We start from the raw sequence: 115,343 nt of genomic DNA on the forward strand, positions 1-115,343 counted from the left end.
CGTGCACGTCCATCACCTGGACGGCGGTTCGCTCGACGAGTTGATCGTCGGGGCGGGCCGGGAGACGTCACCGGAGGCGCTGTCGCATGCCGTCCGGGCCGGGGGCGGCCGCAGTGTGGGCATCTGGCCGGCTTCGGCGCTCGCGCTCATCGACGGCCAGACGAAGGCGCTGACGTTGGCGTCGCGGGTGGCGGCCGATCCGTCCGAACTGCCCCTGTCGATCGCGGAGCTGCTCGGCGCCCAGTATGTCGATTCGCTCGTGAGCGACCATCCGGCCACGGCGGCGTCCGTCGCGATCCCGTCGGGCGAGGGTGAGCCGCTCGTCTTCGTGCGGCCGGTGGACGAGCCGTTCACGCCGGCCGAGATCGCCCGCGCTCGCCGCCTCAGCGAGCTGGCACAGCGAACACGCGAGACCGCGAACTCGGGGGGACTCGCCGACCCTGCCACGTGATCTTGCGGACATCCCCGACGACGGCCTGGGTGCGGGAGACACTACGACGGTGATGTTCGCGCGCACTTCGACTGTCCTGACGATCGGCATCGCCACGCTCGGCCTCCTGGCCACCACCGCCGGCGCGGCGCCGACGTACGCCGTCACCGCCACCGTTCCCGTCGGGCTGACGCCGATGCAGGTGGCGGTCGCACCGAACGGTGCCGTCACGTACGCCACGAACTCCGGGGCCAACAGCGTCTCCGTCATCGACACCGCAACGAACGCCGTCACCGCCACCGTCCCGGTGGGCGGCGGACCCACCGGGATCGCCGTCACCCCGAACGGTGCGCGGGTGTTCGTCGTGAACACCGCAGACCGGACGGTGTCCGTGATCGATACCGCCACCAACACGGTGGCGGCCACGATCCCGGTCGGCGAATTCGCCTTGGCGGTCGCGGTATCCGCCGACGGGGCCCACGCCTACGTCACGAACGGCGTCGAGAGCACCGTCTCCGTGATCGACACCGCCACGAACACGGTGACCGCCACGGTTCCGGTCGGCGCCTTCCCCATCCAGCTCGCGGCCAACGGCACGCACGTGTACGTCACCAACTCCTCCGACAACACGGTGACGGTGATCGACACGGCCACGACGACCGTCGTAGACACGATTCCCGTCGCCTCCCACCCCAGTGCCGTGACGGCGACGAACGACCGGGCCTACGTGCGGAGCGGCGCGGAGATGTCGGTGATCGACGCCGCCACCAACACGGTGACCGCCACGTTCGGCGTCGACGGGATAATGGGCGGCGCCGCGGTGACCGGGGACGGAAACACGCTGTACGTCATCGACTCCGAGGGTGGGTCCGTCACGGTCTTCGATCCGGGCACCAACGCCGAGGTGACGTCGCTCGCCGTCGGCGGCAGCGCTGGTGGCGTCGCGGTCTCCGCCGACGGCACGAAGGCCTACGCCACCAGCCAGAACGACAACACGATCGCCACCGTCACGCGCGCAGCGGGCGACGCGACGCCGCCGCGCTGACGCTAGACCGACACCACCGCCGGACCCTCCTCCACCGACTCATCTTTCGACCGACGGTCGAGGGCGGTGGCGAGGACGAGAACGGCGAGCGCCCCCACGGTCAGTGCGGCACCCATCCAGATCGGCGACGTGAAGCCGAGTCCCGCGGCGATGGTGATGCCGCCGAGCCAGGCCCCGAGTGCATTGCCCACGTTGAAGGCGGCGATGTTCGCGCCGGACGCCATCGTCGGCGCCTGTGCCGCGTAGTTCATGATCCGCATCTGCAGCCCGGGGACGGTAGCGAAACCGAAGGCGCCCATGAAGAACAGGGCCACGATCGTCATCGGCTTGCTCCCCGCGGTGAGCGCGAACACGACGAGCACAACGGTGAGCACAGCGAGGATCGTGATCAGCGTGCGGGTGAGTGCCTTGTCGGCGGCCCGGCCACCGAGGACGTTGCCGACGAACAGACCGCCGCCGAAGAGCACGAGGAGCCACGGGACGCTGGTCGACGCGAATTCGCCGACCTCGGTGAGGGTGAACGCGATGTACGTGAACGCACCGAACATGCCGCCGAATCCGAGGATGGTGACGGCGATCGAGAACCACACCTGCGGAGACCGGAAGGCCTGCAGTTCGGTGCGCAGACCGCCGGATTCCGGTGCGTCCGCCGGACGGGACACGGACGGCACCAGCGTTGCGATGCCGATCAGCGCCACGACGCCGATGACGGTGATGGCCCAGAACGTGGAGCGCCAGCCGAACTGCTGGCCGAGGAACGTGCCGAACGGGACGCCGAGAACGTTGGCGATGGTCAGTCCCGCGAACATCGTCGCGATCGCGCCTGCCCGCTTGCTCGCAGGCACGAGGTCGGCGGCGAGGACCGAGCCGATGCCGAAGAACGCGCCGTGGCACAGGGCTGCGAGGACGCGTCCGCCCATCATGACCTGATACGTCGGGGCCAGCGCCGACAGCAGGTTGCCGCCGATGAACAGCACCATCAGCGCCTGGAGTACGCGTTTGCGGTCGAAGCGGGTGACGGCCGCGGTGATGACGATCGCCCCGATGGCGACGGAGAGGGCGTAGCCGGAGATGAGGTAGCCGGCCACAGACTCGCTCACCTGGAAATCAGCCGACACCTCCGGCAGCAATCCCATGATGACGAATTCGGTGAGACCGATCCCGAAGCCGCCCATTGCGAGGGCGAGCAGACCCAGTGGCATCGCAGCCACTCCTTTCGTACAGACTGGGAGATAAGAGCGCTAGCTCGAATACCGCGTCTGCATTAGTTGCAGGCGCGCCATAAATAGTTGCACACGCCTGCTATGTGCGCAAGCTGGTATTCTGACCTTGCAGTCGTATCCACAGGAGGTGGCCCATGGCAGTCGCTGACGACGCCGTCGAGATCCGGTCGCAGGGATGGCGCACGCTCGCGGCCCTGCACGGGTTGCTCGAGGCGGAGCTCGAGCGCGCCCTACAGCGCGGGCACGATCTCTCGGTGGTCGAGTACACGGTGCTCGACGCCCTCAGCCGCCAGGACGGCTGGCACATGCGCATGGCGCAACTCGCCCGCGCGGCGGCGTTGAGCAGCAGCGCCACGACCAGGCTCGTGAACCGTCTGGAGAACCGCGGACTGCTCACCCGCATTCTGTGCGACGACGACCGCCGCGGCATCTACACCGAGCTCACACCGGCCGGCCGGGCCGCGCTGGACGAGGCTCGTCCCACTCACGACGCCACGCTGGAGGCGGCGCTCGACCGGGCCGCCGACATTCCCGAGCTCGCCCACCTCGCCCGAGCCCTGCACGAGTTCCCCGCATAGGTGAGTGCCAAGGCGTGCCGGAGCACTCCTTGCCACTCACGTCAGGACAGGGGGGTGAAGTCGCGTGACGCGATGTACTCCGGCCGCGGACGAGGCGCGGCGAACGGCTCGACGAGGGTGTTCTCGACACTGTTGAACACGAGGAACAGGTTCGACCGCGGGTAGGGCGTGATGTTGTTGCCCGACCCGTGCATGACGTTCGAGTCGAACCACAGCGCGGTGCCTGCGGCACCGGTGAACTGGTCGATCCCGAACTCCGCCGCCATCCGCGTCACGTCCTCGCGACGCGGAACCCCGACCTCCTGCGCGACGAGGGACGACGTGTAGTTGTCGTCGGGGGTGGCGCCGACGCACTGGACGAATTGCTTGTGCGAACCGGGCATCACCATCAACGACCCGTTGAACGGGTAGTTCTCGGTGAGCGTGATCGAGCAGCTGACGGCGCGCGGGACGGGAAGACCGTCCTCGGCGTGCCAGGTCTCGAAATCCGAGTGCCAGTAGAAGCCGGTGCCCTTGAAACCGGGCATCGAGTTGATCCGGCTCTGATGGATGTAGACGTCGGAGCCGAGGAGTTGCCGCGCGCGGTCGAGAATCCTGCTGTCGCGGATCAGCGCGGCGACCGCGTCGCTGCGCCGGTGCACATCGAAGACCGAACGAACCTCGTCGGTGCCGCGTTCGGTGATGACGCGCCCGCTGTCGCGCATCGCCGGGTCCCGGGACAGCCGGTCGAGTTCCTCCCGGCACGACATCACGTCGCCCGCGTTCAGAAAGTTGTCGATGATCGTGAAGCCGCGCGACTCGTGTCCGGCAAGTGCCGACGAATCGAACGGCCCGTCGGCGGGTCTGCCCCACACTGCGGGTTCGCTCCGTGGGAGCATGGACGGCTCGGCGGCGATCCGAGTCGGGTAGCGATCGTGGCGGTTGGTGTGTCCCTGAACCTCAGCTACCTGGGTCATTGTCCCTCCTCGGCACTTACCCTCTACTTGACTGTCGCTACGACGACAGGGTCTTCTGGTCGGCGCGGAGCCGCTGGACGGCGTCGTCCAGGTGTTCGGCGAGCAGCTTCTGCACCTCTCCAGCTGTACCCGATCGGATCGCCTCGCGCAGGGTCGCGTGTTCCTGCGCCTGCTCGCGGATGTCGTCGTAGGTGGTCTGCAACGCACCCAGGCACATCCGGGTCTCGATCAGCAGTGTCCGCGCCGCCCGAATGAGCCGGGGGCTCTCCGAACTCTCCACCAGGATCTGATGGAACTGCTGGTCGGCGTCCGAGACGGCGGCGGCGTCGCCGCGCTCGGCCGCGGCCTGCATCACGAGCACGGTGGGTTCGAGCGCCAGGTACGTGGCTTCCCGGCGGCCGTCGTCGAGAATCATTTCGAGCGCCCCGCGCTCGATGACCGAGCGGCTGCGGTACACGTCCACGACGTCGTCGAGGGTCAGCTCCGTCACGAAGATCCCGCGATGACGGATGCTGTGCAGTATGCCCTCGGACACGAGCCTCTGCATGGCTTCGCGCAGGGGTCCGCGCGAGACCTGGAAATGCGCGGCCAGTTCCGCCTCGCCCAGCTGTGCACCGGGTTCGAGCGCCCCCTTCATGATGGCGATCCGCAGGCGGTCCGCGATGAATTCGGCAGTCGATTGACGACTGACGGGTTCCAGGTCAGTCAGAGCCATGACTGTTGCCTTTCTCGAACAAGGTTCCTAACGACGGGTTCACCGCCGTGTGGCCCGCAAGACGCAGGCCTTCCCAGATGGTCACCTGGTTTGCCGTGAGGACCGGCTTGCCGAGGCGCTGCTCGAGAGTACTCAGCGCACCCAGCGTCCTCATGGCCGTGTCGGGGATGAGCAGGGCTTCGGCGTCCGGGTGGTCGTTCTCCACCGCGAGTTGCACCACGGATTCCGGGCTGAGCAGACCGACCTCGGCCGCGGTGTCGATTCCTGCACTCGACATCGACAGCACCTCGATGCCGGCGGCGGCGAGGAACTCGACGAACAGCTTCGCGACGTCCTCCGGGTAGCTGGCGGCCACCGCGACGCGGGTGATCCCCAGCGCGTGCAGGGCGTGGACGAACGCGAAACTGGTGCTGGACGTGGGTACACCGGTGGCCGCGGCGAGCGTCTCGGCCTGCTGCTTCGCCCCGTCGGGGCCGTAGACGAAGCTGCCCGAGGTGCACGCCCACACGACGGCGTCCGGCTTCTCCTCGGCGAGGAGCGCGGCCCCGCCTGCGAGCTTCTCCGGGCTCCCGAGGTCGAGCAGTTCGGGCACGGCGTGCAGGTCGGTGCCGTAGATGTGCACGACCGGCAGATCCACTCCGAGCATCTCCGCGGCGAAGGGGTAGTCGTCCTCGGCGGCGTGATCGGGGTAGATGAATCCCACTGTGGGGGTCGGCGTGCTCGTCATGCGTTCTCCTCTTTCCGAGTCGTGAGGGGTGATGTCAGAAGACGTTGCGGAGCCACTTGCCGGGGCCCGTCATGGGGAGTTTCATCCGGCCGAGACAGGCCCAGATCGTGAGCTGGTTGGCGGTGAGGACCGGTTTGCCGAGTTCCTGCTCGAGCGGGGCGATGACGTCGTAGGTCGGCAGATTCGTACAGCTGACGAAGATCGCCTCCGACCTGGGGTCGTCCGCGGCGATGATCCGCTCGGCGATCGTGCGGTAGTTGACCTTCCAGATGCCGCCGCCGAGCCCGAGGTGATCGGAGCGAACCACCTCGGTGCCCGCCTCGTGCAGGAACGCATGCAGCCGTTCGGTCAGGGGGGCGTCGTAGGGCGTGATCACCGACAGCCTGCTCAGCTCGAGGTGTTCGATCGCCTCGACCAGCGCGCCGGACGTGGTGATCGCGTGCTGGGCGCCTGCCTCGCAGATCGCGTCGCACAGGGTTCGCTCGTATTCGAGCCCCTTGATGAAGCTTCCCGACGTGCACAGATAGGCCACGACCTCGGGCTCGACGTGCAGGACGTCGCGCGTCGCCGCCATGAGGTGTCTTCGCTCGGACACGAGTTCGGCCATCTCCAGACTGACGGGCACGGGTTCGTACGGCGTGCGCGCCAAATGGAGGCTCACCTCGAGGGGAGCCCATCGCCACAGTTCTCGTTCGAGCGCCAGGTCGAACGGGGCGATGATGCCGATTCCCCGTTGCGCGATAGGCCCCTCGAATTCGGGAATGTTCAGTTCCAACACCAGGCCTCACCTTCGTTTCGGCCGCGCCCGAGCATTTTCAGATTGTTGACAATCATACGAGTTACTCATACGGTGTCAACGTGAGTCGGAACCCGATCGTCGCGGTGCTACATGCCCACGTCCTGCCGAGCGACGAACTCATGGCACCCGTCGCGGCCCGTGCCGACGTTCGCTATACCGGCAAGGCGGGGCTGAGCGATGCCCTCGACGGCGCCGACGTGCTGTTCCTCTACGACTTCCTCACCGACGCGGTGCCCGGAGCCTGGCACGCCGCCGGCTCCCTGCAGTGGCTGCACATCGCCGCGGCCGGCGTCGATCCCGTCATGTTCCCCGAGGCCCGCGACAGCGACGTCACGATCACCAACTCACGGGGCGTGTTCGACGGGGCGATCGCCGAGTACGTGCTCGCCCAGGTCCTCTCGTTCGCGAAGGACCTGCCGGGCTCGCTCCGCCTGCAGCAGTCCCACACGTGGCAGCACCGGGAATCCGAGCGGATTGCGGGCCGCACCGCCCTGATCGTCGGCACCGGTCCCATCGGCCGCGCGATCGCCCGGCTTCTCCGCGCGGCGGGGATGAAGGTCAGCGGATCCGGTCGCACCGCACGCAACGCCGATCCCGACTTCGGGTCGGTCACCGCAACGGAAGATCTCCCGAAGCAGCTCGCCGCCGCCGACTACGTGATCGCTGTGGCACCGCTCACCGAGCAGACCCGCCACCTGTTCCGCGACTCGACGTTCGCCGCGATGAAGCCGGACGCCCGGTTCGTCAACGTCGGACGCGGTGAGCTCGTCCGCACCGACGACCTCGTCACCGCGCTCCGCGCGGGGACGATCGCGGGCGCCGCGCTCGACGTGTTCGACACGGAACCGCTCCCCTCCGGCCATCCACTCTGGGACATGCCGAACGTCTCGATCACACCCCACAATTCGGGCGACTTCGCCGGCTGGCGAGATGACCTCGTTACCGTGTTCACCGACAATTTCGAACGCTGGGTTACGGGGTACCCGCTCGAGAACGTAGTTGACAAGCACCTCGGGTACGTACCGAGCCGATGAAGACAGGGCCCGAACGTCCAGGCTGAAGGAGTTCTCATGAATCCCACCGACATGACCGCCGTCGAACTGGTCACGGCCTACTCGTCCGGAGAACTTTCGCCGGTGGAAGCGACGCAGGCGATGCTCGACGCCATCACCGAACGCGACCGCACCATCAATTCCTACTGCCTCGTCGACGAGGAGCGGGCGCTCGCGCAGGCCCGGAAGTCCGAGGAGCGCTGGAACACCGGCTATTCCAAGGGACTGCTCGACGGCGTTCCGATCTCGATCAAGGACATCTTCCTCACCGACGGCTGGCCGACACTCCGGGGTTCACAGGCCGTCGACGAGGACCAGCCGTGGAACGTCGACAGTCCCGTGGCCGCCCGGCTCCGCGAGGACGGCATGGTGTTCCTCGGCAAGACCACGACCCCCGAGATCGCCTGGAAGGCCGTGACCGACAGCGCCCTGTGCGGGATCACCCGCAACCCTGCCGACCCGACCAAGACGGCCGGTGGATCTTCGGGCGGCAGCGCCGCGGCGGTCGCGGCGGGTCTCGGTCCCTGCTCCGTCGGCACGGACGGCGGCGGCAGTGTGCGCATCCCCGCCTCGTTCTGCGGCGTCGTCGGGTTCAAACCCACCCACGGTCGCATCCCGCTGTTCCCGGCGAGCCCGTTCGGACCGCTGGCGCATGCCGGCCCCCTCACCCGCACGGTCGAGGATGCGGCACTGCTGATGGACATCCTGTCGCTGCCCGACCCGCGCGACCCGACATCGCTCGCCCCGTTCCCGACCACCTTCCGCGGCGAGATCGGCCGCGACGTGGTCGGACTCGGCGTCGCGTACTCCCCCACGCTCGGCTATGTGACCGTCGATCCGGAGGTCCGGGCGATCGTCGACCGAGCCGTGCAGGCCCTCGACGCCGCGGGTCTGCCGGTCACCACCGCCGACCCCGGCTTCAGTGATCCGATCGAGGCCTTCGAGCTGCTGTGGGCGTCCGGGGCCGCGGCCATGTTGAAGAACTTCCCGGAGGGTGCGCGCGACAAGGTCGACCCGGGGCTCGGCAAGATCTGGGAGCGGGGCGAGAAGTTCAGCGCCGTCGACTATCTCGACGCTCGCGCGGTCGCCGCGGACATCGGCATCACGATGGGCAAATTCCACCTGACGCACAACGTCCTGCTCACACCCACCGTCCCGATTCCGGCTTTCGAGGCAGGTTTCGACGTCCCGCCGGGCAGCGACTTCACCAGCTGGCCGCAGTGGACCCCGTTCACCTACCCGTTCAACCTGACGCAGCAGCCGGCGATCAGCATCCCGGTAGGCCGCACCGCTGCGGGTCTGCCGGTGGGTCTGCAGATCATCGGCCCCCGTCACTCTGACGACCTCGTACTCGCGGTCGCGCGATATGCGGAGCACGTCCTCGGCTAGGTCGACCGAAAAGCACACGTTTCGCGCTGCATCCGAGGATGATCAGCACTAGGCCCGGTGCGGCGCGAACGTCTGCCCTGCTGCCCGGGCGAGAGTTGCCCGACAGGGATTTTCGGGGTCGGGGAGAGCCCGGGAGGGTAGATGACAGCGACGCCGGTGTCCGGGGTCCCGCCGCATTCGCCGCAGGACCCGGATCCGCTCGCCCCGGGCATGCTCGTCGCCACCCGATACCGCCTCCTCGGCCGGTTCGCCGGCCCCGACTGGGTGCAGTGGTGGCACGCACACGACACCGAACTGCGCCGGGACGTCTCGCTCAGCCTCGTCGACTCGGCACACGTCCGCGCCACCGATACGCTCCCGGATCCGGTGGTGCGGTTCTGCCGGAACACCACCGGAACCAGCTTCAGCCACGAGGGGCGGATCGCGCAGGTCTACGACATCGCGGCGGTCGGTAACCGGATCGCCGTGGTCGCGGAATGGACGCCCGGGTGGCGTGTCGCGGATGTCGCGCGCACGGTTCCGCGGCCGTTGGATGCCGCTCGCACCGTGCGGGACCTCGCCGCCGCGACCGCAGACGCTCACCATTTCGGTGCCCGCATCTCACTCGATCATCCCAACCGGGTGCGGATCTCCCGGGATGGACTCGCGGTCCTCGCCTTCCCCGCCACTCTCGCCGACGGTAGGGCGGCCGACGACGTCGCGGGACTCGGGGCGCTGCTGTACGCCCTGTTGCTCGGTACGTGGCCGCTGTCCTCGTCCGGCGAGACCCGGGCAGCCGGACTGCCCCCGGCAGGCAGGCGTGGTGACGGTTCCGTCGTCCCGCCGCATCGTGTGCGGCCCGCGATTCCACGACGTCTGTCCGACGTGGCCATGAACGCCCTCGCTCGACGACCCGGGATGGCCACCGCACAGGCAGTCGTCGACGCCCTGGACCGCATCTTGGCGGACGCGCGGGCTCGCTCGGCATCCGCATTCGCTGCGACCACGAAGAGAGCCCGCCCGGCACCCGCCAACCGGGCCGCCCGACCGAACGCGCCACTTCCCGCGTTGAGCGGCGCACTCGCCCTGGTCGTCGCGCTCGGCGCCGCCGGGTGGGCGGCGGGTGCCACATTCACCTCGTCGGACGCTCCCCCGGCCGCCGTCGCAGACAGCATGCTCAGTCAGATCGCGCCGGTTCCGGGCCCCCTTCAGACACCGCTCACCCCGTCGTCCGCGGCCGTCTACTCCCCTCTGCGCTTCCCCGACAACGGTGTCACTGCCTCCCTCGCCGTCGACGCGAACCCCGCGACATCCTGGGCGACCGACCGCTACCCGCAGCAACTGTCGGCGACGAAGCGGGGAGTCGGTCTGATCGTGTCGTTTCCCGGGCCCGTCGATCTGCGGACCGTCTTGATCGACTCCCCGACACCGGGCACCACGGTCGAGATCCGGACCGTGCCCGTCGCGTGGGCGACCATCGATCGCACCCAGGTGATCGGCGCCGCCACGCTCGGCGACGGGGTCACCCAGATCGTGGCCCGGACGCCCGCACCCACCGACCGGGTCCTCGTCTGGATCTCGGGACTGTCCGGCGGCGAGTCAGGGTTCCAGTCGCGCCTGTCGGAGATCGGCTTCCTGGGTAGCGGCACATGAGTCGCAACATCTTCGGCCCCACGCAGCCGAACGAGGGAAGCACCGCGCGCGACCATCTGGCGAACGAGCGAACCTACCTCGCCTGGCATCGCACCGGTATCAGCGTCGCCGCGCTCGGTGTGGCGGTGGCGAAATTCGCGCCGAATCGCGGCGGTCACGCCGTGGCTGCCGGATTCATCCTGATCGCCGCGGGGCTGCTGGTATCCGCCTACGGCACCGTCCGCTACCGGGTCATCAGCCGGCAGCTCGAATCCGGGGAGTTTGCGCCGGCAACGTTCGCCGCCGTCGTCACGTCCAGCGTCGTCACAGTGCTCGCGCTACTCGCTGTGGTGGTCCTGATCTGATCCGGGTAAGCCGTGACGCAGCGGAATCCGATGTGGCTCATCCCGGTGTCGACCATCTGCGGCCGCCGTGCAGCGGGCCGGTACCGCCGGCAGTAGCTGTCGGCGCACAGGAACGATCCGCCCTTGATCACCCGCCGGGGCACCCGGAACTGGGGTTGGCGGGGGTCGAAGCTCTCCGACATGTCGGGACCACGCGGATTGCGTGGCGCGCAGCACGACTCCGCTGTGTCGGCGTGGCGATCCGAGTACCAGTCGGCGGTCCATTCCCACACGTTTCCCGCCATGTCGAACAGACCGTATTCGTTGGGCGGATAGCTACCGACGGCGGTCGTGGTGCCGTACCCAGGGTCCGCGCGCCACGGGAACTCCCCGTGCCAGTAGTTCGCCAGCGGAGGGGATTCGCTCTCGGGGGCGTCACCCCAGGTGAATTCGGCGTGGTCGAGTCCGCCGCGCGCTGCGGCCTCCCATTGCGCCTCGGTGGGCAGGGACCGCCCCGCCCACTGCGCGTACGCTGCCGCATCCTCGTGGGCGACGTGGACGACGGGATGCTGTTCGCGGCCGGTGATCGTCGACGCGGGTCCCGTGGGGTGGCGCCAGGATGCGCCAACAGTCCAGGTCCACCACTGACTGAGGTGACGGAGATCGACCGGGCCCCGAGTGGGGGTGAACACCATCGATCCCGGTTGCAGGTTCTCGGCGGGAGCGCCGGGGAAGTCGGCGGGGTCCAGCGGCCGCTCCGCGACGGTCACATAACCGGTGTCTCGGACGAACGCGGCGTACTGCGCGGTGGTGACCTGGTGGGCCTCGATGGCGAAGGCGTCGATCGCGACTCGATGCGCCGGACTTTCTTCCGGATAGTGCCGATCCGAGCCCATCGTGAAGGTGTGAGCAGGGATGTGCCGGACTTCGGAGACGGTCTGGGTATCCAACACGCCTTCCCTTCTGCCTGATCAGGTGACGGCCGGCGAGAAGATGCTCGTCCAATCGTTCTTCATGCTTACCACGGTCCAGTTCATTCCTCGTGCGTGTTCGAGGGCCTGCTCCGCGCCGGCGACATAGTCGAATTCGCGGTCGGCGTCGTCGTGCAGGATCAGCACCCGAAGCGCCGGGCGGTCGGGTAGCCCGGAGAACGCGAGCATCGGCAGGTCGCCGTTGGAGTTGCCGACCGACAGGATCGGCCGTCGCCCGATCCGGCTCCAGATTCGGACCGGTTTCTCCGGCCCGTCGTCGAAGAAGTCCATCGCGGCCTTGTAGAGCAGGTCGCTCGTGTCCGCCCCTTCACGGTACGAGAGGCCGAGGGCACTGCCGATGACGCGTTCCGGCGGAATCCCGTAGAGCCCTTCGGCGACCGGGCGCATGAAGTCCCGGTCACCACCGGACGCGATGTAGACCGTGAATCCGTTCGCCTCGAGATAGCGCAGCAACTCGACCATCGGCGCGTATCCGCAGTCGGCGTACGGGCGGCCGAGCGTCGGGTGATCCGCGTCGTCGAAGAAGGCCCGCACCCTTGCGTCGTAATTCTCGACTGTGATCGAATCGAATGCTTCGGTGACTGCGCCCATCAACAGTTTCAGGTCGCCGTCGTCGCCCTGATAGTGCTTGACCATCGCCGCACCGAGCCACTGAAGGTCGTGCTCATGGGCCGCCTTCCACGGTTGCGTCTGCTGGAGGCCGGGATTCTTCGCGGCCATCTCGGCGAAGCGCCGGATGGTGAAGTCGAGCTGGATGGGCATCGGCTTCTCGCACCAGAGTGTGCCGTCGTTGTCGAACACGGCCACCCGGTCGGCGGGCTCGACGAAGTCCGGTCCGCCCGCCGACGTCACCCGTGCGACGAAGTCCTCGATCGCGGACCGCGTCGATCCGTCCGCCCAGAACCCACCCAGCCCGGCCCCCACGTCGGTCAGTCTTTCGCCAGGAAAGTGTGCAACTTCGCCACCGCGTGGTCGATCGTGAAGCTCGCCGGCTCCTGCCTCGGGGGGAACTCCTTGAACGTCTCGAGGAACTGGGTCGTGATGAAGGTTCCGTAGATGGCGATGTAGTCGTGGTCGAGGAACCAGTCCCAATAGGTGTTCGACGTGATGTCGGCCCGCTCGAACGGATCGGTGCGCAGGTTGAACAGTTTCGGCAACCGCAGTTGGGTGAACGGCTCCGCCCACAGGCCGAGGGTGCCCTGCGCCCGCTGCTCCATGAACACGATCTTCCAGTTGTCGAACCGGATGCCCAGCACGTCGCAGTCGTCGGAGAAGTAGACCATTCCCCGGCGCGGGGACGTCTCGACCTCACCGGTGAGGTACGGGAGCAGGTTGTAGCCGTCGATGTGCACCTTGAACGTCTTCTCGCCGATCGTGTGCCCGGTCTTCAGTTGCTCCACGACCTCGGGTGCACCCGCGGCGGCGAGGAAGGTGGGAAGCCAGTCATGGTGCTGAACGATCTCGTTGGACACCGCGCCGGCTGGGATCTTGCCCGGCCAGCGGATCACCTCGGGGACGCGGAACGCGCCCTCCCAGTTGGTGTCCTTCTCACTGCGGAACGGGGTGGTCGCGCCGTCCGGCCAGGTGTTCGCGTGGGGACCGTTGTCGGTGCTGTAGATGACGATGGTGTTCTCGGCGAGACCGAGCTCGTCGACCGCGTCGAGCAGTTGGCCGACATGCTTGTCGTGATCGACCATCGTGTCGTGGTACGGCGACTGCCAGTGCCCGGCCTGGCCGACGCTTTCCGGCTTCGTGTGCGTGCGCAGGTGCATGTGCGTGGTGTTCATCCACACGAAGAACGGTGTCTCCGCTTCCTTCTGCCGCGTGATGAAGTCGATTGCCGCCGCTACCGTCTCGTCGTCGATGGTCTCCATCCGCTTCTTGCTCAGCGGCCCGGTGTCCTCGATGCGTTGCTTCCCGAGCGGCCCGTACCGCGGATCGACCTCACCCGCGTCCTCCTCGGTGGCCCAGCAATGGAGCACACCGCGCGGCATCATCACCTCGTGCAATTTGGGATAGTCCTGCGCGCTGGGATAGTCCGGCAGTTCGGGTTCTTCCTCCGCGTTGAGGTGATAGAGGTTGCCGAAGAACTCGTCGAACCCGTGAGCGGTCGGCAGATACTTGTTCAGATCGCCGAGATGGTTCTTCCCGAACTGTCCGGTGGCGTATCCGAGGGGCTTGAGCAGTTCGGCGATGGTGGGGTCCTCGGGCGACAATCCGACGTCGACTCCCGGGATCCCCACCTTGCTCATGCCGGTGCGGTACACGCTCTGCCCCGTGATGAACGACGCGCGACCCGCCGTGCAACTCTGCTCACCGTAGGAGTCGGTGAACTTCATGCCCTCGTCGGCGAGACGGTCGATGTTCGGCGTCCGGTACCCCATCAGTCCGTCGCTGTAGCAGCTGAGATTGGTGATACCGATGTCGTCGCCCCAAATGACCAGGATGTTGGGTTTCGCGTCCGTCATCTGTCTCTCCTCGCATCATCGGGGGAATCGCAGTCCTGACGTTGCTCGCGGTGCGCCCGCGCCACATCACCCGCACCGGGTGAGAACCTCGTGTCCGAGTACCGGCCGTCAGTCCGGGGGAATCGATGGCGGTCGATCCACGGTGAGGATGTACACGCTGATCACCATCACCCACGCCGGGAAGACCAACGTCACCCAGAGACTGAAACTCACGACCACCAGCAGGGTGAGTGACAGCAGGTAGGTGCTGACAGCCAGCCATCGCGGCATCAGTCCGGTGCGCAGCCAGATGGTTCCCAGCGAAATCATGAACACCCCGGCCATGCGAACCCCGTAGACGTTGTTCACATGCAACATCACTTCGCGGCCGAAGAAGACGAGGTCGTTCTGCGGAACGCCGGAGAGCCGGGACACGGCGAGGAGCCCGCCTGCGATTGCCGTGGACACGAACGTCATGGCGAGAAACAGCAACCCACTGCCGAGGAAGACGGTCGAGAAGAATCGGTCTTCGAGGTCCCCGAGCCGGTCGCGGATGACACCGATGAACCACAGGAACGCGATGCCCGCGAAGGGTGCGAGTATCAGGGCTGCCGTGATCTGCCGTTGGTGGTGTAACCACGGGGTCGCGGCTGCGCCGGGCAGCGCGCTACGCAGCAGAACGATGCTGGAGGCGAACAGGACACCGAAGACGACACCGGCGACGGCCGCGGCCCGTGGAGTCCGTAGCTGGTGGAACTCGGCGTCGCTCTGAGTGCGGGCCATGAGATCAGTCTTCGCCGAGGTCGAGCTCCAGGGCAACAGGGAGCCCGAATCGTACCCGGATTCAGCCCGCGTCGTCCGCCCTGCCCGGCCGCACGACGACAGGAACTCCCTCATAGGGCGCGAGGGAGATCGGGAAGCTGTGGAGTTCGTCGACGGTGCCGATCTGTTCGTCGGTGAACAGGTTGACCGCAGGCGATCCGGCCGGCAGGAACTGGGACTGCACGGTCGCGGCGATCTCCTCGGACGTGAAATTGAGAACCGTGACTTCGAGACTCGAGTCCGCCAGTTCGTGGACCATGACGAGCAGCCCCTTGTGCGACACCGTGGGCACGTCGAGCTGAACCGCGGTGGCGATGCCGAACCGGTTACGGACGTCGATGATGCGGGCGAGACCGCGAGCGAAGGACGCCGGATCCTGCAGTTGCACCGGCAGACTCCCGTACAGGCTGGTGCCCCGGGGGATGCCCGACTCCGACCGGGCCGCTTCGGGATTGACCCCCATCAGGTCGTGCGCGCCGCGGTTGATCCAGCGGGTGTCCCCTTCGGCGAGAAGGTCGGCGACCTCCTCGGACGGCACGGGAAGCAGCCCGCACAGATCCCAGCCCGACAGGGCGAAGACACCGGGCTGGAGCGCGTTGAACATGGCCAGGAGCAGATGCGCCTGTTTCACCGTGTCGATGTCGGCGGCATCCATCCTGTCGAGGTCACGGATTCCGAGCGCAGCGGTGATGACGCTGGCGGTCGTGCAGGCGATCCCGTTGGTCGTGAACGTGCGGTTGTACGGGGCCCAGCGCCCGGTGAGCCGCTCGCACAGATCCTTACGGATGCGATCACCGAGATCGGACCCCGTGACCGACTCACCGCCGTACGCGAACTCGTCGTCCTTGTGCAGCGTCGCGAAGTGGACCAGCTCGAACGTCAGCTCGTCGTGATTCTGCAGCGCATGGACGAGCGACGCGGCGTCCACACCGTGATCGCGGGCGAGGTTCATGGTGAGCCGGAGAAATTCGGTGTTCCCCATGACGAGGGCGTGATGGTAGGCGGGGCGATTGATGAAGTCGTAGGACAGGTCGGCGCCGGTCGTGCCCATCGCCTTGATGTCGTCGATGGTGAGGTTCAGTTCCTGGAACGTGAATCCCCCCATCTTCCGCACGATGCTGGCGATCAGATGATTCGCCGCCTCCGACAGTGGATGCCCTTCCGACCAGCCGGGCAGTCCTTCGGTCCGGCGTTCGACCCCGAGGAATCCGTTGGCGTCCAGTCGAAGAGCGCCCGCACCGAGGTCCGCGATGGAGTGGCAGGCGTCCCCGATGACGAGGCGCATGCCCGCGAACGACGGATCCAGCCAATTGATGGAGGGCTGCCCGGCCTTGAAATAGTGCAGGTACACCCACCTGCGCTCGATGCCGTCCACCCCCTTCACGACGGGGGTGACACTCCAGTTGGTTTCCTTGACACCGAGTTCGTAGAAGATGACGCGCTGGAGTTGACCGATGATGTACCCGGCCCGGGCGAGTTGCGCCTCGGTGTCGGCGTCGATGTTGACCGAGTCCCGGCCTTCCGGCACGCGGGGAAGCAGGTGCCAATCCTGTTGTTCGATCTCCACCATGTGATAGATGCCGGGGTAGTCGGCGTACGCCATCTCGGCGAGCCGGAAGTCGGCGCCCTTGCCGGTGTGACCGGGGACGATGTCGTCGATGACGATGCCGTCGTATGCTGCGGCGACGACGCAGAGCTTGCGGAACTCCTCCTCGGTCCCGAAGGCCGAGTCGATCTGCATGCTGATGCGATCGAAATGGCCGTCCACCGACGGCGTGGCCCGCCACCCGTTGATCCCGCCTGCCTGCTTCACCGGCCCCGTGTGGACGGCCGTCACCCCGATCTCGGAGAACGCCTGCCACAGGGACTCGTCGCCGAGCGAACTCAGGAAACTCGCGCCCGGTGCCGTGATGATCGAAATCGGGTACGCCGTGAACCACACCGATCCCCGCTCCACCGCGGCGCGCGGATTCGGGTCGGCATACGGGTTCTGCCACATGCTGCCCTTGCCGGACAGCTGCTCCGCGATCAACTTCGCATCGTGCAGGATCGACTGATTGATCAGCCACTCCACATAATTCGGGTTGTCCGGCACGGGCTCACCCGTCTGCGCATCGACCCTGGTCGCACGGCGGACCGACGGTTTCAACGGCCGCGGGCGCGCCGGGTAGAACTGCTCGTCGTAGCTGATCTCGCTGGGCTCGTGATGGATCTCGGGGTTCATGGTCCTCCGTCGTCATCTCGTCTGCTCCGCCGCACCGGTCGGCTACCCGTCCACCGTCCCACGGAAACGACCGCCCGGCATGCGGAGTTGGATGACTGTCAGCGGACCGCGGAACTTTCGGGTGCGACGAACTCGGCGGAGGCCTCGGACCACAGGCTCACCCGCCTGTCCCGGCTCTCGAAGAACTCGATCTCGCGTCTGATGCCGGAACTCCGATCCCATCCGGGGAGGTCGAGGATGATCAATTCCTCCATCGCGTCCATGAACACCCGGTCGACGGGCCCCCACATCGTGCCGATCGCTGTGTTGTCCTTTCCGATGAAAGTCAGGTTGACGGGATGAGACATCGACACCTGACTGAACACCGCATGGCCGGATTCGACGATGTAACCCGCTACTTCGTTGCTGGCGAGAAACCGCTCGTGTGTCACCGCCGGATCGGCATGGCTGTAGGGGCAGGCCAGAAAGATCTTCCTCATGGGTTCCTCGTGATTCGTGGGGCGGAGGCCCCGGTACAGGGTGTGCTCATCGAGAACCCGCCGGGAGTGGATGCACGGTCCGGCACCATCCCGAGAGCGCCTCGATCATCAGCGACGCGACCGCCCGGTGGGCGACGTCGTTCGGAATGTCGTGGTAGCCGCCGGGGATGACGACGCTCTGTCCGTGCTGCAGTTCTCGCGCGAATTCGGCGGCGCGGTCGGGCGTTGCGAAGGCGTCGAATTCGCCGTTGACCAACAGGATCGGCATGGTCACCGCGGGCAGACACGCCCGCACTTTTCCTCCGGCCACGGTGAGCGCCTGCCAGAGGTTCGGTTCGGCGGGAGCCGTGTCGAAGCCGAGCGGATCGTTCTCGAGTGCGTCGAGGTACGACCGGTCCTTCGCCATGACGAGGTCCGTCCGGCCCTGCGCCTCACGCGGCAGACCCCACAGGGGCGCTCCCGTCATGATCAATCCGGTGCGCAGGGACGGTGTGCGAACCGAGAGGAGGGCGCCGGTCAGTGCGCCGAGCGAGTGGCCCAGGACGACCACCGGCAGGTCGGGCCCGTCGCCGGCCATGATGTCGACGAGAACTCCTGCATTGGAGGCGAGTTCGTCCACCGAGGGGAAGAGCCCTGCCGGTCCGCCGGTGTGACCGTGACCGAGGTGATCGGGCGCCCACACGTCCAGACCGGCCGAGTTCAGCTGCCCCGCGAGCCGGTGATAGTGACCGGAGTGTTCACCGAATCCGTGCAGGAGCAGGATCCGTGCCCAGGGCTGCGAAGCTTCCCAATGCCGGTAGTAGACCTTGTTCCTGACACCGTCGAAGAAGGGCATGTCAGATCTCCGGACTTCCCGGATCGGTCGACGGCGGTGCGGTCGGCAGGTCCTCGAACCAGGTCGGGGACGTGAGCCAGTTCAGCGGAATCGGCGGGCTCGGGTAGCCCGCGACGAGAACGACGTTGCCGTGCACCGAGTAGTCGCCGGTCTGGACGAAGACCTTCACCCGGTCGCGGAGGTTGTAGAACTCGGGTAGGTACCGCAGTTCGTGGACGTTCTCCTCCCCTACCAGTGCCGAGACGAACTTACGGGCTTCGGGGTTGGCGGTCACCATGTCCTCGGTGACGATGGCTGCTTCGAAATCCCCCACCTCGCACAGCACCGACAGCAGATCCCCGACCGACGGCAATCCCGGTGCGATGCCGAGATCGATCGTCTCGACCTGCGGCGACAGTGGAACGAGGCTCGCCGAAGACGTGCCGCTTCCCGCGTCCGCGACGTAGATCATCTCGCCGTGCCGGAGCTGGCTCACGACGGCGGCCAGGCGTTCGTGCAGCAATCGGGTTTTGGGTGCCATGGGATTCGTCCTTCGATCGAGTGCGTGAGGTGTGCGGCGCAGCGCACCGGGCACAGAATGTGCTCTGGTCGACAATCGACTAGAAATCTAAGACGCTCCCGCCCGGAGGTCAAGCGCTGGACGAATCCAGATCCAACGCTTGACCGATCGTCCGGAGAGGGAGCACACTTTCCTGGTCGATTGTCGACAAAGAGTCAATCGCTTCCGCGTCTACGCGCTTCCACATCCACATGACCCTCGAGGGAGAACACCATGGGCCAGCTGCTGCAGGGTAAGACAGTCATCGTTACGGGCGCAGGCGGAGGAATCGGCCTCGCCACGGCGTTGCATCTCCACGACGAGGGGGCACAGGTGGTCGCCACCGTGCACTCCGAGTCCAGCCTTCCCCAGCTGAAGGTCGACGACGATCGCCTGATCGGCCGCGTCGTCGATGTCACCGAAGAAGAGCAAGTCAAGGACCTTGTCGACTTCACGGTGGCGAGGTTCGGCAAGCTCGACGGCATCGTCAACAATGCCGGCATCCTGAAGCCCGGCACCATTCTGGATGCGTCGGTCGAGGACTTCCAGAAGACGTTCGACGTCAATGTGAAGGGCGTGTTTCTGGGGTCGAAGTACGCGATTCCCGAGCTGCTGAAGGTGGGCGGCGGGTCGATCGTCAACTTCGGTTCCATCAACTCGATCGGCGCCGAGAAACTGCTGACGACGTACACGGCAAGCAAGGGCGCCGTGCTCACGTTGACCAAGGCCATCGCCCTGGACTTCGGCGCGCAGGGCGTCCGCGCCAACACCCTCTGCCCGGGCTTCGTCGACACCCCGCTGAACGTGCCGCACTACACGGCACTCGGCGGCCGCGAGGAACTCGAGGCCGGGCTCCCCGACTTCCAGCCGATCGGCCGCGCCATCCTTCCCCTCGAGATCGCACACTCCGTCGCCTTCCTGCTGTCGGACCACTCCACCGCCATCACCGGAACGGCATTCGTCGTCGACGGCGGCGTTCTCGCCGGGGCCTGATCACCCACTCTTGCGGTGGGAGCCCTGCCGCCTCGGGCTCCCACCGCAATCCCATTTGACAGCCGACGTGACTCCCATCACCATTGACGCAATGTCGACAATTAGACGAAATGAGGTCGACCCCGATGACTTCCACTGACACCGATGTCACCCAGCACGACGTTGTCGACGTGTTGGTGATCGGCGCGGGTCCGTCCGGCGCGGTGGTCACGCACACTGCTGCCACGGCGGGACTGAGCACCCTCTGCCTCGAGCAGGGTGACTGGGTCAACCCCAGCGACTTCCCCGCCAACCACCCCGAATGGGAACTGCTCATCCAGCACGACTGGGCGCACGATCCGAATGTCCGTGCCCTGCCGTCCGACTACCCCGTCGACGTGACGGAATCCGACATGTGGCCCGTGATGTTCAACGCCGTCGGGGGAAGTTCCATCTTCTACGGCGCCGAATGGCCACGGCTGCTGCCCTCGGACTTCCGGGTCAAGACGCTCGACGGCGTCGCGGACGACTGGCCGATCAGTTACGACGACCTCAAGCCGTACCACGACGAGGTCGACGAATTCATCGGCGTCTCCGGACTCGACGGCGACACCGCCTACCCCGACGGGCTCGAATACCCGTTGCCGCCACACCCGTTGGGCAAGCCCGGCATGAAAGCGGCCGAAGCCGCGAACAAGCTCGGCTGGCACTGGTGGCCGGGCACCAACGCGATTCCCAGCCAGAAGAACAAGACACTCGAGCAGTGCGGTCGCTGGGGCGTCTGCGAATGGGGCTGTCCGCAGGGCGCGAAGGCCTCGTTCGACTTGATCTACATGCCGCAGGCGCAGCAGGCCGGCGCCCGCGTGGAGACCGGTGCGCGTGTCCGCCGGATCGTCACCGGCGACGACGGCCGCGCGGCAGGCGCCGAATGGGTGGACCGCACCGGCGCCGTCCATTTCCAGCCGGCCCGGGCAGTGATCGTCTGCGCGAACGGCATCGGAACACCGCGACTCCTGCTGCTGTCGGCCGACGAGAAGCATCCGGACGGCCTGGCGAATTCCTCGGGCCAGGTGGGCCGGAACCTCATGCTGCATCCCAACTGCACCGCCATCGGGTACTACGAGGACAACCTGGAGAGCTGGCGCGGGCCGGCCGGGCAGCTCATTCACTCCATGCAGTTCTACGACACGGACACCTCCCGCGGATTCGTCCGCGGCGCCAAGCTGCACGCCCTCCCGACTCCGGGCCCGCTGAACACGATCGAGACCCACCGGCAACTCGACTTCGACGACCTGTGGGGACCGGCCATCCACGATGTCGCGCGCGCGGCGTCCAACGGAATCCTGTGGGCGGCCAACGTGGAGGATCTGCCCGAGGAACACAACCGGGTCACCCTCTCCACCGAGGAGTTCGATGCCGACGGCCTGCCGGCACCGAAGGTCGAGTACCGCGTCAGCGAGAACACCCGCAAGATCCTGAAGTACACCGTCGACCGCATGGTCGAACTCCACGAGGCTGCGGGCGCGAAGCAGATCTTCACGCAGGAATTGTGGGTCGACCAGCCAGGACACCTCCTCGGGACGGCCCGGATGGGCGACGACCCGGCGACGTCCGTGGTCGATTCGCACGGCCGGGCCCACGATGTCGACAACCTCTACATCGCGGACGGCAGCATCTTCGTCACGTCCGGCTCCGCCAACCCCACCTGCACGATCAGCGCGCTCGCCCTGCGGGTGGGCAAGAAGGTCGTCGAAGACGTCAACGCGCGGAAGGCATCGGAATGAGCACCACATCCCTCGACCTGCATTCGGCGCCGAAACGGCGGCTGTCGGTACCGGGCAGGCACACGGCACCGCCGCGGCCGCTCACGGACTCCGAACTGACCACGCTGCTGCGGATCGCGGACTGTCTGATCCCCGCGTCCGGTGAGAATCCCGCCGCCAGCGACGCCGACGGGTACCTCCGCTACCTGAATCTGGCGCTCGCCGCCCGGGCCGACGTCTTCGACGCGGTCCTCTCCGCGGTCGACCAGGCAGCCGGTCTGCACGGTGACGACCTGCGCGCGGAGCTCGAGCGGATGTGGGCCGAAGACAAGTTCACGTTCGATCCGCTGTCCTCGATCCTCGCCGGCGCCTACTTCATGACCCCCCAGGTCAAAGCGCTGATCGGGTACCCCGGGCAGCACCGGGACGCCGCCGGATTCGAGGACGCGGCCAACGAACTGGAAACCGGGATACTCGATCCGGTGCTCGAACGGGGCCACTTCTACGTGTCCGCGAACGGCGAGTAGCCGGCTCGGACGCTCCCCCGCTCCGCACTGGTGATCTATTGTCGACAAGAGGCTCCCGGCGTGGTCAACGTCGAATCAACCACCATCAGAAAGGACAACCCGATGACTCTGTCACCGAATCGTCCACCGGGATCGACTGTGGGTCGGCGCGAGGACGGCGACATCTCCCTCGGGCGGATCCATCAGCGCACCACGCCGGGCACGGTCGCGGGCGTCCTGCGCACGGCGATCCTCGACGGCACCCTGGCCCCCGGCAGTCAGCTCCGCGAGGCACACATCGCCGCCGACCTGGGCGTGAGCCGGGCGCCGCTGCGGGAGGCGCTGAGCATCCTCGCCGACGAAGGCCTCGTGGTGAAGATTGCGTACAAGGGTGCGTTCGTCGCCGAGGTCAGCGCGAAAGGGATGGCCGAGATCGCCAGCCTGCGCAAACGGCTCGAGCCCTACGCGATCGAGTTGGCACTGCCACGCCTGTCGGGGGCAGGCCGGACCAAGATCGTCCGGACCCTCCAGGACATGGCCCGGGGCGCCGACGACGGTGACCTGACCCGGACTATCGACGCGCACATGAGCTTCCATCGGGTGATCTACGAACTGTCCGAGCACGGCCTCCTGCTGGACCTGTGGCGCAGCTGGGAATCCCAGCTCCAGTTGTTCCTCTCGGCGGATCACCAGTCGTTCCCCGATCTCCACGACGTCGTCGCCGAACACGAGCGCCTGCTCACCATCATCGATACCGGCGACCTCGAGGCGATCACCCGCGAGATCGACCGGCACGTCCACGGTTCGACCGACGCCGCCCCGGCCGCAACCGCTCCAGTCGACGGTTCTCAACCGTCGAATGCGTGAGTACGTCGATTTTCTCGGCCGTCAGCCGCCCTACGACGAGCTGGACTCCGCCGACCTCGAGGCCCTGGCTCGGACGGTGGAGGTCGAGTACTTCGCCGCCGGCGCACAAATCGTCGAGGCAGGCGCGGCCCCACTCGATCATTTCTTCGTAGTCCGCACCGGGGAGGTCGAGGTGATCGACCGCGGCCGGGTCGTCGATCTTCTCGGCCCCGGCGAAACGTTCGGGCAGATCTCGGTGCTGTCCGGCTTGCCTCCGCCTCTCGCGATCCGCGCCTCCGAAGACACACTCTGCTACCGCTTCCCCGACCCGCGGCCGGTGCTGCGGCACCCGCAGCGACTCCAGTTCGGGCACTACGGCACCCTCGTCACGCGGGAACGATTGGCCCGCTCCGGTTTGGTCGATCCGGCGGTGCGGGCGGCCCGGCATCAGATGCGTCCCGTCGTCTGGTGCCCCGCCGATGCGACCGTGAGCGAGGCCGCGTCCGTGATCACCGAGGCCGGCCAGTCGTACGCGCTGATGGACCGGGGCGGCGCGATCGGCATCGTCACCGACAACGACTTTCGGCGGGCGTTCGCCGACGGGCACGTCGACGCGCACAGCCCGGCCTCGGTCATCGCCTCGTTCCCCGCCCGGTCCGTCCCCGCCGAGACGCTCGTGGGCGATGCGTTCCTGACGATGGTCGAGTCGGGGGTGCACCACCTGGTCGTGACCGGCACCGGTGACAGACCGGTGGGGATTCTCCGCGTCGTCGACGTCGCGTCGACCGAAGTGCGCAATCCCCTCGTCGTTCGCCGGGCGATCGACGACGCGACCACAGTGGAGGACCTGGCGGCCGCGGCGGCCCTGCTCCCCGGAACCTGGGTCGAGTTGTACGACACCGGCACGTCCGTCATGCACGTCGCGGGACTGATGTCCGCGGTGATCGACGCGATCATCAGGCGGCTCGTCGAGCTGACCGACGTCGGCGCCGACCACGTTCCCCACCGGACGTCCTGGCTGCTTCTCGGGTCGGTGGCCCGGCGCGAACCCCTCCCCAAGTCGGACGTCGACACCGGCCTGGTCTGGGAAGACCTGCCCGGGACGGACTCCCCCGCCCGGAAGTTGCAGAACTGGGCCGGGCGCGTCCTGGACAACATGGAACGCTGCGGCCTGCCCCGCTGCGCCGACGGCGCCAACGCGACCAACCCGCTGTTCGCGCGCTCCCGCACCGACGCGGTCGCCGCCGCGACGTCGTGGATCACGAATCCCACCCAGAAGAACGCTCTGCTGCTGTCGTCGATGATCGCCGACAGCAGACCCGTCAGCGGGATGTCACTCGGACGTTCGGTGTCCGACGCCATGCTCGCGACCACCCGCAGCCGCGAGTATCTGTCGGCCCTGCTGCGTTTCACCACGTCCCGGCGGCCTCCGGTCGGGTTCGTGCGCAACTTCGTCGTCGAGCACTCCGGCGCCAACCGCGGCCACCTCGACCTCAAGGCGGGCGGACTCGTGCCGATCGCCTCCCTGGGCCGGTGGATCGCCGTCGTCACCGGGGACGATCGCGGCTCCACCCTCACCCGGTTGCGGCGCGGCGAGGCCGCCGCTCTGCTCACCGCGGACGAAACCGAGACGCTCGTGCGCGCGTTCGAGTACGTGTACGGATTGATTCTGGGCCGCGAGATCGAGGCCATCAAAGGCAGCACGGTCGCGACGACGTGGGTCGCGCCCAACCAACTGGACACGCTCACCCGCCGGTATCTGCGTGAATCGTTCCGCGCGGTGGCCGAGGTTCAGAACCGGCTGGAAAGTGAATGGGTGGCGCGCCTTCCATGAGGGCACACCGGAGGTTCCGCCGCCTCGACACTGTGTCGTGCCCGTGGCGCGATGCCGAGTTCGCGGTCGTCGATCTGGAGACGACCGGACTGGATCTCGTGCGGGACACCATCGTGTCCTACGGGGCCGTCGTGGTCCGGCACGGTCGCATCGTCATGGCGGAGAGCGTCTACGGACTGGTCCACCCCGAGTGCGACATTCGCCCGGAGGCCGTGGCCGTCCACACTCTCCGGGAGGCGGACGTCGCCGATGCCCCACCGTTGACCGAGGCCGTCGGCGTCCTGCGACATCTCCTCACCGACCGTGTCCTCGTCGCGCACGCGGCGTGGGTCGAGACGGCCTTCCTCTCCCGCGCCTTCCGTGACAGCGGGCTGAAGTTCCGGCCGACGGTCGTGGACACCGCTGCCCTCGCCCGTGCTGTCGGCGTGGCGCCGCGACAGCACCTGTGCGAGCCGAACCTGGAATGGCTGGCCGACACGCTCGGCCTGCCCGTCGTCGATCCCCACCACGCACTGGGCGACGCCGTCACCACGGCACAGGTGTTCCTCGCCCTGGCGTCCCGGCTCGAGCGCCTCGGGCACGACACCGCGCGCTCCCTCGTGGATCTGAGTGCCGGCGACCGTCGCCTCGGGCGCGGTTGATGCAAAGGTAATCCAGCCGAAACAACTGGTGATTGAGGTCACACCAATTTGTGGTAGATTGTCGACAGTAGAACAAGCGCGAGCAACCTTTCGCCTTATTCCACGACAAACCGAACCTCGTCTCGGCACATCCCCCGCCGAGATACCCGCGACAGAGACCAGCGAGGTCACGATGGCCATAACCCCGGAAGAGCCCCCGGTGTCCACTCAACCGCCCACCGAGCCCGATCGCCCACTCCTCGATTCCGGAGCGGACACCGATTCCGCCTATCTGGAGAAGCTCGGCTACAAGCAGGAGCTCAACCGAACGCTGGGGCTGTTCTCCGCCTTCGGAGTCCAGTTCACCTCGATCGCGATCGCCTCCGGAATCTTCACGACCCTGATCGTCGGCTTCGGCTTCTTCGGGCCCGCGTCATTCTGGTCGTTCCTCGTCGGCGGCGGCCTGCAGGTGTTCACCGTGGGACTCGCGGTCGCGCAGCTCGTCTCGGCCTACCCACTGGCCGGCGGCGTGTACCAGATCACCGGGCGGATCACCGGGAAGCCCTGGCTGGCCTGGCAAACCGGATGGTGGCTGCTGATCGCGCACACCGTCGCGGTCACCACCGTCGCCGTGAGCATCGCACCCTTCGTCGCCGGCTGGTTCGGCGTCACGTTCGAGGACAACACCGACGCCCTCCCGTGGGCGCTCGGCCTGATCGTGCTCGGCACCGTCATCAACATCGCCGGGGTCAAGGTCGCTGCCGTGCTCAACAACATCGGCGTGGTGGCGGAAGTACTCTGCGTCGTCGCACTGGTAGCCGTGCTGCTGATCGTGAAGCATCCGACCCAGCCGCTGTCGTTCCTGAGCGAGTCCGGCGGAACGACCACCGGCGGCAACTGGTTCGTCACCTTCCTTCTCGCGATGATCCTTCCCGCATATGCGATCTCGTCGTTCGACGCGACCGGAAACGCCTCCGAGGAGACCAAGGACGCCGCCCGGAAGGCGCCGATGGCATCGGTGATGGCCAACGTCTCCTCCTACGTCGTCGGCATCTTCATGGTCGCGTTGATCATGCTCGCCATCCAGGACCTCCCGGCGGTCATGGAGAGCACCACCCCGGTCAAGCTGATCCTCGACACCGCGGTCGGCACCGCGTTCGCGAACATCTTCGAAGCGGTCGCGATCGTCGCCCTGTTCGCCGCCCTGGTTATGTTGCAGCTCACCGGTATTCGCGTCCTGTGGTCGCAGGCACGCGACGGCCAGATCCCCGCGGCCTCCTGGCTGCGCAAGGTCAGTGCCCAGCGGATCCCGATCAACGCGACCCTCACGATCTTCGCGATCTCCGTGGTGTTCGCACTGTGGTCCTCGCTGCTGTCCGTGCTCGCAGCGATGACGGCACTCGCCTGGGGAATGGCCTACGGTGTCGTGGTCGTCGTCGGCTTCTACGGACTGATCAAGCGCAAGTTGCCATCCCACCCGTGGCACTACGGCATCGTCAGCCCGGTCATCTTCATCCTGGCGATCGCCTGGTCGGTCGTGCTCTGCGCACTCCTGATCTACTCCGACCCCACTCATGTCGGCCTCGGCATGCTGCTGGTCATCGCGTCGGGCGCCGTCATCTACATGCTGATCCCCAAGAGCAGGCGCGGTAAGTCCATCGACACCCAGGCCGGACACCTCTGACAGCCCACTTCCCTGACAACCGACCCACATTCGAAAGGAACTTCATGTCATCCACGCTTCGTTCCGTCACCAACATCATCGACGGCAAGGCCGTGGCCGGATCCTCCGAGCAGGTGCGACAGGTCCGCAACCCGTCCACCGGCGAGGTCGTCGCCGAACTCCAGGAATCGACCGTCGAGGACGGCTACCGCGCCGTCGATGCGGCCCGCGCAGCCTTCCCCGCCTGGGCCGCGAAGACACCCGGCGAGCGCTCGCAGATTCTGCACGACCTCGCCAACCTCCTCGAGGCGAACCTGGACGAACTCGCCGACCTCGAGACCCTCGACGCCGGCAAGCCGACGACGGCGGCGAAGGGTGACGAACTTCCGGGCATCGTCGCGGCGTTCCGGCACTTCGCCGGCGCGGGCCGGGCGTTGTCCGCGCAGGCCGCCGGCGAATTCACCGCCGGCAACACCAGCTTCGTCCGGCGCGAACCCCTGGGCGTCGTCCTTGGAATCACGCCGTGGAATTTCCCTCTCTGGCAGGCGGTCTGGAAGCTGGCCCCCGCACTGGTCGCCGGCAACACCGTGGTCGTCAAGCCGGCCGAGCTGACCCCGCTGGCCACCACCCGGTTCGCGGAGCTCGCGCAACAGCTGCTGCCCGCGGGTGTTCTCAATGTCGTGCACGGCAAGGGCAGTGTGGTCGGGGACGCTCTCGTTCGTCACCCCGACGTCAACCTCGTCTCCTTCACCGGTTCGACGTCCGCCGGACAGCGGATCGCCGAGGCTGCGGGTGCCACGCCCAAACGGCTGGTGCTCGAGCTGGGCGGGAACGCTCCCGTCGTCGTCTACGACGACGTCGACCTCGAGGCCGCACTCCCGATCATCACCAACGGCATCCTGTTCAACGCCGGCCAGGAGTGCATGTCGGCAACCCGGCTGCTGGTGAGTGAGACCATCCACGACACGTTCGTCGCGGCGCTCGCCGAAAGCCTGAGCGCGGCCCGGATCGGTGATGCTGCCGACAGTTCGACGGTTCTCGGACCTCTCATCTCGGAGGGCCAGCGCGCCCGCGTGGCAGAGCTCGTCGACGGCAGGCCTGACCACGCACGGGTCGTGACCGGCGGCAGGATCGTCGACGGTCCCGGCTACTTCTACGAGGCCACCCTCATCGACGGTCTGCAGCAGGACGATCAGCTGGTGCAGGAAGAGATCTTCGGACCGGTGGCGACGGTCCAGACATTCACGGACGAGGCGGACGCCCTGGAGAAGGCCAATGCGGTCGAGCAGGGACTCGCCGCGTCGGTCTGGACCCGCGACATCGGCCGAGCGCTGCGGAACGTCAACGCGATCGAGTCCGGGGTCGTGTGGGTCAACAACCACATGGCGGTCGGCCCGGAAGGACCGCTCGGCGGCTTCAAGGGCTCGGGCTACGGCAAAGAGGGCGGCGCGGCCGGACTCGAGGAATTCACCCGGCTCAAGCACGTCATCGTGAGCCTGGCGTGACGGCGCCGAGCCGCCACGACACCGCGTGGGCGACGTGGGAGCCGGCAGCGCCGGAAGACGCGGTCGGACGAGCCATCCGGCGGATCGACCTGCGCAGCGGTACGGCGTCGCCCTGGGCGCACGCCACCATGGTCGTGCCGTCGCGCGGGCGCGAGTGCTGGTTGGTGACGCTGTGGGACGGCAACGTCGACGTGTGGCGGGTCGACGACACGACCGCGAGATACGAGTTCGATTTTCGCACTCGGACCGACTAGATCTGGTCCACCCATCCGATTCGAAAGGAAGCGCGCGTGACAGTCCTTGCCATCGACCAGGGCACGTCCGGCACGAAGGCTGTCGTCGTCTCCGAGGACGGCGACGTCCTCGCGATCGCCGAAACACCGGTCCGTCCGGCATATCTCGCCGCGGGCGGCGTGGAGCAGGACCCGATGGAACTGCTGGGCTCGGTCCTCGAAGCGGGACGGAGCGCGGTCGCGAAAGCGGGTGTGCCCGTGTCCGCCGTGACCCTCGCCAACCAGGGTGAGACCGTCCTGGTGTGGGACCCGGACACCGGCCGCCCGCTCAGCCAGGCCGTGGTGTGGCAGGACCGCCGGTCGGACCAGCTGTGCCGCGACAAGTCCGAGTCCAAGTCGTGGGTCGAACAGCGGACGGGCCTCGTGCTCGATCCGTATTTCTCGGCGCCGAAGATGCAGTGGTTACGACAGAACGCCACCGCATCGGGTGTGGTCACCACGACGGACACGTGGATCGTGCACTACCTGACCGGGGAGTTCGTCACGGATTCCGCCACCGCCAGCCGCTCGCTGCTCACCGACCTCGACACGGTCGCGTGGGATCCGCAGCTTCTCGATCTGTTCGAGCTCTCCGCCGAGCGGATGCCTGCCATCGTCGCCAACGACGTCGTCGTGGGAACCACGGATGTCTTCGGATCCGGCGCTGCCGTGGGCGGTCTCGTCGTCGACCAGCAGGCGGCTCTCCTGGCGGAGCGGTGCTTCGACGCGGGCACCGCCAAGTGCACGTTCGGCACCGGGGCGTTCCTGCTGGCCAACACCGGCACGCTCCCGGTCCGCTCGGCCGCCGGGTTGGCGTCGTGCGTCGCGTGGAACGTGCGCGGGAAGACGTCGTACTGCGTCGACGGCCAGGCCTACACCGCCGCCTCCGCCATCCGGTGGATCCAGGACCTCGGCTTGATCGAGTCGGCGCGCGACCTCGACAGTGTGGCCGCACACGATTCCGGTGGAACGTATTTCGTGCCCGCGCTGGCCGGTCTCGCCGCGCCCTGGTGGCGGCCGGACGCGACGGCGTCGTTCTCCGGGATGACGTTGTCCACCGACCGGTCCCAGTTGGTGGCCGCCGTCCTCGAGGGGCTGGCGGCGCAGACGGCAGAGCTGGTGTCTGCCGTCGAAGGTGACGTGGGCGCTCCCCTCACCCGGCTGCGGGTGGACGGCGGGCTCACTCGGTCCCGCCGCCTCATGCAGGCCACGGCCGATCTGACCCAGATGCCCCTCGACGTCTATCCGTCGTCCCACGCCACCGCTCTCGGTGCGGCGGCCTGCGCCAGATTGTCACTGAACCCCGACCTGTCCCTGGAGGACGCGGTAGCCGACTGGGAACCGGCGACCACCTACGAGCCGCGGTGGTCGGTCGACCGCGCGGCAGAATTCCGACACCACTGGCGGACGGCCGCACGAGCGGCGCTGCCACAGGAGAAAAGCGATGACTGACACCCCTCCGCCCCCCGACTACGATTTCGTCGTGCTCGGTGCGGGCATCGTCGGCTCGGCGATCGCGCGGGACCTGGCCGGATACCACCACACCGTGGCACTCGTCGAGGCGCGGGACGACGTGGGCGACGGGACGAGCAAGGCGAACACGGCGATCCTGCACACCGGATTCGACGCGAAGCCGGGCACGCTCGAATCCCGCATGGTGAGCCGCGGCTACACGCTGCTCTCCGAATACGCACAGCAGACCGGGATTCCCGTCGAACGGTCGGGTGCCATCCTCGTCGCATGGAACGACGAGGAACTGGCGGCACTGCCGGGCCTGCGTGACAAGGCAGCCGACAACGGCTACACCCACTGCGACATCATCGACGCCGACGAGGTCTACCGACTCGTGCCCGCGCTCGGTGACGGCGCGCTCGGCGGGCTCACCGTCCCCGACGAGTCGATCATCTGCACCTGGACCACCAACCTCGCGCTGGCCACCGATGCCGTCGCCCGCGGGGTGACACTGCGGACGCGAACCCGTGCGGAGTCCGTGACCGTCCAGCCCGAGCGGACGATCCTGCACACGTCGAGCGGCGACATCAGCGCGCGGTGGGTGATCAACGCCGCCGGGTTGGGAGCCGACTACATCGACAAGGAATTCGGCTACGACCGATTCCACGTCACCCCACGGCGCGGCGAATTGCTCGTCTACGACAAGCTCGCGCGGCCGTTGATCGACAAAATTGTGCTCCCCGTCCCGACATCGCGCGGCAAGGGTGTTCTGGTCAGCCCGACGATCTACGGGAACGTGATGCTCGGGCCCACTGCGAAAGACCTCACCGACCGTTCCGCGACGGCGACGTCGGAGGCCGGCTTCGAGTTCCTGCTGGGTAAGGGCGGCACGCTGATGCCGCGCCTGCTCGAGGAGGAGGTCACCGCCACGTACGCCGGACTCCGTGCCGCCACCGACTGCGGTGACTACCTCGTCGAGGTCGACCACGATCAGCGCTACGTCCTGGTCGGCGGAATCCGCTCGACCGGACTGACGTCCGGTATGGCGGTGGCCGAGTACGTCGGCGAACTGCTCACCAAGGCAGGCGTTCTCGACGGCGCACGCACCGAATTGCCACCACCACCCCGGATGCCGAACATCGGCGAAGCATTCACGCGCCCGTACCAGGACGCCGAACTCATAGCGCGTGACAGTGAATACGGCAGGGTCGTCTGCTTCTGCGAGCGCGTCACGGCGGGTGAGATCCGCGACGCGTACCAGTCGCTGATCCCCCCGGCCGGACTCGAAGGGCTCCGTCGCCGCACCCGGGCGATGAACGGCCGGTGCCAGGGCTTCTTCTGCGGCGCCGAGGTCGGGTCGCTCGTCGATGCACACCAATGCCCCGCCGGTTCGCCCGAAGCGACCGAGACCCGGAAGGAAGCCGTCCGATGAGCGCTCCCGACACCTCACGCACCGTGGTGACCGCCGATGTCGCCATCGTCGGCGCGGGTCCCGCCGGGTTGGCCGCGGCCACGCAACTCGGAAAGGTCCACGGGCGCCAGGCTCTTGTCCTGGACCGCGAAAGCCGCGCGGGGGGGATCCCGCGGCATTGCGATCACCCCGGCTACGGCATCCGCGACATGCACACGTTCATCGGCGGCCCCGCCTACGCCGAACGCCTGGTGCGGGAGGCGAAGTCCGCGAGCGCCGACATCATGCCGAATGCGATGGTGACGGCGGTGCATCCCGACGGCGCGCTCGACGTCACCTCACCCGCGGGTCTCCTCCGCATCGAGTCCAGGGCGCTCGTCCTGGCCACCGGTGCCCGCGAGCGTGCCCGTCCGGCCCGCATGATTCCCGGCGACAGACCCTCCGGGGTCTACACCACCGGACAGCTGCAGAACATCGTGCACCTGCACCACGGACGTGTCGGAACACGTGCGGTGGTCGTCGGCGGCGAACTCGTGAGCTGGTCCGCGGTCATGACGCTGAAGCACGCCGGATGCAGGACCGTGCTCATGACGACGCAGTATCCGTCGCCGGAGTCCTACGCCGCCTTCAACATTGCCGGCAAGGCACTGTTCCGGCTCCCGATCGCCGCCCGCACCCGCGTCGTGCGGATCATCGGTCGCGGGAATCTGGAGGCGGTAGAGATCGAGAATCTCGACACCCGCGCACGCGAGATCGTCGAATGCGACACGGTCGTCTTCACCGGCGACTGGATCCCGGATCACGAACTCGCGCGCTCGGCGGGTATCGCCATCGACCCCGGAACGAAGGGACCGCTGGTCGACACCGCTCTGCGGACCAGCCGGCCGGGTGTCTTCGCCGCGGGCAACGTCCTGCACCCGGTCGACACCGCCGACATCGCTGCCCTCGACGGCACGTTCGTCGCAGACCGGGTGGCCGCGTTCCTCGACGCCGGCGAAGCGATCGATCCGGGTGCGGTCGCCGTGCGCATCCTCGCGGCCCCACCGTTCCGCTGGGTTTCCCCCGGAGTGCTCCGGGCGGGTGACCCGGCACCACCACGACAGCGCCTGCTGCTGTGGACCGATCAGCTGGTCTGGTTCCCGAAGGTGACTGTCTCGCAGCGGGGTCGCGTCGTCGCGACCACGCTATTGCCCTGGGCCGCCTCACCGGGACGGGTCTTCCGGGTGCCGTGGTCGATCATGGACGCCGTCGACCCGGCACTGGGGCCCGTGACCGTCGGACTGGCCAACGCACCTCGTCGGGGAACCACGCCCAATGCGGTCGGGGAATTCATTCCCTCCCGCTGCAACTGAGCACAACCCCGACACGCACTCTCGTTCAGCACTACCCCGCACACAGATTGTCGACAATAAACTTCGATCGATCGGAAGACACTTGACGGAAGTACAGGGCGGTTTGCACGGTCCCGAGATGCGGCGGGCCATCACGGCCGCCGCGATCGGAAACTTCATCACCTGGTTCGACTTCGCGGCATACGGATTTCTCGCCGTCCTGCTCGGCAGGGTCTTCTTTCCCTCCGAGAACCCGGCAACGAGCCTGCTGGCGACGTTCGCCGCATTCGGGGTCGCGTTCCTGATGAACCCGATCGGCGGCTTCGTCTTCGGACGGCTCGGAGACAAGGTCGGGCGCAAGAAGATCCTGGCGACGGTGATCATTCTGATGTCGCTGTCGACGTTCGCGGTCGGCCTGCTGCCGGGATACGCGACCATCGGCCTCGCAGCCCCGGCCCTACTCGTGACGCTGCGGATCATCCAGGGCTTCGCTGCCGGCGGCGAACCCGGCGGTGCGGCGACGTTCCTCGTCGAATCCGCGAAACGCGGCAGGCGGGCGCGCACCGTCAGCTTCTGGCACTGCTCCAGCTATCTCGCCAACGCGGCGGCCTCGGTCCTCATCCTCGGCCTCAACGCCGCACTGAGCGAGGCAGCGATGTTCGAGTGGGGCTGGCGCATCCCCTTCCTCATCGCGGGACCGCTCGGACTGGTCGGGCTCTACATTCGCCTGAAGCTCAGCGACACAGCGGAATTCGAACGACTTCAGGCCTCGGGTGAAGTCAGCGAGTCCCCGGTCAAGGACGCCCTCGCGACCAGTCGCCGGCAGATCCTGCAGGTGGTCGGTTGTATTGCGCTGCAGGCCGCGGCTTTCTACTTCATCTTCGTCTACATGGAGACGTATCTGCAGTCGGAGGTGGGATTCTCGTTCGGTCTGGCCTCCGCGTCGACGGTCACCTGCCTGTGCTCGGCGGCGGTCGCCATCTTCGTGTTCGCCCGCATCTCGGACCGCTACGGTCGCAAACCCGTGATCATCCTCGGCGCCGTCTCGAGCACGCTGATCGTCTATCCCGCGTTCTTGGTGTTCGCGACGGGGAAGGTCCCCGCAATCGTCGTCGCGCACGCCGCGATGGGGATCTGCCTCGCCATGTTCATGTCCGCGTCGGGCGCAGCGATGGTGGAGATCTTCCCGAGTCGTGTTCGGTACGCAGGATTCTCGATCGGATTCAACATCTCGGTCGCAGTCTTCGGCGGCACCGCACCGTATGTGGCGACCTATCTGATCGCCACAACCGGCAGTCCGTTGTCACCGTCGGTCATTCTGATCGTGACGGGCGTGATGGCCATTGTGGCGGCGGCGACGCTGCACGAAACCGCCGGCCGGAAAGTCGATGCGAGGGTGGAGGCGGAGCCGCTCCGCCGCGATCCCATCACCGTGGGCGAATAGCCGCCGAAGAACCCCGGCCGATCCCTTGACACCACCGCGGATCGACCTTAGATTTGAGATCGTTCTCTTGTCGACAATCGGCAATCTGACAATTGTCGAAGGCCAGAGCAGTTCCCGGAAGTTCACCAGTCGAGGACCCCACAACGGGCATCGACCACCACCACCGAACAAGGACACGACATGACCAAGAAGCTGGGTGGCATCTTCGCCGCCGTCTCCACTCCCTTCGCCCAGGACGGCTCCGTCGACGAGGGCGCACTGCGCAACCACGTCGACTTCCTGATCGAGAACGGACTGCACGGCCTGGTCCCCGGCGGCAGCACCGGAGAGTTCGCAGCTCTCACGCTCGACGAGCGCAAGTTCGTCAACACGGTCGTCATCGACCAGGCCGCCGGCCGCGTGCCCGTAGCACCGCAGACCGGCTCCACCCGCACCGCGGAGGCCATCGAGCTGTCCCGGCACGCGGCCGACGCGGGCGCCGACGCCGTCCTGCTGGTGCAGCCCTTCTACGAGGCCCCCACGCGCCACGAGGTCATCGAGTACTTCGCCATCGTCGGCGAAGCGGCGAACATCCCGGTGATCGCGTACAACCTGCCGGGTGTCACGGGGATGAACCTCGACCGACCGTTCTACCGGGAACTGCTCGAACGCACGGACGCCGTCAAGTACATCAAGGACACGTCCGGATCGATCGAGCAAGCCTTCGACCTCATCTTCAACCTCGGCGACGCCATCGACACCTTCGTCGGCTGGGACACGATCGTGCTGCCCGCCTTCTCCGCCGGTGCCGCCGGTTCCATCTGGGGTGCGCCCAACTTCGCGCCCAAGGAGTGCGTCGCGATCTACGAACTCGCCAAGGCCGGCAAGTACACCGAGGCCCTCGAAATCTTCAAGCGGCTGTGGAACGTCCTCGACTTCCTCGGCAAGGAGGGTTACGCCGTGGCCACCAAGGCCGCCGCGCAGGCCGTCGGCGTGGACCTCGGAGTGCCCCGCGCACCGTACGGTGAGCTGCCCGCGGACAAGAAGGAAGAGCTCACCAAGCTCATCGCCGAGACCGGACTCACCTACGCCCGCTAGTCACCGCCAAGAAGACCGCGCGCGTTCATCACGGAGTGACCCTTCCCCGACACGTGCGCAGAGGCCGGCAGCAATCACCCCCGCTGCCGGCCTCGCCTCTCGCCGGCAGGCGCAGAGAAGTCGAGCCCTGGCAGGGTGGAACCGGGCACCGCAACGCAGACGAACACACGGAGGAAGATCGTGCGCTGGAGTCGAGTAGTCAACGTAGTGAAGTGTCATGTGGGTGGCGAGATCAACAACGTCGTCACCGGCGGAATCGGCGATGTCCCCGGCGCCACGGTCTTCGACAAGATGAAGTACTTCCGTGAGCATCGCGACGATCTCCGGCAGCTTCTGCTCCACGAGCCGCGGGGCTCGGTGACCCAGTGCGTCAACTTCGTCGTCCCCGCGACGGACCCCGAAGCGCAGATGGGTTACGTCATCGCCGAGTCCACGGAATACCCCGCCATGTCGGGCAGCAACACCATGTGTGTCGCCACCGCACTGCTGGAGACCGGCATGATTCCCATGGTCGAACCGGTCACCGACATCGTGCTGGAAGCGCCCGCCGGGCTCATCCGCATTCGCTGCACCTGCGAGAACGGCAAGGTGACGAGCGTCGAGTTCGAAAATCAGCCCGCATTCGCCTACGAGGTCGGGGTGCCGCTCGAACTCGACGGCTACGGCACCCTCACCGTCGACGTCGCGTGGGGTGGCATGGCCTACGTGCTCGCCGACGCCGACCAGCTGGGATTGAAGTTGCAACCCGACGAGGCGCGCGAGATCTGCGACCTCGGGCAGAAGCTCAAGACCGCCGCCGCCGAGCAGATCCCCGCGGTGCACCCGACCAATCCCGAGTTCGCCGGAATCACCCAGACCGAGTTCGTCGGCCCGCTCTCACGCACCGACGGGGTGCTGACCGCCCGGAATGCCGTGGTGGTCTCCCCCGGCCGGCTCGACCGCTCGCCCTGCGGCACCGGCACGTCCGCCCGACTGGCGGTGCTGAAGGCGAAGGGCCTCATCGAGGTCGGGGAGAAGTTCGTGCACGAATCGGTGATCGGCAGTCGCTTCGAGAGCCGGATTGACAGACTGACGAAGGTCGGAACGTATGACGCCGTGGTTCCCCGCGTGAGCGGCCAGGCGTACATCACCGAACTCAGCCAGGTCGGACTCGACCCCGCCGACCCGTTCCCGACCGGCTACACCCTGTCCGACACCTGGCCGACCGGCAACTGACCCGCACGTGAGTGGGAAAGTGTGCCCGGGCACTCTTTCCCACTCACGTGGGGAGCAGGGGCTTGACGCCGCGGCCGAGGAACTCGACGAATCCCAGCAGGTCCGGTTCGTCCTCGGTCGGTGCGAAGGCCACCGACGTCGCGCCCAGGCGCGCAAGCCTTCGCACCTCCTCGGCGATGGTGTTCGCGTCACCCGCGACCCCTATTCCGGTGTCGGCCGGCTTCTCCCACCGCGCCAGTTCCTCGTCCACCCGTTGTCGCGCACCCTCGCCGGTGGCGGCGATCTTCGGGACGACCATGCGATGCGACGACGCCCGTTCGTCGCCGATCTCCTCGACGATCAGGTCGCGGGTCCTGCGGATGTCGTCGTCACCGACCGCAGAGGTGACGAGGTTCCCGTCACCCAGACGTGCCGCGAGGCGAATCGACTTGGGCCCCTCGCCGCCGAGCATCAACGGAACCCGTTCGGTGGGAGGCCAGTCGAGTTTCACACGATCGAGCCGGACATACCGGCCGTCCGTGCTCACCGACTCACCGTCCAGCAGTGCCCGCAGCGCCACCGCATACTCCTCGAGGAGCGTCATCGGTGACGCCACCCGCGCGCCCACCTGTTCCATCCACCTCTGCACCCCGTGTCCGACGCCCGCGATCACTCGTCCGGGAAACAACCGGGTGAGCGTGGCGATCTCCATCGCGGTGAGCGCGACGTTGCGCAACGGTACGGGCATCAACCCGACACCGACGTGGATTCGCTCCGTCCATGCCAGTGCGGCGGCGGCCGAAGCCACGCCGCTCTCCTTGAAACAGTCTTCCCACAACCAGATCTCGTCGAGGCCACTGTCCTCGGCGATCCGCGCGAAGTCTTTCAACCTCTCGGGTTCGATCGTCGGGATGAACGTCACGCCCAGTCGCGGCACCGCAGTCGTCATCGATCCATCATGAGGGATGACGCCCGCCCGTCGCGGGGCATCGCCATCATTCGCGCGGCGGCGCGGTACTGGATTCGCGCGGCGGCGCGGTGCTGGCGCGGACGACCAGTGACGTCTTCATCAACGATCGCGTGCGGGTGCCGCCACCCAGTCGATCGAGCAGGATCGTCGCGGCCGCGCGGCCCTTCTCGACTATCGGTTGATGAATTGTGCTGAGACCGAGTAGTTCTGCAACGGGTGCGTCGTCGAATCCGATGACGGACATGTCGTCGGGCACGGCGAGTCCGCGCTCACGTAACACCTGCCACGCCGCCACCGCGTGCACGTCGGACGTCGCCACGAGGGCGGTCGGCTGAGCGGCGTCGAGCAGGATCCGGGTGGCCTCGGCACCGGCGGCGCGATCGATGTTGCCCGCCACGACGATCGACAGTTCCTCCACCGGGAGGTGGTGGTCGCGGGCCGCGGCGAAGTAACCGGCGAGGCGCTCCCGCGCGTTGCGTTCGGTCGCCGCTTCGACGTCGTCCGCCGTGACCATCCGGCAGTCGGAATCCTGGCCGAGCTTGTCGACGATGATCCCGATGCGTCGATGGCCCAGGCTCAGGATGTGGTCCATCTGCAGGTAGGCGCCGTGCCGGTCGTCGATGGCCACGAACGGGAGTCCCGCGCTTCGCGGCGAATCGACCACGACGGCCGGGATACCGCGCGCGATGATCGCTTCGACCAGAGGATGACCGTCGGGGACGTTGTGGATGACCACACCGTCCACGAGGCCACGGAGAACCAGCGAGTTCGGTGGTGAATCCGGGGATCCACCGCGCGAGGCCGGAAACAGGGTGAGGGCGATGTCGGCCGAGTTCCCGATTTCCGCGATGCCCTTCATCAGCAGGGTCACGGACGGATCCTCGAGCGCCTGCACCGGGGAGTCGGGCACGATCACGCCGACCGCGCCGATCCGCCCCGACCGCAGACTGCTCCCGGCGATGTTCGGGCCGGCGTAGCCGAGTCCCGCGGCGACGGAATAGATGCGTTCCCGTTGTGTCGCAGAGACCTTCGACGATTTACTGAAGGCGTAGGAGACGGTGGCGACCGATACTCCGGCCGCCCGGGCGACGTCCTTCATCGTGACCAAGTGGTACTCCCTCGTCGGCGATCATCGGCCACACCCGGCCGTTGCGCACCGGAGCGCACAATGGGACCGATCCTAGTCCGCGTCTGGACGCTCTCCACGTTCCCCTCGACATCACCCATTGACAGCGCTCCAGCCGGTGATACGATTCACCACCATAAGTTAATCGTTTCACTATTCCGGTTTCACCATCCATGGGAGCACTCATGACCAAGGCCCTCTACCTCTACGGCGGCTGGCCCGGCCACCATCCGTACGACATCGCCGCATGGGCACGCGAACTGTTTTCCGAGTTGAACTACCAGGTCGAGGAGTCGCAGGACATCTTCACCCTCGATCGCGACCTGACCGGATACGACCTGATCGTGCTCGGCTGGAACAACGCGCTCACCACCGAAGACCTGAGCGACTCACAGGAGAAGAACCTGCTCGACGCCGTCGCGGCAGGAACCGGGGTCGCGGCGTGGCACGGCGCCGCCGCCGCGTTCCGGGCGAGTCTGAAGTACCACTTCCTCCTCGGCGGCGACTTCGTCGAACATCCTGCGGGAGAGTCTTTCCCACAGCCGTACAAGGTGAGCATCACCGACCGCGAGCACGAGGTGACCGCCGGTGTCGAGGACTTCGCCGTGGCGTCCGAGCAGTACTACATGCACGTCGACCCGAACAACCGGGTACTCGCGGAGACCGAGTTCAGCGGCGAGCACCTGCCCTGGCTGGAGGGACTGCGCAGCCCGGTGGCGTGGGTGCGCCAGTGGGGCGCCGGCCGGGTCTTCTACCACTCGATCGGCCACACGCCGGCCGACCTGTCGGAGCCGAACGTGCGCCGACTGACCAAGCAGGGACTGCGCTACGCCGCCCGCGTAGCGAACTGACACAGCAAGGAGACACGATCATGGCGAAATTGACCGGCGGGCAGGTGGTCGCCCAGGTCCTGAAGCAGTACGGCGTCGAGTACGTCACGGGCATTCCGGGCCACGGCATCTGGTCGCTCACCGATGCATTCCTGGAGAAGGGGTCCGAGATCCCGTTCATCCAGGTCTACCACGAGCAGAGCGCCACGCACCTCGCGGACGGGTACTACCGGGTGTCCGGTAAGCCGATGGCCGCGGTGGCGTCGATCGGGGCGGGCGCGGCGAACACCGTGCTCGGTCTCGCGACCGCGTACAGCGACTCGACGAGCCTGCTGTGCATCACCGGCGGGCCGCCCACCCACATGCGCGGGCGCGGCCTGCTCCAGGAACTCGAGCGGCACACAGACAACGGCTTTCCGCAGGTCACCGACGCAGTGTCGAAGCGCAGCTGGGTCGCCACCCGCGTGGAGGAACTGCCGTTCATCATGCACCGCGCGTTCAGCACCATGCTGACCGGTCGGCCGGGGCCTGCACACATCGAGGTGCCGATGGACGTGCAGGCCGAGGCCGCCGACGTCTCCCTTCACGACCTCGCACGACGGCTGCCGGTCGGTCTCCAGCAGCCCGACCCGCTGGCGATCGACAAGGCCGTCGACGTGCTCCGTGACTCACGCCGGCCGGTGATCGTCGTCGGCGGCGGCGCCATCACGTCCGACTCGGCCGGCGAAGTGCTCGCCCTCGCCGAGGCGTGGCAGATCCCCGTGGTCACCACGTGGAACGGCAAGGGCGCGTTCCCCGAGGATCACGCGCTGTTCGCCGGCAGCGTCGGCCAGACCGGAACGATCGTGGGCAACGCCGTCGCCTCTCGCGCCGACGTGGTGATCTCCATCGGATGCCGGTTCACCGACTGGTCCTCCTCCAGCTACGCGCAGGGAGTCACGTTCTCGATTCCGCCCGCCAAGCTCATCCACATCGACATCGATCCGCACGAGATCGGCAAGAACTACCCGGCCGAGGTCGGCATCGTCGCCGACGCCAAGCCGACCGTCGCCGCGATCGTCGCCTCCCTCCCCCGCAGCAGCGCCAACCGGTCCGAATACCTCGCCGAACTCGAGCAGCTGAAGACGGAGTGGGAGGCCAAGCTCGCCGGCCGTCGCGATTCCGACCGCTTCCCGTTCACCTCCCAGCGCCCCCTCGGCGGCCTGCGGTCGGTGATGGAACGGGATGGCATCATCGTCGCCGGCTCCGGCAACACCCAGGGCGCCGTGAAGCAGACGTTCCCGGTGTATCACCCGCGCACCCACCTGACGTCCGGCGGATTCTCGTCCATGGGCTGGGCCGTGCCCGCCGCGATCGGGGCCAAGCTCGCCGCCCCCGACCGGCAGGTGGCGTGTGTGCTCGGCGACGGCGACTTCCTCATGACGTCGCAGGAGATCGGTGTCTGCGTGCAGCACGACATTCCGGTGGTCTTCGTGGTCCAGGACAACGCGGGCTTCATGTCCATCCGCGGTGGGCAGCGCAAGCAGACCAGCCGGCACATCGGCACCGAGTTCAATCGCCCCGACGGCACTCCGTACAGCCCCGACTTCAAGGCGCTCGGCCAGTCGTTCGGCCTCGAATCGTTCCGGGTGGACGACCCGGCCGACCTCGAGAGCACCTACCGGAAGGCCTTCGACTCGAAAGCGCCTGCGCTGATCGAGATCCCGACCGATCGCGATGCCGCGGGACCGTGGGTTCCCGGTTGGTGGGACTTCCCCGTTCCCGCGTACATCGAGGACGAGCGTCAGGACGAGTACTGGGCGACCCGAGCCAAGGAACAGCACCTGTGAGAACGTCGGGACACGATCAGATCGACGCGTATTCACCGCTGCGCGAGGGCGCCGTGGTCGATGTGGGCGATTCCGACACGGTCACCGCCGATGTCGTAGTCGTCGGATCCGGGATGGGTGGCTCGACGCTGGCGTGGGCGCTCCGCGATCGGGACGTCGACGTCCTGGTCGTCGAGCGCGGGCGATTCCTCCCCCGCGAGGTGGAGAACTCGCAGGCCGCGGAAATGTTCCTCATGGGCCGGTACAAGACCGCGGAACCGTGGTTCGACGGCAGCAATGGTGAGCCGTTCCAGCCCGGCGTGTACTACTGGGTGGGAGGCAACACCAAGTTCTACGGCGGCAGCCTCCCCCGCTTCCGCGTCACGGATTTCGAGGAGACGCAGCACTACGACGGCATCTCACCGAAGTGGCCGTTCAGCTACGCCGATCTCGAACCGTTCTATGCCGAGGCGGAGCGCCTCTACCAGGTGCACGGCATCGACGGCGAGGATCCGACGGAACCACCACGGTCGTCTCCGTACCCGTTGCCACCGTTGCCGCACGAGCCGACGATCGAGCGATTCGCGTCCTCCCTCCGCCAGCAGGGACTGCATCCGTTCCACACACCGAACGGCATGAACCTGACCACGCAGGAGCATCGCAGGCAGTCGACGGCATCGGACGGCACCCCGTCGCAGACCGATCACAAGAGTGAGGCGGAGAACCGTGCGTTGCGGCCCGCGCTCGAGTCGGACCGGGTGCGCCTGCTCACCGAAGCGAAGGTGACGCGTCTGCTCACCGATGCGAAGGGCACGCGAATCGTCGCCGCGGAGGCCGAGTTCCGTGGTCGCACGATCCGGATCACAGCCAACCAGTTCGTGGTCTCGGCAGGGGCGGTCAACACCGCGGCACTGTTGCTCCGCTCGGCCGACGAGCGGAATCCGGATGGCCTCGGCAACTCGTCGGGGCTGCTGGGCCGGAACTACATGGTGCACAACAGCACGTTCTTCATGGGCGTCAACCCCTTCCACAAGAACACGACTGCGTGGCAGAAGACGCTGGGAATCAACGACTGGTACGTCGCGGGCCCGAACAACGAGTACCCGCTCGGCAATCTGCAGATGCTCGGCAAACTGCAGGCCGCGCACGTGAAGGGGGCGCGGCCCTGGGCTCCGCTGTGGGCGCTGAAGGCGGTGGTGAATCGCAGCCTCGACATCTACCTCACCACCGAGGATCTGCCGACGCGGAACAACCGGGTCCGGATCGACGGCGACAGGATCATCGTCGACTGGACACCCAACAACACTGCGCCGCACAGTGAACTGGTTCGCCGCGTCTCCGCGGCAGTCCGCAAGGCGGGGTATCCGATCATCCTCACCGAGCGAATGGGGATCGCGACGAACTCGCACATGTGCGGAACCGCGGTCGCGGGTACCGATCCGGCGGCGAGTGTCCTCGACCCGCACTGCCGCAGTCACGACGTCGACAACCTGTGGGTCGTGGACGGATCGTTCTTCCCTTCGTCGGCGGCGCTCAACCCCGCGCTGACCATCGCGGCCAACGCGCTGCGCGTGGCACCCCACATCGCTTCTGCCGCAGTGTGATGTGATCACATCACGGTTCGCCCGGCCTCGTTCTCAGAGGCCGGGCGAACGCGTGATCACCTCGAGCCGATCCGCTCCTCGGCGGGCGGAGAATCCTCCGTCTCGCGGGTTTCCCCGGCCGCACTCGCCACCAACCCGGCGAGGACGGCGCCGGCCAGGACGACGCAGAAGGCCTGCAGGAGCCCGAACTGCTCACCGAGCAGCCCGAGGAGCGGCGGCCCGACCAGAAACGCCATGTACCCGAGCGTCGACACCGCGCTGACGCGTCGCGCGGCGTCGGCACCCGAGTCGGCCGCCGCGGACAGTGCGAGCGGAAATCCAAGGGCGACACCGACACCCCACAACGCACAGCCGAGCGCGGCGAGAACCAGGTTCCCCGCCAGGATCACGATCAGGACCCCCGCCACCGCGAGCGCCGCGGACCAGCGGACGGTCGCAGAGCGGCCGTACCGGTCGACGACGCGCCCGCCGAGTAGGCGGCCCGACGTATCGCGGCCACGAACACGACGTAGAACGCGGCGCCGGTGGCCGACCTGACGCCGTACCCGTCGACGATTCCCAGCGGCAGCCAATCGTTGGCGCTGCCTTCCGCGAACGCCATGCCCAGCGCGATCAGGCCTAGGAGAACGATCCGGGTGTCCCGCCAGATGGTCGGACCGCCGGACGTGCCGGATCGACGGCGCGTGCGCCCGGCCTCTCGTCCGGTAGCCGGAGGTAGCAGCGCCACGACGCTCACGCTCGTCACGAGGACCACGACGGCCAGCACCCCGAGATGCACCGGCACCGGAACATCTAGCAGTTCGGCGACCGCCCCGAGGCCCGCGCCGGCGAGCGTTCCGAGACTGAACGCACCGCGCAGCGACGGAAGAAAGCTGCGTCCCATGCGCTTCTCGATCGCTGCACCCTCGACGTTGAGGGCCACCTCGCACATGCCGAATCCCGCACCGGTGCAGGCGAGTCCCAGACCGACCAGGGCCGCGATCGCGACACCCGAACCGAGTCACACCGTGAACAGGCCGAGGCTCGCGACCGTGGCCGCGGCCGCGGCCGCGATGACGTTACGGGCACCGATCCGGGCGACGACGGGACCGGCGAGCAGGAGCCCCGCCATCGATCCGATCGACAATCCGAGAATGATCAGACCCATGTCGCCTGTGTCGACTCCCAGAGACGAGCGAATGGCCGGGGTGCGGGTCACCCAGGACGCATAGGTGATCCCCGTTCCGACGAAGATGACGAAAGTTGCTGCTTTCCAGCCACGCTCACCGCGCTTCAACGGCGGACTCTCGGTAGGCACAGCTGTCTCCTGTTCGCGTCGGGGAATGGTTAATCGTATCACCGGGTAGCGGCACGAAAGGCGGTCCGGCACCTCGGAAGAGGTACCGGACCGCAGGAACCGGAAGTGCCGGACGACCTACCCGGTCGCGACCTCGTGCCTGCTCGTCTCCGATGCCGGCTTGTGGTAGCGCGGCACCAGGCGCATCAGCGCCGGACCGCCGATCGCGATCAGCGCGAGAAGGATGGCCGGCAGAAGCGGCATCCATTCGATACCGAGGTTGTCGACGACGACGGTGATCGCGGCCGGCCCGACGAGCATGCCCACGTAGCCGATCGCGTTGACCAGACCGATGTTCCGCCCCGCGTTCTCGGGATCGCGTCGCCCGGCCGCCGACAGCATGAGCGGCGCCATGCACGCCAGGCCGAGTCCCAGCAGCACGAAGCCGGTGAGGGCGAGCGGCGCCGACCCGCCCAGCATCGCGAGAAGCGCTCCGGCGGCGCCGATGACACCGCTCGCACCGACGATGAGTCGAGCGCCGAAGTATTCGGCCAGCTTGTCGCCGAACAACCGGCCGACGAACTGCGCTCCCGAGTAGAGCGTGACAGCCGTCGCTGCCAGGCCCGCCGTGGTGCCGACCGCGCGGCGAACGAATTCCTGACCCCAGTCCAGCACCGCGCCCTCGCTCAACATCGATCCGAGCAGGAGCACACCGAATCCGATCATCACGAGAAGCGTTGCCGTGGTGGCCGAACGCTTCCCCGGGTGCGCGGGGTCGGCGGCGCCCGGAATCTCGTCCTGGTCAGGAGGCAGCAACTCGTCGAGCGAGAGAAGCCATTTGCCGAAGACGACACCGAGTACCGACAGGACCACGCCGATCGAGATGTAGGCGACGGCCGGGCTGTCGGTGAAGTGCCGCGCCAGAGCACTGCCGACGAGTCCGAGAACGAAGCCACCCGCCGGGTAGGCGGCGTGGAACGCGGACATGATGGGTCGCCCGTAGTACCGCTCGACCTGCACACCGTGGGTGTTGAACGCCGTGTCGAAGGCACCGCGGAGCAGACCGATGAGCACGCCGATCACCATCGCTCCGACCAGTCCGTCGAGGAACGCGAGGGGGATGTAACAGAGGGGGTAGACGACCATCGTGGGCATGGCCGTGTTTCTCGGACCGTACCGGTCGATGAAGGGGCCGATGGCGAAGCAGCCGACAGCGGCGCCGATGCCGATCGACAGTGCGAGGAGGCCGAACTGGGAGTCGCCGCCGTCGCCTTCCCATCCGAGGTGACTACGCAACGAGGTGGTGCTCGTCGACCACATCAACATCACGGCGCCCAGCTGGAAGAAGCCGAAGAATGTTGCGATTCGCGCCTTACGCACGCGTGTATGGTCGAGCACGGGAGCGGTGCCTGCTCCATGTGTTGCCATGATTTCGTCCTTGCGGTAGGTCTCGGATCGCCGCGGGCGCCTACGGGGGTAGGCATCCGTTCAGCGAGTAGCGAGTGCGTGAACTTTCGATCAACGCCGACTGGATGGCCGGAATCTCGAGGAAAACATTACGAAGGTGACGCGCCGCACAACAGGTACAGACCGTGTACCTCCTACGCGCAGACTGCACAGAATGAGAAGCCGGCGCCGACCGTGTCATGGCCGCCCGCTCCGTAATCATGGTCGCCCGCTCCGAATCATGGTCGCCCACTCCGTCGAGCCACGATGGACGACCCCTCGAGCAGATCCAGCCCCTTCACCGCGAGCAGCAGGCTCTGGCGAGTGGCGGCGTCGTCCAGGGATTTGCCCAGGATCGCGGCAATGCGGTCGAGCCGGTTGTACAAGGTCCGGCGCTGGATGAAGAGTTTCTCGGCCGCTTCGGTCTTGCGGCCGTCGACGGAGAGGAAGGCGCGCAGTGTCGGCAACAGCGGGGTCGTGGACTGCGCATCCTTCGTGAGCAGTGGGCCGAGTTCGTCCTCGACGAAGCTGGCGAGTTCGGGACCCTGCGCCAACGTCACGAGCAGACGTTCGACGCCGAGGTCGTCGAAGTGCAGCATGGGTGAGGCAGGCAGGGAGCGCGACACCGCGGCGGCACTCTTCGCCTGCGTGACCGCGACCTGCAGCATCGATGCGGGCACCGCGCGGCTCATGCCGCCGCCGTGCTCCATTTTCCCGAGCAGGCCCGTGAGCTCGGCGCGGGTTCGGCCGGACTCCGCCGCCACGGCCACGACGTAGTCGCCCATGTCGGCGCTGATCGCACCCGTGTCGATCTGACGGCCGGCCCGCGGACCGGACGACTCGTCGCGGGCATCCTTGTTCGCGATGACGACGACGATCGGCCCCGAACCGAGCTGATATCCGAGTCTTCCTGCCTGGTCGACGAATTCGGACCCGGAGAGATCCCCGATCAGCAGTCGCGTGATCAATGCCGTGCTCCGCTGATCGTCCCTCGCTTCCCGGCTGCGGTCGGTCAGCAACGAGATCGCGACGGCCGCGGCGGCACGCTCGGTCGCGAAGGCCGCGGTGGCCCGTTCGGTCGCGGGCCGGTCGGTGAAGACGTGAATCCAGCCCCACGGCTGACCGCGCATCAGGACCGGCCTGCGGACGCATCCGCTGTCGTCGCTGTGGAGGCCCCGCGCGTGCCGGTCCCAGCCCTCGATGCCGGCTTCCTCGTCGAATTCGCCGACGTACGCCATCACGCGATGCGCGATGTTCTCGAGCACCACCGTGCCGTCGGTGAGTTCGGCCAGCATCTGCACGATCGAGAGGTAATCGGCGCCGTCCAGGAGGAGGTTCGAGAAAGTGGACTCGACTTCCCGTTCGTGGGTGAGCTCCTGCAGGCGCTTGCCGGTCAGGATCTCGTGTACCTGCGACGAGACGCCGGCGAACGACACCTCGCGGGCGAGGGCGATGATCGGCAGGCCGCAGGCCTGCCCTTCGGCGACTACTGCATCCGGTACGCGGTCGAACATCCGCCCCGACTCCTCGATGACGAGCGCCGCGGCCCCGGCATGAGCGGCTGCGCGCACGAACACCTGTTGAAGGGCGTCCGTGCTGCCCATTCCGAGCCCGGCGGTCAGGAGCAATTCTCCACCCCGGAGGAAGCGGGCGATATCCGAGATCTCCGAGGAATGCACCCAGCGGACCTCACGGTCGAGGCTGCCCGATCCGGTCAGGACACGGGCTCCCGCGTCTTTCAGGAGATCGATGTCGAGAGCGTCGGCGACGGTGAAAACCATGCTCAATGGTACACAGAACGTGCATGAACCGACGCAATTAGTTCCCACAATGCAACTGTCGGAAACGTGTGCGGCACCGCGATGCTGAGTGACAACAGATCCAGTCCCTCGCTCATCCGAAGGAAGCATCCCATGTCATTCGTTCTCAAGGCCGCCGTCGGTGAACCAGCGCAGCGGGCGAGCAACCCCGCCGTGGTCGACACCGTCGCCGCCGTCATCGCCGATGTCCGCGCGAACGGCGACGACGCCGTCCGGAAGTACTCCGAGAAGTTCGACGGCTGGTCCCCCGAATCGTTCCGGCTGAGCGAGGACCGGGTCGCGGAGATCGTGAAGTCCGTTCCCGAGACCGTCCTCGACGATCTGCGATTCGCGCAGCGCCAGATTCGGGACTTCGCCCAGGCGCAGCGGGACTCCATCCAGGACCTCGAGGTCGAGACCCTCCCGGGTGTGTTCCTCGGGCACCGCAACGTCCCGATCGACGCGGCTGCCGCCTACGTACCCGGCGGGCGCTACCCGCTGACCGCGTCCGCGCACATGACGGTCCTCACCGCGAAGGTTGCGGGCGTCGAACGCGTCGCCGCGACGACGCCTCCGAATGCCGGGGAGCCGCCGCAGATCAGTGTCGCGGCGATGCACCTCGCCGGCGCCGACGAGATCTTCGTCCTCGGCGGCGTGCAAGCCGTCGCCGCACTCGCGCTGGGCACCGAGACCATCGACCCGGTGTCCATCCTCACCGGCCCCGGCAACGCCTACGTGGCCGAGGCGAAGCGCCAGCTGTTCGGGGAGGTCGGGATCGACCTCTTCGCCGGACCGACCGAAACACTCATCGTCGCCGATCACCTGGCCGACCCGTTCACCATCGCCGTCGATCTGCTGAGCCAGGCCGAGCACGGCCCGGATTCGCCGTGCGTGCTGATCACCACGTCGGAGTCCGTGGGACGAGCGGTGATCGATCATATCGACGCCCTGCTCCCCGGCTTGGTCACCAACGCCATCGCCGGCCCCGCGTGGCGTGATCACGGCCAGATCCACGTGGTGGACACCCTCGACGAGGCGTACCGGCTCGCCGACGTCTTCGCGTCGGAGCACGTCCAGATCCTCACCGAGGACCCCCGTCAGGCCCTGACCTCCATGCGGAACTACGGCGCCCTGTTCCTCGGCGAAGGAACGTGTGTTCCCTACGGCGACAAGCTGATCGGCACCAACCACGTCCTCCCGACGCTCGGTGCGGCCCGCTACACGGGCGGTCTGTGGGTGGGCAAGTTCCTCAAGACGCTCACCTATCAGGAGGTGCGCGACCTCGGCAGCAGCGCGAAGCTCGGCGAGGTGTGCGGCCGCCTGTCGCGTCTGGAGAAGTTCGAGGGACACGCCCGCTCCGGCGACCTTCGCGCCGCCAAGTTCGGCAACGCCCCGCTCCCGTGGGGCGACCTCCCGACCCGGGTGACGTCCGAACGATGACCCGCATCGAACACGACCTCCTCGGCGACCGCGAGGTCCCCGACGACGCCTACTACGGCATCCACACGCTGCGGGCGACGGAGAACTTCCCGATCACCGGCATTCCGCTGGCCAGCCATCCCGACCTCGTGTCGGCGCTGGCGTCCGTCAAGCAGGCGGCGGCGCAGACCAATGCCGGCCTCGGCCTGCTGCCGCGGCGCGAAGCGGACGCCATCGTGGCGGCCTGCGAGGAGATCCGGGCCGGCGCGCTGCGCGACCAGTTCGTCGTGGACGTCATCCAGGGCGGCGCCGGCACGTCGACGAACATGAACGCGAACGAGGTGGTGGCCAACCGGGCCCTGGAATTGCTCGGCCACCGGCGCGGCCGCTACGAGTATCTGCATCCGCTCGAGCACGTGAACATGAGCCAGAGCACGAACGACGTCTACCCCACCGCGATCAAGGCCGGCCTGCAAACCGCCCTGACCAGGCTGCGGGCGGCCATGCAGGACTTGGCTGCGGCATTCGCGGTGAAGTCGACGGAGTTCTCCGACGTCCTCAAGGTCGGCCGCACCCAGTTGCAGGATGCGGTTCCGATGACCCTCGGCCAGGAGATCGCGACGTTCGCTCTCATGATCGACGAGGATTCTCAGCGGCTCGGGGAGGCGGCAACGCTCATCTCCGAGATCAATCTGGGTGGAACGGCGATCGGGACCGGCCTCAACGCGCACCACGAGTACGCGTGGCGCGTGCGCGAGCACCTTGCCGCGATCACCGGGATCGAGGTGACGACGGCGTCCGACCTGATCGAAGCCACGCAGGACGTCGGGGCGTTCGTCCAGCTGTCCGGGGTCCTCAAGCGCACCGCGGTGAAGCTGTCCAAGATCTGCAACGACCTCCGGCTCCTGTCGTCGGGGCCGCGCGCCGGCTTCGGTGAGATCACATTGCCGCCCGTGCAGGCGGGGTCGTCGATCATGCCGGGGAAGGTGAACCCGGTGATCCCGGAGGTCGTGAACCAGATCGCCTTCCGGGTCGTCGGCAACGACCTGACCGTGACGATGGCGGCCGAGGGCGGGCAGCTTCAGCTCAATGCCTTCGAGCCGGTCATCGCGCACAGCCTGTTCGAGACGATCGAATTGCTCACTCGCGGATGCACCGTCCTGCGGGAGCGCTGCGTGGTCGACATCGGCGCGAACATTGACCACCTGAAGAACATGGTGGACGCGTCCATCGGCGTCGTCACCGCCCTCAACCCGCACATCGGGTACACCGCGGCCACCGCGATCGCCGCCGACGCCCTCGCGACCGGGCGCACCGTCGCCGCGCTCGTGCTCGAACGGGGTCTGCTCAGCCGGGAGCAACTCGACGACGTGTTGCGGCCGGAGAACCTCACTCGACCGCTCGTGCCCTGACGGCGACGAGCAGCTCATCCCCCGCCGGGATGAGCTGCTCGGGTGGGGTTGACATCCACCACACTGCCGCTAGCCTTTAGTTATACGTATAACCACTTCACCGATTGCCGGTTCGCGTCGACCCGCCCGGCAGGACGTTGACACCACTCTCTACGACCGAGGAGCAGGACCCATGAGTGACGCATCCGTGGGGGAGCCCACAGGCCCGAGCAAACACAGCTACGACGTCGTCATCGTCGGCAGCGGAATGGGCGGCGGAACGCTCGCTTACGCGCTCGCGGACTCGGGAGTCGATGTGCTTCTGATCGAGCGCGGCGACTTCCTGCCGCAGGAAGAGCAGAACTGGGACCCCCGGGAAGTTTTCGAGGGACACCGGTACGCGAACGCCGAGCAGTGGTACGACACCGAGGGCAGGCCGTTCAGTCCGGGCACGTACTACTACGTCGGCGGGAACACCAAGCTGTACGGCTCGTCGCTCGTCCGGTTCCGTCGTGAAGACTTCCAGTCGACGCAACACGAGGACGGCAAATCTCCCGAGTGGCCCTTCTCGTACGACGACTTCGCGCCGTATTACGCACGGGCAGAACAGGTGTACCGGGTCCACGGCGATCACACCGACGACCCCACGCTCCCCCGTGACGAACCCTTCCCCTACCCGGCGATCGGACACGAGCCACCGGTGCAGGAGGCGGCCGACGCACTGCGGCGCCTCGGGTACACGCCGTCGAACATCCCACTGGGCATCGATCTGCGGGACGGCGGCGGATGTATCCGCTGTCAGACCTGCGACGGGTTCCCCTGCCGGGTGCTGGCGAAGTCGGACGCGGATGTGCGGTGCGTCCGCCCGGCCGTCGCGTCCGGCTCGGTGGAACTGCTGACCAACGCGTACGCCGAGCGCGTCCTCACCGACGAGACCGGCAAACAGGCCACCGGCGTACGACTCCGGCACCGCGGCACCGAAGTCGTCGTCGACGCACGCACCGTGGTGGTGTCCTGTGGCGCCGTCAACTCCGCGGCGCTGCTGCTGCGGTCGGCGAACGCCGCACACCCGGACGGTCTCGCCAACTCCTCCGGCATGGTCGGACGAAACTACATGGTGCACAACAACTCCATCATGGTCGGCATCAACCCGCTGAAGAAGAACACGTCCGAGTTCCAGAAGACGTTGTACATCAACGATTTCTACACTCACGGCACCGCGGACCACCCCTACCCGCTGGGACACGTGCAACTCATCGGCAAGTTGCAGGGCGAGATGATCAAGGGCCAACGACCGCTGATCCCCAAGTGGGCGCTGAGTCAGGCCACCGCGCGCAGCATGGACTGGTGGCTGTTCACCGAGGATCTGCCGGATCCGGACAACCGCGTCACCCTCACCGACGACGGCAACATCCAGATCGCGTGGACCCCCAACAACACTCGCGCCCACGAGGTACTCGTCCGCGAGGTGCGGAAGATCCTCCGGAAGATCGGCTATCCGTTCGTCTTCAGCCAGGGCACCGGCATCGAGGTCAACTCCCACCAGGCCGGCACCGTGCGGGCCGGAACCGACCCCGCGACCTCCGTGCTCGACGCCGACTGCCGCGCCCACGACGTCGACAACCTGTACGTCGTCGACTCGTCCTTCTTCCCGTCCCTGCCCGTGATGAACCCTGCCCTGTCCATCGCGGCCAATGCCTTCCGCGTCGCCGAGAGCATCGCCGACCGAATCGGCAAGACCCGTTCCCACGACACCCCGGCCCAGTCCGCGTCCCTGTGACGCGTCGCCCCCACCACACCCAGAAAGCCTCTTCGATGACAACACAGAAATTCACCGGCGGACAGATGGTCGTCGACTTCCTCATCCGCGAGGGAGTCGAGAAGGTCTTCGCGATCCCCGGACACGGCAACACCGCCCTCCTCGACGCGTTCGTCGACCGAGCCGACGAGATCGAACTGGTGCCGGCCATGCACGAACAGGGTGCCGCTCACATGGCCGACGGCTACTACCGGGCCTCCGGCAAGATCGCCGCGATCTGTACCTCCATCGGGCCGGGCGCCACCAACACCCTCACCGGACTCGCGACGGCCTTCGCCGACTCGATGCCGATGCTCCTGATCACCGGTGCCGTGCACACCTACATGGAGAACCGCGGGGTGCTCCAGGAGATCGACCGCCCGCACGGCAACAACTTTCCCCGCATGGTGGAACCGGTGGTCAAGCGCTGGTGGCAGCCCAGCCGCCTCGAACAGCTTCCGGTGGCGCTCGCTCAGGCGTTCAACACCATGCACGAGGGCAGGCGCGGACCCGTGCTCGTCGACATCCCGCAGGACCTGCAGGCCGAGTACGGCGACTACACCCCCGACACCGGTGCCCGCCGTCCCGCCACCCGCGCAACCGGTGACCCGGCCGTGATCGCCGAGGCCGCACGCCTGCTGGCCGGTGCGAAACGTCCCGTCATCGTGGCCGGCGGCGGCGTCATCCACGCCGAGGCCGCCGCCGAGTTGATGGCCGTCGCCGAGCACCTCGGCGCACCGGTGACGCATTCGTTCCAGGGCAAGGGCGCGTTCCCCGCCGACCACGACCTCTACGCGTGGCCGTGCGGCGACATGGGTTCGATTCCCGGCAACGGCGTGACCCGCGCAGCCGACGTGATCCTCGCCGTCGGCTGCCGGTTCAGCGACCGCATCACGTCGTCGTACCGTCCCGGCGTCACGTTCGACATCCCGAACACCAAGCTCGTGCAGATCGACATCGACGGCTTCGAGATCGGCCGCAACTACCCGGTCGAGGTCGGCGTCGTCGGTGACGCGAAAACGTCCCTCGCCGCGCTGCGCGACGTGCTCGCCGACCTCGGGCCTGCCCTCGACTACCGCAACACCGACTACTTCGCCGAACTGCAGGACCTCAAGGCGCAGTGGGAAGAGCACCTGCGGCCGATGCGGACCACCGACTACCTGCCGATGACCAACTCACGGGCGATGGTCGAGATCCGCAAGGCCCTTCCGCGCGAAGGCATTCTGGTCACCGATTCGTCCAACCCGGCGAACCAGGCGTTCAACGAGTTCCCGATCTACGGCCCGAAGACCAACATCGTGGCCGGCGGCTTCTCCGGCATCGGGTTCGGTGTGCCCGCCGCGATCGGTGCGCAGATCGGCGCCCCGGACACCCCGGTCCTGGCAATGGTCGGCGACGGCAGCTTCCTCCAGACCGGCACCGAGATCGCGACCGCCGCGATGCTCGGGGTGCCGCTCGTGATCGTCGTACTCAACAACGGCGGCTGGGAGGCGATCAAGGACCTCCAGATCAGCCTGTTCGGTGAAGAACGCGAAATCATCTCCGGGTGGAAGAACCTCGACGGGACACCGTATTTCGCCGACATCACCCGGTTCGCGCAGTCACTCGGCTGCAGCGCCGAGCGCGTCGAGGACCCGGAGAAGCTGGCCGACGCCATCGAGCGCGCGTTCGCGACGCCGGGCCCGGTGATCATCGAGGCGATGAGCGCCCACGAGCTGCCGTGGACGGAAATGCATCCGACCGGCTGGTGGGACATCACCGTTCCCGCGTACCACGGCGAGGTTCGCGACGACTACGTCGCGCAACGCGGATTCTGATCGGAGACCGGCATGGGACAGATCAAACTTGGCCTGAATCTGGAGTTCGCCCGCTTCGAGAACGGGTCGTTCGATTGGGCCATGGACCGGGCCGCGGCGATCGGCTACAAGTACGTCGAGCCGATGGTCTACTGGGGCCGCGAGTTGCTGAGCACGGCCGGGTACTTCCACACCCGGTCGATGCTCGACGACCCGCTGATCATGCGGGACGCCGCCGAATCACGCGGGCTGACCATCTCCTCGCTGTCCAGTCATGCACCGCTGGCCAAGCCGGACGTCAGCGTCGACTATCTGAAGCAGTCGATCCGCTACGCGGCCGAGGTCGGGTCCCCGATGATCATGGTCGACGACGGGCCGCTGCCGACGTGGACCACCGAGGCGGAGAACTACACACTGATGCGGTACACGCTGCAGGAGGCGGCGAAGGTGGCCGAACCGCGCGGCATCAAGATCGCGATCGAGACGCACGGCGAGTACACCGCGACCCCGGAGCGGCTCGAGAAGATCATGACGCTGATCGACAGCCCGGCACTGACGATCAACCTCGACACCGGCAACAGCTACCTCAGTGAGAACGACCCGCACGAGTGGCTCGAGCAGATCGTCGGTGGCGTCACGCACCTGCACGCCAAGGACATCGGCATCGAGGACGCGAAGCGGCTGCGCGGCAAGGTCCGCGGCATGCTCGGCTGCGCCTGCGGCGACGGCGTCATCGACTGGGAACGCATCGTGACGACCCTGCACGACGCCGACCACGACGTCGTCCTGTCGGTCGAGTGCGGTGGCCTCGACGCCGCGAAGAAGAGCTACACCTACCTCACAGATCTGATCACCCGCATCCAGGGCAGCTGACAACGGCGTCGCCGGTCCTGCAGGTGATCTCGCGACACGCTGGGTCCTGAACCGACATTCGAGTCTCCGGTGCGTCGTGTCCATCGTGCCGCCCGACACCCCGTGTGTCGGGCGGCACGCTTCACCCCTACCAGTACTGCGGATGGCGATACGCGCGATCCGGGAAGAGCGTGTCATGAATACTCCTGCCCGCACCGAGGCACGTCATCGCGTGGTGATCATCGGTTCCGGATTCGGCGGCCTGTTCGCGGCGAAGGCGTTGCGCCGCGCCGACGTCGACGTGCTCGTCGTCGACCGCACCAGCCACCACCTGTTCCAGCCGCTGCTGTTCCAGGTGGCGACCGGAATCCTGTCCGAGGGAGAGATCGCACCGTCGACCCGGATGGTGCTGAAGAAGCAGTCGAACGCCTCGGTGATGCTGGGGGACGTCACCGACATCGACCTGGCCGCGCGCAGGATCACCTCGACCCACCAGGGCAGAACGACCACCACCGAGTACGACAGTCTGATCGTCTCGGCCGGAGCCCGGCAGTCGTATTTCGGTAACGACCACTTCGCCGAACACGCCCCCGGCATGAAGACCATCGACGACGCGCTCGAACTCCGCGGCCGGATCCTGGGCGCGTTCGAACGCGCCGAACTGTCCACCGACCCGGAGGAGCGCGCCCGCCTCCTGACGTTCGTGGTGGTCGGCGCAGGACCCACCGGGGTGGAAATGGCAGGTCAGATAGCCGAACTGGCGCACCGAACCCTCCTCGGCGCGTACCGGAACATCGACACCTGCGACGCCCAGATCGTCCTGCTCGACGCCGCGTCCGCGGTGTTGCCGCCGTTCGGCGACCGGCTCGGGTCCGCCGCGGCCAAGCGTCTCGAGAAGATCGGTGTCGAGGTGCGGCTCGGGGCGGCCGTCACCGACGTCGACGCGGACGGCGTGACGATCAAGGACGGGCGAGGCGAGACCGTCCGCATCGAATCCGCGTGCAAGGTGTGGTCGGCGGGCGTGGAAGCCAGCCCGCTGGCCAGGCAGCTTGCCGAGCAGTCGGGGGCCGAACTCGACCGGGCCGGGCGGATCGCCGTCCGCGAGGACCTGACGGTGCCGGGACACCGCGAGGTGTTCGTGATCGGCGACATGATGGCGCGCGACCGCCTTCCCGGGGTTGCGCAGGTCGCGATCCAGGGTGGCCGCTACGCGGCGCGGCAAATCGCAGCCGATGCCGGCGGGCGCGCAACGTCACCCGACCGCGTTCCGTTCCGATACCGGGACAAGGGGTCGATGGCGACGATCTCGAGGTTCAACGCGGTCGTGAAGGTCGGGGGCATCGAACTCGCAGGATTTCTGGCGTGGATCCTGTGGCTGGCCGTCCACGTCGTCTACGTCGTCGGGTTCCGGAGCCGGCTGTCCACGCTCATGTCGTGGACGTGGACCTTCCTCGGGTCGTGGCGGGGACAGATGACGGTCACCGACCAACAGGTGGTGGCACGCAACGTCATGGGCAAACTCGTTCTCCTCGACCCGGGTGAGGACGACGATGACGCTGTTGTCGCCAGAGCGAGCTGACACCCGGGAGACACGCGCAGTCCGGCCGATAGGCTGGGCTCGGTAACCGTGCGACGGAGAGGATCGGCATTCGTGACCACGATGCACGACGTCGCCCGAGCGGCAGGCGTGTCGCAGGCCGCGGTCTCGTACGCGTACAACCAGCCCCACAAGCTGTCGGCAGCCCGGCGCGCCCACATATTCCAGGTGGCTGCGGAACTCGGGTACGCTGGCCCCAACCCCGCGGGCCGCAATCTCCGCACCGGACAGGTCGGTGCGCTGGGGCTGATGATCACCGACTCGCTGCGCTACGCATTCGACGATCCGGCCACCTCGCAGTTGCTGAAGGGCATATCGGAGGTCGGTGAACTCGCCGAGGTCGCGCTGACGTTACTGCCCTGCCCACTCGAGTCGACCCGGGTGGCCGAGGGATCCGGCGTGCTCGTGCGGGGCGCGGTGGACGGATTCCTCGCGTATGCGATGCCGGACGGCCACCCCGGAATGCAGACGGCGATGAGCCGCCGGCTGCCGATAGTCGTGATCGACGGCCCCAACCCTGGCGGACTGCCGCGCGTCGGGATCCGGGATCGGCAGGCCGCCAAGGAAATCGCGGAGCACGTTCTGTCGCTCGGGCACCGGCGTGTCGGGTTTCTCGTCGACCGGCTCGTCCCCGACGGCAAGGGTGGGCCCGTCGACGCCGCCCGCATCAGGGCCGCACGAGACCACGTGATGAAGGAACGCCTCGCCGGATACGCGTCCGCCTGCCGCACATTCACGGTGCCGTGGTCGTCCGCCGTGGTCGTCGAAGCAGGCGGGTTCGACTACGAACTGTCCCGCACCGCCGTCGAGACACTGCTCGATGCCGGTCCCGTGACCGCCGTCATCGCAGCCTCCGACCTGCTGGCCCTCGCGGCCATCGACGTCGCACAGGAACGTGGACTCCGGGTGCCGCAGGATCTGTCGGTGGTCGGTTTCGACGACATCCCCGCGGCCCGGGCCGCCGGACTCACGACGGTCCGGCAACCGCTCGTCGAGAAGGGCCGCGAGGCCGCGCAACTGCTGCTCGACATCATCGGCGGCGGAGCTGGACGGGAAATCACACTCCCCACCGAGCTCATCGTCCGCGAGAGCTCCGGACCCGTTCCCGCGGAGCAGTGAGTTACCCTACTTCGCCTCGCAGTTCGGGATTGCCGTCGACGATGGAGTAGAGCGCCTCGGTGATCGCCTTCACCCGCGCGAGTCGCGTCAATTCCCGCGGTACCACCAACCAGTAGGTGCGGTGCGCAATGAAGTCGTCGCGGAGAACCGGCACGAGATCCTCGTCCAGCGCCCCGATGTAGCTCGGCAGCGGCGCGATCCCCACTCCGTGCTTCACGGCCTGGTAGTGGCCCGCGATGTTGTTGGTCTGGATCTGTGCCTGGAAATCCGGAATCAGCGAGTCGAGGATACGCAGCGGTTCGACATCCAGGAATGCATCCACGTACCAGATGAGCGTGTGGTGCCGGAGATCCTCGAGCGACGAGATGGGGTCGTGTTGGTCCAGGTAGCCCCGTGACGCGTACAGACGGAGGTCGTACTCGGCCAGTTTGCGGACCACGACGGACCGCGGCGACGGACGCTCGAGGGTGACCGCGATGTCGAAGTCGCGCCCGGTCAGCAGGTCGTGGGTGGTCGACGTGACGAGTTCGGTGAACAGACCGGGGTGCTCGGACCGCAGAGCGGCCAACCCCGGCACCAGCACGAACGACCCGAAACCGTCGGGAGTGATGATGCGGACGGTGCCCGTCAGCCCACCCAGGGACGACGTTTCGTCGAGAGCGGCGAGCACCGCGGATTCCACCGCCTCTGCGTGGGGAACCAGTCGCCGGCCCGCTTCGGTGAGCTGCCACCCCGACACGCCACGATCGAAAAGTCTCGTGCCCGTGTCTTTCTCGAGCCGGGTGATTCTCCGCGAGACGGTCGTGTGATCGACACCGAGCCGCTTCGCCGCATCGGCGAGGCGGCCGGTTCTCGACAACTCCAGGAGGTAACGCATGTTGTCTGCGGTGAACATCGCCCTCATCCCTGTGCAAAAGTGCAGTCCGAAGTGCCATTTTACTCGTTGACGCAGGCATTGTTGCCCAGCAGACTCGTGGGCACCCCACCTTTCCCAGGAGTGAACCCCATGGCCGTTATCTCGCATTGGCTCAACAACAAGTCTTACCCCGGAACGCGTGTCGATACCGCCCCGGTCACGAATCCGGCGACCGGTGCCGTCACCGGTCAGGTCGCCCTCGCCAGCGTCGAGGACGCCCGCGCCGTGATCGACGCCGCCGCCGCCGCGTTCCCCGCCTGGCGCGACACCTCCCTCGCCAAACGCACCCAGGTGATCTTCAACTTCCGGGAACTGCTCAATGCCCGCAAGGGCGAGTTGGCGGAGATCATCACCGCCGAGCACGGCAAGGTCGTCTCCGACGCATTGGGTGAGGTCTCCCGCGGCCAGGAAGTCGTCGAATTCGCCTGCGGCATCGCGCACCTGCTCAAGGGCGGCATGACCGAAAACGCCTCCACCAACATCGACGTCACCTCCCTCCGCCAGCCCGTCGGCCCGGTCGCGATCATCTCCCCGTTCAACTTCCCCGCCATGGTCCCGATGTGGTTCTTCCCCATCGCCATCGCCGCCGGCAACACCGTCGTCCTCAAACCGTCCGAGAAGGACCCCACCGCCGCGATCTGGATGGCCGAACTCTGGGCCGAAGCCGGCCTGCCCGCCGGGGTGTTCAACGTCCTGCAGGGCGACAAGACCGCCGTCGACGAACTCCTCACCCACCCCGCCATCAAGGCCATCAGCTTCGTCGGCTCCACCCCCATCGCCCAATACGTCTACGCCACCGGCACCGCCCACGGCAAACGCGTCCAAGCCCTCGGTGGGGCGAAGAACCACGCCATCGTCCTGCCCGACGCCGACCTCGACCTCGCCGCCGACGCCATGGTCAACGCCGGCTTCGGCTCCGCCGGCGAACGCTGCATGGCCATCAGCGCCCTGGTCGCGGTCGGCGACATCGCCGACGAACTCGTCGCCAAGATCAAGGACCGCACCGACACATTGAAGATCGGCGACGGCACCCTCGATTCCGACATGGGACCGCTGGTAACGAAGGTGCACCGCGACAAGGTCGCCTCCTACATCGACGCCGGCGAAAACGACGGGGCCACGATCGTCGTCGACGGGCGCACCGTGCAGGCAAATGGCGGCACGGACGGGTTCTGGCTCGGCCCAACCCTGATCGACCACGTCACCACCGACATGAGCGTGTACACCGACGAAATCTTCGGACCCGTCCTCTCCGTGATCCGGGTCGAGTCCTACGACGACGCCCTGGAACTGGTGAACTCCAGCCCGTTCGGGAACGGCACCGCCATCTTCACCAACGACGGCGGCGCCGCCCGACGGTTCCAGAACGAGGTCGAGGTCGGCATGGTCGGCATCAACGTCCCCATCCCCGTCCCGATGGCGTACTACAGCTTCGGTGGCTGGAAGAACTCGCTGTTCGGCGACACCCACGCGCACGGCACCGAAGGCGTCCACTTCTTCACCCGCGGCAAGGTCGTCACCACCCGCTGGCTCGACCCCAGCCACGGCGGCCTCAACCTCGGCTTCCCCCAGAACAACTAAGGAACCTCTCCCATGACCGCACACCTCTCACTCCCCCGTTTCGCCAGGATCGGGGCCGGAGCAGTCGACGAGATCGGCTCGGTTGTCGACCAACTTGGCTTGCAGAGACCGGTTCTCGTCACCGACTCCTATCTGACCGGCACCGGCGCGGCCGACCGGATCATGAGCCTCCTCAGGTCCGCGGGCAAGGAGCCGGCACTGTTCTCCGGCACCGTGCCCGACCCCACCACCGATTCTCTGGAGGAGGGGCTGAGGATCGTCGCCGAGCACAACGCGGATTCGGTGATCGGGTTCGGCGGCGGTAGTCCGATGGACACCGCGAAGGCATTGGCAGTGCTGTCCGCGAACGGCGGCCAGATGCGGTCGTACAAGGCACCCCACGTGTACGCCGGGAAGGCGCTGCCGATCATCGCGATACCGACCACCGCCGGAAGCGGCTCGGAGGCGACGCAATTCACCGTCATCAGTGACAGCGCTTCCGACGAGAAGATGCTGTGTCCGGGACTCTCCTTCCTGCCGATCGCCGCGATCGTGGATTTCGAACTCACGATGTCGATGCCGCCGCGGTTGACCGCCGACACCGGAATCGATGCGCTCACCCACGCCATCGAGGCGTACGTCAGCAAGAAGGCCCAGCCGTTCACCGACGGACTCGCGCTGTCCGCGATCCGCACCATCGGCAAGCACATCGGCACCGCGTACGCCGACGGTGAAGACCGCACCGCGAGAGAAGCGATGATGGTCGCGTCCATGCAGGCCGGTATGGCGTTCTCCAACTCGAGCGTGGCGCTGGTGCACGGGATGAGCAGGCCGATCGGTGCGCATTTTCATGTCGCACACGGACTGTCGAATGCCATGCTGCTTCCCGCGATCACGGCGTTCTCCGTGAACGGAGCGGAGAGCCGCTACGCCGACTGCGCGCGAGCGTTCGGCGCTGCACCCGAATCGGCAGGCGATTCCGTCGCCGCGCAGTTCCTCGTCGAGACCCTGAGCACGCTGTGTCACGACCTGAAGGTTCCGACGCCGCTCGCCTACGGGATCGACCGCGACGCCTGGGACGGCCTCATTCCGTTGATGGCAGAGCAGGCGCTGGCGTCCGGATCGCCCGGCAACAATCCGGTCGTCCCCACCGCCGGCCAGATCGAGACGCTGTATTCGGAGGTCTTCAGCTAGCGCTAGAACTCGACGGTGCCCCGGAGGTACCGCCGATACGCCCCGGACAGGTGGACGCGGTCGCCGCGCACCTCGCAGTGAACGGTTCCTCCCCGCGCCGACAGTTGGCGTCCGACAAGGCTGTTTCGGCCCAGGACGTCAGCCCAGTACGGTGCGATCTGCGAGTGCGCGGACCCCGTTACCGGATCCTCCTGCACGCCGGCCGCGGCGCCGAACCATCGCGACACGAAGTCGAGTCCCTCGACGTCGGATGCCGCGGTGACGACGATTCCGCGCACCTTCAGCGGGCTGAAAACGGCGAAGTCGGGTGCCATCGACACGATGTCGTGTTCGGATTCGGCGACGAACACGAGGTCGGTGGCCTTCAGGCACTCCCGCACCGGAATGCCGAGTGCCGCGACGATCCGGGGATCGGCCGCGGTCGGCACCGGCGGCTCGGCCGGGAAATCCATCACCAGCGTCGCGTCCGGTCCACGGTCGACGTGCAGCCAACCGCTGCGCGTCCAGAACTGGATGCGGTCGGCGTCCGGGTGTACGTCCTCGAAGATCTGCGCGGCGGTCGCGAGGGTGGCATGACCGCACAGGTCCACCTCGACGGCAGGGGTGAACCACCGCAGGTGATACGCCGGATGTTCCGGGTCGTGGGGCCCCGCGTCCGCGGGAAGCCCGGCGGTGTAGAACGCCGTCTCGGACAGGTTGTTTTCTTCGGCGAGTTGCTGAAGCACCGAATCTTCCAGCCAGTCGGTCAGCGGCATGACCGCCGCCGGGTTGCCCTCGAAGGGTCCGGCGGCGAATGCGTCGATCTGATAGATGTCGAGCTTCATATCGTCCGATGGTGGTGGACGATCCGGCGCCCGTCGAGGGCCATCGCGCACACGCTGGACCGGTCCCGACGTCAGGCTCGCGCGAAGCTCATCGTCTCGCCTTCGACGCCGCGCATCCACAGGTCGTTGCACGCGGCCGCCAATTCCGGCAGTCCCTCCTCGATGGCGGCGAACACGTTGCCGGGCACCCAGCCGACGTCGCCGTTGAGCAGGAGATTGTTGCGGCCGTAGAAGATCGCGAGGTCGGTGGCGCCCTGCGCGGCGTGCGCCTCGGAGCCCGGCTCGTACCCGTAGGCGGAGTTGCCGATTTCCCAGGGCTCGAAGTCGAACAGGCACACGTCACCGGGAATCGGTGTGACGGTGGGATTTTCCCGCCGCGGTGCCGCGGTGATCCGCGGGATCAGCGTGTACACCTCGTTGCGCGCGTACTTGGCGTGGTACGCGTCGCCGCTCTGCGGGAGCACGTCCCACACCGCGTCGCAGGTGAGTGGTGCGTCCTCGTCGAGAAGCCGGGCACGGCAGGTCACGCCGCGCTTGTCCAGGCTGATGGTGATGTAGCGAGCCACAGGTCCTCCTTCGGAGCCGTGAGTACTTGTTAACCGCCCGCGGTTAACAAGTACTCACGGGTGCTTGTCACACTTCGTCGAGTACTTCGGACCAGATCTTCAGGGCGTCCTCGATCTGTTCCGTCGTCACGATGAGCGGTGGAATCATCCGTACCACGTTCATGTGGGCGCCGCAGGTCAAGAGCAGCAGCCCCTTCTTCGCGGCCAGTTGCTGCGCCGCAGCCGCTTTCGCACGGTCCGCGCTGCCGTCGGCGGCCGTGAACTCGCTGCCCACGAGCAGTCCGAGGCCACGGACGTCGCCGATCCCGTCGATGGCGCGCGTGCGCGCACCGTCGAGCAACTGGACACCCCGCGCGGCGGCGTTGGCCACGAGATCTTCCTTCTCGATCACCTCGAGCGTCGCGACCGCGGCCGCGCAGGACACGGCATTGCCGCCGTACGTTCCACCCTGCGACCCCGGCCAGCCCTTGGCCATGAGCTCCTCGGACGCCGCGATGCCCGACAGCGGGAAGCCGCTGGCCAGACCCTTGGCGATGGTGATGATGTCGGGCCGGACGTCGAAGTGCTGGTGCCCGAAGAACTTGCCGGTGCGGCCGAAACCGGTCTGGATCTCGTCGATGACGAGCAGGATGCCGTACCGGTCGGCGCGCTCGCGGAGCCCTTGGAAGAACGCGGTGTTGCCGGGCACGTACCCGCCCTCACCGAGAACGGGCTCGACGACGAACGCCGCCGTCTCGTTCGGCGCGGTGAGCGTCGCGAAGATGTAGTCGAGTTCCTTCAGCGCGAACGCGGTCGCCTCCTCCTCGGACCAGCCGTAGCGGTAGGCGTTGGGGAACGGTGCCACGTGCACGCCGCCCATCAACGGGCTGAAGCCGGCGGAGAATCGGGTGCCGGACGTGGTCATCGTCGCCGTCGCGACCGTGCGTCCGTGGAATCCGCCGTGGAAGACGATCACGTTGGGGCGGCCGGTCGCCTGCCGCGACAGTCGTAGCGACGCCTCCACCGCCTCACTTCCTGAGTTCGCGAAGAACAGCGAGTCGAGGCCCGCGGGCAGCACCGATCCCAGTCGATCGACCAGCTCGAGCATCGGCTGGTGCATGACCGTCGTGTACTGGCCGTGGATCAGGGACCCGACCTGCCTGCGTGCGGCCTCCACGACGTGCGGGTGGCAGTGCCCGGTACTGGTGACGCCGATGCCCGCGGTGAAGTCGAGATAGCGCCTGCCGTCGGTGCCGTAGAGGTAGCAACCTTCACCGTGATCGACCGTTACGGGTGTGGCCTGAGCGAGCAGTGGAGATAGCCGAGTCACGAGAACCCTCCCACGCGTAGATGCCGGCGGATGTCGGCAAGTGCATTGTCAGATTGTTGACAATCTGTATAACATGGGGACCGTCCCTTCGGCAATGGAGAACGGGGAAAAATCATGCTCGAGGAAGCAGCAATCGCATCGGTGCAGACCGGCCTGTTCATCGGCGGCAAGTGGCGCGACAGCGCACGCACCATGCCGGTCCACGACCCGTCCACCGGACAGATCCTGTGCACGGTCGCCGACGCCGACGCCGCGGAGGCCCGCGAGGCGCTCGACGCGGCGGTGGCGGCGCAACCGTCGTGGGCGGCCACGACCCCCCGCGAACGCAGCACCATCCTCATGAACGCGCACCGGCTGCTGCTCGAGAACGTCGACCGGCTCGCGCTGGTCATGACGCTCGAGATGGGCAAGCCACTCACCGAGGCGCGGGGCGAAATCGCCTACGCCGCAGAGTTCTTCCGCTGGTTCGCCGAGGAGGCCGTCCGCATCGACGGCGGCTACATGACGGCGCCCGGCGGCGGGTCGCGGTTCCTCGTGACCCGCCAGCCCGTGGGGCCGAGCCTGCTCATCACCCCGTGGAACTTCCCGATGGCGATGGGCACCCGCAAGATCGGGCCCGCGATCGCCGCCGGGTGCACGTCCGTCATCAAGCCGGCAGCCCAGACGCCGCTGTCGATCCTGGCGCTCGCCGACATCCTCACCGAGGCCGGGCTGCCGGACGGCGTCGTCAACGTCGTCACCACGTCCAGCCCCGACGAGGTGATCACCCCCCTCATCCTCGACGGCAGGGCCCGCAAGCTCTCGTTCACCGGTTCGACCAAGGTCGGGAAGCATCTGCTCGAACTGTGCGCCCACACGGTCATGCGCACGTCCATGGAACTCGGCGGCAACGCGCCCTTCCTCGTCTTCGACGACGCGAATCTCGACGACGCCGTCGACGGGGCCATGGCGGCGAAGATGCGCAACATCGGCCAGGCCTGCACGGCTGCCAACCGAATCCTCGTGCACAGTTCGGTCGCCGAGGAATTCACCCGCAAACTCACGCAACGAATGGAGGCCCTGCCCGTCGGGCGCGGCACCGAGGACGGCGTCGTCGTCGGACCGCTGATCGACGAGGCTGCCGTCGCGAAGGTGAGCAGTCTCGTCGCGGACGCGATCGACCGCGGCGCCTCGGTGCTCACCGGCGGCGAGGCACTCGACCGGCCGGGCAACTTCTACCCGGCGACGGTCCTGACGGGTGTGCCCGACGACGCCGAGATGTGCCACAACGAGATCTTCGGACCGGTGGCCGCGATCAGCACGTTCGAGACCGAGGCCGAGGCCGTCGCACGGGCCAACGACACCCCGTACGGGCTGGTGGCCTACGTGTACACCGAGAGCCTCAAGCGCGGCATCCGTGTGTGCGAGGCGCTGGAGTCGGGCATGGTCGGGCTCAACCAGGGTGTGGTGTCGAACCCGGCCGCGCCGTTCGGCGGCGTGAAGGAATCCGGACTCGGACGCGAAGGCGGGACCACCGGCATCGACGAATTCCTCGAGACGAAATACATCGGTGTCGCCGTCTAGGAACTAGAGCCAGGTGTCTTCCGACGACGTCGTAAGGAACGCCTCGAGGTCGTCGCGCCACGGCGCAGGCACGGTCTTGTCCGGTTCGATGCCCGTGTACTGCCCTCGGTAGAACAGCAACGGTCGCTCCTCCCTGATCTCGCTCAGGGAGGAGACCCGGCCGAACGCGACCCAGTGGTCGCCGCCGTCGTGCACGCTCTCGAGCGAGCAGTCGATGTGGGCGAGCGAGCCGGTGAGGATCGGCGAGCCCAGCGGCGACTCCGTCCAGTCGATCCCGGCGAACTTGTCCTGGTCCCGGGAACCGAAACGGGCGCACGTCGACTGTTGTTCCTCCGCGAGCACGTTGACACAGAAGATGCCGCTGCGCTCGATCGCCGCCCACGACCGCGACGTCTTGGTCGGGCAGAACAGCACGAGCGGGGGTTCGAGCGACAGCGCGGCGAACGACTGGCACGCGAACCCCACTGGTACGCCGTCGTCGATCGTCGTGATGATGGTGACGCCGGTGCAGAACTGGCCGAGCACCGTCCGGAACCGTCGCGGATCGATCGCCTCGGCCGCGACGGCCCCGTCCCCGGTCACCTCGCTCACGGTTGCATCCCGACGCTGAAGTCGTGACCCCACAGGCTGACGGCCGTGCTCTCCCTCGCGATCCAGCTCTCGTCCTCCACCTGACGTCCCTCGCAACCGAACTCGATGTCGAAGCCGCCGGGAGTCTTCATGTAGAACGACAGCATCAGGTCGTTGACGTGGCGGCCGAGGGTGGCCGACATCTTGACCTTCTTGCGGAGCGCGCGGTCGAGGCACAATCCGACGTCGTCGGAGTTCTCGACCTCGATCATCAGGTGCACGATGCCGCTGGGCGTGGGCATCGGCAGGAACGCGAGGCTGTGGTGCCGCGGGTTGCAGCCGAAGAACCGCAACCACGCCGGCTTGCCGTCCGCCGGCCGCCCGACCATCTGCGGGGGCAACCGCATCGAATCGCGCAGGCGGAAACCGAGGACGTCGCGGTAGAAGCGCAGCGACGCCTCGTCGTCCGTGGTCGAAAGGACGACGTGTCCGAGGCCCTGCTCACCGGTGACGAACTTGTGCCCGTACGGGCTGACCACCCGGCGATGCTCCAGGGCCGCGCCGTGGAACGCCTCGAGCGTGTTGCCCGACGGGTCCTCGAACGTGATCAGCTCGTCGACCCTGCGGTCCTGCAGCTGCTCGGCCGTCCCCTCTTTGAATGCGACGCCGGCCGCCGACAGGTTGTCGCGGACTTCCTGCAACTCCGCGGCATTGGCTGTCTCCCACCCCGACACCGACAGCCGGTCCTGCTCCCCGGGGAAGATCACGAGGCGAGCCGGGAAGTCGTCCATCCGCAGATACAGGGCGTCCGGGTCGGAGCCCTTGCCCTCGACCATGCCGAGCACCTTGAAACCGTATTCGCGCCACGCGGCCATGTCGGTGGCCTCGATGCGCATGTATGCCAGTGAACGAATACTCATCACTTACCCCCGTCCAGAAGGAAATCGGTTGCCAGACGGTTGAACTCGTCGAACTTCTCCAGCTGCGCCCAGTGGCCGCACCCGCCGAAGACGTGCAACTGCGCCCGCGGAATCATCTTCAGCGCCACCAGCGCCCCGTCGAGCGGGTTGACCCGGTCTTCGCGCCCCCAGATCAGCAGCACCCGCTGGCGCAGCTTGTACGCCTCGCGCCACAGCATTCCCAGCTCGAAGTCGGCCGAGGAGAACGACTTTCCCATCGCCTTGGCGGCGGCGAGCGACTCGGGTGCACTCGCCGCGGCGAAGCGTTCGTCGATCAGTTCGTCGGTGATCAACTTCTGGTCGAACACCATGATGCGCAGGAACGACTCGAGGTTCTCCCGGGTGGGTTGGTAGCCGAACTTGCCGAGGTTCTTGACGCCCTCGGTCGGGTCCGGGGCGAACAGGTTGACGCTGAGTCCGCCCGGGCCCATGAGCACCAACCGGCCCGCGCGGTCCGGGTAGTCCAACGCGAAACGCACTGCGGCACCGCCACCGAGGGAGTTGCCGAGCAGGTGGACACGCCCGCCGATGTCGAGGGTGTCGAGCAGATCCTTCAACGCGGACGCGCTGTGCACGAAGTACTGCGGGTGCTCGGTCGGCTTGTCCGACAACCCGTAGCCCGGCTGGTCGACGGCGAGCACGTGGAACTTCTCGGCGAGAACCGGGATGTTCCTGGCGAAGTTCGACCACGACGAAGCGCCCGGCCCGCCGCCGTGCAGCAGCACGATCGTGGTGTCGTTGCCGACCCCGGCCTCGTGGTAGTGCAACTTCAGGTCGGGCCGGACCTGGGCGAACTTCGAGGTGGACTCGAACGTGAGGGCCTCTTCGGTAGTCGTCACGTGTTCTCCTAGACCATCGTGTCGGTGATGGGCAGACCGAATTCGCCTGTGCCGTACATGACATAGGCGCGCTCGGGATCGTTGGCCGCGTGGACGCGTCCGGCGTGCGCGTCCCGCCAGAAACGCTGCAGCGGCGTGCCGTTGGCCAGCGCGGTGGCCCCCGAACTCTCGAACAGTTTGTCGATGGACGAAATGGCGCGGCCCGTGGCGCGCACCTGGTCGCGGCGTGCCCGCAGCCGCAGCTCGAACGGCACTTCTTCACCCGCGACGAGCAGCGCGTATTCGTCGGCGACGTTCCCCGACAGCTGGCGCCAGGCGGCGTCGATGTCACTCGAGGCCTCGGCGATGCGAACCTTGGCGAACGGGTCGTCTTTCGCCTTCTCACCGGCGAACGCTGCGCGGACGCGCTTGCCCTGATGTTCGACGTGCGCGTCGTAGGCGCCGTAGGCCATCCCGACGATCGGCGCGGAGATGGTGGTGGGATGGATTGTCCCCCAGGGCATCTTGTAGACGGGCGCGGTGTTGCGCTCGAGCCCGGGAGCGGTGAGGTTGCTCATCGCCTTGAAGCTGAGAACGCGGTGCGTCGGAACGAACACGTCCTCCACCACCACGGTGTTGCTGCCGGTTCCGCGAAGTCCCACCACATTCCACACGTCGTCGATCCGGTAGTCCTCGCGCGGAATCAGGAAGCTGACGAAGTCGACCGGGCGGCCGTCCTTGATGACGGGCCCACCGAGCACCGCCCAGCTGGCGTGATCACAGCCGGACGACCAGGCCCAGGCACCGTTGACCGTGTAGCCGCCGTCGACGACCTGGCCGGCGCCCATCGGCGCATACGAGGACGAGATGCGGACGTCGGTGTCGTTGCCCCACACGTCTTCCTGAGCCTGCTGCGAGAACAGCGCGAGATGCCAGTTGTGGACACCGATGATCGACGAGACCCAGCCGGTGGAACCGCAGGCGCTCGCGATCTTCCGCACCGCGGAGTAGAACAGCACCGGATCCGCCTGGTAGCCACCCCATTGTTCGGGCTGGAGCAACCGGAAGAATCCGGTCTCCTGGAGCGCCTTCATGGAATCGTCGGGGATACGACGTAGATCCTCGGTCTCCTGCGCACGCTCTCGCAGCGTCGGCAGTAGTGCGTCGAGCCGCTGCATCACCTCGTGACTGTCATGGTCACCCACAGGACGCTCCTGTCTCGTTCGATGGTTCACTTATCTTCTGAGACTAGAACACGTTCCCATTTATGTCGAGATACCGGTAAAGGTGCTGTTTGACGGCCCGGGTCTGGAAGAAAGCCCCCGAAAATCTGGCGGATCGTGTCGAAGTTCTATAACGTGTTCTACTAACAGCATGAAGGGATGTGAGGGCACAATGGCGCAGATTCGCGAGATCGATGTGGGCACGGTCCAGACCCGCTTCGCGCGTGGTTGGCACTGCCTCGGTTTGACCAAGACGTTCAAGGACGGCAAACCGCATTCGATCGAGGCATTCGGCACCAAACTCGTCGTCTTCGCCGACAGCAAGGGCGAACTGAAGGTTCTGGACGCGTATTGCCGGCACATGGGCGGCGACCTGTCGCAGGGCACCGTGAAGGGCGACTCCGTGGCCTGCCCGTTCCACGACTGGCGCTGGGGCGGCAACGGCAAGTGCACCAGCATTCCCTACGCACGCCGGGTTCCCCCGATCGCCCGCACCCGGGCGTGGCTCACCCTCGAGCAGAACGGCCAGCTGTTCGTCTGGAACGACCCGGAGGGCAATCCCCCGCCGGAGAACGTGACCATCCCCCGCATCGAGGGCGCCTACAGCGACGAATGGACCGACTGGACCTGGAGCTCGATGCTGATCGAAGGGTCCAACTGCCGCGAGATCATCGACAACGTGGTCGACATGGCGCACTTCTTCTACATTCACTACGCGTTCCCGACGTATTTCAAGAACGTCTTCGAAGGCCACATCGCAACGCAGTACCTCAACACGAAGGGTCGCCCGGACGTCGGGATGGCGACGCAGTACGGCATGGAATCGCTGCTGCGCTCCGAGGCCGCGTACTACGGGCCGTCCTACATGATCAATCCGCTGTGGAACAGCTACGGCGGGTACGAGGTCGAGAGCGTCCTGATCAACTGCCACTATCCGGTGACGAACAATTCGTTCATGCTCCAGTACGGCGTCACCGTCAAGAAGCCGACCGGCATCGACGACGACACCGCCGACAAGCTGGCCGCGAAGTTCACCGAGGGCATCGCCGAGGGATTCCTGCAGGACGTCGAGATCTGGAAGAACAAGACCAAGATCGACAACCCCCTGCTCTGCGACGAGGACGGTCCGGTCTACCAGCTGCGACGCTGGTACGACCAGTTCTACGTCGACGTCGCCGACGTCACCGACAAGATGACGCAGCGCTTCGAGTTCGAGGTCGACACCACCAAGGCCAACGAAGCCTGGCAGCACGAGGTCGAGGAGAACCTGGCCCGTCAGAAGGCCGAACGCGAGGCCGCGGAGCGGTCCGAAAGCACGACTGCGGAGCCGTCCGAAAGCAAGGAAGCGCAGGTCTGATCATGAGTGCCTCGACCGAATGGGCCAAAGCTCCCGACTTCGCCGGGCAGCCTGCTCGGCTCGAGGCCATTCATGCGCAAACGTTGGCCGACAAGGCCAATTACCTCGACGACGGCATGAACGAAGTCGAGTGCCGTACGTGCGGAACCTGTGTGCTGGTGCGCAAGAACAGCCTCAAGCACACGAGCGTCCAGTGGACGGACGACCCTGCGAAGACGTGCCCGACGTTCCGGGACGCCGTCGGCGAGGGACAGTCCACCGCGCTCCGCGAGGGGTGCCCGCGACTGTGGGACAGCATCAACCACGCGGTGATGGAGGGGTTCATCGACGTGCGGGATCGCGTCGAATAGTCGTCGGTACCGCTGCGGCGGATGCGTCGCCCGATGTGACATTCGTGCAGTCAGGCTGCACGAATGTCACATTGGGCGCTTAGGCTGGATGTGCCGTCGGATCCGGCGGTTCCAGCCGAGCCGGAGGCGCGCCATGACAGGCCGAATCGTGCACTTCGAGATCCCCTTCGACGACGGTGACCGCGCACGAGCGTTCTATCGGGACGCATTCGGGTGGGCCATCGCCGAGATCCCCGACATGGACTACAGCATGGTCACCACCGGACCCGTCGGTGAGAGCGGCATGCCCGACGAACCGGGTTACATCAACGGCGGCATGATGCAGCGCGGGGAGGTGACCTCTCCCGTGGTCACCGTCGACGTCGAGAGCATCGAATCCGCCCTCGAACGGATCGAATCCCTCGGTGGCAAGACCGTCACCGGCAGGACCCCGGTCGGGAACATGGGATTCGCCGCATACTTCACCGACTCCGAGGGCAACGTCGTCGGGCTGTGGGAGACCGCCCGCTGACCCGTGAGTACTTATTAACCGCGGGACGTTGATAAGTACTCACAGGCGCTCGCGCTGCAGTTCGAGGGCGATGTCGATGAGCTGATCTTCCTGGCCGCCGACGAGCTTGCGCTTGCCGGCGCGGACGAGGAGTTCGGCGGACGAAACGCCGTACCGTTCGGCCTGGCGTTCGGCGTGCTTGAGGAAGCTCGAGTAGACGCCGGCGTAGCCCATCATCAGCGCCTGACGGTCGAGGAGGCATTCGGCGGGCATCGCCGGACGCACCACGTCCTCGGCGGCGTCGGCGATCGCGAAGAAGTCGATCCCCGTCTTGATACCGATCTTGTCGCACACGCCGACAAACGCCTCGACCGGCGCGTTACCGGCACCGGCGCCGAATCGTCGTGTGCTGCCGTCGATCTGCTTGGCACCCGCCCGGACGGCGGCGATCGAGTTGGCCACACCGAGTCCGAGGTTCTCGTGACCGTGGAAACCCACCTGTGCGTCCGAGCCGAGTTCCTGCACCAGCGCCTCGACGCGGTCCGACACCTGCTCGAGCACGAGCGCGCCTGCGGAGTCGACGACGTACACGCACTGGCAGCCCGCGTCGGCCATGATGCGGGCCTGCTTGGCGAGCTTTTCCGGTGCGATCGAATGCGCCATCATCAGGAAGCCGACGGTCTCGAGACCGCGGTCGCGGGCCAGCCCGAAGTGCTGGATGGACACGTCCGCCTCGGTGCAGTGCGTGGCGATGCGGCAAATCGAGGCGCCGTTGTCCTGGGCGACGATGATGTCGTCCTTGATGCCGAGCCCCGGCAGCATGAGGAAGGCGATCTTCGCGTTCTTCGCCGTGTCGACGGCGATCGAGATGAGTTCCTGCTCCGGGACCTTGGAGAACCCGTAGTTGAACGAGGACCCACCGAGTCCGTCGCCGTGCGTCACCTCGATGACCGGGACCCCGGCGTTGTCGAGCGCACCGACGATGGCCCGGACCTCCTCACCGGTGAATTGGTGCCGCTTGTGGTGCGAACCGTCCCGCAGTGAGGTGTCGGTGACGCGGATGTCCCAACTGCTGCGCATATTTCCCGTCGCTCCGCTCGCCCCGTCGAATTGGACCATAGTGCTCATGCCTCCACACTCAGGAGCTTCTGGGCGATCTCCTCGCCCACCTTGGTTGCCGCTGCGGTCATGATGTCGAGGTTGCCCGCGTACGGGGGCAGGAAGTCGCCTGCACCCTCGACCTCGACGAACGTCGTGACCGTCGCCTGCCCGCCCGACACGACGCTCGGGTCGTCGAATTGCGGTTCGTTGAGCAGCCGGTAGCCGGGGACGTACTGCTGGATGTCCGCGATGACGCGGTGGATGGAATCGGTGATGGCGGCGCGGTCGGCGTCCTCGGGTATCGCGCAGAAGATCGTGTCCCGCATGATCATCGGCGGGTCGGCCGGGTTGAGGATGATGATGGCCTTGCCGCGCTGCGCTCCGCCGATGGTTTCGATGCCGCGGCTGGTGGTCTTGGTGAACTCGTCGATGTTGGCGCGGGTGCCCGGGCCCGCGGAGACGGATGCCACCGACGCGACGATCTCGGCGTACGGCACGTCGACGACGCGGGAGACGGCGTACACGATCGGGATCGTGGCCTGTCCTCCGCACGTGATCATGTTGACGTTGGGGGCGCCGAGGTGTTCGCGCAGGTTCGCCGGCGGGACCACGGCGGGTCCGACGGCGGCGGGTGTCAGGTCGACGGCCCGGATGCCGGCGGCCTCGTACCGCGGTGCTGCCTCCCGATGCACGTACGCGGACGTGGCCTCGAAGACGAGATCGGGTTTCTCCGGCTGGTTCAGCAACCAGTCGACACCCTCGGCCGACGTCTCCAGTCCCATCTTGCGGGCCCGTGCCAGGCCCTCGCTCTCGGGGTCGATCCCGATCATCCACCGGGGTTCGAGCCACTCGGATCGCTGCAGCTTGTAGAGCAGGTCGGTGCTGATGTTGCCCGAACCGACGATCGCCACACTTGCCTTGGTCATGAACACACTCCTACTTGAACTGCAGGGATACGGAGCCGAGCCCACTGAACTCGGCGCGGAAGTGATCGCCCGGATGCGCGTCGATGGCGCGGGTGCACGATCCGGGCAGCACGATGTCGCCGGCCTTCAGCCGGACGCCGAAGCTCTCGACCTTCTGCGCGAGCCAGGCGACGGCCGTCACCGGGTTGCCGAGGACGGCGTCGCTGCGTCCCTCGGCCTTGGTCTCGCCGTTGCTCGTCAGGACGGCGTCGATGGCCGTGATGTCGATGTCCGCGGGCCGCACCCGGTTCTTGCCGAGCACGAAACCGGCGGACGACGCGTTGTCCGCGATCGTGTCCGGCAGTGTGATCTTCCAATCGGTGATCCGGCTGTCGATCAGCTCGATGGACGGCGCGAACGCCACGGTGGCGTCCAGGACGTCCTGCTCGGTGCAGCCTGCGCCGGGGAGGTCGGCGCCCAGCACGAACGCGACCTCGACCTCGACGCGCGGGAAGCAGAACCGCGCCGTGTCGACGGGCTGGTCCTCGAAGACCTCCATGTCGGCGAGCAGGTGGCCGTAGTCGGGTTCGTCGACGCCCATCATCTGCTGCATGGCGAGGGACGACAGGCCGACCTTGTGCCCGACGACCTTTGCTCCGTCCTGCAGCCGGCGGCGGATGTTGATCAGCTGGATCTCGTAGGCGTCGACGACGTCGATGTCGGGATGGTCCGCGGTCAGGGGGCCGATGGGAGCGCGGCCCCGTTCCGCGGCGTCGAGCTGATTCGCCAACTCGGTGCGTAGTTGGGTCGAGAGCATGGTTGAGGACCTTCCCTGAAGTTCGTTTGCGTGCGCACGCCCACCGGTTTCCACTGCAACGTGTTTCGTTCTTGTTTGTTGTCGTCAGTAATACTTCCTGGCAGAAAGGATGGACTGACAACCCCATCATTCTATAACGTGTTCTACATGAGCAAGCACGAATACGACATCGTGGTCGTCGGTAGCGGTGCCGGTGGAATGACCGCGGCCCTCACCGCGGCCCACAAGGGACTCAGCGTCGTCATCCTCGAAAAGGCGCCGCACTTCGGCGGCTCCACCGCCCGCTCCGGCGGTGGCGTGTGGATCCCGAACAACGAGGCGCTGATCGCCGCGGGAGTCGAGGACACCACGGACGCCGCTCGGACCTACCTGCACAGCATCATCGGCGACGTCGTCCCGAAGGACCGGATCGACGCCTACATCGACCGCGGCCCCGAGATGCTGTCGTTCGTGCTGAAGAACAGCCCACTGAAACTGCAGTGGGTGCCCGAATACTCCGACTACTACCCCGAGGCCCCCGGCGGACGGCTCGGCGGACGGTCCGTCGAACCGACACCGTTCGACGGCAGGAAACTCGGCGCCGACCTCGCGAAGCTCGAACCCGATTACGTCAAGGCACCGTCGAATTTCGTGATCACCCAAGCCGATTACCGCTGGCTGAACCTGCTGATGCGCAACCCGCGCGGCCCGCTGCGCGCCGCCCGGGTCGGGCTCCGATTCCTCGGCGCCAAGCTCACCGGGAAGCGCCTGCTCGTCCGCGGTCAGGCGCTCGTCGCCGGACTGCAGGCCGGACTGAAGGCCGCCGGTGTCCCGATCCTGCTCGACACCCCGCTCACCGACCTGTACGTGGAGGACGGCGTGGTCAAGGGCGTCAACGCCACGGTCGACGGACAGCCGCAGGTGTTCCGGGCGCGCCGCGGCGTCGTGATCGCCTCGGGTGGCTTCGAGCACAACGACGAGGCCCGCAAGAAGTATCAGCGGGCACCGATCGGCACCGAATGGACCGTCGGCGCGAAGGCCAACACGGGCGACGGCATCTGGGCGGGCGAAAAGCTCGGCGCCGCGCTCGATCTGATGGAAGACGCCTGGTGGGGACCGTCCATCCCGCTGACCGGCGGCCCGTGGTTCGCGCTGTCCGAACGGAGCCTGCCCGGCTGCATCATGATCAACGAATCCGGCAAGCGCTTCGTCAACGAATCCGCGCCGTACGTCGAGGCGACGCACGCGATGTACGGCGGCACGCACGGGCAGGGTGACGGACCGGGCGAAAACGTGCCGTGCTGGCTCGTCCTCGACCAGCGTTACCGCGACCGGTACGCGTTCGCCGGAGTCACCCCGCGCTCCCCGTTCCCGGGTCGCTGGCTGAAGGCCGGTGTGATCGTCAAGGCGGGCACCGTCGCCGAGCTGGCCGGGAAGATCGGCGTGCCGGTCGACGCACTCACCGAAACGGTCTCGCGTTTCAACACTTTCGCCCGGAACGGCAAGGACGAGGACTTCGGCCGTGGTGAGAGCGGTTACGACCACTACTACGGGGATCCCCGCAACAAGCCCAATCCGAGCCTCGGGGCGCTCGAGAAGGCGCCGTTCTTCGCCGTCAAAATGGTCCCCGGCGACCTCGGCACCAAGGGCGGTCTCCGCACCGACCGCAACGCCCGCGTGCTGCGGGAGGACGGCAGCACGATCGAGAACCTCTATGCGGTGGGCAATGCCAGCGGCCCGGTGATGGGCCACACCTACGCAGGCCCCGGCGCGACCATCGGCCCGGCGATGACGTTCGGCTATCTCGCGGTTCTCGATATCCTCGACAAGTTCTCCCAGGCCGATTCCCCGACGTCACTCACCGGAGACACCACCAATGCCCATTGATCCGAACATCGCCATCGGAGCCGAACTGCCCGTTCAGAAGTTCTCCTGGACCAGTTCCGACGTGCAGCACTACCACCTCGCTCTCGGTGCCGGATCCCGTCCGCTCGACGAGAAGGAGTTGCGGTACCTCACCGACGGGAAGCCGCAGGTGCTCCCCACGTTCGCCACGGTGGCCGCGAATTTCCACGCGACCGAGGCCCCGCGTGTGTCGTTCCCGGGAGTCGAGATCGACCTCGCCAACGTGGTGCACGGCAGCCAGGAAGTGACCGTGCACCAGCCGATTCCCCCGGAGGGCAAGGCCCGCACCACCACCCGAATCGCCGAAGTGTGGGACAAGGGCAAGGCCGCCGTCATCGTGCAGGAATCGACGACCACCGACCTCGACGGCACTCCCCTGTGGACCGGGCGGTCGTCCATCTTCGCCCGCGGCGAAGGCGGTTTCGGGGGTGAGCGCGGACCGTCCCAGTCCGTCGAGTTGCCCGACCGGCCTGCCGACGTCGAGGTCGACACCCCCGTCCTTCCGCAGCAGGCGCTGATGTACCGGATGTGCGGCGACCGCAACCCCCTGCATTCCGACCCGAAGTTCGCTTCCGCCGCAGGGTTTCCCGCCCCGATTCTGCACGGCCTGTGCACGTACGGGATGGTGTGCAAAGCGGCCGTGGACGCGGTGCTCGACTCGGACGCGTCGCAGGTCGCGGGGTTCCGAGTCCGGTTCGCGGGGGTGGTTTTTCCCGGCGAGACGCTGCACACGCGGATCTGGCGGGACGAGGGCCGGCTCCTCATCTCGGCCACGGTTCCCGAGCGCGATCATGCTCCGGCCCTGGCAGACGTGGTGCTGACCCTGGCCCAGGGGTGACAGTCACCGAAACTTGACCGAATCCGCCCAGTTCGGACGGATATTCGCAATTATCAGGCATGATGCCGCAACACTTTGTACGCTTTCCGTGACCTCATCGAGACGTGTCAACCGATGGTCGGGGCGGTTCCACGGCTCTCCACGAGCAGTAGCGAACAAAGGGGGGACCTCGTGTCCCAGCGCAGACATCTCCGTCCCGTGCGACGCGCTGCCGTTGCCGGTGCTCTCGCGTTCTGTGCGACCGCCCTCGTTGCTCTTCCCGCGAACGCCGCACCGGTGGCGGGCAGTTCCGACAGCGGCAGCACCGGCGGCAGTTCGATGGGTTCGTCCGTTCTCCCGACACCCATTCCCACCCCGACCGGGCTGGCCGCGCTCGCGGCCGCGACGACCCAGACGGGCAAGCCCTATCTGTGGGGTGGGACGGGTCCGGACGCGTGGGACTGCTCGGGGCTGGTGCAGTGGGCATTCCGGCAGGCGGGGGTGAATCTGCCACGCACCACGTGGGAGCAGGCCGAGGTCGGCGCACCCATTCCGCTGTGGGCGCTGGCTCCCGGCGACATCGTGGTGCTCAACCCGGACGCGTCGCACATCGGTATCTACGCCGGCTTCGGTCAGGTCTTCAATGCGTACGGGCGCGGCGTGCCCGTGGGTCTGGCGCCGCTGTCGCAGTTCCACATCTACAGCATCCGCCGGTTCTGATCCTCGGTCGTGGGCGTGCGCCGGGCGACGTACGGCCACACCGCGACGAGGAACAGCACCACCGCCGCAACCGGCCCGAGCAGGGACACCCATGCCGGCCCGTCCGGCAGTGCCGCTGCCAGAGACGCCGCGACGCCGGTGACGACCGCGCCCACCAGCAGCGTCGAGATTCCCGGTGCGAGACCGGTGTACGCGACGAGCAGCAGTCCCGTCGCCCCGACACCCGCGGCGGCCGCCGCGAACGCGGACGCGTTGCCCAGGACGAGGGCGACCAGCGCCGCCTGTACCACGACCACCGCAATCCATCTCATCGGAGTGCCCCCGACGGCCGGCGGGCACGATCGGCGAGGGCCAGCGCCAGATCCAGTGCGGAATCGTCGTCCCACGCCACCACCGGGACCCCGAGAACGCCCATGTTCCGGTACATGTTCCGCCGCTCGAGCCGCCACATCCTGCCGGTCATCGGATCGAGTTCGTACTCGAACGGCGGGCCGTGGAGCACGTCGACGGCCACGACGACGTGACCGCGCCGCCTCAGCTCCAGCAGCGACAGCGCGAAGTTGGTGTCCAACATGGTGGAGAACGCGATGACCACGGCCCTCGGCGGCAACGCGACCCGCGGGACGAGTGTGCCTTCGGCGGCGCCGGCGTCGGAGTCGAGCACCGTGTCGAGGATTCGGTAGAACTGCCTGCGTCCGATGTCGGCGCCGAGCCATCGCAGCCGGAGCCCGTGGACGACGACCCCGGCCCGGTCGCCGCGCTGCAGGGCCGTCTGCACCACCTGTGTCGCGCCGCGCACGGTCCGGTGCAGGCTCTCCGACGCCGGTCCCGGCGCCTGCGGGGTGGTGTCGAGGACGGCCACGACGTCCGCGGCGCGGTCCATGATCCGTTCGGTGACGTGCAACCGGCCGCGCCGGGCGCTCACCGGCCAGTTGACGCTGCGCAACGGATCCCCCGGCGCGTGCGGCCGGATGTCCCCGAACTCGACGCCCGAGCCGAATCGGCGGGTGCGGTGCGCGCCGATGCGGTCCGGAAGTGTGGCGTGGGGCAACGGAGTCGGCATGGGCGGCGCCAACGGGAACACCCGCAGTTCGGTGACCGGAACCGGGAGGGAGGCGGTGAGCAGGCCGCCGCCGGCACGTGCCGTGACCGTCAGTGCGGGTTCGTACCGGCCCCACCGGTCCGCCGACACCACGTAGTCGCCGTCGCCGACCTGCTCGACCGTGTAGCCGTCGGACGGCGCCGGTGCCACCTCGAGTTCCGCCGCACCACCGCACGCCGTCACGTCCACCGAGAAGTGCACGGACTCGGATTCGAAACACCGCAGCGTGCGCGCCGACGCCTCGACGCGGACGCCGGTGGCCGGACGGGGCAACCACGTCACCGCGCCGAGCGCTCCCAGCATCGGGGCGGCGAACACGATCAGTTCCCACCACCGCCCCATGACACCCGCCGTCAGTGCCACAGCGGCGCAGGTCGTCAGTGCGAGGGCTGCCGGCGATGCCCGCCACGTCAACTGGTGCTCCGTCATCGGGCCCTCGGCGCGGGGAGACGGCGCAGCAGTTCCGCGAGGACGTCGTCGCTGCGGATGCGGCGCACCCACATCTCCGGTCGCAGGCTGATGCGGTGCGCGACAGCGGGAACGGCCAGGGCTTTGATGTCCTCGGGAATGACGAAGTCGCGGCCCGAGAGCAGGGCGCGCGCCCGTGCCAGCTGTACGAGGTCGAGTTCCGCGCGGGGGCTGGCCCCGACCTCGACCTGCGGGTGATGCCGGGTGGCGTTCGCGAGCGCGACGACATACCCGAGGACGTCGTGATGAACACTGACCTGCTCGAGCGATTCGCGCATCGCCAGGAGGTCGGCCGCATCGACCACCTGCTCGACGACGACGGCGGCGGATCCCCGGTCGAGCCGCCGGCGCAGCATCTCGTGCTCGTCGGTCTCGGTGAGGTACCCCAGTCGCAGGCGGAGCGCGAACCGGTCCAGCTGCGCCTCGGGCAGCGGGTAGGTGCCCTCGTACTCGATGGGATTGTCGGTGGCGAGCACGATGAAGGGACGCGGCAGGATCCGGGTGGTGCCGTCGACGCTGACCTGCCCCTCCGCCATCGCCTCGAGCAGCGCGGCCTGGGTCTTGGGCGGGGTGCGGTTGATCTCGTCGGCGAGAAGCAGGTTGGTGAAGATCGGGCCCGGACGAAATTCGAAGCGACCCGACGGCATGTCGTAGATGGTGGCGCCGAGCAGGTCGGCGGGCAGCAGGTCGGGGGTGAACTGGACCCGCGTGAAGTCGAGCCCGAGCGCGGCAGCGAACGATCGTGCCACCAAAGTCTTTCCGAGCCCGGGCAGATCCTCGATGAGCACGTGCCCGCCGGCGAGTACCGCGAGCAGGATCGACGTGAGTTCGTCGTGCTTGCCGACCACCGCCCGTTCGACCTCCGCCAGCACCGCGTGGGCGCGCGCGGTGGTGACCTCGGCAGGCATCGTCACAGCTGCTCCAGCCGTTGCAGGATCCGGTCGAGCACGTCCCGGCCCGGACCGGGTGCGGCCCTGTCGGAGCGCCGCACGCACTCGGGATCGACCCACTGCCACAAGTCGCCGAAGAACACCTCACCCGCGGCTGCGGTGTCGGCGGGGTCGGGTCCCTGCCGCTGTCCGGTGGACTGCTGGAACTCACGCGCCAGGAGCGGACGCAGATGGTGATCCCAGTCGCCGCGCGTACCGTCCGCCCAGCTGATCAATGATTCCGTCCGCGCCATCCAGCGGGCCGTCGCCTCGGCCCGTTCCGCCTCCATTCCCGGGGGCTGGTCGTCGACGTCGACGGGTGCCATGCGTCGTCGAATCTCGAAGAGCACCAGCGCGGTCACCGCTCCCGCGACCAGCACGGCCGCACTGTACCGGCCGGCGGCCACCAGCGGAACCTCCACGGCCAGCACGGCCCCGACACCGGCTACCGCGACGGCGAGCACGCGTCGCTCCCCAGGTCGTCGAGCACACGCCGGAGCAGATCGGCGGCCTCGTCGCGGTGCTGTTCGCCCATCGGATGCAGGCTGAACCGTGCCTCGGAGAACAGCCGCACCAGCGGCGCCGCCGCCTCGAAGCGCAGCGCTCCGAGTTGCACTGCGCGAGCCAGCACTTCGGACGGGGTGTCCGACTCCCGCGGTTCGGCGCCCGGCGCCTCGCGCAGGGCATCTTCCATGGCGGCGTAACTGGCGATGATGGCCTCGCGCGGCGGCAGACTCGGGGCCACGACCACGGCGAGACCTTCCTCCGCTGCCCGGGCCAGCGACTGCGAGGCAGCCGGACCGTCGGGGGAACTCGCCGCGGTCCAGGCGCCGACCCGGGCCCGGAGGGGGCGCCGGGCCACGGTGCCGAGGATCAGCACGGTCACCAGTATCGGACCGGCAATCGCTGCAGCGGTCCACAATTCCGTCAGATCCTCGCGGGTCTCGTCCACCAGGTCGGGCGGCGGACGAGTCTCGGTGGGCACGGCCTCGTCGGTACGGCCGGCCCCGTCGTCGGCGGCCGGGCTCGCCGGCGACGGTTGACGGTCGAGTGGTTCGTCTCCACCGACGGACCCGAGGAGGAACGCCGCGGCCACGAGGAGCGAGGCGAACGCCGCCCATCCGAGAATGTGCCGACGCGAGACCGAGGAGCCGGTGTTTCCGGTGAGCCCTGCCGGCGGCGGATCGGGGGCGACCCGCGGCCGGCCGCTGCGAAGGGCGGACGCCAGCGCCGCCGCCGCGACGACGATGGCGATCGCCGAGAGGATGACCAGGGCGCGCGTCGCACCTGCGCCCGGCTCCGACGGTGTCGCGGGGGTGTCGGGCGCGGGGACCACCCGGACCGCAAGGGTGACCGTCACGACGGCCGCCAGCAGGGCGACCGTGTGGACGACCCTGCTTCGCACGCGACGGTCCGGCATCCTCACTCCCGAGTTGCCCCTCCATCGTGACACGCGCGGACCGGGAAAATCACCCGTTCGGGGCGGCGGACAGCGCAGCATGTTCGGGACGTATCCATCCACGAAGGAGAGTTACTTGACCACGTCCCCGGTAACCGGAGCCGAACTGGCTCGATCGCTGGAACCTCTGGGGGTTTCGGTTCCCTCGGCCGTACCCACGCACTGGTACAACCTTGCCGCCGATCTTCCGGAACCCGTTCCGCCGCACCTGCATCCCGGCACACGTGAGCCACTGGGACCGGAGGACCTGGCACCGCTGTTCCCCGCGAGCCTGATCGAACAGGAGGTCGCGACGGAACGGTACATCGAGATCCCCGAAACGGTCCGCGAGATCTACGGCATGTGGCGCCCGTCGCCGCTGGTGCGCGCACACCGGCTCGAGCGAGTGCTCGGCACACCGGCACGGATCTACTACAAATACGAGGGTGTCAGCCCGGTCGGATCGCACAAGCCGAACACGGCTGTGGCACAGGCCTATTACAACGCGCTCGAGGGGACCACCAAGCTCACCACCGAGACCGGTGCGGGCCAGTGGGGCGCGTCGCTGTCGTTCGCCGGCGCCCTGCTCGGCCTCGAGGTGGAGGTCTGGCAGGTTCGCGCCTCGTTCGACGCCAAGCCGTACCGCCGACTCCAGATGGAGGCCTACGGCGGCATCTGTCATCCGTCTCCGTCCGACCTCACCGAAGCCGGGCGGGCGATCCTGGCCGAGCATCCCGACACCACCGGTTCGCTGGGCATGGCGATCAGCGAGGCCGTCGAGGTGGCCGCCAACAACCCCGACGCGCACTACTCGCTGGGCAGCGTCCTCAACCACGTCATGCTCCACCAGACCGTGATCGGCCAGGAAGCGATGGTCCAGCTGGAGGAGGCGGGTGAGCCTGTCGCGCACACGGTATTCGGTTGCGCCGGCGGTGGTTCCAATCTCGCGGGCCTGACCTTCCCGTTCCTGGGTCGCAATCTCCGCGAGGGCACCACCACCCGTCTCGTCGCCTGCGAGCCTGCGGCGTGCCCATCGCTGACGCAGGGCGAATACCGCTACGACTTCGGCGACGTCGCCGGCCTGACGCCGCTGTTGAAGATGTACACGCTGGGCAACGATTTCGTTCCGCCCGCCATCCACGCGGGTGGCCTGCGGTACCACGGCATGTCGCCGATGGTCTCGCACGCCGTCGCCCTCGGGCTGATGGAGGCGACCGCGATCGAACAGGACGACGCACTCGCCGCGGGCCTGCTCTTCGCCCGCGCCGAGGGCATCATCCCCGCTCCGGAATCGACGCACGGCGTGGCCGCGGCTATCGCGCACGCCCGAACCGTCACCGAACCGGAGGTCGTGGTCATCGGATTGTCCGGCAACGGCCAGCTGGACCTCCCCGCATACAGCCGGTACGTCTGATCGATTCACCGGGGCCGACCCACGCACGGGTCTGCCTCGGTGGTCACCGGCTCAGCGTCGACAGCCTGCTCACCAGCCGGTCGACGTCGAGGGTGCCGTCGAGTCCGGCGAACACCTCGTCCCACGATGCTTCGGCCACCAGGGTCAGCGAAGTCCCCCGGTCGTACAGCACGTCGACGACGTTCGCGAACCGCCGCACGGTCTCCGCGCCGGTCTCCCGCAGTCGGGGCACACCGGTGATCGCCCAGCATCCGAACCGCTCCGACAGTTCGAGATAGTCGGCGGGTGCGGTCGGGGTGCCGCACAGCACCGCGAACTCGAACCAGACCGCGCGGTCCCGCACCGCGGAGGCCGTCACCGTGCGGGTCCCGACGGTCAGGGCGACGCGCTCGGACAGTGCCGGAGGCTCCGTGTCGGAAGTTCGGACGAAACGTCCGGCAGCGAACCCGCCGTCCGCCGTGGCCACGGTGCGGTAGTCGACGGGTCCGGCCACCCGCACGACGGTCAGATTCTGTTCCAGCACGGCGATCGACGGCGCGAACAGGTGATGGAACAGCGGATTCGGAAGCAGCCCCTCCGGTGGATAGTTCGACGTCGCCACCAGCGTGATCCCGCGGGTAAACAGGACCTTCAGCAGTCGCGCGACCAGCATCGCGTCCCCGACGTCGTGCAGGTGGAACTCGTCGAAGCACAGCAGCCGGACGTCCCCGAGTGCCGCATCGATCGCGAGGTCGATGGAATCCAGCGTGTGCGCGTCGGCGTGGAGCCGGCGGAAGAACGAGTGGAAGTGCACGCGCCGCTTCGGGACCTCCGCCGACCCGTAGAAGCGGTCCATCAACCACGTTTTGCCACGTCCGACGGGTCCCCACAGGTACACGCCGCGAACTCCGAGCCGCCCCTGCTCCAGCCCCTCGGCGGTCTCGTGCAGGACGGCCGCGGCCGCGCGCTGCGCGTCGTCCAACAGAACCTCTACATCCACAGTGGAAACACTACGAATGTAGAGTCTCGGGCGACAAGCCGATGTGAGGAGGCAGACACCGTGCCCGAGCGGCGTGAGCGGATAGCCGACGCGGCGATCACGATCATCGCGCGGGAGGGCATGCGCGCGCTGACGCATCGGGCCGTCGACCGTGCACTGGATCTCCCGGGCGGGTCCACGTCCTACTACTTCCGCACCCGGCGAGCCCTGATCGAATCCGCCGTGCGCCGGCTCGCCGACCGCTCGCGGCAGGAATTCGCGACCACGACGGCCCCACCACTCGACCTCGCCTCCGTCGCCGAGGGCGTGGCCCGGTCGCTGGACCGGCTGCTGCGCACCCGCCACGACGACGTCGTCGCGCGGCACGCGCTGACCGTCGAACTGTCCGGTGACGACGACCTGCACGCACTCCTCGCGACGTGCCTGTTCTCCCGTGCCCGCGCCACCGAATTGTTCGACGCTCTCGGCGTCGCCGACCCCGAGAACGCGGGCGCGGACTTCGTCAGCGTCGTCGAAGGCCTGGTCTTCGACCGTTTCGTGGGAGCCCGGTCACTCGACGGCATCGAGCCAGGGACCGATCGCAGCGTGCGGCAGCTGGCCCGCGCCGTCGAGTCGTATCTGCGCGGTGCGACGGCCTGAACGAAGACCACCCGGCGGGGTGTGGACGACGAGAATCCTGCGTTTCTGCCAAGATCGTGGCGTGAACCCCCAGTACCTCAGCCGTGTCCCCGACAGCGGTTTCGACCGCGTCGACGCACTCCTCGACCCCGTCGACACCGACCTCGCGGACGCCTTTCCGGGTGATCGGCAGCAACCGCAGCCCGTCCACACCGTCTACGTGAGTGCGGCGGACGCCGGACCCGACACCCCGAGGGTGTGGGGTGAGCAGGCTGTCGAACTGCTGGACAGGCACACGGAGGCGCTGTCCGAAATCGGAACGACCGGTGCGCTTCCCGACGTCCGCGCGATGCTCGAGCACCGTCCGATCATGGATCTGCGGATCGATTTCGAGGACGGCTTCGGCTGGCGGAGCGACGACGTCGAGGACGCTGCCGCACTGGAGGCGGGACGCACGCTGCGACTGCTCTCCTCGGACCCGTCCGGCCCGCGGTCGCTGGGCATCCGCGCGAAGGGCCTGGCCCCGCACGAGCGCCGCCGCGGGATCCGGACGCTCGAACTCGTCCTCGAAGGCGCGGGTGGGGTTCCCGACGGCTTCGTGTTCACGGTGCCGAAACTGCGTGCGGCCCAGCAGGTCACCGCCGTCGTCGCGTTGTGCGAGGAACTCGAGCGCGCGTACGGGCTCCCCGACAGGTCGCTGCGCTTCGAGTTGCAGATCGAGAGCCCCCAGGCCGTGCTCGGACCGGACGGCACCGTGACCGTCGCGAAGGCCATCCACCTCGCGGACGGACGCTGCACCGGATTGCACTACGGCACTTACGACTACAGCGCGGCCTGCGGAATCGCGTCGCGGTTCCAGTCGCTCGAGCATCCGGTGGCCGACCACGCCAAGTCCGTGATGCTGGTGGCGGCGGCCCAGACCGGGGTGTGGGTGTGCGACGGATCCACCCAGGTCATCCCGCAGGGCAGCGACGAGGAGATCCACGCCGCGCTGGCCCGGCACTACCGGCTCGTCACCCGTTCGCTCGAACGCGGGTACTACCAGGGATGGGACATGCATCCCGGGCATCTGATCACCCGCTGGCTCGCGACGTTCGACTTCTACCGCGCCGCGCTACCCGCCGCCGCCACCCGGGTGCAGGCCTACCTCGACCGCCAGGGCGGCGGGGTGATGGACGAACCGGCCACCGCCCAGGCGCTCGCGACGGTGATCCTGCGGGGACTGGCGTGCGGCGCGTTCGACGAGGACGCGGTCCGCGCGCAAGCCCCCGGATGCACGGTGGACACACTGCGCGACCTCCTCACCCGGGCGGTGGTTCCGGGGAGCTGAGCACCTTCCCGCGCACGAGGACCGCCCGCAACACCCACTTCGACGCCCTACACTTGCCCCCACGCCCGATCAGGAGGTAGCCGCACCCGTGACCCCGAACACCTTGACCGCGCCCAGCTTCCACAGTCCGCCCCCGGGCGAGGCGAGCGTCCGCGAACGGGACGGCGGCACGGCGCGGTTGCGCCTGTGGGGTTCCCCGACCGAGGCGGGTCGGGCAGGCTTGGAATCATGACCCACGCTTTCGACTCCAGCTACCCCCGTGACCTGGTCGGATACGGGCAGCACCCACCCGATCCGCAGTGGCCGGGCGGCGCGAAGATCGCCGTCCAGTTCGTCCTCAACTACGAGGAGGGCGCCGAGAACAACGTGCTCCACGGCGACGAGGCATCGGAGACGTTCCTGTCCGAGATGGTCGGGGCCCAACCGTTCCCGAACCGGCACATGAGCATGGAATCGATCTACGAATACGGATCCCGCGCCGGACTGTGGCGCGTGCTCCGGGCATTCGAGCGACGAGGGCTACCGCTCACGATCTTCGCGGTCGCCAAGGCGATGCAGCGGAACCCGGAGGCCGTCAGCGCCTTTCGCGAACTCGGTCACGAGATCGCCTGCCACGGTCTGTGGTGGAAGTCGTACCAGCTCTCCGACGAGGACACCGAACGCAAGGACCTGGCCGAGGCGGTGGAGATCCTGCGCGACCTCACCGGCGAGGCCCCGCTCGGCTGGTACACCGGCCGCGACTCCCCGCTCACCCGGCAGCTGGTCGTCGAGCACGGCGGCTTCGAGTACGACTCCGATTCGTACGCCGACGACCTCCCCTACTGGGTGAAGGTCGACGCCCCCGGAAAGGGCCTCGTCGACCACCTGGTGGTGCCGTACACCCTCGACACCAACGACATGCGGTTCGCGTCGCCCGGCGGTTTCCCGAGCGGCGAGCAGTTCTTCGCGCACCTGCGGGACGCCTTCGACGTCCTGTACGCGGAGGGAACGGCCGGGGCGCCGAAGATGCTGTCCGTGGGTCTGCACTGCCGCATCGTCGGACGGCCCGCCCGCACCGCGGCGCTGGAGCGGTTCCTCGATCACGTGCAGTCCCACGACGACGTGTGGGTCGCCCGGCGCATCGAGATCGCCCGCCACTGGCGCGCCGTACACCCCGCCTGAGGACGACCCGATGCCCCCGCGACGACCATCGGTGCTGGTCACGAACCTGGCCAACCGGGATCCCGGCAGCTCGCAGACCGTGATCCTGGAGGAGTTGCGCCGGGTGATCCTCAGCGGCGGGGCCCCGCCGGGCACCCCGATCCCGGTGGACGAGGTGGCCGAGCACTTCGGCGTCAGCCGCATCCCGATCCGCGAGTCGCTGAAGACGCTGATCGGCGAAGGTCTCGTCGACCACCGGGCCAACGCCGGGTACACGGTCGCCCGGCTGACCGTCGACGAACTCGAGGAGCTCTACCTGGTGCGGGGTGTCCTCGAGTCGGCGGCGCACTCCGTGGCGATCACCCTCGCCGACGAGGCCGACGACGCACGCGCCAGGGCGACGTACGCGGCACTCGACCGCTCGGTTCTCGAGGACGACCTGACCGCGTACCACCGGGAGAGCCGTAACTTCCACCTCGCCCTGGCATCGCCGTGCCGGATGCAGCGACTGCTGCACATGTTCGAGTCGGCGTGGAACATCACCGAGCCCGTGCAGCCGATGTCGCAGGTGGGGACGCCGGCGCGGCTGCAACTTCACCTCGGGCACCGGGACATGCTGGCGGCGTTCCTCGCCCGCGACGCCGCGGCATTGAAGGCGGCCACCGACCGGCACAACGAACAACTCGACACGGTAATCGCCGCCCTCCCCACCGACACCGGAATCTTCCGGGACACGCCTGGGTAGGCCGTCCGGCAAGATATATTCTCGGCTCGGACCGTGCGCCGGCGAGAATATATCTTCGCCGTCACAACCAGGAAATATCCGAAAACTACTTTTGCTCCCAGCACTTCGGTGGTGTGCTTTTCACCGAGGCACCCTTACGTCGACGCAGTCGTGTCCGTACTGCACCAGGGAGCGAAACGATGACTCAGACAGCACCGTCCAACGAGGGGGAAACCGTCCCCGGTGCACACCTGGCCGGCGCCGGGTTGATCAAGCCCGGCTATCACCCGAGACTCACCAACGACGATCTCGCGCCGCTGAAGACGCAGTCGTGGTCGTCGTACAACATCTTCGCGTTCTGGATGTCCGACGTGCACAGCGTCGGCGGCTATGTCACCGCGGGCAGCCTGTTCGCGCTCGGACTGACCAGCTGGCAGGTCCTCGTCGCGCTGGTGGTCGGCATCGCGATCGTCAACGTGTTCGCGAACCTGGTGGCCAAACCCAGCCAGGTCACCGGCGTCCCCTACCCGGTCATGTGCCGCAGCGCCTTCGGTGTTCTCGGCGCCAACGTCCCGGCCATCATCCGCGGCCTCATCGCGGTGGCCTGGTACGGAATCCAGACGTACCTGGCGTCGCACGCGTTCGTGATCCTCGGCCTGAAGATCTGGCCGGGTCTGGCGCCCTGGGCGGACGTGCACGAGCACGGATTCCTCGGACTGTCGGCGCTCGGCTGGGCCGGGTTCATGACGATGTGGGTGCTGCAGGCGCTGGTCTTCTGGCGTGGCATGGAGAGCATCCGCAAGTTCATCGACTTCTGCGGTCCCGCGGTCTACGTGGTGATGCTGATGCTCGCGATCTACCTGATCAGCGAGGCCGGATGGTCGAACATCAGCCTGAACCTCGGCGAGGTGAACTACACCGGCTGGTCGGCTGTGCCCGTGGTGCTGGGCGCGATCGCCCTTGTCGTGTCGTACTTCTCGGGCCCGATGCTCAACTTCGGCGACTTCTCCCGGTACGGCAAGACGTTCGGCGCGGTCAAACGCGGCAACTTCCTCGGCCTCCCGGTGAACTTCCTGTTCTTCTCGATCCTCACCGTCGTCACCGCCTCAGCGACCCTGCCCGTGTACGGCCGCCTGATCACCGACCCCGTCGAGACGGTCGCGCAGATGGACAACCTGTTCGCCGTCGTCCTCGGCCTCCTCACCTTCATCGTCGCCACCATCGGTATCAACATCGTCGCCAACTTCGTCTCCCCGGCATTCGACTTCTCGCACGTCAGCCCGCAGCGCATCAGCTGGCGTACGGGCGGAATGATCGCCGCCGTCGGATCCGTCCTGATCACACCGTGGAACCTGTACAACAATCCCGAGGTGATCCACTACACGCTCGAGACGCTGGGGGCGTTCATCGGACCGCTGTTCGGAATCCTCATCGCGGACTACTACCTGGTGCGCAGGCAGCGAGTGATCCTGGACGACATGTTCACCATGTCCGAGGGCGGAACATACTGGTACAAGAAGGGTTACAACCCCGCTGCGATCATCTCCACCGTCATCGGAGCCCTGGTCGCGATGATTCCCGTAATCCTCAAGGCCCAGCCGTTCGGACTCGACGTGTGGGGCATGGCGGGGGCGGCCCAGTACTCGTGGTTCCTCGGCATGGGTGTCGGATTCGTCTGCTACCTCGGGTTGTCCACCGGTGCCCGTCGTGCGCATCGCACAGCGCCGATCGAAGCATAGGTCGACGAACGTGCACATCAAGATCATCAATCCCAACACCACCCAGTCGATGACCGACAAGATCGGCGACTGCGCCCGCTCCGTCGCGGGGCCGGGGACGCTCGTCGAGGCGGTGAGCCCGCAGATGGGTCCCGCTTCGATCGAAAGTCACTACGACGAAGCACTCAGTGTCCCCGGGCTTCTCGAGGAGATCGCGCGCGGCGAGGAGGCCGGGGTGGACGGCTACGTGATCGCCTGCTTCGGCGACCCGGGCCTCGACGCGGCTCGCGAACTGGCCTCCGGGCCCGTGCTCGGGATCGCGGAGGCGGCCATGCACGCTGCGAGCTTCCTCGGCCGTGGCTTCAGCGTCGTCACGACCCTGGGACGTACCCGGGGCCGGGCCTGGGAACTGGCCGAACGGTATGGAATGCAACGGTTCTGCCTCGGGGTGCACGCGTGCGAGATCGCCGTGCTCGACCTCGACCGCGACCCGGATGCGGTGAAGGTGATCACCGAGGCCTGCCGGGTCGCCCGCGACGAGGACGGTTCGGACGCTATCGTGCTGGGGTGCGCGGGCATGGCGGACCTGTGCGCCGTCATCTCGGCGGAACTCGGGGTGCCGGTCGTCGACGGCGTGGCGGCGGCCACCCTCATTGTGCAGTCCCTCGTGACGCTCGGATTGCGGACCGGCGCGCACGGAGAATTCGCGGCTCCCCTGCCCAAGAAGTACACCGGACTGCTCGAGGGTTTCGGTCGCTGACGGTCAGAAGGACGGCGGGGTGCTCGTGATGAGGAACCGCGCCGGTTCCGCGGCGTCGTTGAACCACCGGTGCGGCACGGTGGCCGGGTAGTACAGCGTGTCTCCCCGGTCGAGCACGTAACTCTCCTCGACGCCGACCTCCACCCGAATGCTGCCGTCGATGACGTAGATGAACTCCTCGCCTGCGTGTTCGGTGTGTTCGCCGGCCTGCGAAACCGGTTGCGCCGTCACTTCATTCGGTTCCATCGCGCGCACGCCCGTGGAGCAGAACCGCAGCACGGCGCCGTCCGACAACGCGAATCGCCTGCCTTCCCGGCTGCGCACGAGGCTGGTGGGCGTGCGCGCACCCTGTTCGAGCAGGGCGTGCGCCGTGGTTCCCAGCACCTGGGCCACCCGGTGCAGATTCATGACGCTCGGCACCGAGTGGCCGTTCTCCGCCTGACTCAGGAACGGCTGCGACAGTCCCGTTTTGGCCGCCACGTCGCGCAGGGTCAGTCCCGCGTCACGCCGGGCCGACCTGATCGCCGCGCCGATGGCGACGGCCAGCGTGCGTTGGTCCTCGTCCATGAGGCGAACGCTAGCACTGTGTTTCGCGGAAACCGCGACTGATAACACGGACGAAACGAAATTGACCCTGCTGAGAAAAGTTTGGCGTGCTCAATAGAACGTGAACTCGAACGCACCCTTCACTCGGACGGAGATCGACCCATGTCCTTCCACGCAGTCGACCAGCGCCTGCCCTTGGTGCGGCAAGCGGCCTTCGGTCTGCAGCACGTGCTCATCATGTACACCGGCTGCATCACCGTCCCGTTGGTCTTCGGTGCCGCAGTAGGACTCGACAAGTCCACCGTCGCGTTGCTGATCAGCGCCGACCTTCTGATCGCCGGCATCATCACGATGATCCAGAGCCTCGGGGTGGGTAAGCTGGCCGGCGCACGGTTACCGATCGTCTGTGGTGCCACGTTCGCCGGGCTGACTCCGATGATCCTCATCGCCAAGGAATACGGGCTTCAGGCGGTGTACGGCTCGATGCTCGCAGGCGGCCTCGTCGGACTCGCCCTCGCCGTACCCTTCGCGCGGCTGATCCGGTTCTTCCCACCGCTGGTCACCGGGGTCGTCCTCACCGTCGTCGGCATCTCCCTGATCGGCGTCGCCGCCGGCCTCATCGTCGGAAATGATCCGACGGCAGACACTTTCGCGGATCCCGGCAACATCATGCTCGCCGGTGTGGTCGTGCTCGTCGCGATCGCCTTCCTCTGCCTCGGCCGCGGGATCTGGACCCAGCTCGGCGTGCTCCTCGCCCTCGTGATCGGCACGCTCGTCGCGGTTCCGATGGGCCTGATCGACCTGGGCGGCGTCTCCGGCAGCCCCTGGTTCGGCATCACCGCTCCGTTCCACTTCGGGGCACCGGAGTTCCCGATCACGGCGGTGGTGGCGATGAGCATCGTGATGGCCGTGGTGTTCGCGGAGTCGACGGCGAGCATGCTGGCCCTCGGCGAGATCACCGGAAAGCCCCTCGCCAAGGGCGATGTGGCCCGCGGCCTCGTCGGCGATGCAATGTCCGGCGTACTCGGCGGCATCTTCAACGCGTTCGTCGACACGATCTTCACGCAGAACGTCGGAGCCGTCGCCACCACCCGCGTCCACAGCCGGTACGTGACGGCCACCAGCGGTGCGATCCTGATCGTCCTCGGACTGATCCCGAAGATGGGTACCGTCGTCGCCGCCTTGCCCGCGCCGGTCGTCGGCGGTGTCGGCATCATCCTGTTCTCGACGGTCGCGGTGGTGGGGATGAACACGCTCCGCAAGGTGGATCTCAGCGACCGGATCAACACCACCATCGTCGCGGTGTCGGTGGGCGTCGGCCTGCTCCCCGAGTTCGCCGAGGGCATGTTCGAGCACTTCAACTCGTCCGCCCAGATCCTGCTCGGCAGCGGCATCACACTCGCCGCCATCTCCGCGTTCTCCCTGAACCTGCTATTCAACCACACCCGGATCGGCGCCGCCGCCCGCGCCGCCTCCGCACCCGTCATCGCAGCCGGCCCCGTTCCCCCGACCTCCGAGGAGCCGCAGGTTGCCGCCCGCGCCTGAGCCTTTCGACGGCCCCCCATCTCCCCTTAGTGACGGGCGGGTCCGATCGAGGGACTCGCCTGCGCCGTCGACGACTTCTGGGGGCTTATCGCCGAATTGACCGCCACCGGTGCGCCATAGTGGTAGCCAGAGGTACCGAAAAGGCGCACGAGCGAGGAGCCCTCATGACCGAACCGCCCGGCCTGATCGCGTTCAACGCACTGAGCGACGCGCGGGCCGTCGATCTGCTCGTGCAGTGCTGCTCGTCGACGGTGTGGGCGCAGCGGATGGCCGCCGGCCGTCCGTTTCCGTCCGCCGACGCGCTGTACACCGCCGCCGAGAACGTGCTCGGCGACCTGACGGAGTCCGAGATCGACGCGGCCCTGGCCGGCCACCCGAGGATCGGCGACCGGGCGGACAACCCGTCGTCCGCTCGCGAACAGTCGGCGGTCGCCGCCGCCGACGACGACGTCCGCGCGCGCCTGCGGGCCGGGAACGAGGAGTACGAGCAGAAGTTCGGGCACGTCTACCTGGTGTGCGCGTCCGGTCGGTCGGCGCACGAACTGCTGGGCGTGCTGCGCGACCGCCTCGGCAACGACAGCGCCACGGAGCGCAAGATCCTGCGGACCGAACTGGCCGCCATCAACCGGATACGCCTCGAACGCCTTCTCGGCGAGATCGGAGACACGGCACACTGATGTCCAAGATCCTCAGCACCCACGTGCTCGACGCCACCGGCGGCACACCCGCGGCCGGGATGCACGTCCGTCTGCTGTCATCTGAGGGCGACGTCATTGCGAGCGCGGCGACGGATTCGGACGGCCGGATCGCCGAAATCGCGCCGGAGGGTCTGATCGCGGCCACCTATTCGCTGGTCTTCGAGACCGGCGAGTACTTCGCCGCCCGCGGCCAGGAGACGTTCTACCCGGAGGTGTGCGTCACGTTCGTCCTCGACGACCCGCAGCGCGGTTACCACGTCCCGTTGCTGTTGTCCCCCTTCGCCTATTCCACCTACCGCGGGAGCTGAACAATGACCGACCTCACCGGCGCCATCGTCCTGGGCGACAACCAGTACGGCAAAGCCGAGAACCGCATCGTGCGGATCTACCGCGACACCCCCCGGCACGAGATCCGGGACGTGAGCGTGTCGACCTGCCTACGCGGCGACTTCTCGGCCGCGCATCTCGCCGGCGACCAGAGTTCGGTGCTGCCCACCGACACTCAGAAGCAGACGGCGTACTCCTACGCGAAGGAGAAGGGCCTCGACTCCATCGAGGAGTACGGGCTGACGCTGGCACGACATTTCGTGGACGACGTGGCCCCGGTCGAGGGCGCCCGCATCGAGATCGAGGAATACGCCTGGCAGCGCGCGGTGGTCGACGGAGCGGAGCACGACCACACCTGGGTGCGCAAGGGTGAGGAGGTGCGCACCGCGGCGATCACCGTCGACGCCGACGGTACGTGGGTGGTCGGCGGGCTGAAGGATCTGGTGATCCTCAAGTCCACGGGCAGCGAGTTCTTCGGATTCCTGAAGGACGAGTACACGATTCTCGAGGAGACCCACGACCGGGTGATGGCGACTTCGCTTGTCGTGCAATGGCGGTTCGTCACCACCGACGTCGACTGGAACGGTGTCTACGCCGGCATCAAGAAGCAGATCGTCGCGACGTTCGCGACCGTCCACTCGCTCGCCCTGCAGCAGACGTTGTACGAGATCGGCAAGGCGATCCTCGAGCGCTACCCCGTGCTCGCGGAAGTGCGCCTGTCCGCGCCCAACAAGCACCACTTCGCCCACGATCTCGCCCGCTTCGGGGTGGAGAACGACAACGAGGTATTCCACGCCGCCGACCGCCCGTGCGGCCTGATCCAGGCGACGGTGCAGCGGTCCGACGCTCCGGACGCCGGACCCGCGTGGTCGGCGTACGCGGGCTGGCTCAGCTGATGTCCGCCGGCCCGGCCACCGTCGTCGTCTCCGGTGCGCACGTCGCCACTGTCGACGCGGCGGGCACCGAGTACCCGGACGGTTACGTCGTCGTGCGGGGCAACCGCATCGTCGACGTCGGTGCCGGTCCCGCGCCGGTGATCGACGGCGCTCGGGTGGTCGACGGACGGGGTTGCCTGCTCACCCCCGGGCTGGTGAACACCCACCATCACCTGTACCAGTGGATCACCCGCGGGCTCGCCGCCGACGACACCCTGTTCGGCTGGCTGACCACCCTGTACCCGATCTGGGCGGGCATCGACGCCGACGCCGTCCGGACCGCGGCCACCGGCGGTCTCGCCTGGCTGGCGAAGCACGGATGCACGACCACGACGGACCACCACTACGTCGTGCCGCGCGACGGCGGCGACGTCTTCGGCGCCGAGATCGAGGCAGCGCAGACCGTCGGGCTCCGGTTCCACCCCAGCCGAGGGTCGATGGACCTCGGCCACAGTCAGGGCGGACTGCCACCGGATTCGGTGGTGGAGCGTCTCGAGGACGTCCTGAAGGGCACCCAGGACGTCATCGACCGCTGGCACGACCCGGCTCCCGACTCGATGCTGAGGATCGCGGTGGCGCCCTGCTCCCCGTTCTCCGTCACCGGCGACCTCCTGACCGAGGCCGCGGCCCTCGCCCGTTCCACAGGCGTGCGGCTTCACACTCATCTCGCGGAAACCCTTGACGAGCACGACTTCTGCCACGAGCGGTTCGGCTGCACCCCGGTGCAATACATGGAGCAACTCGGCTGGGTGGGCCCCGACGTCTGGTACGCGCATGCCGTCCACCTGGACGACGTCGCGATCGCCGCGATGGCAGACACCGGAACCGGGGCAGCCCACTGCCCCACGTCCAATGCGCGCCTCGGCGCCGGGATCGCCCGCGCCAAGGATCTCCACGCGGCGGGGGTTCCGCTGGGGCTCGGCGTCGACGGCGCCGCCAGCAACGAGGCATGCAACATGCTCGAGGAGGCCCGGCACGCCGTGCTGTTCGCGCGGGCCCGCGGCGGCCCGGGCGAGATGACGGTGCGCACCGCCCTCGAACTCGCCACGCGCGGCGGGGCCCGGGTCCTGGGCAGGGAGGACGAACTGGGCTCCCTCGAGCCTGGCAAACTGGGCGATCTCGCACTGTGGCGGGTCGACACCCTCGCACATTCCGGCATCACCGATCCGGTGGCCGCGCTGGTGCTCGGAGTCACACCGCCGCTGGAGTTACTTCTGGTGAACGGGCGAGCGGTCGTCGAGCGTGGGAGAGTGATCACCGTGAACGAGGAGAACGTCGCCGCGGAGGTCGAGCAGGCCCACCGGGCCCTGGTGCGCAAGGCGGGATGAGTCGATGGATCTGTCGTTCGTGACGGAACTCTCGGCCCCACGCAGCCGTGACGACCTACCCGCCCCGGAACCCGGAACGGCGTTCCTGGCGGGCGGCACCTGGCTGTACTCGGAACCGCAGCCGACGGTCACCCGGCTGGTGGACCTGACCACCCTCGACTGGCCTGCGATCACCGTCCACGACGACGGACTCGAGCTTGCCGCGACGTGCACCATCGAGAATCTCTGCAATGCACCGCTTCCCGCCGAGTGGACGGCGACGAGCCTGTTCCGGCCGTGCGCCGAGTCTCTCGTCGCGTCGTGGAAGATCTGGCACACCGCGTCCGTCGGCGGCAACCTCGCGCTGGCGCTCCCGGCCGGGGCCATGATCACGCTGTGCTGCACCCTCGACGCCGAACTCCTGCTCTGGACCGCCGACGGGGGTGAACGCCGAGTCCCGGTCGACCGATTCGTCACCGATGCCGGTCGCACGGTACTCGGAGCCGGTGACCTGATCCGCAGCATCCACCTTCCCGCCACCGCATTGCGGGGCCGCACGTCGCTGCGCAAGATCGCGTACTCGCCGCTCGGACGGTCCGGCGCCCTGCTAACCGGGCGTGTCGACGCGGACGGTTTCGCGCTGACCGTCACCGCGTCGACCGTCCGCCCGTTCGTCCTCCGCTTCCCCACCGTTCCCGGCCCCGACGTGTTGAGCGCGTCTCTGTCGGAACGGATCTCCCCCGACGACTACCTGACCGACGCACACGGCGCCGCAGACTGGCGTCGTCACGTCACGGGAGTCCTCGCCGAGGAGATCAGGAGGGAGCTGGAATGAAATTGACGGTCGACGGACAGTCGGTGGATGCCGACCCACGGCCCGGTCAGTGCCTGCGCACCTTCCTGCGGGAGCAGCAGCTGTTCGCGGTCAAGAAGGGCTGCGACGCCGGCGATTGCGGCGCCTGTTCCGTACTGCTCGACGGCGCCCCGGTGCATTCGTGTGTGGTGCCGGCTCATCGCGCCGAGAACCGCGAGGTGACCACGGCGGCCGGTCTCGGCGGTCCCGATCGACTCCATCCCGTGCAGCAGCAGTTCGTCGATGCGGCCGGCTTCCAGTGCGGGTTCTGCACACCCGGAATTGTGGTGACCGCGTCCGCGCTCGACTCCGAACAACGCGCCGACCTGCCGCGCTCACTGAAGGGGAATCTGTGCCGCTGTACCGGCTATCGCGCCATTCGCGACGCCGTCGGCGGCGTGTGCACCACCGAATCAGACAGTGCCGGTGAGTCGTTCGGCCGCTCCATTCCCGCGCCTGCCGCCGCCCGGGTGGTGTGCGGCGCCGAGCCCTACACCCTCGACCTGGCCGTCGAGGGGCTGACCCACCTCCAGATCCTCGGCAGCCCGCACGCGCACGCCCGCATCACCCGACTCGACACGTCCGCCGCGGAGACGCTGCCCGGCGTCCACGCGGTGCTCACCCACCGGGACAGTCCCGACGTCGCCTTCTCCACGGCCCGCCACGAGTTCCGCACCGACGACCCCGACGACACCTACGTATTCGACACGATCCTCCGGTTCCGGGGGCAGCGTGTCGCGGCCGTCGTCGCGGACTCCGTCGACATCGCCCGGCGCGCAGTGGAACTGATCGACGTGGAGTACGAAGTGCTGGAACCGGTCTTCGATCCCGACCTGGCACGCCGTCCCGGTGCACCCCTGCTGCACGGTGACAAGGGCGCCGATTCCCGGATCGCGGACCCGTCCCGGAACCTGGTGGCCGAGGTCCACGGCGAAGTCGGCGACCTCGCCGGCGGACTCGCGGTGGCGCGGGACACGGGTGCCGTGGTGGAGGGCACGTGGCAGACGCAACGCGTGCAGCATGCGCATCTCGAAACCCACTCGGCCATCGGCTGGCTCGACTCCGACGGGCGGCTCACCCTCCGCAGCAGTACCCAGGTGCCCTTCCTCGTCCGCGACGAACTCGCCCACCTGTTCTCGCTCGACCGCTCACAGGTCCGGGTGTTCACCGCCCGCGTCGGGGGCGGCTTCGGCGCCAAGCAGGAAATGCTGGTGGAGGATCTCGTCGCCCTCGCCGTTCTGCGCACCGGCAGACCGGTGCAGTACGAGTTCACCCGCTCCGACCAGTTCACGATCGCCCCGTGCCGGCATCCCATGCGGGTGTCGGTGAAGGCCGGCGCCGACGGCGACGGAAAGCTGACGGCGCTCGCCGTCGACGTGCTCTCGGACGCCGGGGCATACGGAAACCATTCGGTGGGCGTGATGTTCCACGGCTGCAGCGAATCCGTTGCGCTGTACCGGTCGCCGAACAAGCGGGTGGACGCCCAGGCCCTCTACACCAATAACCTGCCGTCCGGGGCGTTCCGCGGCTATGGTCTGGGCCAGGTCATCTTCGCGGTGGAATCCGCGCTCGATCAGCTGGCGACGCAGCTGGGCATCGATCCGTTCGAACTGCGCCGCCGCAACGTGGTCGTTCCGGGTGACGACTTCGTCGACTTCGAGGTGGAGCACGGCGACCTCACGTACGGCAGCTACGGGCTCGACCAGTGCCTCGACCTGGCGGAGGCCGCACTGCGCCGCGGCAACGACGTGCGCCCGCCGGACGGCCCGCAGTGGCGGGTCGGTGAGGGCATGGCGGCGTCCATGATCGCGACCATTCCGCCGCGGGGGCACTTCGCGGACGTGTCCTGCACCCTCGTCGAGGGCGGCCGGTACGAACTTCGGGTGGGCACCGCGGAGTTCGGCAACGGCACCACCACCGTGCACGCCCAGCTCGCCGCGTCCGCGCTGGGCACCACCGCCGACCGGATCACCGTGCTGCAATCCGACACCGACGTCGCCGGGCACGACACCGGCGCATTCGGTTCGGCAGGCACGGTGGTCGCGGGGAAGGCGGTACATCTTGCGGGAACCCGAATGCGGGAACAGCTGTTCGAGGTCGCCCGCCGCGTCACGGGTGCCGCCGAGGACGCCGACTGCGCGCTGACACCCGACGCGGTAGAGGTCGCCGGACGGGTCGTCGAGCTCGACAAGCTGGTGCCCGAGGGACCGATCCGCGCCGAGGGCAGGCACGACGGCACCCCCCGCTCGGTGGTCTTCAACGTGCACGCGTTCCGGGTGGCGGTCGACACCGTCACCGGGGAGGTCCGGATCCTACAGTCCATCCAGGCGGCGGATGCCGGCACGGTCCTCAACCCGCAGCAGTGCCGCGGGCAGGTCGAGGGCGGCGTCGCGCAGGCGATCGGCAGCGCACTGTACGAGGAGATCCTCCTCGACGGCGCCGGGACGGTGCTCAACCCGCAGCTCCGGAATTACCACATCCCGCAGCTCGTAGACGTGCCGGACACCGAGGTCTACTTCGCGGACACCTACGACGAACTGGGCCCGCACGGCGCCAAGTCGATGAGCGAGTCCCCGTACAACCCGGTCGCCCCCGCTCTGGCCAACGCGATCGCGGACGCCACCGGTGCTCGTCTTCGTCGGATCCCGATGACCCCGGCCGCCGTCTGGCGTGCGCTCCCGCGCCCGTGAGTACTTATTAACGTCCCGCGGTTAATAAGTACTCACGGGCGGCGAAGGCGCAAGGCTCTTACTATCGGACGCTGCCCCTTGACCAGCTTCGTCTCGGCGACGCTCGCCGGGAACCAGCGGGCATCGTCGACCTCGGGGAACTGCTGAAACTTCCCCGACCGCGGCGGCCACTCCAGCTCGAACGTGTTGCTCTCGACGAACGTGACGTCCTCGCTCACCTCCGCCGCGTAGACGGTGATCAGCTTGCGTGAGGGCTGCCGGAATTCGCCGAGCAACTCGTACTCGACTGCCGGCGGCGGCGCACCGATCTCTTCCTCGAACTCGCGCAGTGCGGCCACGTAGGGATCCTCGCCCTCGGCGTATTCGCCCTTGGGGATCGACCACGCCGCCTCGTCCTTGCGCGCCCAGAACGGACCGCCCATGTGCACGATCCACAACTGGAGCACCCCCGCATCGTCGGTGCGATACAGGAGTACTCCAGCGCTCGTGACGGTCATGGACCCAGGCTAGGCTGCCGCGTCCTCCCGCTGCTCGCGCAGCTCGGCAGGTTCGATTTCCTGCGCGTAGTGGAAGTGCGGGCGCCGGTGGCCGAGGAACGAACCGCACCACGACATCACCGCGACGTACCGGTTGCGGAATCCGACCAGGTAGACGAGGTGCACGGCGAGCCACAGGAACCAGGCGAGCACACCGGTCAGCTCGACCTTGCCGACACGGGTGATCGCACGGAACCGGTTGATGATCGCCATGCTGCCCTTGTCGCGGTACGTGAACGGCGTTCCGAGGGCGCGTTTCCCGGTGATGATGGCCGCGACGTGCCGGCCACCCTGCATCGCGAACGGCGACTGGGCGGGCAGGTTGTTCAGCGACGCCATGTCGCCGATCGCGTAGACGTCGTCGTAGCGGCCCACCGTGAGGTCCTCGTCGACCAGCAGACGGCCGCCGCGGCCGGTCTCACAGCCGGTTCGTTCCGCGAGCACCGCCGCGAAGTCGTTGGCCTGGATGCCTGCCGACCAGATGATCGTGTCCGCCGTGAGGCGCTTCTCGAAGCCGGTGCTCGGCGACGACAGGGTGGCGCCGTGTTCGTCGATGTCGGTCACCATCGTGCCCAGCACCACCTCGACACCGGCGCGTTCGAGCGAATCCTGGGTGTACTTGCTGAGCTTGCCGCCGAACACGGGCAGCGTCTCCCCCGCACCCTCGACGAGCGTGACGGTGACGTCTTCGGACGTGATGTCGCGGAGCGACTTCTCGAAGTAGCGGCCCGCCAGTTCCTTGATCTGACCTGCCAGTTCGACACCGGTCGGACCGGCACCGATCACGATGAAGTGCAGCAGGTCGCGGCGACGCTCCGGGTCGGAGGTGGTGTGCGCCTCCTCGAAGCAGCGGACGATCTGCCGGCGCAGCCGGTCGGCGTCGGCGACGGTCTTGAGCGCGTACGTGACCTCGGCGAACTCGTCGTGGCCGAAGTAGGCCTGCCGGGCGCCCGTCGCGGCGATCAGGCTGTCGTAACCGATCGTGTGGCTCACCCCGCCGGCCTCGTAGACGACCTGCTTCTTGTCCGGGTCGACGTCGATGACGCGGCCGAGCCGGACGTCGCCGCTGGGGTACTTGGCGAGGATCGCGCGGATGGACGGGGCGATCTCGCCGGGCGAGATGACACCGGTGGCGACCTGGTACAGAAGGGGCTGGAACAGATGCTCGGTGGTCTCGGAAATCAGCACGAACGGCGTGCCTGCCTTGCCGAGCTTCTTCGCCGCCGCGAGGGCGCCGAATCCCGATCCCACGATGACGACCTGTGTGCGATCCACCGAAAACCTCCTACTGCTTCTGGCGTCTACTTAGCGCCGCGTATGAGCTCCACATTAGGGATCGACCATTGTTAATCGCCAGTAAGCTGGGGAAATCGAAATTGTGTTATCTCGATCGCTCATAAGTCTTCACGGAAGGACGTAACCTCAGGCCATGGAGTTCCGACAGCTTCGCTACTTCCTCGCGGTCGGCGAGGAGGGCAGTTTCTCGCGCGCGGCACAACGCTGCTTCATCTCCCAGTCGGCGATCAGTCACCAGATCGCCAAGCTCGAACACGAGTTGGGCACCACCCTCCTGGAGCGGTCGACGCGCGCCACGCGGCTGACCGCTGCCGGCGAACGATTGATGCCCATCGCGGCCGAGATGATGGGCCTCGAGGCCCGCGCGCTGTCGGTGGGACTCGATCCCCGCAACCGGCTCCGCATCAGCGCGAGCATGAGCTTCGCGACGCAGAGCCTTGAGGCGATATCGCTTGTCCGCGAAGACTTCCCACAGCTCGACATCGAATTCGTCATCAAGGACTTCACCGACCGGATGACCGCCGTCGCGTCGGGGGACGCCGATCTCGCGCTGATCCGCGGCGGGGTCGACCGGCCAGGGCTCGAAACCGTGGAATTCGGGCTCGAGGACCTGGTGATCGTGACGTCGAGCAAACACCCGCTGGCGGGGGTCTCGACCGTCGACCTGAGCGAACTGGCGCCGTACCCCCTGCTGCTCCCGCCCCGCAGCAGTCAGATCCTGATCCACACCGTCGTCGAGGACGCGTTCCGGCAGGTCGGGCAGCGGGTCATGCTCGGACCGTCGATCCCCAGCGACCACACCGCCACCCTCGACGTCCTCACGACCCCGCGGTCGTGGACCGTGCTGTACGCCGACACGGCCGACGCGACTCCCCGCCGCGGGCTGAGCTTCCTGCGCGAGGCGCACGACCGGCTGCGCATCCCGGTGTGCGGGGTCGTCCGGAGCGGAACGGCGACGAGACCCGAACTCACCCATCTGTTCCGCGCGCTGGCGCAGTCGATCGCCGGGTCCCGCGGGTCGGCCGAAGCCTAGGCGTCGATCAGTCCGTGCCGGTCGACCCACGCGTGCACGTGGTCGAGCATCATGTCGGGAACCTCGAGCTGCGGGGTGTGCCCCACGTTCGCGAGAATCACGCTGTCCCACCGCGGGTTTGCCGTCGCCACCTTGCGCGCCGCCGCGACCGGAACCAGACGGTCGCGGTCCCCGTGGAGCAGGAGAACGGGTTGTGCGATCGACTGCATGGTGTCGAGGTATCGGCGCGGGCGCGCCAGAACGCGCATCAGCGACCGGCTGGCCTGAAGGAACGCAGCATCCTCGGACGGCAGCCCGCGCCGGTATCCCGCGAGAGCCGCTGCGGCGTCGAGGGAATCTTCCGACGCCCGGCTCGGCTCGGCGAAGCACAGGTCGATCATCCGTGCGACCAACTGCCGGTCCGTCAACTTCCTGCTCGAGTACTGCAGGAACCGCTCCCCCACGAACGGCGTGAAGTACATCGCAAACTGCGCGGCGATCCGGGGGTCCGGGATCCGTTGCGCGACAGGGAGTGCGGGGTCGACGAGAACCAGCGCCGAAACCGTCTCGGGGTGCGCCGCCGCCTCGAACAGCGAGATCATGCCGCCCATCGAGTTGCCCATCAAGATCACGGGACCACCGACGACGTCCCGGAGGAAGCGATGCAGCACCTTGGCGTTGGCGCCGACCCCCGTCCGGCGATGCCCGGACGGACTGAGCCCGAATCCGGGGAGATCCACGGTGAGCACCCGGGTGCGCTCCGCGAGGACCGGTGCGATCCGGACCCAGTTGAGATGCGAGCCGCCGAGGCCGTGAACCATGACCACCGGAAGCGATCCGGTGTCGGCACCGTATTCGACCCAGTGGACGGGACCGTCGATGTCGACGACGCTGCCGGAGCCGCCCCATTGCTGCGCGAACTCCTGCCGGGAAGGTTCGCCGACTCTGTTCGGATCCACCATGTGTCCGTCCGTTCCGACTGTTGGCGTGTCGAGGCCACCGGCCAGTCTACGGTGCACGTCGCGACGTGGGAGCGAAGCATGGATCGACCGCGACGTCGTCATCGCTGGGCCGGCGGGCAAGTACCCCGACATCACCGCCGAGGACTACCTCTACCAGCGCGTCGACGCGAACTTCGCCGAGGAAAAGTAAGTTGAACGCATGCAGCGCGGACCGGTGAGACCACGATGACGATCGGGGGCGTGCTGCTCGCCGCCGGGGCCGGTTCGCGCATGGGCATGCCCAAGGCACTTGTCGTCGGCGCGGACGGTGAACCGTGGCTCGTGCGCGGCGTGCGAGTGCTGTCGGAGGCCGGATGCGGGCCGACCGTCGTGGTGCTCGGGGCCCGCGCCGAGGAGGCCGAGGACCTACTGCCGGGCGGCGTCCCCGTCACCGTCGGGATCGCGGAGGACTGGAAGTCGGGGCTGTCGGCCTCCCTGCGCCGGGGGCTGGAGGTCGCGGCAACGTTCGACGACGTCGATGCCGTCGTCATCACCCTCGTCGATCTCCCCGACCTCGGTGTCGACGCAATCCGGCGGGTGGCGTCGGTGCCGCCCGGCGACGCGCGCTCGGCGCTCCGTCAGGCTCACTACGCCGGCCGTCCGGGCCACCCCGTGCTGATCGGCCGCGACCACTGGCTTCCGCTGCGGCGCAGCCTCACCGGAGACTCCGGTGCGCGGAAATACCTCGGGACACACGGCGCCGAGGCCGTCGACTGCTCCGACCTGGGGTCGGGCCGCGACGTCGATTCGCCGCGCGAACTCCGCTAGCCCCCGAGACGAACGGGACGCTCGTTCGATCTGACGCAACGGGCGTCCCGTTGGTTCGGTACCTTCAGCGGCTGACCGCCTTCTTGTACCGCCGGATCGCGAACGGCACGAAGATCACCAGCAGCACCGCCGACCATGCCAGTGAGGCGATGATCGGGTGCTGCAACGGCCACGCGTCGGGAACGGTCATGTCCGGGTTGGTGTTTCCGAACAGTTCCCGCACGGCCTGCGTCACCGCGGACACCGGATTCCATTCCGCGATCACCTTCAGCGGACCGGGCAGGTTGGTGGTCTCGACGAACGTGTTCGCGATGAACGAGAGCGGGAAGATCACGATGAAGCTGGCGTTGTTGAACACTTCCGGTGTTCGGATCCACAAACCGACCACCGCCATCACCCAGGACAGCGCGTAGGCGAACAACAGCAGGAGCAGGTAGCCGAGCAGCGCTTCGCCGAGGCTCGAGTGGATGCGCCACCCGATGATCAGGCCGGTCAGCGACATCACGACGAGGCTGACGATGTTGATCAGGACGTCGGTGGAGGTGCGGCCGAGGAGCACGGCGGACGGGGCCATCGGCAGTGACCGGAACCGGTCGATGATCCCCTTCTGCAGATCCTCGACCATCCCGAGACCCGTCCACGTGGCCCCGAAGATGACTGTCTGCGTGAAGATCCCGGCAATCAGGAATTCCCGGTAGGACATCCCGGGAACCTGGATGGCACTGCCGAACACGTAGGCGAACAGCAGCACGAACATGATCGGCGACAACGTGGTGAACACGATGAGGTCGGGGACGCGCTTGATCTTGATCATGTTGCGCTTGGCGATCGTGAGCCCGTCCGCGAGTGCGGTGTGCACGGACGCCGTCTGTGGGGCGCTCATGAGATGTGCTCCTCTTCGGCTTCGTGTCCGGTCAGGGTGAGGAAGACGTCGTCCAGGGTCGGTCTGCGCAGGCCGACGTCGAACACCTTCACTCCTCGAGTGGAGAGGCGGCCCAGCGCCTCGACGAGGGCGTCCGCACCGCCGGTCACCGGCACCGTCACCCGGCGGACGTTTTCTTCGACCAGGATGTCGCCTGCGGCGAGTGACGCCAGTTCGTCGCGCACGACGGAGAGCTCGATGCCCTCCCGGACGCTCAGCTCGATGCGCTCACCGCCCACGCGGTCCTTCAATTCGTCGGCGGTTCCGCGGGCGATGACCGAACCGTGGTCGATCACTGCGATCTGGTCGGCGAGGCGCTCGGCCTCTTCCATGTACTGGGTGGTCAGGAGAAGCGTGGTGCCCCTGGCGACGAGATTGTCGATGACGTCCCAGAGCGCCAGCCGGGCGCGGGGGTCGAGCCCGGTGGTCGGTTCGTCCAGGAACAACACTTCCGGCTCGGCCACGAGCGCTCCCGCGAGATCGAGACGCCGGCGCATGCCACCCGAGTAGCCCTTCACGGGACGATCTCCCGCCTCGACCAGATCGAACTGTTCGAGCAGTTCACGGGCGCGCGCCTTACTGCGTTTGCCCCCGAGGTGGTAGAGCCGCCCGACCATCTCGAGGTTCTCGAAACCGGTGAGGTACTCGTCGACCGCCGCATACTGCCCGGACGCGCCGATCCGGGATCGGAGCACCCGCGCGTCGTGGACGACGTCGAGACCGGCCACCTCCGCCCGGCCGGCGTCCGGGACGAGAAGTGTGGTGAAGACCCGCACCGCCGTCGTCTTGCCTGCGCCGTTCGGGCCGAGCAGTGCCATCACCGTTCCCGACGGGACCGCGAGGTCGACCCCGTCCAGCGCTGTGACCTTGCCGTACTTCTTGACCAGACCCTCTGCCGTTATCGCATCGACCATCAGAAGTTCCCATCCGTTGGCGTGTGGACCCCAGTGTGACTCGAGGCACCGACAGGTTGCAGGGAATATTCGACGTTCCCGGCGGGCCCGGTGCGGCGGTAGTCTGAAAATCCGAGCAGGTCAGCGCGCAGATCTTCGGCAGGAGACAGTGATGTCCGACGCGACGTCGGAACTCCGGACGGGCCGTGCGGCCTTCGAACGACGGCACTGGCGCGACACCTACGCACGACTGTCGGGCGCCGACCGGCAGACCCCGCTGTCCGGTGACGACCTCGAACTGGTCGCCACCGCCGCCTACCTGCTCGGTGAGGACGACGCCAGCACCGAATGGTGGGAACGGGCGGTGCACGAGTGGGCCCGCGTGGGTCGACCGGTGCGCTCCGCGCGGTGCGCGTTCTGGCTCTCGTTCGTCCTGATCATGCGGGGCGAGCAGGCGCGCGGCGGCGGCTGGCTGGGCAAGGCCCAGCGACTGCTGGACACCGCGGGCGTCGATTGCGCCGAGCGGGGCTACCTGCTGGTGCCGCAGGGACTGCAACGGATCGACGCCGGCGACGGCAAGGCCGCCCACGACATCTTCCGTGCGATCACGGAGGCGGGCACCCGGTTCGCCGACCCGGATCTGACGACGCTCGGGGTGCTGGGCACCGGCCATTCGCTCGTCCTGCTGGGGGACGTTGCCGACGCGGTGTCCGCGTTCGACGAGGCGATGGTCGGGGTGACGTCCGACGAGGTGTCCCCGGTGGTGGCGGGGATCGTGTACTGCGCCGTGATCGAGCAGTGCCAGAACATCTGCGATCTCCGCCGGTCCAGGGAATGGACTGTGGCGCTGGAGGAGTGGTGCTCTTCGCAACCCGACCTCGTCCCCTACCGCGGTCAGTGCCTCGTCCACCGCGCCGAGATCCTGCAACTGCAGGGCGATTGGCCCACGGCGATGGACTCGGCACGGCGGGCACACGAGCGGCTCGCCTCGCACGCCGCGGCCGGGTCCGCCGCCTACGTGATGGCCGACCTCCACCGCCTGCGCGGCGAGGTCGCCCAGGCCGAGAAGTTGTTCCTGGAGGCGAACCGCTGGGGCAGGCGACCGCAGCCCGGGCTCGCGCTGCTGCGGATGGCGCAGGGGCGGGTCGGCAGCGCGGTCGCCTCGATCCGCTGTGCGGTGGACGAGTCCACCGGCGCCGTGGAACGCGCCCGGCTGCTGCCCGCCTGCGTGGACATCCTGCTCGCCGCCGGCGACGTCTCGGCCGCTCGCACCGCCGCCGACGAACTCGACTCGATCGCAACACGGTTCGCGATCCCCTACCTGTGCGCACTGTCCGCGCAGGCGTCGGGATCGATGCTGCACGCCGAAGGACGGGGCAGCGACGCACTGACCGTTCTGCGCGACGCGTGGCGGCGTTGGCAGGACATCGGCGCGCCCTACGAGTGCGCGCGGGTCCGGGAGTCGGTCGCGCTGGTGTGCCGCGACCTGGGTGACGACGACACCGCGCAGATGGAGCACGACCTCGCGTCCGCCACCTACCGGCAACTGGGTGCCCTCCCGGACCTCGAACGACTGCGGGCAGAGTTCCGCCCCGACCCGACGGCCGCCACTCCCCTGACCCCGCGTGAGGTGTGCGTGCTCCGCCTCGTGGCGGCGGGCAAGAGCAACCGGGCGGTGGCGACGGAACTGTTCCTCAGTGAGAAGACGGTCGCGCGGCACCTGAGCAACATCTTCGTCAAGCTGGGGATCTCGTCGCGCTCCGCGGCCACGGCATATGCCTACGAGCATCGCCTCGTCGGGCCGTCTGCATGAAAGTACCCATACGGTCGTACATATCTGCGCGATTCTCCCGACGCGTCGTAATCGGCCCGGTCATAGCGTTGAGCATGACCACCGATCACCCGAGGGAAGAAGACAGACGATGTCCACAGAACGCTTCGACACGATCGTGATCGGCGCCGGACAGGCCGGCCTCGCGACCGGTTACCACCTCACAAGATGCGGGCAGCGGTTCGTGATCCTCGACGCTCACGACCGCGTCGGGGACGTGTGGCGGGAGCGGTTCGACTCGCTCCGGCTCTACAGTCCCGCCCGGTACGACGGTCTGCCCGGCTGGGGAATTCCCGCCCGGGGTTGGTCCTGGCCCGGTAAGGACGAGGTCGCCGACTACTTCGAGGCCTACGCGGCGCGATTCGCGCTGCCGATCCGGACCGGCACCACCGTCGACGGCCTGTCCCGTGTCGGCGACCGCTACGTCGTCACCGCCGGGACGGACCGATTCGAGGCCGACAACGTCGTCGTCGCCTCCGGAACCTGGCAGTCCCCGGTCCTCCCGGATCTCGCCGAGCGTCTCGACCCCCGGATCCGGCAACTGCATTCGAGCGACTACCGCAATCCGTCCCAACTGCAGGACGGGCCGGTGCTGGTGGTCGGGTGCAGCCACTCCGGCGCGGACATCGCGCTGGAAGTCTCCCGTTCGCATCGCACCACGATCTGCGGGCCGGTCCGCGGGGAGGTCCCGTTCGACCTCGAGGGACGCCTCGCCCACATCGCGATCCCGATCATGTGGTTCATGGCCAATCACGTTCTGACGGAACGCACACCCGTCGGCCGGAAGATGCGCACCCACGTCCGCTCGGGGGGCGGACCACTCCTGCGGGTCAAGCGAGCCGACCTGGCCGCCGCCCGTGTGGAGCACTTCCCCGCGAAGGTCACCGGCGTCCACGACGGCAGACCGGTCCTCGACGACGGCACCGCACTCGACGTCCGCAACGTCATCTGGTGCACCGGGTTCCGCAAGGACACGTCGTGGATCCAGATCCCCGTCACCGGATCCGACGGCTGGCCCGAGCAGTCCCGCGGAGTCTCACCGGACCATCCCGGACTGTATTTCGTGGGGCTGCCGTTCCTGCAGGCGTTCGCCTCGATGCTCACCGGCGGAGTGGGCAGGGACGCCGGGTATGTCGCGAAACACATTGCGCGCAGACAGACTCGGGCCGGACTCAGGCGGTCAGCACCAACCCTGACGTAGGCACACCGGTCCCGGCGGTGACGAGGACGTTCTGCACGCCTGAGACCTGGTTCACGGACGTGCCACGGATCTGACGCACACCCTCGGCGATGCCGTTCATCCCGTGGATGTAGGCCTCGCCGAGCTGGCCTCCGTGGGTGTTGAGCGGCAGACTGCCGTCGAGGTCGATGGCACCGTCGGCGATGAAGTCCTTGGCCTCACCGCGGCCGCAGAAGCCGAGTTCTTCGAGCTGCATCAATACGTATGGTGTGAAGTGGTCGTAGAGGATGGCCAGATCCATGTCCTGCGGTCCGAGCCCGGCCTGATCCCACAGCTGCCTCCCGACCAACTCCATCTCGGGCAGACCCGCGAGCTCCGGGCGGTAGTAGCTGGTCATGATGTACTGGTCGCTGCCGCTCCCCTGAGCTGCCGCGGCGATCACGGCCGGTTTCTGCTTCAGGTCCTTCGCCCGCTCCGGCGACGTGACGACGATCGCGATGCCGCCGTCGGACTCCTGGCAGCAGTCGAGCAGGTGCAGAGGCTCGGCGATGAACCGGGAGTTCTGGTGGTCCTCGAGGGTGATCGGCTTGCCGTAGAAGAAGGCGTTCGGATTGGTGGCGGCGTGCTTGCGGTCGGTGACCGCGACCCGTCCGAAATCCTCGCTCGTAGCGCCGTATTCGTGCATGTATCGCTGGGCGACCATCGCGACGAACGCCGCCGGCGTCGACAGGCCGTGCGGGTAGGAGAACGCGTTGTCGGTACCCGACGAGTTCACCTGCTGCACCAGACCGGAGTTCACCTGCCCGAACCGCATCCCCGACCGCTCGTTGAACGCCCGGTACGCCACCACCACGTCGGTGACACCGGTGGCCACGGCCATCGCCGCCTGCTGCACGGTCGCGCACGCCGCGCCCCCGCCGTAGTGGATGCGGCTGAAGAACTTCAGGTCCGGAATGCCGACCGAACGGGCCACGGCCGCTTCGGTGTTGGTGTCCATCGTGAAGGACGTCAGGCCGTCGACGTCCGCGGGGGTCAGCCCGGCGTCGTCCAGCGCCGCAGTAACTGCCTCTGCCGCCAGCCGCAATTCGCTCCGGCCCGAGTTCTTCGAGAAGTCGGTGGCGCCGATCCCGGCGATGACAGCCTTGCCCGACAACCCACTCATGCACCCGCTCCGTTCGTGCGTCCGTCCAGGACGAGGGTCACCTTCGACGTGATGTGGTCGCCGAGACCGTTCTTCCCGACGACGTCCAGCATGACGACGCCGTCGTCCACCGACGCCACCGTGCCGCTCAGGGTGAGGGTGTCGTACGCGTACCACGGAACCCCGAGACGCAACGCGATCGACTTGATCACCGCGTTCGGTCCCGCCCAGTCGGTGACGAACCGCTGCACCAGACCCGTGTCGGTGAGGATGTTGACGAAGATGTCCTTCGACCCGCGTTGCTGCGCCAGGTCGCGGTCGTGGTGGACGTCCTGGAAATCGCGTGTCGCCAGCGCGGCCGAAACGACGAACGTCGGGTCGCCGGTCACCGTCAATTCCGGAAGCGTCGTTCCCACCGCGACATCGAGTGTGGACGTCATGACTGCTCCTTCGCTCCGCGCTGCCACGCGTACAGGGTCCACGGCGTGCCGCCCGTCTCTTCGTCACCCGGGAAGTCGAGGTAGATCGCCTCCACCGGCATCCCGACCGTCACCTCGGCGGGGTCGACACCGCGCAGCTCACCGAGCATGCGGACGCCTTCCTCCAGTTCGACCAGCGCCACCACGAACGGCAGCGAGCGTCCCGGGACCTTCGGCGCGTGGTGGACCACGTAACTGAACACCGTCCCGCGGCCCGACGCGACGACGTAGTCCGTCGTCTCCGCCTTGTCCTTCCACAGCGCGGGCACCGGCGGGTGCTGCAGCGATCCGTCCTCCCGCTGCTGGATCCGCAACTCGTGCGCGGCAACCCCGTCCCAGAAGAACTGGGTGTCCTGCGAGGCGCTGGGCCGCATCAACTTGGCGGGGTCCAGATCGTCGAAGGACGCGCCCCGACCGTTCGCCGAAGGTGCCACCGGTTCAGCGGGTTTCGGGGCGAACTTCAGGATGCGGAACAGCATCTCGGCCACGACCTCGCCGGTGCCGTCGCCGTTCGCGACCCGCCACAGGCTGCGGGTGGTGAAGAACCACCCCTCACCGAGGCCCGTCTTCTTCGGACCCACGAGATCCTCGAGGGTCGTGGTGATGGTGACCTCCTCGCCGACCTTGAGGTAGCGGTGGTAGATCTGATCGCAGTTGGTGGCGACGACGGACGTGAACCCGGCCTCGTCGAGGATCGTCGTCATGCGCCCGAGCGGGTCGTCGGGTTGCCGAACCGCGTTCAGCCCCTGCATCGTCCACACCTGCGCCATCGCGGGCGGGGCCACGATGGCGTCGTGTCCGGCTGCCCGCGCCGCCGCCTCGTCGACGTAGATCGGATTCCTGTCGCCGATCGCCTCCACCCAGTTGCGGATCATCGGCAGGTTGATCGGGTCCCGCCCGGGGCGGGGAGCGCTCGGGCCCGCCGACCGGACCTCTTCTGCGGCAGCGAGAATCTGTTCGGAACTCATTTCGCGCGGCGCTCCTATCGAGGGACTCGGGGAAGTTTCAGACCGGCTGTCGCGATCAGCTCGCGCATCACCTCGTTGACACCGCCACCGAACGTGATGACGAGGTTGCGCTTCACCTGCATGTCGAGCCACCTCATGAGGTCGGCGGTCTCCGGCTCGGACGGGTCGCCGTAGCGTCCGACGATCTCCTCGACGAGCCGGCCGATGCGCTGAATACGTTCGGTGGCGAACACTTTCGTCGCGGACGCGTCGGCGATGTCGACGGCGTCCGCCTCACTCGACGCCACCTGCCAGTTGAGTAGTTCGTTGAGGCGGAACGTCGCGTGGATCTCGCCGAGCGCGCGACGTACGTCCGGCTCGTCGAGCAGTTCGTGCGCGACCGCCCAGTTGCGGATGCGGTCGTAGAGACCTCCCACCCGGCCTGCCGGTCCGAGCATGACGCGTTCGTGGTTGAGCTGGGTGGTGATCAGTCGCCAGCCCTGATTCTCCTCACCGACCAGCATGTCCGCGGGAACCCGGACGTCGGAGTAGTAGGTGGCGTTGACGTGATGCGCACCGTCGCACGTGATGATCGGCGTCCAGCTGTAGCCCGGGTCCTTGGTGTCCATGATCAGGATGGAGATGCCGCGGTGACGCGAATCCGCCGAGCCCGTGCGGACGGCGAGCCACAGGTAGTCGGCGTCGTGACCGCCGGTGGTGAAAATCTTCTGCCCGTTGACGACGTACTCGTCACCCACGCGCACCGCCGTGGTCCGCAGCGCCGCGAGGTCGGTGCCCGCGTCCGGTTCGGTGTACCCGATCGCGAAGTGCACCTCACCGGCCAGGATCGCGGGAAGGAATTTGCGCTTCTGCTCCTCGGTCCCGTACTTCTGCAGCGTCGGACCCACCGTCTGCAACGTGACCGCGGGCAGCGGCACGTCGGCGCGGGTCGCCTCGTTGACGAAGATCTGCTGCTCGATCTCGCCGAAGCCGCGGCCCCCGAACTCCACCGGCCAGCCCACACCGAGCCAGCCGTCCTTGCCCATCCGGCGGATGACCTCGCGGTAGGTGCTGCCGTGGCGCTCCGTGCGCATCACCTCGGCCTCGGCCGGCGAGATCAGCCCGGAGAAGTAGCGCCTCAGTTCCGCTTGCAGCTCACGCTGCTCGTCGGTCAGATCGATGAACACCGGGCCCCCACGAGGTCGAGTCGGTACGAGGCGCCGCCCACGAGGCGGGCCAGGTCTTTGGCGGTCGAGTAGTAGCGGTGCAGCGGATACGTGACGTCGACGCCGATCCCGCCGTGCAAGTGGTGCAGAACCTGCATGGCGGCAGGCACTTCGGCGGCGATCCAGTACGCCATCACGTCCAGATCGTCCTGGGCGTCCAGGCCTTCGGACACGCGCCACGACGCCGCGAGCGCCGACACGTGGAGGGTGCGGGACGTGACGTAGACGTCGGCGATCTGCTGCGACACGGCCTGGAACGTGGCGAGCGGCTTACCGAACTGGTGGCGCGTCGCGAGGTGCTCGCCTGCCAGAACCGTTGCGCCCGAGAGCAGTCCGTCCGCGACCGCCCCGATCGACGCCAGGGCGATGCGGTACAGCGTCTGCACCGCGTCGTTGCCGGCCGCGAGCAGTTCGCCCCGCGCGCCGTCGAATGCGATCGCGAATTCGGCGCTCCCCGACGCCGAGGGTGTCGGCGTGAGCGTGACGCCGTCCGCGCCCGGGTCCACCAGCACCACCCCGGTGTCCGTGGGCACGAGGATCCGGTGCGCCCGCTCGGCGAACGGAACCGCGAGCACACGCCCGGTGACGGAGTAGCCGTCACCGTCCGCGACCGCGGTCACCGAAGGCCGTGCCGGAAACTGCGCCCCGGGTTCGGCGAGCGCCGCGGTGAACGTGCGGCCGTCGGCGAGACCGGTGAGCAGTGCGTCCTGTTGCGCGTCGTCGCCCAGCGTGACGATGGGCAGCACACCGAATCCGAGCGTTGCGAGGGCCGGGACCTGCGCCGCCTTCCGCCCGACCTCGGTGAGCAGCGCACCGACGTCGGTGACCGAGAGCCCTTCGCCGCCGAGACGTTCCGGCAGTGCGAGGGTCAGCAGGTCGGCGTCGGCGAAAGCGGCCCAGAGGGCGTCGCCGTCGAGGTCGCGGGCCAGCAGTCCGGCCGCGACCTGGGCCACGGCCTCCTGGGTTTCGTCTCGAGTGAAGTCCACGCTGACAATCCCACTTTCAATTTAGAACGTGTTCTAGTTGTATCACCATCCCGGACCCCGCGAAAGACCATCGCGACGCGGCTCAGCCCCGCGGCAGCCCGAGAATCCGTTCGGCCGCGACCGTCAGGAGGATCTGCGTCGTTCCGCCCGCGATGGACAGGCACCGCGTGTTGAGGAACTCTCGCGCCAACGGACCCTCCACCCAGCCGTCCGCGCCACCGAGTTCCATCGCCAATTCCGCGACCGCCTGCCGCTGGCGGACACCGACCAGCTTGCGGACACTCGATTCGGATCCGGGATCCTGACCGTCCAGCTGCCGGAGGGTGGTGCGCAGTTCGAGCTGCGAGCCGACGAGCGCATTGCCGATGAGATGCCCGAGCTGGTCGTCGGTCACCGGGTCGCCGTCCCCCGCGAGCGCGAGCAGTTTCTCCATCGCCGCACCGAGCGAGGAGCCTCCACCCATCGCCACCCGCTCGTTCGCCAGCGTGGTGCGGGCCAGTTTCCAGCCGTCGCCGAGATTCCCGACCACCAGCTCGTCCGGCACGAACACGTCCTCGAGATACACCTCGTTGAACAGGGCGTCGCCGGTGATCTCGCGCAGCGGCGAGATGGTGATGCCGGGGCTCGTCATGTCGACGAGGAAGTAGCTGATGCCCTTGTGCTTGGGCGCGTCCCCGTCGGTGCGGGCCAGGCAGATCGCCCAGTCCGCTTCCTGCGCCCTCGACGTCCACACCTTCTGACCGTTCAGCCGCCACCCGCCGTCCACCTTCTCCGCGGACGTCCGGAGCGCCGCGAGGTCGGAGCCGGCGCCGGGTTCGCTGAACAGCTGGCACCAGATGATCTCGCCGCGCAGCGTGGGGGTCGCGAAACGCCCGATCTGCTCGGCGCTGCCGTGCTCGAGGATCGTCGGAACGGCCCACCAGCCGATCACGAGGTCGGGTCTGCCGACCCCGGTGGCCGCCAGTTCCTCCTCGATCAGGATCTGCTCCGCGGCCCGTGCACCCCGCCCGTAGGGCGCGGGCCAGTGCGGGGCCAGGTAGCCCGATTCCGCGAGGGCCGCGCGTCGCTCCGACTCCGGGCGCGCCACCAGCTCGGCGATCTCGGCGCGGATCTGCGCCCGCTCGTCGTCGAGCCCGGTCAGGTCGATCGACAGGTGCCTGCGAGCACCGGCCCGCGTCAGTTCCGTGACCCGCGCCCGCCAGCGGGCGGAGCCGCCGAGCAGCTGCCGCAGCGACGTCGCCCGGCGCAGGTAGAAGTGCGCGTCATGTTCCCAGGTGAAGCCGATCCCGCCGAGCACCTGGATGCAGTCCTTGGCGGTCTCGACGGCGGCGTCGAGCGTGACCGACGCCGCGACCGCGGCCGCGATCGGCAGCTCGCCGCCGTCCGCGTCCCACGCGTCCTCCGCCGCCACGGCCGCATCCCACGCCGCCGCACCGGACTGTTCGACGCGGCACAGCATCTCCGCGCACAGATGCTTGATCGCCTGGAACGATCCGATCGGTTTGCCGAACTGCTCGCGGATCTTGGCGTACTCCACCGCCGTTCGCAGACACCAGGCCGCGATCCCGGACGCCTCCGCCGCGGCGAGGGTCGCGGCGAGGTCGGGCACGAGCCCGTCCGGCACCCCCGCGAGCACCCGGTCGGCCGCGACCGCCACACGATCGCACCGCACCCGCGCGAGCGGGCGGCTCTTGTCGATCGTGTCGGCGACCGTGATGTCCAGGCCGTCGGATT

At 67.7% G+C, this 115,343-nt stretch carries 106 protein-coding genes and 2 pseudogenes (2 of these 108 only partly in view); 60 read left to right on the forward strand and 48 right to left on the reverse strand.

Annotation, left to right across the window (positions count from 1 at the left end):
* Positions 1-451, forward strand: the 3' portion of a protein-coding gene (locus GO592_RS26720; protein ID WP_005572080.1) for a hypothetical protein. It extends 398 nt beyond the left edge of the window; the window shows 451 of its 849 coding nt (coding positions 399-849); its start codon lies off the left edge, out of view; its stop codon occupies positions 449-451.
* Between the two features lie 52 nt (positions 452-503).
* Positions 504-1,475, forward strand: a complete 972-nt coding sequence (locus GO592_RS26725) for a YVTN family beta-propeller repeat protein (RefSeq protein ID WP_007300840.1) — start codon at positions 504-506, stop codon at positions 1,473-1,475.
* Positions 1,476-1,477: 2 nt separating this feature from the next.
* On the opposite strand, the gene GO592_RS26730 is transcribed toward GO592_RS26725, so the two are convergent.
* Positions 1,478-2,677 carry an MFS transporter gene (locus GO592_RS26730; protein ID WP_007300839.1) on the reverse strand — a complete coding sequence of 400 codons (1,200 nt, stop codon included), beginning with the start codon at positions 2,675-2,677 and terminating at the stop codon, positions 1,478-1,480.
* 155 nt (positions 2,678-2,832) lie between these two features.
* On the opposite strand from GO592_RS26730, the gene GO592_RS26735 reads away from it, so the two are divergent.
* On the forward strand, positions 2,833-3,276 hold the full coding sequence (locus GO592_RS26735; protein ID WP_005254473.1) for a MarR family winged helix-turn-helix transcriptional regulator: 444 nt from the start codon (positions 2,833-2,835) through the stop codon (positions 3,274-3,276).
* 41 nt (positions 3,277-3,317) lie between these two features.
* On the opposite strand, the gene thpD is transcribed toward GO592_RS26735, so the two are convergent.
* The 4 genes from thpD to GO592_RS26755 are packed head-to-tail and all read right to left on the reverse strand — an operon-like array spanning position 3,318 to position 6,452.
* Positions 3,318-4,232: an ectoine hydroxylase gene (thpD, locus tag GO592_RS26740; protein ID WP_007300838.1), complete on the reverse strand. Its 915-nt coding sequence runs from the start codon at positions 4,230-4,232 to the stop codon at positions 3,318-3,320.
* A gap of 37 nt (positions 4,233-4,269) precedes the next feature.
* The gene (locus GO592_RS26745; protein WP_005572088.1) at positions 4,270-4,947 is read right to left on the reverse strand and encodes a GntR family transcriptional regulator; all 678 of its coding nucleotides are present in this window, start codon (positions 4,945-4,947) and stop codon (positions 4,270-4,272) included.
* Positions 4,934-5,674 (reverse strand): maleate cis-trans isomerase family protein, encoded by a 741-nt coding sequence (locus GO592_RS26750; RefSeq protein ID WP_007300837.1) that lies wholly within the window; start codon positions 5,672-5,674, stop codon positions 4,934-4,936. Before GO592_RS26750 ends, GO592_RS26745 begins: the two co-directional genes overlap by 14 nt.
* Before the next feature lie 34 nt (positions 5,675-5,708).
* On the reverse strand, positions 5,709-6,452 hold the full coding sequence (locus GO592_RS26755; RefSeq protein ID WP_005254469.1) for a maleate cis-trans isomerase family protein: 744 nt from the start codon (positions 6,450-6,452) through the stop codon (positions 5,709-5,711).
* 80 nt (positions 6,453-6,532) lie between these two features.
* Between GO592_RS26755 and GO592_RS26760 the strand changes: the two genes are divergently transcribed.
* The 4 genes and pseudogenes from GO592_RS26760 to GO592_RS44695 all read left to right on the forward strand — a co-directional run.
* On the forward strand, positions 6,533-7,507 hold the full coding sequence (locus tag GO592_RS26760; protein WP_007300836.1) for a D-2-hydroxyacid dehydrogenase: 975 nt from the start codon (positions 6,533-6,535) through the stop codon (positions 7,505-7,507).
* Positions 7,508-7,543: 36 nt separating this feature from the next.
* Entirely contained in the window at positions 7,544-8,914 is a 1,371-nt protein-coding gene (locus GO592_RS26765; RefSeq protein ID WP_007300835.1) for an amidase, read from the forward strand.
* 141 nt (positions 8,915-9,055) lie between these two features.
* Complete coding sequence (locus GO592_RS26770; RefSeq protein WP_007300834.1) at positions 9,056-10,546, forward strand: protein kinase family protein; 1,491 nt, start codon at positions 9,056-9,058, stop codon at positions 10,544-10,546.
* Positions 10,543-10,728, forward strand: a pseudogene (locus GO592_RS44695) (YidH family protein); the annotation flags it as partial. The gene GO592_RS26770 and the pseudogene GO592_RS44695, both read left to right, overlap by 4 nt.
* 41 nt (positions 10,729-10,769) lie before the next feature.
* On the opposite strand, the gene GO592_RS26780 reads toward GO592_RS44695, so the two are convergent.
* From GO592_RS26780 to GO592_RS26815, 8 genes are all read right to left on the reverse strand, one after another.
* Entirely contained in the window at positions 10,770-11,819 is a 1,050-nt protein-coding gene (locus tag GO592_RS26780) for a formylglycine-generating enzyme family protein (protein ID WP_237720631.1), read from the reverse strand.
* 21 nt (positions 11,820-11,840) lie between these two features.
* Positions 11,841-12,785 (reverse strand): HAD family hydrolase, encoded by a 945-nt coding sequence (locus tag GO592_RS26785; protein ID WP_007300832.1) that lies wholly within the window; start codon positions 12,783-12,785, stop codon positions 11,841-11,843.
* 5 nt (positions 12,786-12,790) lie between these two features.
* Positions 12,791-14,329, reverse strand: coding sequence for an arylsulfatase (locus tag GO592_RS26790; RefSeq protein ID WP_007300831.1), 1,539 nt, complete (start codon positions 14,327-14,329; stop codon positions 12,791-12,793).
* 108 nt (positions 14,330-14,437) lie between these two features.
* Positions 14,438-15,091 carry a hypothetical protein gene (locus GO592_RS26795; RefSeq protein ID WP_005254457.1) on the reverse strand — a complete coding sequence of 218 codons (654 nt, stop codon included), beginning with the start codon at positions 15,089-15,091 and terminating at the stop codon, positions 14,438-14,440.
* Positions 15,092-15,152: 61 nt separating this feature from the next.
* A complete protein-coding gene (gene treS / locus GO592_RS26800) occupies positions 15,153-17,354 on the reverse strand; it encodes a maltose alpha-D-glucosyltransferase (protein WP_007300830.1) in 2,202 nt (733 codons plus the stop codon).
* Positions 17,355-17,452: 98 nt separating this feature from the next.
* Positions 17,453-17,833, reverse strand: a complete 381-nt coding sequence (locus GO592_RS26805) for a DUF1937 family protein (protein ID WP_007300829.1) — start codon at positions 17,831-17,833, stop codon at positions 17,453-17,455.
* A 46-nt stretch (positions 17,834-17,879) separates the two neighbouring features.
* Positions 17,880-18,668 carry an alpha/beta fold hydrolase gene (locus tag GO592_RS26810; protein ID WP_007300828.1) on the reverse strand — a complete coding sequence of 263 codons (789 nt, stop codon included), beginning with the start codon at positions 18,666-18,668 and terminating at the stop codon, positions 17,880-17,882.
* A gap of 1 nt (position 18,669) precedes the next feature.
* Positions 18,670-19,188 (reverse strand): RbsD/FucU domain-containing protein, encoded by a 519-nt coding sequence (locus GO592_RS26815; protein WP_005572099.1) that lies wholly within the window; start codon positions 19,186-19,188, stop codon positions 18,670-18,672.
* Between the two features lie 252 nt (positions 19,189-19,440).
* Between GO592_RS26815 and GO592_RS26820 the strand changes: the two genes are divergently transcribed.
* The 15 genes from GO592_RS26820 (at position 19,441) to GO592_RS26890 (ending at position 37,117) form a co-directional block, all read left to right on the forward strand.
* Positions 19,441-20,199 (forward strand): SDR family NAD(P)-dependent oxidoreductase, encoded by a 759-nt coding sequence (locus GO592_RS26820; protein WP_005572101.1) that lies wholly within the window; start codon positions 19,441-19,443, stop codon positions 20,197-20,199.
* 125 nt (positions 20,200-20,324) lie between these two features.
* Complete coding sequence (locus tag GO592_RS26825) at positions 20,325-21,962, forward strand: GMC family oxidoreductase (RefSeq protein WP_007300827.1); 1,638 nt, start codon at positions 20,325-20,327, stop codon at positions 21,960-21,962.
* Positions 21,959-22,468, forward strand: a complete 510-nt coding sequence (locus GO592_RS26830) for a hypothetical protein (RefSeq protein WP_007300826.1) — start codon at positions 21,959-21,961, stop codon at positions 22,466-22,468. Before GO592_RS26825 ends, GO592_RS26830 begins: the two co-directional genes overlap by 4 nt.
* A 60-nt stretch (positions 22,469-22,528) precedes the next feature.
* Entirely contained in the window at positions 22,529-23,314 is a 786-nt protein-coding gene (locus GO592_RS26835; protein ID WP_007300825.1) for a GntR family transcriptional regulator, read from the forward strand.
* On the forward strand, positions 23,307-25,127 hold the full coding sequence (locus tag GO592_RS26840; RefSeq protein ID WP_007300824.1) for a putative nucleotidyltransferase substrate binding domain-containing protein: 1,821 nt from the start codon (positions 23,307-23,309) through the stop codon (positions 25,125-25,127). The genes GO592_RS26835 and GO592_RS26840 overlap by 8 nt, the downstream gene beginning before the upstream one ends.
* Positions 25,106-25,768, forward strand: coding sequence for a 3'-5' exonuclease (locus GO592_RS26845; RefSeq protein ID WP_050998708.1), 663 nt, complete (start codon positions 25,106-25,108; stop codon positions 25,766-25,768). The genes GO592_RS26840 and GO592_RS26845 overlap by 22 nt, the downstream gene beginning before the upstream one ends.
* Before the next feature lie 199 nt (positions 25,769-25,967).
* Positions 25,968-27,431 (forward strand): APC family permease, encoded by a 1,464-nt coding sequence (locus GO592_RS26850; protein ID WP_007300822.1) that lies wholly within the window; start codon positions 25,968-25,970, stop codon positions 27,429-27,431.
* Positions 27,432-27,475: 44 nt separating this feature from the next.
* Complete coding sequence (locus GO592_RS26855) at positions 27,476-28,915, forward strand: aldehyde dehydrogenase family protein (protein ID WP_007300821.1); 1,440 nt, start codon at positions 27,476-27,478, stop codon at positions 28,913-28,915.
* Positions 28,912-29,169: a hypothetical protein gene (locus GO592_RS26860; protein ID WP_007300820.1), complete on the forward strand. Its 258-nt coding sequence runs from the start codon at positions 28,912-28,914 to the stop codon at positions 29,167-29,169. Before GO592_RS26855 ends, GO592_RS26860 begins: the two co-directional genes overlap by 4 nt.
* A 36-nt stretch (positions 29,170-29,205) precedes the next feature.
* Positions 29,206-30,639: an FGGY family carbohydrate kinase gene (locus GO592_RS26865; protein WP_007300819.1), complete on the forward strand. Its 1,434-nt coding sequence runs from the start codon at positions 29,206-29,208 to the stop codon at positions 30,637-30,639.
* Positions 30,632-32,071 (forward strand): NAD(P)/FAD-dependent oxidoreductase, encoded by a 1,440-nt coding sequence (locus GO592_RS26870; protein ID WP_007300818.1) that lies wholly within the window; start codon positions 30,632-30,634, stop codon positions 32,069-32,071. The genes GO592_RS26865 and GO592_RS26870 overlap by 8 nt, the downstream gene beginning before the upstream one ends.
* Positions 32,068-33,402 (forward strand): NAD(P)/FAD-dependent oxidoreductase, encoded by a 1,335-nt coding sequence (locus tag GO592_RS26875; RefSeq protein WP_007300817.1) that lies wholly within the window; start codon positions 32,068-32,070, stop codon positions 33,400-33,402. Before GO592_RS26870 ends, GO592_RS26875 begins: the two co-directional genes overlap by 4 nt.
* 82 nt (positions 33,403-33,484) lie before the next feature.
* The gene (locus tag GO592_RS26880) at positions 33,485-34,825 is read left to right on the forward strand and encodes an MFS transporter (RefSeq protein ID WP_039952878.1); all 1,341 of its coding nucleotides are present in this window, start codon (positions 33,485-33,487) and stop codon (positions 34,823-34,825) included.
* Between the two features lie 180 nt (positions 34,826-35,005).
* Positions 35,006-35,902, forward strand: coding sequence for a dihydrodipicolinate synthase family protein (locus GO592_RS26885; RefSeq protein ID WP_007300815.1), 897 nt, complete (start codon positions 35,006-35,008; stop codon positions 35,900-35,902).
* Between the two features lie 180 nt (positions 35,903-36,082).
* Entirely contained in the window at positions 36,083-37,117 is a 1,035-nt protein-coding gene (locus GO592_RS26890) for a proline racemase family protein (protein WP_039952942.1), read from the forward strand.
* 43 nt (positions 37,118-37,160) lie between these two features.
* On the opposite strand, the gene GO592_RS26895 is transcribed toward GO592_RS26890, so the two are convergent.
* Positions 37,161-38,045 carry an LLM class flavin-dependent oxidoreductase gene (locus tag GO592_RS26895; protein WP_039952877.1) on the reverse strand — a complete coding sequence of 295 codons (885 nt, stop codon included), beginning with the start codon at positions 38,043-38,045 and terminating at the stop codon, positions 37,161-37,163.
* A 46-nt stretch (positions 38,046-38,091) separates the two neighbouring features.
* Positions 38,092-39,174, reverse strand: a complete 1,083-nt coding sequence (locus GO592_RS26900; RefSeq protein ID WP_005573895.1) for a LacI family DNA-binding transcriptional regulator — start codon at positions 39,172-39,174, stop codon at positions 38,092-38,094.
* Positions 39,175-39,377: 203 nt separating this feature from the next.
* Between GO592_RS26900 and GO592_RS26905 the strand changes: the two genes are divergently transcribed.
* The 3 genes from GO592_RS26905 to GO592_RS26915 are packed head-to-tail and all read left to right on the forward strand — an operon-like array spanning position 39,378 to position 43,434.
* Complete coding sequence (locus GO592_RS26905; protein WP_007300812.1) at positions 39,378-40,043, forward strand: ThuA domain-containing protein; 666 nt, start codon at positions 39,378-39,380, stop codon at positions 40,041-40,043.
* Positions 40,044-40,063: 20 nt separating this feature from the next.
* Positions 40,064-41,851 (forward strand): thiamine pyrophosphate-binding protein, encoded by a 1,788-nt coding sequence (locus GO592_RS26910; RefSeq protein WP_007300811.1) that lies wholly within the window; start codon positions 40,064-40,066, stop codon positions 41,849-41,851.
* Positions 41,848-43,434, forward strand: a complete 1,587-nt coding sequence (locus tag GO592_RS26915) for a GMC oxidoreductase (RefSeq protein ID WP_007300810.1) — start codon at positions 41,848-41,850, stop codon at positions 43,432-43,434. Before GO592_RS26910 ends, GO592_RS26915 begins: the two co-directional genes overlap by 4 nt.
* Before the next feature lie 56 nt (positions 43,435-43,490).
* Here GO592_RS26915 and GO592_RS26920 read toward each other — a convergent pair whose 3' ends face one another.
* From GO592_RS26920 to GO592_RS26930, 4 genes and pseudogenes are all read right to left on the reverse strand, one after another.
* Positions 43,491-44,438 carry an MFS transporter gene (locus tag GO592_RS26920; RefSeq protein ID WP_337952679.1) on the reverse strand — a complete coding sequence of 316 codons (948 nt, stop codon included), beginning with the start codon at positions 44,436-44,438 and terminating at the stop codon, positions 43,491-43,493.
* Positions 44,435-44,731, reverse strand: a complete 297-nt coding sequence (locus GO592_RS44700; RefSeq protein ID WP_237720620.1) for a hypothetical protein — start codon at positions 44,729-44,731, stop codon at positions 44,435-44,437. The genes GO592_RS26920 and GO592_RS44700 overlap by 4 nt, the downstream gene beginning before the upstream one ends.
* 117 nt (positions 44,732-44,848) lie before the next feature.
* Positions 44,849-46,165, reverse strand: a pseudogene (locus tag GO592_RS46305) (MFS transporter); the annotation flags it as partial.
* Positions 46,166-46,395: 230 nt separating this feature from the next.
* Positions 46,396-47,937, reverse strand: a complete 1,542-nt coding sequence (locus GO592_RS26930; protein ID WP_007300809.1) for a PucR family transcriptional regulator — start codon at positions 47,935-47,937, stop codon at positions 46,396-46,398.
* Positions 47,938-48,069: 132 nt separating this feature from the next.
* Here GO592_RS26930 and hisD point away from each other — a divergent pair, with 132 nt between their 5' ends.
* The 7 genes from hisD to GO592_RS26965 all read left to right on the forward strand — a co-directional run bounded on the left by hisD (position 48,070) and on the right by GO592_RS26965 (position 57,927).
* Positions 48,070-49,395: a histidinol dehydrogenase gene (gene hisD / locus GO592_RS26935; protein ID WP_007300808.1), complete on the forward strand. Its 1,326-nt coding sequence runs from the start codon at positions 48,070-48,072 to the stop codon at positions 49,393-49,395.
* Complete coding sequence (locus tag GO592_RS26940; protein ID WP_007300807.1) at positions 49,392-50,786, forward strand: aspartate ammonia-lyase; 1,395 nt, start codon at positions 49,392-49,394, stop codon at positions 50,784-50,786. The genes hisD and GO592_RS26940 overlap by 4 nt, the downstream gene beginning before the upstream one ends.
* Positions 50,787-50,958: 172 nt before the next feature.
* Positions 50,959-52,545, forward strand: coding sequence for a GMC oxidoreductase (locus tag GO592_RS26945; protein WP_007300806.1), 1,587 nt, complete (start codon positions 50,959-50,961; stop codon positions 52,543-52,545).
* Between the two features lie 35 nt (positions 52,546-52,580).
* The gene (locus GO592_RS26950; protein WP_007300805.1) at positions 52,581-54,380 is read left to right on the forward strand and encodes a thiamine pyrophosphate-binding protein; all 1,800 of its coding nucleotides are present in this window, start codon (positions 52,581-52,583) and stop codon (positions 54,378-54,380) included.
* Positions 54,381-54,392: 12 nt separating this feature from the next.
* Positions 54,393-55,232, forward strand: coding sequence for a sugar phosphate isomerase/epimerase family protein (locus tag GO592_RS26955; protein ID WP_007300804.1), 840 nt, complete (start codon positions 54,393-54,395; stop codon positions 55,230-55,232).
* Between the two features lie 175 nt (positions 55,233-55,407).
* On the forward strand, positions 55,408-56,790 hold the full coding sequence (locus tag GO592_RS26960; protein WP_007300803.1) for an NAD(P)/FAD-dependent oxidoreductase: 1,383 nt from the start codon (positions 55,408-55,410) through the stop codon (positions 56,788-56,790).
* 72 nt (positions 56,791-56,862) lie between these two features.
* A complete protein-coding gene (locus GO592_RS26965) occupies positions 56,863-57,927 on the forward strand; it encodes a LacI family DNA-binding transcriptional regulator (RefSeq protein ID WP_007300802.1) in 1,065 nt (354 codons plus the stop codon).
* Between the two features lies 1 nt (position 57,928).
* Here GO592_RS26965 and GO592_RS26970 read toward each other — a convergent pair whose 3' ends face one another.
* Positions 57,929-58,822 (reverse strand): LysR family transcriptional regulator, encoded by an 894-nt coding sequence (locus GO592_RS26970; RefSeq protein WP_007300801.1) that lies wholly within the window; start codon positions 58,820-58,822, stop codon positions 57,929-57,931.
* A 111-nt stretch (positions 58,823-58,933) separates the two neighbouring features.
* On the opposite strand from GO592_RS26970, the gene GO592_RS26975 reads away from it, so the two are divergent.
* Both GO592_RS26975 and GO592_RS26980 read left to right on the forward strand, forming a co-directional pair.
* Entirely contained in the window at positions 58,934-60,424 is a 1,491-nt protein-coding gene (locus GO592_RS26975; RefSeq protein WP_202714996.1) for a CoA-acylating methylmalonate-semialdehyde dehydrogenase, read from the forward strand.
* Positions 60,425-60,436: 12 nt separating this feature from the next.
* Positions 60,437-61,597 carry an iron-containing alcohol dehydrogenase gene (locus tag GO592_RS26980; RefSeq protein WP_007295505.1) on the forward strand — a complete coding sequence of 387 codons (1,161 nt, stop codon included), beginning with the start codon at positions 60,437-60,439 and terminating at the stop codon, positions 61,595-61,597.
* Between the two features lie 2 nt (positions 61,598-61,599).
* Here the strand turns inward: GO592_RS26980 and GO592_RS26985 are convergent, their stop codons facing one another.
* The 3 genes from GO592_RS26985 to GO592_RS26995 all read right to left on the reverse strand — a co-directional run bounded on the left by GO592_RS26985 (position 61,600) and on the right by GO592_RS26995 (position 64,296).
* The gene (locus GO592_RS26985; RefSeq protein ID WP_007295506.1) at positions 61,600-62,421 is read right to left on the reverse strand and encodes a PhzF family phenazine biosynthesis protein; all 822 of its coding nucleotides are present in this window, start codon (positions 62,419-62,421) and stop codon (positions 61,600-61,602) included.
* Positions 62,422-62,492: 71 nt separating this feature from the next.
* Entirely contained in the window at positions 62,493-62,987 is a 495-nt protein-coding gene (locus GO592_RS26990) for a DUF3830 family protein (RefSeq protein ID WP_005244798.1), read from the reverse strand.
* Between the two features lie 67 nt (positions 62,988-63,054).
* On the reverse strand, positions 63,055-64,296 hold the full coding sequence (locus GO592_RS26995; RefSeq protein ID WP_007295507.1) for an aspartate aminotransferase family protein: 1,242 nt from the start codon (positions 64,294-64,296) through the stop codon (positions 63,055-63,057).
* A gap of 114 nt (positions 64,297-64,410) precedes the next feature.
* On the opposite strand from GO592_RS26995, the gene GO592_RS27000 reads away from it, so the two are divergent.
* On the forward strand, positions 64,411-65,859 hold the full coding sequence (locus GO592_RS27000) for an NAD-dependent succinate-semialdehyde dehydrogenase (RefSeq protein ID WP_007295508.1): 1,449 nt from the start codon (positions 64,411-64,413) through the stop codon (positions 65,857-65,859).
* Between the two features lie 3 nt (positions 65,860-65,862).
* Here the strand turns inward: GO592_RS27000 and hsaB are convergent, their stop codons facing one another.
* From hsaB to hsaA, 4 genes are read right to left on the reverse strand one after another with little or no spacing between them, the layout of a single operon-like run.
* Positions 65,863-66,450 carry a 3-hydroxy-9,10-secoandrosta-1,3,5(10)-triene-9,17-dione monooxygenase reductase subunit gene (gene hsaB / locus GO592_RS27005; RefSeq protein ID WP_007295509.1) on the reverse strand — a complete coding sequence of 196 codons (588 nt, stop codon included), beginning with the start codon at positions 66,448-66,450 and terminating at the stop codon, positions 65,863-65,865.
* Positions 66,447-67,349 (reverse strand): iron-dependent extradiol dioxygenase HsaC, encoded by a 903-nt coding sequence (gene hsaC / locus GO592_RS27010; RefSeq protein WP_007295510.1) that lies wholly within the window; start codon positions 67,347-67,349, stop codon positions 66,447-66,449. The genes hsaB and hsaC overlap by 4 nt, the downstream gene beginning before the upstream one ends.
* On the reverse strand, positions 67,349-68,227 hold the full coding sequence (gene hsaD / locus GO592_RS27015; protein ID WP_007295511.1) for a 4,5:9,10-diseco-3-hydroxy-5,9,17-trioxoandrosta-1(10),2-diene-4-oate hydrolase: 879 nt from the start codon (positions 68,225-68,227) through the stop codon (positions 67,349-67,351). The genes hsaC and hsaD overlap by 1 nt, the downstream gene beginning before the upstream one ends.
* 8 nt (positions 68,228-68,235) lie before the next feature.
* Positions 68,236-69,411 (reverse strand): 3-hydroxy-9,10-secoandrosta-1,3,5(10)-triene-9,17-dione monooxygenase oxygenase subunit, encoded by a 1,176-nt coding sequence (hsaA, locus tag GO592_RS27020; RefSeq protein WP_005244809.1) that lies wholly within the window; start codon positions 69,409-69,411, stop codon positions 68,236-68,238.
* A 190-nt stretch (positions 69,412-69,601) separates the two neighbouring features.
* On the opposite strand from hsaA, the gene GO592_RS27025 reads away from it, so the two are divergent.
* From GO592_RS27025 to GO592_RS27035, 3 genes are all read left to right on the forward strand, one after another.
* On the forward strand, positions 69,602-70,786 hold the full coding sequence (locus GO592_RS27025) for a Rieske 2Fe-2S domain-containing protein (protein ID WP_007295512.1): 1,185 nt from the start codon (positions 69,602-69,604) through the stop codon (positions 70,784-70,786).
* 2 nt (positions 70,787-70,788) lie between these two features.
* Positions 70,789-71,136: a hypothetical protein gene (locus tag GO592_RS27030; RefSeq protein WP_005244812.1), complete on the forward strand. Its 348-nt coding sequence runs from the start codon at positions 70,789-70,791 to the stop codon at positions 71,134-71,136.
* Between the two features lie 133 nt (positions 71,137-71,269).
* Positions 71,270-71,647: a VOC family protein gene (locus GO592_RS27035; RefSeq protein ID WP_005574864.1), complete on the forward strand. Its 378-nt coding sequence runs from the start codon at positions 71,270-71,272 to the stop codon at positions 71,645-71,647.
* Between the two features lie 39 nt (positions 71,648-71,686).
* Here the strand turns inward: GO592_RS27035 and dmpG are convergent, their stop codons facing one another.
* Genes dmpG through GO592_RS27050 form a run of 3 tightly spaced genes read right to left on the reverse strand, consistent with a single transcriptional unit; the run spans position 71,687 to position 74,449 of the window.
* Positions 71,687-72,706 (reverse strand): 4-hydroxy-2-oxovalerate aldolase, encoded by a 1,020-nt coding sequence (dmpG, locus tag GO592_RS27040; protein ID WP_162130642.1) that lies wholly within the window; start codon positions 72,704-72,706, stop codon positions 71,687-71,689.
* 44 nt (positions 72,707-72,750) lie between these two features.
* Positions 72,751-73,653 (reverse strand): acetaldehyde dehydrogenase (acetylating), encoded by a 903-nt coding sequence (locus GO592_RS27045; RefSeq protein ID WP_007295513.1) that lies wholly within the window; start codon positions 73,651-73,653, stop codon positions 72,751-72,753.
* A 10-nt stretch (positions 73,654-73,663) separates the two neighbouring features.
* Positions 73,664-74,449: a 2-keto-4-pentenoate hydratase gene (locus tag GO592_RS27050; RefSeq protein WP_005244822.1), complete on the reverse strand. Its 786-nt coding sequence runs from the start codon at positions 74,447-74,449 to the stop codon at positions 73,664-73,666.
* Between the two features lie 147 nt (positions 74,450-74,596).
* Between GO592_RS27050 and kstD the strand changes: the two genes are divergently transcribed.
* The 3 genes from kstD to GO592_RS27065 all read left to right on the forward strand — a co-directional run bounded on the left by kstD (position 74,597) and on the right by GO592_RS27065 (position 77,870).
* Complete coding sequence (gene kstD / locus GO592_RS27055; RefSeq protein WP_007295514.1) at positions 74,597-76,315, forward strand: 3-oxosteroid 1-dehydrogenase; 1,719 nt, start codon at positions 74,597-74,599, stop codon at positions 76,313-76,315.
* Positions 76,305-77,171 carry a MaoC/PaaZ C-terminal domain-containing protein gene (locus GO592_RS27060; RefSeq protein ID WP_007295515.1) on the forward strand — a complete coding sequence of 289 codons (867 nt, stop codon included), beginning with the start codon at positions 76,305-76,307 and terminating at the stop codon, positions 77,169-77,171. The genes kstD and GO592_RS27060 overlap by 11 nt, the downstream gene beginning before the upstream one ends.
* Positions 77,172-77,369: 198 nt before the next feature.
* On the forward strand, positions 77,370-77,870 hold the full coding sequence (locus GO592_RS27065; RefSeq protein ID WP_005263843.1) for a C40 family peptidase: 501 nt from the start codon (positions 77,370-77,372) through the stop codon (positions 77,868-77,870).
* Here the strand turns inward: GO592_RS27065 and GO592_RS27070 are convergent.
* From GO592_RS27070 to GO592_RS27090, 5 genes are read right to left on the reverse strand one after another with little or no spacing between them, the layout of a single operon-like run.
* The gene (locus tag GO592_RS27070; protein WP_039950173.1) at positions 77,849-78,181 is read right to left on the reverse strand and encodes a hypothetical protein; all 333 of its coding nucleotides are present in this window, start codon (positions 78,179-78,181) and stop codon (positions 77,849-77,851) included. The two genes, GO592_RS27065 and GO592_RS27070, sit on opposite strands and share 22 nt — an antisense overlap.
* Positions 78,178-79,401: a DUF58 domain-containing protein gene (locus GO592_RS27075; protein ID WP_007295517.1), complete on the reverse strand. Its 1,224-nt coding sequence runs from the start codon at positions 79,399-79,401 to the stop codon at positions 78,178-78,180. The genes GO592_RS27070 and GO592_RS27075 overlap by 4 nt, the downstream gene beginning before the upstream one ends.
* A complete protein-coding gene (locus tag GO592_RS27080) occupies positions 79,398-80,354 on the reverse strand; it encodes an AAA family ATPase (protein ID WP_005263839.1) in 957 nt (318 codons plus the stop codon). The genes GO592_RS27075 and GO592_RS27080 overlap by 4 nt, the downstream gene beginning before the upstream one ends.
* Positions 80,351-80,833, reverse strand: a complete 483-nt coding sequence (locus tag GO592_RS27085; protein WP_007295518.1) for a hypothetical protein — start codon at positions 80,831-80,833, stop codon at positions 80,351-80,353. Before GO592_RS27085 ends, GO592_RS27080 begins: the two co-directional genes overlap by 4 nt.
* Positions 80,815-81,789 (reverse strand): DUF4129 domain-containing protein, encoded by a 975-nt coding sequence (locus tag GO592_RS27090; protein WP_039950176.1) that lies wholly within the window; start codon positions 81,787-81,789, stop codon positions 80,815-80,817. Before GO592_RS27090 ends, GO592_RS27085 begins: the two co-directional genes overlap by 19 nt.
* A 115-nt stretch (positions 81,790-81,904) precedes the next feature.
* Here GO592_RS27090 and GO592_RS27095 point away from each other — a divergent pair, with 115 nt between their 5' ends.
* Positions 81,905-83,221: a TrpB-like pyridoxal phosphate-dependent enzyme gene (locus GO592_RS27095; RefSeq protein WP_007295520.1), complete on the forward strand. Its 1,317-nt coding sequence runs from the start codon at positions 81,905-81,907 to the stop codon at positions 83,219-83,221.
* Positions 83,222-83,264: 43 nt separating this feature from the next.
* Here GO592_RS27095 and zapE read toward each other — a convergent pair whose 3' ends face one another.
* Positions 83,265-84,182: a cell division protein ZapE gene (zapE, locus tag GO592_RS27100; RefSeq protein ID WP_007295521.1), complete on the reverse strand. Its 918-nt coding sequence runs from the start codon at positions 84,180-84,182 to the stop codon at positions 83,265-83,267.
* Positions 84,183-84,260: 78 nt separating this feature from the next.
* Here zapE and GO592_RS27105 point away from each other — a divergent pair, with 78 nt between their 5' ends.
* From GO592_RS27105 to GO592_RS27130, 6 genes are all read left to right on the forward strand, one after another.
* Positions 84,261-84,839 carry a TetR/AcrR family transcriptional regulator gene (locus tag GO592_RS27105; RefSeq protein WP_007295522.1) on the forward strand — a complete coding sequence of 193 codons (579 nt, stop codon included), beginning with the start codon at positions 84,261-84,263 and terminating at the stop codon, positions 84,837-84,839.
* Between the two features lie 61 nt (positions 84,840-84,900).
* Positions 84,901-86,148: a DUF6986 family protein gene (locus GO592_RS27110; protein WP_007295523.1), complete on the forward strand. Its 1,248-nt coding sequence runs from the start codon at positions 84,901-84,903 to the stop codon at positions 86,146-86,148.
* Positions 86,149-86,376: 228 nt separating this feature from the next.
* The gene (gene puuE, locus GO592_RS27115) at positions 86,377-87,309 is read left to right on the forward strand and encodes an allantoinase PuuE (RefSeq protein ID WP_007295524.1); all 933 of its coding nucleotides are present in this window, start codon (positions 86,377-86,379) and stop codon (positions 87,307-87,309) included.
* 10 nt (positions 87,310-87,319) lie between these two features.
* On the forward strand, positions 87,320-88,033 hold the full coding sequence (locus GO592_RS27120; RefSeq protein ID WP_037206963.1) for a GntR family transcriptional regulator: 714 nt from the start codon (positions 87,320-87,322) through the stop codon (positions 88,031-88,033).
* Between the two features lie 179 nt (positions 88,034-88,212).
* On the forward strand, positions 88,213-89,751 hold the full coding sequence (locus GO592_RS27125) for an NCS1 family nucleobase:cation symporter-1 (protein ID WP_007295525.1): 1,539 nt from the start codon (positions 88,213-88,215) through the stop codon (positions 89,749-89,751).
* Positions 89,752-89,761: 10 nt separating this feature from the next.
* Entirely contained in the window at positions 89,762-90,490 is a 729-nt protein-coding gene (locus GO592_RS27130) for an aspartate/glutamate racemase family protein (protein WP_007295526.1), read from the forward strand.
* 3 nt (positions 90,491-90,493) lie between these two features.
* Here the strand turns inward: GO592_RS27130 and GO592_RS27135 are convergent, their stop codons facing one another.
* On the reverse strand, positions 90,494-91,057 hold the full coding sequence (locus GO592_RS27135) for a helix-turn-helix domain-containing protein (protein WP_007295527.1): 564 nt from the start codon (positions 91,055-91,057) through the stop codon (positions 90,494-90,496).
* Between the two features lie 141 nt (positions 91,058-91,198).
* On the opposite strand from GO592_RS27135, the gene GO592_RS27140 reads away from it, so the two are divergent.
* The 7 genes from GO592_RS27140 (at position 91,199) to GO592_RS27170 (ending at position 99,391) form a co-directional block, all read left to right on the forward strand.
* Positions 91,199-92,581 (forward strand): uracil-xanthine permease family protein, encoded by a 1,383-nt coding sequence (locus tag GO592_RS27140; protein ID WP_007295528.1) that lies wholly within the window; start codon positions 91,199-91,201, stop codon positions 92,579-92,581.
* A 164-nt stretch (positions 92,582-92,745) separates the two neighbouring features.
* Positions 92,746-93,258 carry a 2-oxo-4-hydroxy-4-carboxy-5-ureidoimidazoline decarboxylase gene (uraD, locus tag GO592_RS27145; RefSeq protein WP_007295529.1) on the forward strand — a complete coding sequence of 171 codons (513 nt, stop codon included), beginning with the start codon at positions 92,746-92,748 and terminating at the stop codon, positions 93,256-93,258.
* Positions 93,258-93,587, forward strand: coding sequence for a hydroxyisourate hydrolase (gene uraH / locus GO592_RS27150; RefSeq protein WP_007295530.1), 330 nt, complete (start codon positions 93,258-93,260; stop codon positions 93,585-93,587). Before uraD ends, uraH begins: the two co-directional genes overlap by 1 nt.
* Before the next feature lie 3 nt (positions 93,588-93,590).
* Complete coding sequence (gene pucL, locus GO592_RS27155; protein ID WP_007295531.1) at positions 93,591-94,502, forward strand: factor-independent urate hydroxylase; 912 nt, start codon at positions 93,591-93,593, stop codon at positions 94,500-94,502.
* A complete protein-coding gene (locus GO592_RS27160; protein ID WP_039950192.1) occupies positions 94,502-95,869 on the forward strand; it encodes an 8-oxoguanine deaminase in 1,368 nt (455 codons plus the stop codon). Before pucL ends, GO592_RS27160 begins: the two co-directional genes overlap by 1 nt.
* Before the next feature lie 4 nt (positions 95,870-95,873).
* Positions 95,874-96,683 (forward strand): FAD binding domain-containing protein, encoded by an 810-nt coding sequence (locus tag GO592_RS27165; protein WP_007295533.1) that lies wholly within the window; start codon positions 95,874-95,876, stop codon positions 96,681-96,683.
* Positions 96,680-99,391, forward strand: a complete 2,712-nt coding sequence (locus tag GO592_RS27170) for a molybdopterin-dependent oxidoreductase (protein ID WP_007295534.1) — start codon at positions 96,680-96,682, stop codon at positions 99,389-99,391. The genes GO592_RS27165 and GO592_RS27170 overlap by 4 nt, the downstream gene beginning before the upstream one ends.
* Positions 99,392-99,423: 32 nt before the next feature.
* On the opposite strand, the gene GO592_RS27175 is transcribed toward GO592_RS27170, so the two are convergent.
* Entirely contained in the window at positions 99,424-99,888 is a 465-nt protein-coding gene (locus tag GO592_RS27175; protein WP_007295535.1) for an NUDIX domain-containing protein, read from the reverse strand.
* Positions 99,889-99,897: 9 nt separating this feature from the next.
* Positions 99,898-101,202 (reverse strand): NAD(P)/FAD-dependent oxidoreductase, encoded by a 1,305-nt coding sequence (locus GO592_RS27180; RefSeq protein ID WP_007295536.1) that lies wholly within the window; start codon positions 101,200-101,202, stop codon positions 99,898-99,900.
* Positions 101,203-101,356: 154 nt separating this feature from the next.
* On the opposite strand from GO592_RS27180, the gene GO592_RS27185 reads away from it, so the two are divergent.
* On the forward strand, positions 101,357-102,256 hold the full coding sequence (locus GO592_RS27185; RefSeq protein WP_005265192.1) for a LysR family transcriptional regulator: 900 nt from the start codon (positions 101,357-101,359) through the stop codon (positions 102,254-102,256).
* Here the strand turns inward: GO592_RS27185 and GO592_RS27190 are convergent.
* Complete coding sequence (locus tag GO592_RS27190; RefSeq protein ID WP_007295537.1) at positions 102,253-103,197, reverse strand: alpha/beta fold hydrolase; 945 nt, start codon at positions 103,195-103,197, stop codon at positions 102,253-102,255. The genes GO592_RS27185 and GO592_RS27190 overlap by 4 nt on opposite strands.
* Positions 103,198-103,222: 25 nt before the next feature.
* Here GO592_RS27190 and GO592_RS27195 point away from each other — a divergent pair, with 25 nt between their 5' ends.
* Both GO592_RS27195 and GO592_RS27200 read left to right on the forward strand, forming a co-directional pair.
* Complete coding sequence (locus GO592_RS27195; protein WP_007295538.1) at positions 103,223-103,387, forward strand: hypothetical protein; 165 nt, start codon at positions 103,223-103,225, stop codon at positions 103,385-103,387.
* A gap of 35 nt (positions 103,388-103,422) precedes the next feature.
* Positions 103,423-104,004, forward strand: a complete 582-nt coding sequence (locus GO592_RS27200; RefSeq protein WP_007295539.1) for a nucleotidyltransferase family protein — start codon at positions 103,423-103,425, stop codon at positions 104,002-104,004.
* Positions 104,005-104,068: 64 nt separating this feature from the next.
* On the opposite strand, the gene GO592_RS27205 is transcribed toward GO592_RS27200, so the two are convergent.
* Complete coding sequence (locus tag GO592_RS27205; RefSeq protein ID WP_007295540.1) at positions 104,069-104,887, reverse strand: ABC transporter permease; 819 nt, start codon at positions 104,885-104,887, stop codon at positions 104,069-104,071.
* Positions 104,884-105,840, reverse strand: a complete 957-nt coding sequence (locus tag GO592_RS27210) for a daunorubicin resistance protein DrrA family ABC transporter ATP-binding protein (RefSeq protein ID WP_007295541.1) — start codon at positions 105,838-105,840, stop codon at positions 104,884-104,886. Before GO592_RS27210 ends, GO592_RS27205 begins: the two co-directional genes overlap by 4 nt.
* A 151-nt stretch (positions 105,841-105,991) precedes the next feature.
* On the opposite strand from GO592_RS27210, the gene GO592_RS27215 reads away from it, so the two are divergent.
* Both GO592_RS27215 and GO592_RS27220 read left to right on the forward strand, forming a co-directional pair.
* On the forward strand, positions 105,992-107,632 hold the full coding sequence (locus tag GO592_RS27215; RefSeq protein WP_007295542.1) for a helix-turn-helix transcriptional regulator: 1,641 nt from the start codon (positions 105,992-105,994) through the stop codon (positions 107,630-107,632).
* Between the two features lie 109 nt (positions 107,633-107,741).
* Positions 107,742-108,851: a flavin-containing monooxygenase gene (locus tag GO592_RS27220; protein WP_007295543.1), complete on the forward strand. Its 1,110-nt coding sequence runs from the start codon at positions 107,742-107,744 to the stop codon at positions 108,849-108,851.
* On the opposite strand, the gene GO592_RS27225 is transcribed toward GO592_RS27220, so the two are convergent.
* The 6 genes from GO592_RS27225 to GO592_RS27250 all read right to left on the reverse strand — a co-directional run.
* Entirely contained in the window at positions 108,823-109,992 is a 1,170-nt protein-coding gene (locus GO592_RS27225) for a lipid-transfer protein (protein WP_007295544.1), read from the reverse strand. The genes GO592_RS27220 and GO592_RS27225 overlap by 29 nt on opposite strands.
* Positions 109,989-110,411, reverse strand: a complete 423-nt coding sequence (locus GO592_RS27230) for a MaoC family dehydratase (protein ID WP_007295545.1) — start codon at positions 110,409-110,411, stop codon at positions 109,989-109,991. The genes GO592_RS27225 and GO592_RS27230 overlap by 4 nt, the downstream gene beginning before the upstream one ends.
* Entirely contained in the window at positions 110,408-111,418 is a 1,011-nt protein-coding gene (locus GO592_RS27235; RefSeq protein ID WP_007295546.1) for a bifunctional MaoC family dehydratase N-terminal/OB-fold nucleic acid binding domain-containing protein, read from the reverse strand. Before GO592_RS27235 ends, GO592_RS27230 begins: the two co-directional genes overlap by 4 nt.
* A gap of 14 nt (positions 111,419-111,432) precedes the next feature.
* Entirely contained in the window at positions 111,433-112,584 is a 1,152-nt protein-coding gene (locus GO592_RS27240) for an acyl-CoA dehydrogenase family protein (RefSeq protein WP_007295547.1), read from the reverse strand.
* Positions 112,569-113,609 carry an acyl-CoA dehydrogenase family protein gene (locus tag GO592_RS27245; protein ID WP_007295548.1) on the reverse strand — a complete coding sequence of 347 codons (1,041 nt, stop codon included), beginning with the start codon at positions 113,607-113,609 and terminating at the stop codon, positions 112,569-112,571. The genes GO592_RS27240 and GO592_RS27245 overlap by 16 nt, the downstream gene beginning before the upstream one ends.
* Before the next feature lie 82 nt (positions 113,610-113,691).
* A protein-coding gene (locus GO592_RS27250; protein WP_007295549.1) for an acyl-CoA dehydrogenase crosses the window boundary here: on the reverse strand, positions 113,692-115,343 show its 3' portion. Its footprint extends 514 nt past the window's final position; only the last 1,652 of its 2,166 coding nucleotides appear in the window; the start codon falls outside the window, past its right edge; it ends in the stop codon at positions 113,692-113,694.

Origin of the sequence: Rhodococcus sp. 21391 (assembly GCF_016772255.1) — a bacterium.
Lineage (GTDB): Bacteria > Actinomycetota > Actinomycetes > Mycobacteriales > Mycobacteriaceae > Rhodococcus_F > Rhodococcus_F opacus.

Coding starts and splice junctions, on each gene's coding strand:
- GO592_RS26725 (WP_007300840.1), top strand. CDS start 504: ATGTTCGCGCGCACTTCGACTGTCCTGACGATCGGCATCGCCACGCTC.
- GO592_RS26730 (WP_007300839.1), bottom strand. CDS start 2,677: ATGCCACTGGGTCTGCTCGCCCTCGCAATGGGCGGCTTCGGGATCGGT.
- GO592_RS26735 (WP_005254473.1), top strand. CDS start 2,833: ATGGCAGTCGCTGACGACGCCGTCGAGATCCGGTCGCAGGGATGGCGC.
- thpD (WP_007300838.1), bottom strand. CDS start 4,232: ATGACCCAGGTAGCTGAGGTTCAGGGACACACCAACCGCCACGATCGC.
- GO592_RS26745 (WP_005572088.1), bottom strand. CDS start 4,947: ATGGCTCTGACTGACCTGGAACCCGTCAGTCGTCAATCGACTGCCGAA.
- GO592_RS26750 (WP_007300837.1), bottom strand. CDS start 5,674: ATGACGAGCACGCCGACCCCCACAGTGGGATTCATCTACCCCGATCAC.
- GO592_RS26765 (WP_007300835.1), top strand. CDS start 7,544: ATGAATCCCACCGACATGACCGCCGTCGAACTGGTCACGGCCTACTCG.
- GO592_RS26770 (WP_007300834.1), top strand. CDS start 9,056: ATGACAGCGACGCCGGTGTCCGGGGTCCCGCCGCATTCGCCGCAGGAC.
- GO592_RS26790 (WP_007300831.1), bottom strand. CDS start 14,329: ATGACGGACGCGAAACCCAACATCCTGGTCATTTGGGGCGACGACATC.
- GO592_RS26795 (WP_005254457.1), bottom strand. CDS start 15,091: ATGGCCCGCACTCAGAGCGACGCCGAGTTCCACCAGCTACGGACTCCA.
- treS (WP_007300830.1), bottom strand. CDS start 17,354: ATGAACCCCGAGATCCATCACGAGCCCAGCGAGATCAGCTACGACGAG.
- GO592_RS26805 (WP_007300829.1), bottom strand. CDS start 17,833: ATGAGGAAGATCTTTCTGGCCTGCCCCTACAGCCATGCCGATCCGGCG.
- GO592_RS26810 (WP_007300828.1), bottom strand. CDS start 18,668: ATGCCCTTCTTCGACGGTGTCAGGAACAAGGTCTACTACCGGCATTGG.
- GO592_RS26815 (WP_005572099.1), bottom strand. CDS start 19,188: ATGGCACCCAAAACCCGATTGCTGCACGAACGCCTGGCCGCCGTCGTG.
- GO592_RS26820 (WP_005572101.1), top strand. CDS start 19,441: ATGGGCCAGCTGCTGCAGGGTAAGACAGTCATCGTTACGGGCGCAGGC.
- GO592_RS26825 (WP_007300827.1), top strand. CDS start 20,325: ATGACTTCCACTGACACCGATGTCACCCAGCACGACGTTGTCGACGTG.
- GO592_RS26830 (WP_007300826.1), top strand. CDS start 21,959: ATGAGCACCACATCCCTCGACCTGCATTCGGCGCCGAAACGGCGGCTG.
- GO592_RS26840 (WP_007300824.1), top strand. CDS start 23,307: ATGCGTGAGTACGTCGATTTTCTCGGCCGTCAGCCGCCCTACGACGAG.
- GO592_RS26845 (WP_050998708.1), top strand. CDS start 25,106: ATGGGTGGCGCGCCTTCCATGAGGGCACACCGGAGGTTCCGCCGCCTC.
- GO592_RS26855 (WP_007300821.1), top strand. CDS start 27,476: ATGTCATCCACGCTTCGTTCCGTCACCAACATCATCGACGGCAAGGCC.
- GO592_RS26870 (WP_007300818.1), top strand. CDS start 30,632: ATGACTGACACCCCTCCGCCCCCCGACTACGATTTCGTCGTGCTCGGT.
- GO592_RS26875 (WP_007300817.1), top strand. CDS start 32,068: ATGAGCGCTCCCGACACCTCACGCACCGTGGTGACCGCCGATGTCGCC.
- GO592_RS26885 (WP_007300815.1), top strand. CDS start 35,006: ATGACCAAGAAGCTGGGTGGCATCTTCGCCGCCGTCTCCACTCCCTTC.
- GO592_RS26895 (WP_039952877.1), bottom strand. CDS start 38,045: ATGACGACTGCGGTGCCGCGACTGGGCGTGACGTTCATCCCGACGATC.
- GO592_RS26905 (WP_007300812.1), top strand. CDS start 39,378: ATGACCAAGGCCCTCTACCTCTACGGCGGCTGGCCCGGCCACCATCCG.
- GO592_RS26910 (WP_007300811.1), top strand. CDS start 40,064: ATGGCGAAATTGACCGGCGGGCAGGTGGTCGCCCAGGTCCTGAAGCAG.
- GO592_RS26930 (WP_007300809.1), bottom strand. CDS start 47,937: ATGGTTTTCACCGTCGCCGACGCTCTCGACATCGATCTCCTGAAAGAC.
- hisD (WP_007300808.1), top strand. CDS start 48,070: ATGTCATTCGTTCTCAAGGCCGCCGTCGGTGAACCAGCGCAGCGGGCG.
- GO592_RS26940 (WP_007300807.1), top strand. CDS start 49,392: ATGACCCGCATCGAACACGACCTCCTCGGCGACCGCGAGGTCCCCGAC.
- GO592_RS26945 (WP_007300806.1), top strand. CDS start 50,959: ATGAGTGACGCATCCGTGGGGGAGCCCACAGGCCCGAGCAAACACAGC.
- GO592_RS26950 (WP_007300805.1), top strand. CDS start 52,581: ATGACAACACAGAAATTCACCGGCGGACAGATGGTCGTCGACTTCCTC.
- GO592_RS26955 (WP_007300804.1), top strand. CDS start 54,393: ATGGGACAGATCAAACTTGGCCTGAATCTGGAGTTCGCCCGCTTCGAG.
- GO592_RS26960 (WP_007300803.1), top strand. CDS start 55,408: ATGAATACTCCTGCCCGCACCGAGGCACGTCATCGCGTGGTGATCATC.
- GO592_RS26970 (WP_007300801.1), bottom strand. CDS start 58,822: ATGTTCACCGCAGACAACATGCGTTACCTCCTGGAGTTGTCGAGAACC.
- GO592_RS26975 (WP_202714996.1), top strand. CDS start 58,934: ATGGCCGTTATCTCGCATTGGCTCAACAACAAGTCTTACCCCGGAACG.
- GO592_RS26980 (WP_007295505.1), top strand. CDS start 60,437: ATGACCGCACACCTCTCACTCCCCCGTTTCGCCAGGATCGGGGCCGGA.
- GO592_RS26985 (WP_007295506.1), bottom strand. CDS start 62,421: ATGAAGCTCGACATCTATCAGATCGACGCATTCGCCGCCGGACCCTTC.
- GO592_RS27000 (WP_007295508.1), top strand. CDS start 64,411: ATGCTCGAGGAAGCAGCAATCGCATCGGTGCAGACCGGCCTGTTCATC.
- hsaC (WP_007295510.1), bottom strand. CDS start 67,349: ATGAGTATTCGTTCACTGGCATACATGCGCATCGAGGCCACCGACATG.
- GO592_RS27025 (WP_007295512.1), top strand. CDS start 69,602: ATGGCGCAGATTCGCGAGATCGATGTGGGCACGGTCCAGACCCGCTTC.
- GO592_RS27030 (WP_005244812.1), top strand. CDS start 70,789: ATGAGTGCCTCGACCGAATGGGCCAAAGCTCCCGACTTCGCCGGGCAG.
- GO592_RS27035 (WP_005574864.1), top strand. CDS start 71,270: ATGACAGGCCGAATCGTGCACTTCGAGATCCCCTTCGACGACGGTGAC.
- dmpG (WP_162130642.1), bottom strand. CDS start 72,706: ATGCGCAGCAGTTGGGACATCCGCGTCACCGACACCTCACTGCGGGAC.
- GO592_RS27045 (WP_007295513.1), bottom strand. CDS start 73,653: ATGACCAAGGCAAGTGTGGCGATCGTCGGTTCGGGCAACATCAGCACC.
- GO592_RS27050 (WP_005244822.1), bottom strand. CDS start 74,449: ATGCTCTCGACCCAACTACGCACCGAGTTGGCGAATCAGCTCGACGCC.
- kstD (WP_007295514.1), top strand. CDS start 74,597: ATGAGCAAGCACGAATACGACATCGTGGTCGTCGGTAGCGGTGCCGGT.
- GO592_RS27060 (WP_007295515.1), top strand. CDS start 76,305: ATGCCCATTGATCCGAACATCGCCATCGGAGCCGAACTGCCCGTTCAG.
- GO592_RS27070 (WP_039950173.1), bottom strand. CDS start 78,181: ATGAGATGGATTGCGGTGGTCGTGGTACAGGCGGCGCTGGTCGCCCTC.
- GO592_RS27075 (WP_007295517.1), bottom strand. CDS start 79,401: ATGACGGAGCACCAGTTGACGTGGCGGGCATCGCCGGCAGCCCTCGCA.
- GO592_RS27090 (WP_039950176.1), bottom strand. CDS start 81,789: ATGCCGGACCGTCGCGTGCGAAGCAGGGTCGTCCACACGGTCGCCCTG.
- puuE (WP_007295524.1), top strand. CDS start 86,377: ATGACCCACGCTTTCGACTCCAGCTACCCCCGTGACCTGGTCGGATAC.
- GO592_RS27120 (WP_037206963.1), top strand. CDS start 87,320: ATGCCCCCGCGACGACCATCGGTGCTGGTCACGAACCTGGCCAACCGG.
- GO592_RS27125 (WP_007295525.1), top strand. CDS start 88,213: ATGACTCAGACAGCACCGTCCAACGAGGGGGAAACCGTCCCCGGTGCA.
- GO592_RS27135 (WP_007295527.1), bottom strand. CDS start 91,057: ATGGACGAGGACCAACGCACGCTGGCCGTCGCCATCGGCGCGGCGATC.
- GO592_RS27140 (WP_007295528.1), top strand. CDS start 91,199: ATGTCCTTCCACGCAGTCGACCAGCGCCTGCCCTTGGTGCGGCAAGCG.
- uraD (WP_007295529.1), top strand. CDS start 92,746: ATGACCGAACCGCCCGGCCTGATCGCGTTCAACGCACTGAGCGACGCG.
- uraH (WP_007295530.1), top strand. CDS start 93,258: ATGTCCAAGATCCTCAGCACCCACGTGCTCGACGCCACCGGCGGCACA.
- pucL (WP_007295531.1), top strand. CDS start 93,591: ATGACCGACCTCACCGGCGCCATCGTCCTGGGCGACAACCAGTACGGC.
- GO592_RS27160 (WP_039950192.1), top strand. CDS start 94,502: ATGTCCGCCGGCCCGGCCACCGTCGTCGTCTCCGGTGCGCACGTCGCC.
- GO592_RS27165 (WP_007295533.1), top strand. CDS start 95,874: ATGGATCTGTCGTTCGTGACGGAACTCTCGGCCCCACGCAGCCGTGAC.
- GO592_RS27170 (WP_007295534.1), top strand. CDS start 96,680: ATGAAATTGACGGTCGACGGACAGTCGGTGGATGCCGACCCACGGCCC.
- GO592_RS27175 (WP_007295535.1), bottom strand. CDS start 99,888: ATGACCGTCACGAGCGCTGGAGTACTCCTGTATCGCACCGACGATGCG.
- GO592_RS27185 (WP_005265192.1), top strand. CDS start 101,357: ATGGAGTTCCGACAGCTTCGCTACTTCCTCGCGGTCGGCGAGGAGGGC.
- GO592_RS27190 (WP_007295537.1), bottom strand. CDS start 103,197: ATGGTGGATCCGAACAGAGTCGGCGAACCTTCCCGGCAGGAGTTCGCG.
- GO592_RS27200 (WP_007295539.1), top strand. CDS start 103,423: ATGACGATCGGGGGCGTGCTGCTCGCCGCCGGGGCCGGTTCGCGCATG.
- GO592_RS27205 (WP_007295540.1), bottom strand. CDS start 104,887: ATGAGCGCCCCACAGACGGCGTCCGTGCACACCGCACTCGCGGACGGG.
- GO592_RS27210 (WP_007295541.1), bottom strand. CDS start 105,840: ATGGTCGATGCGATAACGGCAGAGGGTCTGGTCAAGAAGTACGGCAAG.
- GO592_RS27215 (WP_007295542.1), top strand. CDS start 105,992: ATGTCCGACGCGACGTCGGAACTCCGGACGGGCCGTGCGGCCTTCGAA.
- GO592_RS27220 (WP_007295543.1), top strand. CDS start 107,742: ATGTCCACAGAACGCTTCGACACGATCGTGATCGGCGCCGGACAGGCC.
- GO592_RS27225 (WP_007295544.1), bottom strand. CDS start 109,992: ATGAGTGGGTTGTCGGGCAAGGCTGTCATCGCCGGGATCGGCGCCACC.
- GO592_RS27230 (WP_007295545.1), bottom strand. CDS start 110,411: ATGACGTCCACACTCGATGTCGCGGTGGGAACGACGCTTCCGGAATTG.
- GO592_RS27235 (WP_007295546.1), bottom strand. CDS start 111,418: ATGAGTTCCGAACAGATTCTCGCTGCCGCAGAAGAGGTCCGGTCGGCG.